The 114,671-nt window shown below is 58.8% G+C and carries 102 protein-coding genes and 1 pseudogene (1 of these 103 running past the window's edge); 48 read left to right on the top strand and 55 right to left on the bottom strand.

The features are described from left to right. Positions 1–194, bottom strand: the beginning of a protein-coding gene (locus tag CBW22_RS01160; RefSeq protein ID WP_021506111.1) for a basic amino acid/polyamine antiporter. Its footprint begins 1,198 nt before the window's first position; only the first 194 of its 1,392 coding nucleotides appear in the window; it begins with the start codon at positions 192–194; its stop codon lies off the left edge, out of view. Between the two features lie 206 nt (positions 195–400). Further along, the gene (ydgH, locus tag CBW22_RS01155; RefSeq protein WP_021506110.1) at positions 401–1,357 is read right to left on the bottom strand and encodes a DUF1471 family protein YdgH; all 957 of its coding nucleotides are present in this window, start codon (positions 1,355–1,357) and stop codon (positions 401–403) included. A 538-nt stretch (positions 1,358–1,895) separates the two neighbouring features. Between ydgH and pntA the strand changes: the two genes are divergently transcribed. Continuing rightward, positions 1,896–3,428: a Re/Si-specific NAD(P)(+) transhydrogenase subunit alpha gene (gene pntA, locus CBW22_RS01150; protein ID WP_088515813.1), complete on the top strand. Its 1,533-nt coding sequence runs from the start codon at positions 1,896–1,898 to the stop codon at positions 3,426–3,428. Between the two features lie 11 nt (positions 3,429–3,439). Next, entirely contained in the window at positions 3,440–4,828 is a 1,389-nt protein-coding gene (pntB, locus tag CBW22_RS01145) for a Re/Si-specific NAD(P)(+) transhydrogenase subunit beta (protein ID WP_088515812.1), read from the top strand. A 76-nt stretch (positions 4,829–4,904) separates the two neighbouring features. Here the strand turns inward: pntB and uspE are convergent, their stop codons facing one another. Both uspE and CBW22_RS01135 read right to left on the bottom strand, forming a co-directional pair. After that, positions 4,905–5,861 carry a universal stress protein UspE gene (gene uspE / locus CBW22_RS01140; protein WP_058769760.1) on the bottom strand — a complete coding sequence of 319 codons (957 nt, stop codon included), beginning with the start codon at positions 5,859–5,861 and terminating at the stop codon, positions 4,905–4,907. Between the two features lie 119 nt (positions 5,862–5,980). Further along, the gene (locus tag CBW22_RS01135; RefSeq protein WP_031279133.1) at positions 5,981–6,733 is read right to left on the bottom strand and encodes an FNR family transcription factor; all 753 of its coding nucleotides are present in this window, start codon (positions 6,731–6,733) and stop codon (positions 5,981–5,983) included. Between the two features lie 297 nt (positions 6,734–7,030). On the opposite strand from CBW22_RS01135, the gene smrA reads away from it, so the two are divergent. Next, the gene (smrA, locus tag CBW22_RS01130) at positions 7,031–7,597 is read left to right on the top strand and encodes a DNA endonuclease SmrA (protein ID WP_021506105.1); all 567 of its coding nucleotides are present in this window, start codon (positions 7,031–7,033) and stop codon (positions 7,595–7,597) included. Here smrA and CBW22_RS01125 read toward each other — a convergent pair. Further along, complete coding sequence (locus CBW22_RS01125; protein WP_021506104.1) at positions 7,594–8,514, bottom strand: LysR substrate-binding domain-containing protein; 921 nt, start codon at positions 8,512–8,514, stop codon at positions 7,594–7,596. The genes smrA and CBW22_RS01125 overlap by 4 nt on opposite strands. A gap of 323 nt (positions 8,515–8,837) precedes the next feature. Between CBW22_RS01125 and CBW22_RS01120 the strand changes: the two genes are divergently transcribed. Both CBW22_RS01120 and hglS read left to right on the top strand, forming a co-directional pair. Continuing rightward, positions 8,838–10,172, top strand: coding sequence for an MFS transporter (locus tag CBW22_RS01120; RefSeq protein ID WP_021506103.1), 1,335 nt, complete (start codon positions 8,838–8,840; stop codon positions 10,170–10,172). Between the two features lie 88 nt (positions 10,173–10,260). Further along, positions 10,261–11,601, top strand: coding sequence for a 2-oxoadipate dioxygenase/decarboxylase HglS (hglS, locus tag CBW22_RS01115; protein WP_021506102.1), 1,341 nt, complete (start codon positions 10,261–10,263; stop codon positions 11,599–11,601). A gap of 68 nt (positions 11,602–11,669) precedes the next feature. Here hglS and CBW22_RS01110 read toward each other — a convergent pair whose 3' ends face one another. Then, the gene (locus CBW22_RS01110; RefSeq protein WP_058769762.1) at positions 11,670–12,104 is read right to left on the bottom strand and encodes a DoxX family protein; all 435 of its coding nucleotides are present in this window, start codon (positions 12,102–12,104) and stop codon (positions 11,670–11,672) included. Positions 12,105–12,295: 191 nt separating this feature from the next. On the opposite strand from CBW22_RS01110, the gene CBW22_RS01105 reads away from it, so the two are divergent. Then, positions 12,296–13,819: a carboxylesterase/lipase family protein gene (locus CBW22_RS01105; protein ID WP_088515811.1), complete on the top strand. Its 1,524-nt coding sequence runs from the start codon at positions 12,296–12,298 to the stop codon at positions 13,817–13,819. A gap of 212 nt (positions 13,820–14,031) precedes the next feature. After that, on the top strand, positions 14,032–15,708 hold the full coding sequence (locus CBW22_RS01100; RefSeq protein WP_088515810.1) for a methyl-accepting chemotaxis protein: 1,677 nt from the start codon (positions 14,032–14,034) through the stop codon (positions 15,706–15,708). On the opposite strand, the gene CBW22_RS01095 is transcribed toward CBW22_RS01100, so the two are convergent. Then, positions 15,666–16,547 carry a LysR substrate-binding domain-containing protein gene (locus tag CBW22_RS01095; protein ID WP_088515809.1) on the bottom strand — a complete coding sequence of 294 codons (882 nt, stop codon included), beginning with the start codon at positions 16,545–16,547 and terminating at the stop codon, positions 15,666–15,668. The genes CBW22_RS01100 and CBW22_RS01095 overlap by 43 nt on opposite strands. A 125-nt stretch (positions 16,548–16,672) precedes the next feature. On the opposite strand from CBW22_RS01095, the gene CBW22_RS01090 reads away from it, so the two are divergent. Together CBW22_RS01090 and CBW22_RS01085 are read left to right on the top strand one after the other, a co-directional pair. Further along, entirely contained in the window at positions 16,673–17,839 is a 1,167-nt protein-coding gene (locus CBW22_RS01090; RefSeq protein ID WP_059008773.1) for a methionine aminotransferase, read from the top strand. A gap of 13 nt (positions 17,840–17,852) precedes the next feature. Further along, positions 17,853–18,632, top strand: a complete 780-nt coding sequence (locus tag CBW22_RS01085) for a transporter substrate-binding domain-containing protein (RefSeq protein WP_021506096.1) — start codon at positions 17,853–17,855, stop codon at positions 18,630–18,632. Between the two features lie 63 nt (positions 18,633–18,695). Here CBW22_RS01085 and pepT read toward each other — a convergent pair whose 3' ends face one another. Further along, positions 18,696–19,922, bottom strand: coding sequence for a peptidase T (gene pepT, locus CBW22_RS01080; RefSeq protein WP_088515808.1), 1,227 nt, complete (start codon positions 19,920–19,922; stop codon positions 18,696–18,698). A gap of 114 nt (positions 19,923–20,036) precedes the next feature. Here pepT and CBW22_RS01075 point away from each other — a divergent pair, with 114 nt between their 5' ends. After that, positions 20,037–21,632 (top strand): ABC transporter substrate-binding protein, encoded by a 1,596-nt coding sequence (locus CBW22_RS01075; RefSeq protein WP_058758514.1) that lies wholly within the window; start codon positions 20,037–20,039, stop codon positions 21,630–21,632. Here CBW22_RS01075 and CBW22_RS01070 read toward each other — a convergent pair. Next, on the bottom strand, positions 21,622–22,536 hold the full coding sequence (locus tag CBW22_RS01070) for a LysR family transcriptional regulator (protein ID WP_021506093.1): 915 nt from the start codon (positions 22,534–22,536) through the stop codon (positions 21,622–21,624). The two genes, CBW22_RS01075 and CBW22_RS01070, sit on opposite strands and share 11 nt — an antisense overlap. A gap of 147 nt (positions 22,537–22,683) precedes the next feature. Here CBW22_RS01070 and CBW22_RS01065 point away from each other — a divergent pair, with 147 nt between their 5' ends. Then, positions 22,684–24,105 (top strand): M20 family metallopeptidase, encoded by a 1,422-nt coding sequence (locus CBW22_RS01065; protein WP_088515807.1) that lies wholly within the window; start codon positions 22,684–22,686, stop codon positions 24,103–24,105. Further along, a complete protein-coding gene (locus CBW22_RS01060) occupies positions 24,102–25,376 on the top strand; it encodes an MFS transporter (RefSeq protein WP_088515806.1) in 1,275 nt (424 codons plus the stop codon). Before CBW22_RS01065 ends, CBW22_RS01060 begins: the two co-directional genes overlap by 4 nt. Before the next feature lie 40 nt (positions 25,377–25,416). Here the strand turns inward: CBW22_RS01060 and aldA are convergent, their stop codons facing one another. The 3 genes from aldA to CBW22_RS01050 form a co-directional block, all read right to left on the bottom strand. Beyond that, complete coding sequence (aldA, locus tag CBW22_RS01055; protein WP_088515805.1) at positions 25,417–26,853, bottom strand: aldehyde dehydrogenase; 1,437 nt, start codon at positions 26,851–26,853, stop codon at positions 25,417–25,419. A gap of 159 nt (positions 26,854–27,012) precedes the next feature. Further along, a complete protein-coding gene (locus CBW22_RS25880) occupies positions 27,013–27,111 on the bottom strand; it encodes a YoaK family small membrane protein (RefSeq protein WP_021313714.1) in 99 nt (32 codons plus the stop codon). A gap of 14 nt (positions 27,112–27,125) precedes the next feature. Continuing rightward, the gene (locus CBW22_RS01050; RefSeq protein ID WP_088515804.1) at positions 27,126–27,449 is read right to left on the bottom strand and encodes a hypothetical protein; all 324 of its coding nucleotides are present in this window, start codon (positions 27,447–27,449) and stop codon (positions 27,126–27,128) included. A 367-nt stretch (positions 27,450–27,816) separates the two neighbouring features. On the opposite strand from CBW22_RS01050, the gene rhaT reads away from it, so the two are divergent. Then, on the top strand, positions 27,817–28,851 hold the full coding sequence (gene rhaT, locus CBW22_RS01045; protein WP_088515803.1) for an L-rhamnose/proton symporter RhaT: 1,035 nt from the start codon (positions 27,817–27,819) through the stop codon (positions 28,849–28,851). Positions 28,852–28,892: 41 nt separating this feature from the next. On the opposite strand, the gene rhaR is transcribed toward rhaT, so the two are convergent. Both rhaR and rhaS read right to left on the bottom strand, forming a co-directional pair. Further along, positions 28,893–29,759 carry an HTH-type transcriptional activator RhaR gene (rhaR, locus tag CBW22_RS01040; RefSeq protein ID WP_088515802.1) on the bottom strand — a complete coding sequence of 289 codons (867 nt, stop codon included), beginning with the start codon at positions 29,757–29,759 and terminating at the stop codon, positions 28,893–28,895. Positions 29,760–29,772: 13 nt separating this feature from the next. Beyond that, complete coding sequence (gene rhaS, locus CBW22_RS01035) at positions 29,773–30,594, bottom strand: HTH-type transcriptional activator RhaS (protein ID WP_058769862.1); 822 nt, start codon at positions 30,592–30,594, stop codon at positions 29,773–29,775. A 289-nt stretch (positions 30,595–30,883) separates the two neighbouring features. On the opposite strand from rhaS, the gene rhaB reads away from it, so the two are divergent. The 4 genes from rhaB to rhaM are packed head-to-tail and all read left to right on the top strand — an operon-like array spanning position 30,884 to position 34,763. Further along, entirely contained in the window at positions 30,884–32,365 is a 1,482-nt protein-coding gene (gene rhaB, locus CBW22_RS01030) for a rhamnulokinase (RefSeq protein WP_088515801.1), read from the top strand. Beyond that, a complete protein-coding gene (locus tag CBW22_RS01025) occupies positions 32,349–33,605 on the top strand; it encodes an L-rhamnose isomerase (protein ID WP_088515800.1) in 1,257 nt (418 codons plus the stop codon). Before rhaB ends, CBW22_RS01025 begins: the two co-directional genes overlap by 17 nt. 11 nt (positions 33,606–33,616) lie before the next feature. Continuing rightward, positions 33,617–34,459, top strand: a complete 843-nt coding sequence (rhaD, locus tag CBW22_RS01020) for a rhamnulose-1-phosphate aldolase (RefSeq protein WP_088515799.1) — start codon at positions 33,617–33,619, stop codon at positions 34,457–34,459. Continuing rightward, positions 34,449–34,763, top strand: a complete 315-nt coding sequence (gene rhaM, locus CBW22_RS01015; RefSeq protein WP_088515798.1) for an L-rhamnose mutarotase — start codon at positions 34,449–34,451, stop codon at positions 34,761–34,763. The genes rhaD and rhaM overlap by 11 nt, the downstream gene beginning before the upstream one ends. Before the next feature lie 52 nt (positions 34,764–34,815). Here the strand turns inward: rhaM and CBW22_RS01010 are convergent, their stop codons facing one another. From CBW22_RS01010 to CBW22_RS01000, 3 genes are all read right to left on the bottom strand, one after another. Further along, on the bottom strand, positions 34,816–36,000 hold the full coding sequence (locus tag CBW22_RS01010) for a sugar transporter (protein ID WP_088515797.1): 1,185 nt from the start codon (positions 35,998–36,000) through the stop codon (positions 34,816–34,818). Positions 36,001–36,325: 325 nt separating this feature from the next. Next, positions 36,326–36,577: a hypothetical protein gene (locus CBW22_RS01005; protein WP_021506080.1), complete on the bottom strand. Its 252-nt coding sequence runs from the start codon at positions 36,575–36,577 to the stop codon at positions 36,326–36,328. Between the two features lie 168 nt (positions 36,578–36,745). Beyond that, positions 36,746–38,002 (bottom strand): MFS transporter, encoded by a 1,257-nt coding sequence (locus CBW22_RS01000; protein WP_088515796.1) that lies wholly within the window; start codon positions 38,000–38,002, stop codon positions 36,746–36,748. Between the two features lie 94 nt (positions 38,003–38,096). On the opposite strand from CBW22_RS01000, the gene CBW22_RS00995 reads away from it, so the two are divergent. The 4 genes from CBW22_RS00995 to CBW22_RS00980 all read left to right on the top strand — a co-directional run bounded on the left by CBW22_RS00995 (position 38,097) and on the right by CBW22_RS00980 (position 42,708). Further along, a complete protein-coding gene (locus tag CBW22_RS00995; protein WP_088515795.1) occupies positions 38,097–38,993 on the top strand; it encodes a LysR family transcriptional regulator in 897 nt (298 codons plus the stop codon). Positions 38,994–39,128: 135 nt separating this feature from the next. Continuing rightward, entirely contained in the window at positions 39,129–40,346 is a 1,218-nt protein-coding gene (gene mlc / locus CBW22_RS00990) for a sugar metabolism global transcriptional regulator Mlc (RefSeq protein ID WP_088515794.1), read from the top strand. Positions 40,347–40,451: 105 nt separating this feature from the next. Beyond that, entirely contained in the window at positions 40,452–41,153 is a 702-nt protein-coding gene (gene bioD, locus CBW22_RS00985; RefSeq protein ID WP_021506076.1) for a dethiobiotin synthase, read from the top strand. A 178-nt stretch (positions 41,154–41,331) separates the two neighbouring features. Beyond that, on the top strand, positions 41,332–42,708 hold the full coding sequence (locus tag CBW22_RS00980; protein WP_088515793.1) for a nucleobase:cation symporter-2 family protein: 1,377 nt from the start codon (positions 41,332–41,334) through the stop codon (positions 42,706–42,708). A gap of 51 nt (positions 42,709–42,759) precedes the next feature. Here the strand turns inward: CBW22_RS00980 and osmV are convergent, their stop codons facing one another. From osmV to CBW22_RS00960, 4 genes are read right to left on the bottom strand one after another with little or no spacing between them, the layout of a single operon-like run. Further along, positions 42,760–43,896 carry an osmoprotectant ABC transporter ATP-binding protein OsmV gene (gene osmV, locus CBW22_RS00975; protein ID WP_021506074.1) on the bottom strand — a complete coding sequence of 379 codons (1,137 nt, stop codon included), beginning with the start codon at positions 43,894–43,896 and terminating at the stop codon, positions 42,760–42,762. Continuing rightward, positions 43,896–44,543 (bottom strand): osmoprotectant ABC transporter permease OsmW, encoded by a 648-nt coding sequence (gene osmW / locus CBW22_RS00970; protein ID WP_021506073.1) that lies wholly within the window; start codon positions 44,541–44,543, stop codon positions 43,896–43,898. The genes osmV and osmW overlap by 1 nt, the downstream gene beginning before the upstream one ends. 9 nt (positions 44,544–44,552) lie before the next feature. Next, positions 44,553–45,479 (bottom strand): glycine betaine ABC transporter substrate-binding protein, encoded by a 927-nt coding sequence (locus CBW22_RS00965; RefSeq protein WP_088515792.1) that lies wholly within the window; start codon positions 45,477–45,479, stop codon positions 44,553–44,555. Positions 45,480–45,495: 16 nt separating this feature from the next. After that, on the bottom strand, positions 45,496–46,212 hold the full coding sequence (locus CBW22_RS00960) for an ABC transporter permease (protein WP_021506071.1): 717 nt from the start codon (positions 46,210–46,212) through the stop codon (positions 45,496–45,498). Between the two features lie 17 nt (positions 46,213–46,229). Here CBW22_RS00960 and CBW22_RS25875 point away from each other — a divergent pair, with 17 nt between their 5' ends. Next, positions 46,230–46,475 carry a hypothetical protein gene (locus CBW22_RS25875; protein ID WP_141097281.1) on the top strand — a complete coding sequence of 82 codons (246 nt, stop codon included), beginning with the start codon at positions 46,230–46,232 and terminating at the stop codon, positions 46,473–46,475. A 119-nt stretch (positions 46,476–46,594) separates the two neighbouring features. Beyond that, positions 46,595–48,055, top strand: a complete 1,461-nt coding sequence (locus CBW22_RS00955; RefSeq protein ID WP_058769781.1) for an MDR family MFS transporter — start codon at positions 46,595–46,597, stop codon at positions 48,053–48,055. A 31-nt stretch (positions 48,056–48,086) separates the two neighbouring features. Here CBW22_RS00955 and CBW22_RS00950 read toward each other — a convergent pair whose 3' ends face one another. Both CBW22_RS00950 and CBW22_RS00945 read right to left on the bottom strand, forming a co-directional pair. Then, positions 48,087–48,383, bottom strand: coding sequence for a DUF1161 domain-containing protein (locus CBW22_RS00950; RefSeq protein WP_058769782.1), 297 nt, complete (start codon positions 48,381–48,383; stop codon positions 48,087–48,089). A 52-nt stretch (positions 48,384–48,435) separates the two neighbouring features. Continuing rightward, complete coding sequence (locus CBW22_RS00945; protein ID WP_058758533.1) at positions 48,436–48,771, bottom strand: DUF1283 family protein; 336 nt, start codon at positions 48,769–48,771, stop codon at positions 48,436–48,438. Between the two features lie 133 nt (positions 48,772–48,904). Here CBW22_RS00945 and CBW22_RS00940 point away from each other — a divergent pair, with 133 nt between their 5' ends. Further along, a complete protein-coding gene (locus CBW22_RS00940; protein ID WP_031279118.1) occupies positions 48,905–49,231 on the top strand; it encodes a YnfA family protein in 327 nt (108 codons plus the stop codon). 45 nt (positions 49,232–49,276) lie between these two features. Here CBW22_RS00940 and ydfG read toward each other — a convergent pair whose 3' ends face one another. Continuing rightward, positions 49,277–50,023: a bifunctional NADP-dependent 3-hydroxy acid dehydrogenase/3-hydroxypropionate dehydrogenase YdfG gene (ydfG, locus tag CBW22_RS00935; RefSeq protein WP_010618462.1), complete on the bottom strand. Its 747-nt coding sequence runs from the start codon at positions 50,021–50,023 to the stop codon at positions 49,277–49,279. 373 nt (positions 50,024–50,396) lie between these two features. Here ydfG and guaD point away from each other — a divergent pair, with 373 nt between their 5' ends. After that, on the top strand, positions 50,397–51,755 hold the full coding sequence (gene guaD, locus CBW22_RS00930) for a guanine deaminase (protein ID WP_088515791.1): 1,359 nt from the start codon (positions 50,397–50,399) through the stop codon (positions 51,753–51,755). 50 nt (positions 51,756–51,805) lie between these two features. Continuing rightward, positions 51,806–53,857, top strand: coding sequence for a peptidyl-dipeptidase Dcp (gene dcp / locus CBW22_RS00925; protein WP_088515790.1), 2,052 nt, complete (start codon positions 51,806–51,808; stop codon positions 53,855–53,857). Between the two features lie 51 nt (positions 53,858–53,908). Here the strand turns inward: dcp and hpxO are convergent, their stop codons facing one another. Further along, entirely contained in the window at positions 53,909–55,066 is a 1,158-nt protein-coding gene (gene hpxO / locus CBW22_RS00920; protein ID WP_088515789.1) for an FAD-dependent urate hydroxylase HpxO, read from the bottom strand. 248 nt (positions 55,067–55,314) lie between these two features. On the opposite strand from hpxO, the gene CBW22_RS00915 reads away from it, so the two are divergent. Together CBW22_RS00915 and CBW22_RS00910 are read left to right on the top strand one after the other, a co-directional pair. Then, positions 55,315–55,557, top strand: coding sequence for a hypothetical protein (locus tag CBW22_RS00915; protein ID WP_369974293.1), 243 nt, complete (start codon positions 55,315–55,317; stop codon positions 55,555–55,557). A 75-nt stretch (positions 55,558–55,632) separates the two neighbouring features. After that, positions 55,633–56,892 (top strand): acid phosphatase, encoded by a 1,260-nt coding sequence (locus CBW22_RS00910; RefSeq protein WP_088515788.1) that lies wholly within the window; start codon positions 55,633–55,635, stop codon positions 56,890–56,892. Between the two features lie 20 nt (positions 56,893–56,912). Here CBW22_RS00910 and CBW22_RS00905 read toward each other — a convergent pair whose 3' ends face one another. The 5 genes from CBW22_RS00905 to CBW22_RS00885 all read right to left on the bottom strand — a co-directional run bounded on the left by CBW22_RS00905 (position 56,913) and on the right by CBW22_RS00885 (position 62,126). Further along, the gene (locus tag CBW22_RS00905; RefSeq protein ID WP_088515787.1) at positions 56,913–57,425 is read right to left on the bottom strand and encodes an RES family NAD+ phosphorylase; all 513 of its coding nucleotides are present in this window, start codon (positions 57,423–57,425) and stop codon (positions 56,913–56,915) included. Then, positions 57,425–57,907, bottom strand: coding sequence for a type II RES/Xre toxin-antitoxin system antitoxin (gene parS / locus CBW22_RS00900; protein WP_021506062.1), 483 nt, complete (start codon positions 57,905–57,907; stop codon positions 57,425–57,427). Before parS ends, CBW22_RS00905 begins: the two co-directional genes overlap by 1 nt. A 95-nt stretch (positions 57,908–58,002) precedes the next feature. Then, entirely contained in the window at positions 58,003–59,490 is a 1,488-nt protein-coding gene (locus CBW22_RS00895; protein WP_088515786.1) for an FGGY-family carbohydrate kinase, read from the bottom strand. Positions 59,491–59,548: 58 nt separating this feature from the next. Continuing rightward, entirely contained in the window at positions 59,549–60,388 is an 840-nt protein-coding gene (locus CBW22_RS00890; RefSeq protein WP_088515785.1) for a class I fructose-bisphosphate aldolase, read from the bottom strand. After that, entirely contained in the window at positions 60,372–62,126 is a 1,755-nt protein-coding gene (locus CBW22_RS00885) for a glycerol-3-phosphate dehydrogenase/oxidase (protein ID WP_088515784.1), read from the bottom strand. Before CBW22_RS00885 ends, CBW22_RS00890 begins: the two co-directional genes overlap by 17 nt. A gap of 184 nt (positions 62,127–62,310) precedes the next feature. Here CBW22_RS00885 and ampC point away from each other — a divergent pair, with 184 nt between their 5' ends. The 5 genes from ampC (at position 62,311) to CBW22_RS00860 (ending at position 66,971) form a co-directional block, all read left to right on the top strand. Then, positions 62,311–63,441, top strand: a complete 1,131-nt coding sequence (gene ampC, locus CBW22_RS00880) for a class C beta-lactamase (RefSeq protein ID WP_088515783.1) — start codon at positions 62,311–62,313, stop codon at positions 63,439–63,441. Continuing rightward, on the top strand, positions 63,438–63,887 hold the full coding sequence (locus tag CBW22_RS00875; RefSeq protein ID WP_021506057.1) for a GNAT family N-acetyltransferase: 450 nt from the start codon (positions 63,438–63,440) through the stop codon (positions 63,885–63,887). Before ampC ends, CBW22_RS00875 begins: the two co-directional genes overlap by 4 nt. 233 nt (positions 63,888–64,120) lie before the next feature. Next, on the top strand, positions 64,121–65,383 hold the full coding sequence (locus CBW22_RS00870; RefSeq protein WP_088515782.1) for a DUF1479 domain-containing protein: 1,263 nt from the start codon (positions 64,121–64,123) through the stop codon (positions 65,381–65,383). Between the two features lie 41 nt (positions 65,384–65,424). After that, positions 65,425–66,165, top strand: coding sequence for a DeoR/GlpR family DNA-binding transcription regulator (locus CBW22_RS00865; protein ID WP_058769793.1), 741 nt, complete (start codon positions 65,425–65,427; stop codon positions 66,163–66,165). Positions 66,166–66,275: 110 nt separating this feature from the next. Continuing rightward, positions 66,276–66,971, top strand: a complete 696-nt coding sequence (locus CBW22_RS00860) for a class I SAM-dependent methyltransferase (RefSeq protein ID WP_254919456.1) — start codon at positions 66,276–66,278, stop codon at positions 66,969–66,971. Positions 66,972–67,002: 31 nt separating this feature from the next. Here CBW22_RS00860 and CBW22_RS00855 read toward each other — a convergent pair whose 3' ends face one another. The 4 genes from CBW22_RS00855 to CBW22_RS00840 form a co-directional block, all read right to left on the bottom strand. Continuing rightward, positions 67,003–67,959: a sugar-binding transcriptional regulator gene (locus tag CBW22_RS00855; protein WP_058758545.1), complete on the bottom strand. Its 957-nt coding sequence runs from the start codon at positions 67,957–67,959 to the stop codon at positions 67,003–67,005. A 62-nt stretch (positions 67,960–68,021) separates the two neighbouring features. Next, positions 68,022–68,957 carry a sugar phosphate isomerase/epimerase family protein gene (locus CBW22_RS00850; protein WP_088515781.1) on the bottom strand — a complete coding sequence of 312 codons (936 nt, stop codon included), beginning with the start codon at positions 68,955–68,957 and terminating at the stop codon, positions 68,022–68,024. A 10-nt stretch (positions 68,958–68,967) separates the two neighbouring features. Continuing rightward, positions 68,968–70,497, bottom strand: a complete 1,530-nt coding sequence (locus CBW22_RS00845) for a glycerol-3-phosphate dehydrogenase (protein ID WP_088515780.1) — start codon at positions 70,495–70,497, stop codon at positions 68,968–68,970. A 3-nt stretch (positions 70,498–70,500) separates the two neighbouring features. Next, on the bottom strand, positions 70,501–72,057 hold the full coding sequence (locus CBW22_RS00840) for an FGGY-family carbohydrate kinase (RefSeq protein ID WP_088515779.1): 1,557 nt from the start codon (positions 72,055–72,057) through the stop codon (positions 70,501–70,503). A 432-nt stretch (positions 72,058–72,489) separates the two neighbouring features. Between CBW22_RS00840 and CBW22_RS00835 the strand changes: the two genes are divergently transcribed. The 5 genes from CBW22_RS00835 (at position 72,490) to CBW22_RS00815 (ending at position 77,770) form a co-directional block, all read left to right on the top strand. After that, complete coding sequence (locus CBW22_RS00835) at positions 72,490–73,143, top strand: DUF2291 domain-containing protein (RefSeq protein WP_021506049.1); 654 nt, start codon at positions 72,490–72,492, stop codon at positions 73,141–73,143. After that, positions 73,140–74,678, top strand: coding sequence for a sugar ABC transporter ATP-binding protein (locus CBW22_RS00830; RefSeq protein ID WP_021506048.1), 1,539 nt, complete (start codon positions 73,140–73,142; stop codon positions 74,676–74,678). The genes CBW22_RS00835 and CBW22_RS00830 overlap by 4 nt, the downstream gene beginning before the upstream one ends. A gap of 22 nt (positions 74,679–74,700) precedes the next feature. Next, a complete protein-coding gene (locus CBW22_RS00825) occupies positions 74,701–75,756 on the top strand; it encodes an ABC transporter permease (RefSeq protein ID WP_058758647.1) in 1,056 nt (351 codons plus the stop codon). A gap of 74 nt (positions 75,757–75,830) precedes the next feature. After that, positions 75,831–76,778 (top strand): D-ribose ABC transporter substrate-binding protein, encoded by a 948-nt coding sequence (locus CBW22_RS00820; RefSeq protein WP_058758551.1) that lies wholly within the window; start codon positions 75,831–75,833, stop codon positions 76,776–76,778. 128 nt (positions 76,779–76,906) lie between these two features. Beyond that, on the top strand, positions 76,907–77,770 hold the full coding sequence (locus tag CBW22_RS00815; protein ID WP_021506045.1) for a DeoR/GlpR family DNA-binding transcription regulator: 864 nt from the start codon (positions 76,907–76,909) through the stop codon (positions 77,768–77,770). A 15-nt stretch (positions 77,771–77,785) separates the two neighbouring features. Here the strand turns inward: CBW22_RS00815 and CBW22_RS00810 are convergent, their stop codons facing one another. Beyond that, the gene (locus CBW22_RS00810) at positions 77,786–79,036 is read right to left on the bottom strand and encodes a NupC/NupG family nucleoside CNT transporter (RefSeq protein WP_088515899.1); all 1,251 of its coding nucleotides are present in this window, start codon (positions 79,034–79,036) and stop codon (positions 77,786–77,788) included. Positions 79,037–79,119: 83 nt separating this feature from the next. After that, on the bottom strand, positions 79,120–80,052 hold the full coding sequence (gene rihB / locus CBW22_RS00805) for a ribosylpyrimidine nucleosidase (protein WP_088515778.1): 933 nt from the start codon (positions 80,050–80,052) through the stop codon (positions 79,120–79,122). A gap of 136 nt (positions 80,053–80,188) precedes the next feature. Between rihB and yeiL the strand changes: the two genes are divergently transcribed. Then, entirely contained in the window at positions 80,189–80,881 is a 693-nt protein-coding gene (yeiL, locus tag CBW22_RS00800) for a transcriptional regulator YeiL (protein WP_088515898.1), read from the top strand. Between the two features lie 3 nt (positions 80,882–80,884). Here the strand turns inward: yeiL and CBW22_RS00795 are convergent, their stop codons facing one another. Then, positions 80,885–81,619, bottom strand: coding sequence for an SDR family oxidoreductase (locus CBW22_RS00795; RefSeq protein WP_088515777.1), 735 nt, complete (start codon positions 81,617–81,619; stop codon positions 80,885–80,887). 109 nt (positions 81,620–81,728) lie between these two features. On the opposite strand from CBW22_RS00795, the gene CBW22_RS00790 reads away from it, so the two are divergent. Continuing rightward, entirely contained in the window at positions 81,729–82,562 is an 834-nt protein-coding gene (locus CBW22_RS00790; RefSeq protein WP_088515776.1) for a LysR family transcriptional regulator, read from the top strand. Between the two features lie 40 nt (positions 82,563–82,602). Here CBW22_RS00790 and CBW22_RS00785 read toward each other — a convergent pair whose 3' ends face one another. Continuing rightward, positions 82,603–83,358 (bottom strand): SDR family oxidoreductase, encoded by a 756-nt coding sequence (locus CBW22_RS00785; protein WP_088515775.1) that lies wholly within the window; start codon positions 83,356–83,358, stop codon positions 82,603–82,605. A gap of 326 nt (positions 83,359–83,684) precedes the next feature. Between CBW22_RS00785 and CBW22_RS00780 the strand changes: the two genes are divergently transcribed. Next, a complete protein-coding gene (locus CBW22_RS00780; protein WP_176428069.1) occupies positions 83,685–84,830 on the top strand; it encodes a fimbrial protein in 1,146 nt (381 codons plus the stop codon). A gap of 389 nt (positions 84,831–85,219) precedes the next feature. Here the strand turns inward: CBW22_RS00780 and CBW22_RS00775 are convergent, their stop codons facing one another. The 3 genes from CBW22_RS00775 to CBW22_RS00765 all read right to left on the bottom strand — a co-directional run bounded on the left by CBW22_RS00775 (position 85,220) and on the right by CBW22_RS00765 (position 87,544). Continuing rightward, positions 85,220–86,137, bottom strand: a complete 918-nt coding sequence (locus CBW22_RS00775) for a nucleotidyl transferase AbiEii/AbiGii toxin family protein (RefSeq protein ID WP_058769802.1) — start codon at positions 86,135–86,137, stop codon at positions 85,220–85,222. Next, positions 86,112–86,666: a type IV toxin-antitoxin system AbiEi family antitoxin gene (gene abiEi / locus CBW22_RS00770; protein WP_021506034.1), complete on the bottom strand. Its 555-nt coding sequence runs from the start codon at positions 86,664–86,666 to the stop codon at positions 86,112–86,114. The genes CBW22_RS00775 and abiEi overlap by 26 nt, the downstream gene beginning before the upstream one ends. Before the next feature lie 146 nt (positions 86,667–86,812). Then, positions 86,813–87,544 carry a YoaK family protein gene (locus tag CBW22_RS00765; protein WP_088515773.1) on the bottom strand — a complete coding sequence of 244 codons (732 nt, stop codon included), beginning with the start codon at positions 87,542–87,544 and terminating at the stop codon, positions 86,813–86,815. A 228-nt stretch (positions 87,545–87,772) separates the two neighbouring features. On the opposite strand from CBW22_RS00765, the gene CBW22_RS00760 reads away from it, so the two are divergent. Continuing rightward, positions 87,773–88,552, top strand: coding sequence for an alpha/beta hydrolase (locus tag CBW22_RS00760; protein ID WP_088515772.1), 780 nt, complete (start codon positions 87,773–87,775; stop codon positions 88,550–88,552). A gap of 85 nt (positions 88,553–88,637) precedes the next feature. On the opposite strand, the gene CBW22_RS00755 is transcribed toward CBW22_RS00760, so the two are convergent. After that, positions 88,638–89,168, bottom strand: a complete 531-nt coding sequence (locus CBW22_RS00755) for a GNAT family N-acetyltransferase (RefSeq protein WP_088515771.1) — start codon at positions 89,166–89,168, stop codon at positions 88,638–88,640. 275 nt (positions 89,169–89,443) lie between these two features. Here CBW22_RS00755 and CBW22_RS00750 point away from each other — a divergent pair, with 275 nt between their 5' ends. After that, positions 89,444–90,871 (top strand): purine-cytosine permease family protein, encoded by a 1,428-nt coding sequence (locus tag CBW22_RS00750; protein ID WP_088515770.1) that lies wholly within the window; start codon positions 89,444–89,446, stop codon positions 90,869–90,871. A 127-nt stretch (positions 90,872–90,998) separates the two neighbouring features. Then, on the top strand, positions 90,999–95,582 hold the full coding sequence (locus CBW22_RS00745) for an ATP-dependent helicase (protein WP_088515769.1): 4,584 nt from the start codon (positions 90,999–91,001) through the stop codon (positions 95,580–95,582). On the opposite strand, the gene CBW22_RS00740 is transcribed toward CBW22_RS00745, so the two are convergent. The 6 genes and pseudogenes from CBW22_RS00740 to CBW22_RS00715 form a co-directional block, all read right to left on the bottom strand. Continuing rightward, on the bottom strand, positions 95,579–97,675 hold the full coding sequence (locus tag CBW22_RS00740; RefSeq protein WP_088515768.1) for an FUSC family protein: 2,097 nt from the start codon (positions 97,673–97,675) through the stop codon (positions 95,579–95,581). The two genes, CBW22_RS00745 and CBW22_RS00740, sit on opposite strands and share 4 nt — an antisense overlap. Positions 97,676–97,997: 322 nt before the next feature. Next, positions 97,998–99,113, bottom strand: coding sequence for a lactonase family protein (locus CBW22_RS00735; protein WP_088515767.1), 1,116 nt, complete (start codon positions 99,111–99,113; stop codon positions 97,998–98,000). 431 nt (positions 99,114–99,544) lie between these two features. Next, positions 99,545–100,204 carry a DUF2931 family protein gene (locus tag CBW22_RS00730; RefSeq protein WP_058769809.1) on the bottom strand — a complete coding sequence of 220 codons (660 nt, stop codon included), beginning with the start codon at positions 100,202–100,204 and terminating at the stop codon, positions 99,545–99,547. Further along, positions 100,195–102,069, bottom strand: coding sequence for a phospholipase effector Tle1 domain-containing protein (locus CBW22_RS00725; RefSeq protein WP_088515766.1), 1,875 nt, complete (start codon positions 102,067–102,069; stop codon positions 100,195–100,197). The genes CBW22_RS00730 and CBW22_RS00725 overlap by 10 nt, the downstream gene beginning before the upstream one ends. Before the next feature lie 240 nt (positions 102,070–102,309). Continuing rightward, positions 102,310–102,873: pseudogene (locus tag CBW22_RS00720) on the bottom strand (MFS transporter); the annotation flags it as partial. 73 nt (positions 102,874–102,946) lie between these two features. Further along, complete coding sequence (locus CBW22_RS00715) at positions 102,947–103,129, bottom strand: DUF1289 domain-containing protein (RefSeq protein WP_021506023.1); 183 nt, start codon at positions 103,127–103,129, stop codon at positions 102,947–102,949. Positions 103,130–103,196: 67 nt separating this feature from the next. On the opposite strand from CBW22_RS00715, the gene CBW22_RS00710 reads away from it, so the two are divergent. The 3 genes from CBW22_RS00710 (at position 103,197) to CBW22_RS00700 (ending at position 106,313) form a co-directional block, all read left to right on the top strand. Further along, positions 103,197–103,547, top strand: a complete 351-nt coding sequence (locus tag CBW22_RS00710) for a DUF3147 family protein (RefSeq protein ID WP_088515765.1) — start codon at positions 103,197–103,199, stop codon at positions 103,545–103,547. Between the two features lie 324 nt (positions 103,548–103,871). Continuing rightward, positions 103,872–104,897, top strand: a complete 1,026-nt coding sequence (locus CBW22_RS00705) for an NADP-dependent oxidoreductase (RefSeq protein WP_058758571.1) — start codon at positions 103,872–103,874, stop codon at positions 104,895–104,897. Between the two features lie 150 nt (positions 104,898–105,047). Next, positions 105,048–106,313 carry an SfnB family sulfur acquisition oxidoreductase gene (locus tag CBW22_RS00700; RefSeq protein WP_088515764.1) on the top strand — a complete coding sequence of 422 codons (1,266 nt, stop codon included), beginning with the start codon at positions 105,048–105,050 and terminating at the stop codon, positions 106,311–106,313. On the opposite strand, the gene CBW22_RS00695 is transcribed toward CBW22_RS00700, so the two are convergent. From CBW22_RS00695 to rluF, 6 genes are all read right to left on the bottom strand, one after another. Continuing rightward, positions 106,310–107,674 carry an LLM class flavin-dependent oxidoreductase gene (locus CBW22_RS00695; protein WP_088515763.1) on the bottom strand — a complete coding sequence of 455 codons (1,365 nt, stop codon included), beginning with the start codon at positions 107,672–107,674 and terminating at the stop codon, positions 106,310–106,312. The two genes, CBW22_RS00700 and CBW22_RS00695, sit on opposite strands and share 4 nt — an antisense overlap. A gap of 12 nt (positions 107,675–107,686) precedes the next feature. Continuing rightward, positions 107,687–108,661 (bottom strand): ABC transporter permease, encoded by a 975-nt coding sequence (locus tag CBW22_RS00690; RefSeq protein ID WP_021506018.1) that lies wholly within the window; start codon positions 108,659–108,661, stop codon positions 107,687–107,689. After that, complete coding sequence (locus CBW22_RS00685) at positions 108,654–109,667, bottom strand: ABC transporter permease (RefSeq protein ID WP_058758574.1); 1,014 nt, start codon at positions 109,665–109,667, stop codon at positions 108,654–108,656. The genes CBW22_RS00690 and CBW22_RS00685 overlap by 8 nt, the downstream gene beginning before the upstream one ends. After that, entirely contained in the window at positions 109,664–111,187 is a 1,524-nt protein-coding gene (locus tag CBW22_RS00680) for a sugar ABC transporter ATP-binding protein (RefSeq protein WP_088515762.1), read from the bottom strand. Before CBW22_RS00680 ends, CBW22_RS00685 begins: the two co-directional genes overlap by 4 nt. After that, the gene (locus tag CBW22_RS00675) at positions 111,177–112,163 is read right to left on the bottom strand and encodes a sugar ABC transporter substrate-binding protein (protein WP_058774665.1); all 987 of its coding nucleotides are present in this window, start codon (positions 112,161–112,163) and stop codon (positions 111,177–111,179) included. Before CBW22_RS00675 ends, CBW22_RS00680 begins: the two co-directional genes overlap by 11 nt. 265 nt (positions 112,164–112,428) lie before the next feature. Next, a complete protein-coding gene (gene rluF, locus CBW22_RS00670; protein WP_021506014.1) occupies positions 112,429–113,310 on the bottom strand; it encodes a 23S rRNA pseudouridine(2604) synthase RluF in 882 nt (293 codons plus the stop codon). Positions 113,311–113,574: 264 nt separating this feature from the next. On the opposite strand from rluF, the gene CBW22_RS00665 reads away from it, so the two are divergent. Beyond that, entirely contained in the window at positions 113,575–114,207 is a 633-nt protein-coding gene (locus CBW22_RS00665; RefSeq protein WP_254919461.1) for an MmcQ/YjbR family DNA-binding protein, read from the top strand. Here the strand turns inward: CBW22_RS00665 and CBW22_RS00660 are convergent. Then, the coding region (locus tag CBW22_RS00660; protein ID WP_176428067.1) for a metallophosphoesterase at positions 114,191–114,671 on the bottom strand (481 nt) is incomplete at its 5' end. The two genes, CBW22_RS00665 and CBW22_RS00660, sit on opposite strands and share 17 nt — an antisense overlap.

Raw genomic sequence — 114,671 nt, 5'->3', positions numbered from 1 at the left:
GGGCGCAGACGCGTCAGCAGCAACATCGCCAGCGACAGAAAGAGGATACCGACACCGGTGATCAGCCAGCCGATCAGCAGCGCCGCCGGACCGGCAACCGCCGCCATATTTTGTGGCAGGCTAAAGACGCCCGCGCCGAGCATCGAGCTGAGCACCAGCGCAGTGAGCGCGCTAAGACCTAATTTTTTATCCAAAACGCCATTCCTGAGCAGCAGAGTGTGCTGGGTAGTAGTTGTTCAGCCAGAGTGTAACGTGGCAATCAGTCCCGTTTAAAACGGAATACCCTGAAAACAGGCGGCAGATTTTACGGAGAGCGAACGGTGAAGGCAATGCAAGACTATGCAGATTTGCACACGGATTATGCAAACGGCAGGGCGACGGGCGCCGCCCTGCGCGGGGATTATTTAAACAGGTCAGCGGTGACGGTCAGGTTGCCGCCGCTCTGGTTCTGCCACTGGCGCGTAATGTGATAATACTTCGCGCCTTTGGCGATGGCGCGTTTGCCCACGGCTTCTGAGATCTCGGTTGGCGTGCCGAAGTGATCGGAGAAGGAGATGGTGTCAAACGGTTGCATCTGTGCGGCCGTGATCGCATTGACTTCCTGCACGCTGCGGCCATCCGGCTGCGTCACAGTATAACGCTGACCGGTAGAGCTTTGGGTTTCAAAGAAACGACCCACGCTGGTGCTTGGCGTATCTGAGGAAGCAACACCAGGGATTGCCACTTTCTTCGCCGCTGCGCCGCCCGCAGCCAGGGCTGCTTTACCGGCTTCTGAATCAGCCGGAATGGAGTCAGACGTATCCTGCACCACGCGCGCTTTGGCATCGGCTTTATACACGTAGGCGGTCACGTACTGGTTGCCACCGTTGTTAGCATCCACCTGACGCACAATAAAGAAGGAGGCCGCGCCTTTGTTTTTCGCCGCTTTGGCGATGGCTTCGTTCACGTCCGGCTGGCTGGAGAAGAAGCCGCTGACGGAGACGGTGTCAAACGGCTCAAGGCGATATGCTTCAGCCTTAGGCAGCTCTTTCACGCCGTTGAACATCCGGTATTGCGTGCTTTGTTCCACTTTCGCTGCATTGGCTTTGTACAGATCGGCGGTAACGCGCCAGTTGCCACCGTTACCGTTGCTGTCGTTGATGCCCTGCACGTAGAAAGAGTCCGCGCCTTTGGCGTCGGCGGCTTTAGACACGGCGTCTGTTGCATCGCCAATTGCATTAAAACGGCCGCTAATATTGATGCGTTCGAATGGTTTTAACGCGGCCGCTTGTTCTGGCGTTAACTCTTTGGCAGCAAACGCATTGGCTGCCAGCAGTGATAACAGGGTCGACGCCAGAATGGTGTTCTTCAGCTTCATAAAAATGATCCTTCGCCTTACGCAAATTGAGTACGAAAACGTGCTGGACTCTTGATGTATAACAGATTAGCCGCTGATTATTGCATGTAATAATCGGCCTGTCTCAGCCAATTTATGCGCATAACATTGACAATCCCAGCATTTTATTCATCGGCCTGTCATCTTTCGCTGTTATGGCTTTTTTTTGGTCAGCTTACCGCTTTAACCGGTATCGCTTAGTACCATAATAGTTAACGCATTGTTAAATATAGGTTTTTAAAAACAGTTAATTCGTCATGACACGATTAGGCACAGCAGATTATTTTCCATAATGCCGCAAACCTGGTCGCATCCCGCGGTATTCATCGCTGGCATCTGAATATCTGTGTGAATGTCATAAGTGTGCGTTATGGCGCTAGATCGTCCTGGGCATTTTCAGTAGGTTATAAAGACTTTGTTACATAGTGCATTTCGCTCATAAAAAGCTGAAACAGCGTTTCGGCTTTTAAGCATGTGCCCCTTACAGAACCTCATCCTTTAATCATGGAAAGGAAACAGTATGTTAATTGGGATACCCAAAGAGCGGTTAGCCAATGAGTCCCGCGTCGCAGCGACGCCAAAGACCGTTGAGCAGCTCATCAAGCTGGGATTCAGCGTCACCGTTGAGCAGGGCGCCGGGTTGCGCGCCAGCTTTGATGATGACAGTTTTATCGCCGCCGGTGCCAGCATCAGTCATCCGCAGGATGTCTGGCAGTCCGACATCGTGCTGAAGGTGAACGCGCCAGACGACAGCGAGATCGCCCTGATGCGCGCGGGCAGCACGCTGGTGAGCTTTATCTGGCCAGCGCAGAACCCGGCGCTGCTGGAGAAATTAGCCGCACGCAACATCACCGTGATGGCGATGGATTCCGTACCGCGTATTTCGCGCGCGCAGTCGCTCGATGCGCTCAGCTCGATGGCGAACATCGCCGGTTATCGGGCCATTGTGGAAGCAGCCCATGAGTTTGGCCGCTTCTTCACCGGGCAAATCACCGCTGCCGGTAAAGTGCCACCGGCCAAAGTGATGGTCATCGGGGCTGGCGTGGCCGGTCTGGCGGCGATTGGCGCGGCGGGCAGCCTCGGCGCTATCGTGCGCGCCTTCGACACCCGTCCGGAAGTGAAGGAGCAGGTGCAGAGTATGGGCGCCGAGTTCCTTGAACTCGATTTTGAAGAGGAAGCGGGCAGCGGTGACGGTTACGCCAAAGTGATGTCCGAGGCCTTTATCAAGGCGGAGATGGCGCTGTTCGCGGCGCAGGCGCAGGAAGTGGACATTATCGTCACCACCGCGCTGATCCCGGGCAAACCGGCACCGAAGCTGATCACCGCAGAGATGGTGGCCAGCATGAAGCCGGGCAGCGTGATTGTTGATCTCGCGGCAGCCACCGGCGGTAACTGCGATCTGACCGTCGCCGACCGCGTCACGCTGAGCGACAACGGCGTCAAAATCATCGGCTACACCGATCTGCCGAGCCGGCTGCCAACGCAGTCCTCGCAGCTGTACGGCACCAACCTGGTGAACCTGCTGAAGCTGCTGTGTAAAGAGAAAAACGGCGAGATCGTGGTTGATTTTGACGATGTCGTGGTGCGCGGCGTCACGGTAATTCGTGACGGAGAAGTGACCTGGCCTGCGCCACCGATTCAGGTCTCTGCTGCGCCACAGGCCGCAAAACCTGCCGCACAGCCGCAGGTGAAAACGGCAGAGAAGCCCGCTGCGCCGTGGCGCAAATATCTGCTGCTGGCGCTGGCGGTAGTGCTGTTCGGCTGCCTGGCCAACGTCGCGCCGGCGGAATTCCTGTCGCACTTTACCGTGTTCGCGCTTGCCTGCGTCGTCGGGTATTACGTGGTGTGGAACGTCAGTCACGCGCTGCATACGCCGTTAATGTCCGTCACCAACGCCATCTCCGGCATTATTGTGGTGGGCGCGGTGCTGCAGATGGGCCATGGCGGCTGGGTCACCTTCCTGGCGTTTATCGCCGTCCTGATTGCCAGCATTAATATCTTCGGTGGTTTCACCGTCACCCAGCGCATGCTGAAAATGTTTCGTAAGAATTAAGGGGTAACAACATGTCTGGCGGATTAGTGACTGCAGCATACATTGTTGCCGCAATTCTGTTTATTTTCAGCCTGGCCGGGCTCTCGAAGCATGAGACCTCAAAGCAGGGCAATATTTTTGGTATCAGCGGCATGGCGCTGGCGCTGCTCGCCACCATTTTTGGTCCGCACAGCGGCCACGTGGCGTGGATTCTGCTGGCGATGGTGATCGGCGGTGCGATTGGCGTGCGTCTGGCGAAGAAAGTCGAAATGACCGAAATGCCGGAGCTGGTGGCGATTTTGCACAGCTTTGTCGGTCTGGCGGCGGTGCTGGTCGGGTTCAACAGCTACCTTGACCACGCGCCAGGACTGTCGGCAGTGATGGAAAATATCCATCTGACCGAAGTGTTCCTCGGCATCTTTATCGGCGCGGTGACCTTCACCGGTTCGGTGGTGGCATTTGGCAAACTGCGCGGCAAGATCTCCTCAAAAGCGCTGATGCTGCCGCATCGCCATAAAATGAACCTGGCGGCGCTGGTGGTCTCATTCCTGCTGATGCTGTGGTTTGTGCGTACCGACAGCACCGCTGCACAGGTCGTTGCGCTGCTCCTTATGACGGTGATTGCGCTGGTGTTCGGCTGGCATCTGGTGGCGTCGATTGGCGGTGCGGATATGCCGGTGGTGGTCTCGATGCTCAACTCCTATTCGGGCTGGGCGGCGGCGGCGGCGGGCTTTATGCTGAGCAACGACCTGCTGATCGTCACCGGTGCGCTGGTGGGCTCTTCCGGTGCCATCCTGTCGTACATTATGTGTAAAGCGATGAACCGTTCCTTTATCAGCGTGATTGCCGGCGGGTTCGGCACTGACGTGAGCGGTGCCGACGCGGGCGAAGAGGCGGGTGAACACCGTGAAATCAGCGCGGAAGAGACGGCAGAACTGCTGAAAAACTCGACCTCGGTGATCATCACGCCGGGCTACGGTATGGCGGTCGCCCAGGCGCAGTATCCGGTGGCAGAGATCACCGAGAAGCTGCGCGCGCGCGGTATTAAGGTGCGTTTCGGTATTCACCCGGTAGCCGGTCGTTTGCCGGGGCACATGAACGTGCTGCTGGCGGAAGCCAAAGTGCCGTACGATGTGGTGCTGGAGATGGATGAGATCAACGATGATTTCAGCGATACCGATACCGTGCTGGTTATCGGTGCCAACGACACCGTCAACCCAGCGGCCCAGGACGATCCGCGCAGCCCGATTGCCGGTATGCCGGTGCTGGAAGTGTGGAAAGCGCAAAACGTCATCGTGTTCAAACGCTCGATGAACACCGGCTATGCCGGGGTGCAGAACCCGCTGTTCTTTAAAGAGAACACCCAGATGCTGTTTGGCGATGCCAAAGCCAGCGTCGAAGGCATTCTGCGCGCGCTGTAGGAAAAGAAAAGGGCGGTGATGTCACCGCCCTGACAAGCTCAAACCGGGGCGGCACAGGATGGCCGCCCTGCGTTATTTAATCCTCTTCATCTTCCTCATCGTCGAGGTCAATCGGCGATTTGAAATCATCCGGCTTAATCGCCAGCAAATCACAGCGCAGGTGATCGATCACCTGTTCAGCGGTATTGCCGAGAAACGCAGCTGACAGACCGGTACGACCGATGGTGCCCAGCACCACAATCCCGGCGTCGAGATGCGACGCTATATCCGGGATGACTTCTTCCGGCAGGCCCTTCGCTACGTGGGTAAACTCCTCGCCGATGGAAAATTTCTGGCGCAGTGCTTTCATCGCCACCAGGTGCTGGCCGCGAATGGCATCGTTATAGACGCTGGGATCAAAATCCGGCAGTTCGATGGCAATGTTGATTGGCGTGACCGGATAAGCGCCCACCAGATGCACCTCGGTGTGGTTCACCATTTCAGCCAGCTGCGTGGTCTCGCGGATCAGTTTTTGATTAAGCTCATCATGATGCGGTTCCTCGCTGGCGAGGTTTACCGCCACCACCGCTTTGCCGCCCTCCGGCCACGGCTGGTCTTTTACCATCCATACCGGGCACGGGCACTTACGCAGCAGGTGCCAGTCGGTGGGGGTAAAAATCACCGCTTCCAGACGATCGTGCTGGTGTGCCATCTTCAGGACCAAATCATGCTGATGCGCCAGCACTTCCTGAATGATGGCTTCGTACGGCCGGTTATGCCACACCACTTTAATCTCGATATCCACGCCGGCTTCCAGATAGGCCTGCGCCTGTTCGCGGATCCATTCGGTACGCTGGCTAATCACCCCTTTGCGCATGTTGACGCGCTCGTCGGGCGACAGCAGGGTGGTCATTTCGTAGGAGAAGTCGTAGATAGGCAGGAAGGCTTTGATTTTTCCGCCGATACGTTGATTGAGATACACCGCACGCCGCAGCGCCGGCTGGTCGTCCTGCTGAGCATCAATCGCCACCAGAATATGCTGATACCGGGACATAAGGCACTCTCCTCAAACCAAAGCGAAGTTGGATTAAAGATAGCCTAAGATGGCGCAGGGCAGAAGCGGAAAAGTTGTTGCCGGATCAATAAAATAACATTTATCGACCCGGCGGGCGGTTATGCTGCCTGATCGGTCTGGCCGGCCAGTTCAGCCAGCAGCGCATGGTTTTCGATGGTGATATATTTGCCTTTCACCGCCAGCATGCCGCTTTTCTGGAAACGTCCCAGCAGACGACTGATGGTTTCGACGGTGAGACCCAGATAGTTACCGATGTCGCCGCGCGTCATGGTCAGGCGGAATTCACGCTGTGAGAAACCGCGCTGGCCGAAGCGACGCGACAGGTTCCAGATAAACGCCGCCAGACGCTCTTCCGCGTTCTTCTTCGATAACAGCAGGATCATATCCTGATCGCCTTTGATCTCGCCGCTCATCAGACGCATCATCTGCTGACGCAGCGCCGGCATTTTACCGGACAGATCGTCGAGGGTTTCAAACGGAATTTCACACACCATGGCCGTTTCCAGCGCCTGAGCGAAGCTTGGATGATGCGCGCTGACGATGGCGTCAAAGCCCACCAGATCGCCCGCCAGATGGAAACCGGTGATCTGTTCATCACCCTGTTCGGTAATGGTGTAACTTTTGATGGTGCCGGAGCGGATAGCATAAAGGGATTTCAGTTCATCACCGGCTTTGAACAGCGTCTGGCCTTTCTGAATCGGCTTTTTGCGTTCAATAATATTGTCCAGCTGATCCAGTTCATGTTCGTTCAGCGTGAAGGGAATACACAACTGGCTGATACTGCAATCCTGACAGTGGATGGCACAACCGCCAGACTGAATACGTCGAATGCTGCGTTTTTCCGGGATCATATAGGTACGCTCGATGATTATTGACTGTCGTCAATTTTAACATTTTTCTTTGTCATGTGAACTCATCCGAGCAGTAATAATGATCAAAACCGCACAAATGCTGGGTATTCGCGGCTTTGATGTCTGCAAATTACCAGCCGGTTTTTGATCTGGAACGTTTTCTTTCCATATTTACATCCGGACACAACCTGATCCTGCGCAGAAAGTGACGGATGTGATAGCCGATAACCTTTGCTACTATTTTGCTTTCGGGTGGCATGTTGCGCCCGATTCACCACCAGGCGTGAGGAAAACACCATGAACCTTGATGATGAAGACCTTTTCCGCGATGCCATGGGTGATGTAACCCCGTTAAAAGATTGCGCCAACACCCAGTGGCTGCGCGCGCCGTCTACCAAAGCGCCGCGCCAGCAGCCGCATGACGACGCACCGGAAAACTTCCTGACGCGCGGCTTCCTTGAGATTATCCCGCGCGACACGCCGCTGGAATATAAAGCCGATGGCATTCAGCAGGGCGTGCTCGATAAGCTGCGGCTGGGCAAATATACGCTGGACGCCAGTCTTAATCTGTTGCGCCAGCCGGTGGAGACCTGCCGGCAATCGCTGTTCAGCTTTATGCTGGAAGCGCGCAAACAGGGCCTGCGCAATCTGCTGATTATTCATGGTAAAGGGCGGGATGATGAAGCGCACGCCAATATTGTCCGCAGCTACGTGGCACGCTGGCTGCGACAATTTGACGACGTTCAGACCTTCTGCAGCGCGCAACCGCAGCACGGTGGCAGCGGTGCAGTTTATGTCGGGCTGCGCAAAACCGATCGCGCGCGCCTCGACAATCGCGAACGCCACGCCAAACGCAGCCGTTAACTGTGAAATTTGCGGATGGTGGCCATCAGCACTTCCGCGCTTAGCGAGAGAGAGTGGCCGCTGCGGGTAATAATGCCCACCGGCTCGCCGGGGCCGGGCGATGCGATGGGCAGTGCGCTGAGCGCATTGTGACTTAAATCTTCCTTCACCGCGCCGGATGGCACAAACCACACATAGTCATAACGCAGCGCCAGCTGGCGGGCCAGCGAGGTGGACGAGGTTTCGACACAGTTGCCCGGCAGCGAGCAGCCTTGTTCATCCAGCATGTGCTGGGCAATGCGGCGCGGCGCGGTGCCTTCAGGCGAAATCACTACCGGCCACTGCATGGCGCGGGAAAGTGTGACGTTGTCACTTAACAGCGGGTGCTCCGGTCGTACCACCAGCTTGAGCGATTCGAGAAACAGCAATTCGTAGGTCAGGCCGGTCATCATTTCGCTGTCCGCCATACGGCCAATGCCAATATCAAACTCCCCGGCGCGCAGGCCAGCCAGCAGCACATTATTGTGCAGCGTGGCCACCTGTACCGTGGTGTTCGGCTGCTGTTCGTGGAAGCGATCCAGGATCTGCGGCAGCATCCCCATGGCGGCGGTGGTGAGGGCGCCAAGGCGGATCACGATCGGGCGTCCGGAAACCGGCGAGTTGAAACTTTGTCCGGCGTGGTTAAGCGCATCCAGTACTTTCACCGCGTGGGTCAGGAACTGTTCTCCCAGTGTCGTCAGCTGAGCACCGAGGCGACCGCGCTCAAACAGACGGGCGCCCGCCAGTTCCTCCAGCTCATTGAGCGTTTTAGACAGCGCCGGCTGACTCAGATTCAGGGTTTCCGCCGCGCGGCCCAGCGTGCCCTGTTGCGCGACTGCCACAAAGGTGTGTAAATGGCGCAGACGAATGCGCTGATTAAAGAGATGATTTTTGTCCATAAACGCCAGCGTAATGAGTCAGAGCGGTCAGCGGCAAGTGGCTGACCGAGATTCTGTTAACTTACCTGCAAAATTATATTAACAAAAACGGTCAGCGTGAGAAGTTTTAGTAAGTGGCTGTATTGGTTAGTTTTATAAATAACCGGGCGTCCGGGCGCGTTTCTGCATTCAGCGTTATCAGTAGCTTAGCGGGAAAAATATTGAATAATTCTCAATTTCACTTAAAAATCCTGCCCGTTATTGTTAACGATGCGCTATCATAAGCGCCGTTTTTTTTACCAAAACTGATGACCTATTCGTGATAATCCTGCAGGAGTGGTACCGTGACCAGCGCTGAAGCCATTGACGTCCGCCAGCTCATCAACCAGAGCGCGTTAAGCAGCTGGCAGAAGCGTTTAATTGCGCTGTGCTTTGTCGTGGTGGCGCTGGATGGCATGGATATCGCGCTAATGGGCTTTATCGCGCCGACGCTGAAAGCCAGCTGGGGCGTGACCAATCATCAGTTGGGGATGGTGATCAGCGCGGCGCTGATTGGCCTGGCGCTGGGTGCCATGGTGGCTGGACCGCTGGCCGATCGCTACGGCCGCCGCGTGATGATTCTGCTCAGCGTGCTGTTTTTTGGCCTCTGGACGCTGGCGACCGCCATGGCGCAAAACATCGAACAGATGATGCTGTTCCGTTTCCTCACCGGTCTGGGGCTGGGAGCGGCGATGCCCAATGTCGGCACGCTGGTGGCTGAATACGCGCCCGAGCGGCGTCGCTCGTTTATTATCACCGTGGTGTTCTGCGGCTTCACCTTTGGCGCGGCCTCCGGCGGTTTTGCCGCCTCGTGGCTGCTGCCGCGCTATGACTGGCATTCGGTGATGCTGATGGGCGGCGTGCTGCCGCTGCTGGTGCTGCCGTTTCTGCTGCGCGGCCTGCCGGAGTCGGTGCGCTTTCTCATCAGCCAGCGCGCGCCCGCTGCGCGCATTCACGCTATTCTGGCGCGCATGCTGCCGGGCAGCGTCCGGCCTGACAGCCATTTTCAAAGCAGTGAACCGCTGGCCGCGCGCCACGGTGCAGTGGCCACCGTCGTCTCACCCCGCTATCTGTTTGGCAGCCTGATGCTGTGGGGCGGCTACTTTATGGGGCTGTTTCTGGTCTACCTGATCGGCAGCTGGCTGCCATCGCTGATTAACACACTGGGCATGTCTGTCACCGAAGCGGCTATCGTCACCGCCATGTATCAGGCGGGCGGCACCGTTGGCTCACTGTTTGCCGGCTGGCTGATGGACCGCATCAACGCCAATCTGGCGCTGGCCATTATTTACTTTTGCGGCGGCATCGCCATCGTGGCGCTCGGGTTTTCCCCGGCGCAGGTCGGGTTGATGAGCGCCATCGCCTTCTGCAGCGGCTTCTGTTTTAACGGTGCCAACACCGGTATGAATGCACTCTCGGCCAGTTACTATCCCACCCATGCCCGCGCGACCGGCTCCAGCTGGATGCATGGCGTCGGCCGCATCGGCGCGATCATCAGCGCCTTCGTCGGCGCTGAGCTGCTGTCTCTCGGCTGGGCGTTTAGCCAGATCTTTCTGCTGCTGGCGTTGCCGGCGGCGCTGACCACGCTGATGCTGGTACTTAAATGCCGCTTTGGTGACCAGCCGCGCGCCACCGAGTGACAGGGCGATCACAGTTCCGCGAAAATGTTACCCGCCGCTAAAGGGTTGATCTACAGTAGCAGCAACCCTTTAGCCCAAGGTGATGACCATGGATAACTTTCTCACCCGCGATGCCATCCGCACGCTGTTCTCTCAGGCCATGTCGGCCATGTACCAGCAGGAGGTGCCGCAGTATGGCACCCTGACGCAGCTGGTTACCGCCGTTAACGAACGCACCTTAGAAGCGCAGCCGGCGCTGAAAAACCGTCTGGCCGCTGCCGATGAGCTGAGCCGCCTCGGCGTGGAGCGTCACGGTGCCATTCGCGTCGGCACTGCCGCAGAGCTCAGCACGCTGCGGCAGATGTTTGCCGTGATGGGGATGGAGCCGGTGGGCTATTACGATCTGTCACAGGCGGGCGTGCCGGTGCACTCTACTGCCTTTCGCCCGGTCAGCGACAGCGCGCTGCGGCGCAATCCATTCCGCGTTTTCACCTCGCTGCTGCGGCTGGAGCTGATCGACGATGCCGCCCTGCGCGACAAAGCCGCGGCTATTCTGGCGGCGCGCGACATCTTCACGCCTGGCTGCCGGGCACTGATCGCGCAGCATCAGCAGCAGGGCGGTCTCAATGCTGCCGATGCCGCCCGCTTTGTTCAGGAGGCGCTGGAAACCTTTCGCTGGCATGCGCACACCACGGTGGACAGCGCCACCTACCGCGCGCTGAGCCAGCAGCATCGCCTGATTGCCGACGTCGTGTGCTTCCGCGGCTGCCACATCAATCACCTGACGCCACGTACGCTGGATATCGATCGCGTGCAGGCGCTGATGCCTTCGCGCGGCATCGAACCGAAAATCCTGATTGAAGGGCCGCCGCCGCGCGCGGTGCCGATTCTGCTGCGCCAGACCAGCTTCAAAGCGCTGGAAGAGGCGGTGCATTTTAATGATGGCACGCCGGGCACCCATACCGCGCGCTTTGGTGAAATTGAGCAGCGCGGCGCGGCACTTACGCCTAAAGGCCGCGCGCTGTACGACCGGCTGCTGGCACAGGCCGGTACCGGCAGCGATAACCAGCAGCATCAGCAGCACCTCAGCGCGGTGTTTCGTGATTTTCCTGATGATGAACAGACGCTGCGCGAGCAGGAGCTGGCGTGGTTCCGCTACCGTCTGACGCCGCAGGGCGAGCATCAGCCGCCGCGCGCCGGGGAAACCGTGGCGCAGCTGCTGGCCGCCGGACGTTTACAGGCGGAACCGATTGTCTACGAAGATTTTCTGCCGGTGAGCGCGGCCGGGATTTTCCAGTCTAATCTGGGCAACCAGACTCAGGCACGCAGCGCCGGCAATGCCAGTCGTGCCGATTTTGAAGCCGCGCTCGGTGCCGCCGTGCAGGATGAGATGGTGCTGTATCAGCAGACGCAACAGCGCAGTCTGGCGCGCTGCGGCGTGCAGGAGTAGGGCGTAAAAAATCGGCCTGAAAAGTGACAGGATCACTTTTACAGGCCGGCTGGTTTTCTTTCTAATGATTATTGCAGGCGTGCGTCGCGCACCAGCGTATATTTTCCGGCACCCAGGAACAGGATGGCCAGCGCGCCCAGCAGGTAAAGCGCTTCCGTTTCCAGCGACCAGGCGCCGACATCGGTGCGATGCCAGAGTGCGCCCATTTTCACCAGCAGCGTTGCGACTACCATGTTAACGGCAATGATAAAGGCCGCCGGGCGCGTCAGCAGGCCAACGATGACCATGATGGGTGCCACAATTTCCCCGATGTAAGCACCGTAAGCGATGAAACCTGGCATGCCTTTGACACTGAGCAGATGGGCGATCCAGCCGACGCCATGAATCGCCTTAAACTCGCCATGAAACAGCAATAGCCCGCCGAAGGTTAAGCGTAACAGCAATTTACCGAAATCCGGGTGATCGCTCATCCGGGTGAACAGCTGATTGATGCCAGCAAACATCGCGTCTCTCCGTCACGCCAGGTTAACTTGCAACCATAAAACAGAATGCGCCGCTGCAGTTAACCAAAAAATTTGATGAAGTTGTTCAATGAATCGGTCGCTTATTCGGCTTAATCTGCAAATGCTTGCAGAACATAGACATTCCACTGAGGCCTGCAAATAATGGAATCAGGCTTTACCAGGAACCCGCAATGAAAAATGAACGACGTCTGAGGATCATGACGGCAGAAGGTGAACTCAGAGGCCTGATGGATGATGAACTGTTTACCTTTAAAGGAATACCTTATGCAGCGCCGCCGGTTGGCGCACTGCGCTGGCGTCCGCCGCAGCCGGTGGTACCGTGGCAAACGCTGCGCGATGCCACCGCGTGGGGCGATGCCAGCTGGCAAAATCGTGACTACTGTGTGGCGGCTGGCGGCGGCGATCCGGGCCGCTTCAGCGAAGATTGCCTCTATCTCAATGTCTGGACGCCGGATGTCGAACCCGCTACGCCGTTACCGGTGATGGTATGGCTGCACGGCGGCGGCTTCAGCATCGGCGCCGGCAGCCTTGATCCCTATCGCGGCAAAGCGCTGGCAGCGCAGGGCGTGGTGGTGGTGACACTCAATTACCGCCTTGGCCATTTCGGCTTTTTTGCGCATCCGGCGCTCGACGCCCAGTATCCGCCGGGCAAGGTGGTCAATAATTTTGCGCTGCTGGATCAGATTGCCGCGCTGCAGTGGATTCAGCGTAACATCCCGGCATTTGGCGGCGATCGCCATAACGTCACGCTGTTTGGCGAATCGTCCGGCGCGCGCAGCGTATTGTCGCTGTGCTGCTCGCCGCTGGCCGAAGGGCTGTTCCATAAGGGCATCGTGCAAAGTGCCTACAGCCTGCCGGACGTGCCGCATAAGCAGGCGCAGCAAACCGGCCTGCAGGTGGCAGCGCATTTCAATCTGGCCGCGGATGCCAGTGCGGAGCAGCTGCGCGCACTGCCGGCCGACAGTTTCTGGCCGCTGGAGCGACCGCTGGCGCTGGGGCCGGTGGCCATCAGCGGCGATGCGGTGCTACCCAGACCGATGCTCGACACCTTTATGGCGGGTAAACAGCATCGCGTGCCATTGATGATTGGCAGCAACAGCGATGAAGCCAGCGTGCTGGACTACTTCGGCGTGGATGCCCGCAGCGTGTTACAACAACTGCGCAGCAAAAGTCGCCTGAGTTATCGCCTGCTGAAGTGGCTGTACGATATCCATGATGACAGCCTGCTGGGGCGCGCGGTGGCGCGCGACATGGCGTTTACCGTCATGCCGCTGCTGGTGGCACAGTCACAGCACAGCATCGGCATGCCTGCGTGGCGTTACTGGTTTGATTATGTGTCAGAAAACGCGCGTCATATTTACCCGCACGGCACCTGGCACGGCAACGAAATTCCTTATGTCTTCAATACGCTCGCGACGCTGCCGCCGCCGGGTGACTGGCATTACAGCGCCAGCGATATCGCCTTTGCCGGCCGCGTCAGCGCCTGGTGGGTGGCCTTTGCACGGGATGCCAGTGAGTTCAGCCATCGGCTGCGGCTCGACGGGGAACCCGACTGGCCGGTATGGCGGCCGGGTGAAGATTTGACTCTCGCCTTTGGCCACGACGGTAAAGCGGAATCGGTGCTGAAGGCGCGATTTATGCGCGGCCGTCTGCGTCTGTTTCGCCTGATGATGCGCAGCCACGTTAAACTTTAATAAGCCTGCTAATCATGTAAAAACATCAATGTTTTTTTAAGGCAAATTGGCCGCTATCTGCCTGATTTTACGACCGCTCAGCCGCTCCGCGCGGCACCTCATCCTGCAATTAATTAGCTTACAAAACATTTATCTTTTCCCGGTTCGCTGCCGATAAATACCCTAAGCCCTGTTTTATCCGGGCTGCCAGCGTTCACACCAGGGGATTATGTATGGGTATGTTAAAAAACTTCACGATTCGCGCCGTTATGCTGACCATTCTCGGGCTTTTCTGCCTGTTATGGTGTGGCGTAGGGCTGTTCAGCGTCCACTCGCTGAATGCGCTCGGCGAGGGTAACGAGATTGATCGTCAGCTGGTAAACCAGATGACGGCGCTCAGCAAAGGCAACGATCAATATTTCCGCGTGGTCACGCGTCTGTCGCGGGTAATGGAAGGCCGCACCGCCGGTAACGCGCCGACCGCAGAAGCGTTCGCGCCGGTGCAGCAGGCACTGGATAACATGAAACAGCAGTTAACCCAGTTCAAAGCCATGGCGCCGGGGCCGATGGACAGCGAGACGGCGAACAATGTGATCAGCAGCTGGCAGAAACTGCTGGATGAGGGTATCGCACCGCAGGTGGCGCTGGCGCAGCAGGCTTCACTGGATGCATGGCGCGCGCAGGCCAACAATGTCACGCCGCCGCTGAGCCGGGCGTTTGGTGCCAGCGCAGAAGCGTTTAATCAGGCCGCCAGCAGCAAGCTGGATGAGACCCGCGTGACCGTGGACACGCTTACCAGCATGACCAAAGTGATTATTGTGTCGGCGGTGGTGTTCGGCTTATTGATTCTGCTGTTCACTGACCGTTACCTGGTGACGATGCTGGTGAAACCGCTGGATCGCATCCGTAACCATTTTACCGTGATTGCGCAGGGCGATCTCAGCCAGCCGGTGGAAGAATTTGGCCGCAACTGCGTCGGCAAACTGGTGCCACTGCTGCGGGCGATGCAGGACAGCCTGCGTGAAGCAGTCAGCGCCATCCGCAGCGGCACGGAGAACATCTACCGCGGCGCGGCAGAAATTTCAGCCGGCAATAACGATCTTTCATCGCGCACCGAAGAGCAGGCGGCCGCGCTGGAACAGACCGCAGCCAGCATGGAGCAACTGACCGCCACGGTGAAATTCAACGCCGACAACGCACGTCAGGCCAGCGCGCTGGCGGAGACCGCCACCGGTACCGCGCAGCAGGGCGGCCGTCTGGTTGGCGAAGTGGTGACCACCATGCAGGGCATTTCCGGTAGTTCGAAAAAGATTGCCGAGATCACCAGCGTGATCAATGGCATCGCTTTCCAGACCAACATCCTGGCGCTCAACGCGGCAGTCGAAGCGGCGCGTGCCGGTGAGCAGGGGCGCGGCTTTGCCGTGGTGGCCAGCGAAGTGCGCAACCTGGCGCAACGCAGCGCCGGCGCCGCAAAAGAGATCGCCACGCTGATTGAAGATTCGGTGTCACGCGTTGAAAAGGGCTCGGAGCTGGTCAGCAGCGCTGGCAGCACCATGCATGACATTCTGAAGTCGGTGCAGGATGTGAATGAGATCATGAAGCACATCGCTGACGCGTCGGAAGAGCAGAGCAAAGGGATTTCGCAGGTCGGTACCGCCGTCACCGAAATGGACAGCGTCACCCAGCAGAACGCGTCGCTGGTGGAGCAGGTGTCGGCGGCGGCCAGCGCGCTGGAGCGTCAGACCGAAGAGCTACAGGCGTCGGTGGCGAAGTTCCGTCTGTCTGACAGCGCGCCGCGCGCGCAGGCCGTAGCATCCGCTGCCGCGCCTGCGCTGCGCCGGCCGGTGTTATCTGCCGCCGCAGGCGCTCAGGGTAAACCCGCCAGCAGTGAAGAGTGGGTTTCATTCTGAGGCTGACACAACCAAGCCACCAGCTGCGGCAAAAACGGTGGCGCATCTTTTTCCGCCCGCTGTAACAGGCTGTAGCTCGCCCCGGTTGCCACACTCGCGGCAAACGGGGCGATTAACCGCCCATTGACCAAATCATTCTCCACCAGCGTAATATCCGCCACCGTCACGCCAAATCCCTGAATCGCCGCGCTGATCGCCAAATCCATGGTGGCGAAGTGCTGATTGCGCGCCATCGGCAGCTGCTCCGCCTGGGCGGACAGCCACAGCTGCCAGTCGCGCGTATCGCCGGTCGGATGCAGGAAGGTGAATCTGGCCAGTTCGCTGACATGGCGCGGCGCCGGCACGCTGCTGGCCAGCACCGGCGTCAGGCGCTCGGCAAACAGCGGAATGGCACCGGCAGGCGGCGTGCCGAATACAATTGCCGCATCAAAGTTTTCCAGCTGCGACGCATGATCGAGCGTGGTGGTCAGCGCCACGTGAATGTCTGGCCGCTGCTGCTCCAGCGCCACCAGACGCGGCACCAGCCAGCGCATGGCGCAGGTCGGGGCTTTCAGCCGAATCGAGGCGTTGCTGCGGCTGGCTTTCTCAGTGGCATTGACCAGCAGATTGAATCCCTGCTGCAGCTCCGGCAGCAGCGCCGCGCCCTGAGCGGTGAGATGCAGACCGCGCGCGTGGCGTTCAAACAGGGCAAATCCCAGCCAGCTCTCCAGCGCCGCAATTTTGCGGCTCACCGCGCCCTGAGTGATGCACAGTTCGCTGGCGGCGCGCGTCAGGTTGAGATGACGGGCGGTGACCAGAAAGGCATGAATGGCGTTGAGCGGCAGAGCAGAGCGGGACATAACGGCCTCAAGCTATGATTTTTTATCATGGCTATTATGACAACAATTCGCTTGTCGACTCAAGCGTCGCGCCGTTGAATAGAAATCTACTTACGATACGTGGTTATGCAACCTGTGGAGCAATGATGACCCTGAACAGCAGCGTGAAGCTCTCCTCCAAACAGCCGGACGTCGGCACCACCATTTTTAGCGTGATCGGCCAGCTGTCCGCACAGCACCAGGCCGTTAATCTCTCTCAGGGCGCACCCAATTTCCCGTGTGACCCGCAGCTGGTTGAGCTGGTCAGCCAGGCGATGCGCGACGGCCATAATCAGTACGCCGCGATGACTGGTTTACCGGCGCTGCGTGAAGCGCTGGCGGAGAAGGTGCACCGCCTGTATGGCCAGCAGTACGATGCCGCCAGCGAAGTCCTGATCACCGGCAGTGCCAGTCAGGGCATCTACATGGCGATTTCGGCGCTGGTGCATCCGGGTGATGAAGTGATCTTCTTTGAGCCAGCCTTTGACAGCTACGCGCCGGTGGTGCGGTTACAGGGCGCGACGCCGATCGGCCTCAAGCTGCAGGTGCCGGATTTTGCGATTGACTGGGACGAATTGCGTGCCGCGATCACGCCGCGTACGCGCATGATTATCATCAATACGCCCCATAACCCGAGCGGACAGGTGCTGAATGCCGCCGATCTCGACCAGCTGGCGGCCCTGACGCGTAATACCGACATCGTGGTGTTGTCTGATGAAGTCTATGAACACATCGTGTTTGACGGCCAGACGCACTGCGGCATGGCCACGCACGCGGAACTGGCACAGCGCAGCGTGGTGGTGTCCTCCTTCGGCAAAACCTTCCACGTCACCGGCTGGCGCGTCGGCTATGCGCTGGCGCCTGCTGCGCTGATGGCGGAGATCGTCAAGGTGCATCAGTTCATGATGTACGCCGCCGATACGCCGATGCAGGTTGGCTTCGCGCAGTATCTGCAGAACCCGCAAAACTATCTGCAGCTGTCGTCGTTTTATCAGGCGAAGCGCGACCGGCTGCAGACGCTGCTGCAGGATTCACCGTTCAGGCTGTTACCGAGCGCCGGTTCGTTCTTTATGTTGGCCAGCTACGGACATTTCAGTGACGAAAGCGACAGTGAAATGGTAAAACGTCTCATCGTCGATCACGGTGTGGCTACCATTCCGCTGTCGGCGTTTTATATGGATGGCACTGACAATAAATTAATCCGCCTTTCTTTTGCTAAAGACGACGCAACGCTCGAAGCCGGCGCGCAGGCGCTGTGCCGGGTTAAAGGGTAATTAGGGGAAAATAATGAAAAAACTAAACGCACTGTTTATCGCACTGGGCATGATCACCTCCGTGCAGGCGCTGGCGCAGGAGAGCCTGCGCTACGGTCTGGAATCACAATATCCGCCGTTTGAAAGCCGCAACGCGCAGGGCGAGCTGGAGGGTTTTGACATCGAACTGGGCAAAGCCATCTGCCAGGTCGGCCATTTTGACTGCAAATGGGTTGAGAGCAGCTTTGATGCGCTGATCCCGGCGCTGCAGGCGAAAAAATTTGATGCGATTAACTCGGCGATGAACATCACCGAGGCGCGGGCGAAAAGTATCGACTTCACCAACCCGATCTACCGCATCCCTACCATGCTGATTGTGAAGCAGGGCGAGAAACTCGAGCCGACGGCGGCGTCGCTGAAAGGAAAAAACATCGGCGTGCTGCAGGGCTCGATCCAGGAAACCTACGCTAAAAAGCACTGGGAATCCCAGGGCGTGACGGTGACGTCGTATCAGGATCAGAACCAGGTGTACAACGACATGGTCGCTGGCCGTCTTGACGGTACGCTGGTGATGTCCGCCGCCGGTCAGTCTGGTTTCCTCGATAAGCCGCAGGGCAAAGGTTTCGCCTTCGCCGGTAAGCCGGTGGAAGACGACACCATTCTCGGTTCCGGCATTGGTTTCGGTCTGCGCAAAGGCGATAGCAAGCTGAAAGGGGAACTGGATGCGGCCATCGCCAAAGTCCAGGCCGACGGCACCGTCACTAAACTGGCGGCGAAATTCTTCCCGGGCATTGACGTCAGCGTCAGCAAATAAGCGGGTGTCAGCCTGACCGGCAGTCGCCGGTCAGGCAGTTTCAACATTTCTCTGCAACCGCGCTTATCGGGCAGCCAGATAACACAGCGCTTCCGCCACCTGATACGACTTCACAAATGACGGGATCGGCAGGAATTCAAAGCGCGAATGGAAATTGTGCGCGCCGGTGAAGAAATTCGGCGTCAGTAACCCTTTGGCCGACAGCGCAGACCCATCTGTGCCGCCGCGCATCGGAATCACTTTAGGTTCCACGCCCACCTGCTGCAGCGCAGCAAAAATCAGATCGATTGCCCGCCGGTCCTCACCTATCGCGTTACTGATGTTGCTATAGATATCATTGATTTTCAGCGCGACGTGACCAGTCGGATAGTGCGCGGCGATCTGATCGGCGACTTCCACCAGCTGCTGCTTCTTCGCATCAAAACCCTTCAAATCGAAATCGCGAATCGACGCTTTCAATACCGCCTGGCTGGCATTGGCCTGCATATCATTGAACCAGATATAACCTTCGCGCCCGGCGGTATGCTCAGGCGTGGCAAGCCGGTCGAAGCGGGCGATGAAGTCGTGCGCCATCAGCAGCGGATTCACCAGCACGCCTTTGCCCGACATGGGATGCGCCGGCACGCCGGTGAAGGTAATTTCAGCGGAGGCGCCGTTGAAGCACTCATACACCACTTCGCCCAGCTCGCAGCAGTCGATGGTCCAGGCGAAATCGACGTTAAAGCGCGTCTCCAGGTCGAGCGCCTTGGCGCCGCGCAGGCCGATCTCTTCATCCGGCACAAACGCCACCACCACATCACCGTGCTCGCCACGCAGGTTCTCCACCAGCGTCATCACCACGCTGACTGCCGCTTTGTTATCGGCCCCCAGCACGCTGGTGCCGTCGCTGAACACAATCTCCTGACCGACATACGGCAGGATTTCCGGATGCTCCGCCACCCGCAGCCAGATGTCCTGCTGCGCATTCAGACACAGATCTGCGCCCTCAAAGCACAGGGTTTGCGGATGGATATCCGGTGATAGCCCGACATCGACGGTATCAATATGGGTGATAAAGCCCACGCGCGGCGCGCCAGGCCGGTTACCTGGTTTCACGGCGGTCACCGTGGCATGCTGATCAATCACCACATCCTGCAGACCGAGATCGCGCAACTCCTGCGCCAGCAGTTCCGCCATGGCATGTTGCGACGGCGTACTGGGCAGCGTGCTGGATTTGGCATCGCTCTGGCTGGAGACCGCCAGATAACGGTAAAAACGCTGGGTCAGCTGACGGGCAAGTTGGTCTGTCATCACAATTCCTTATTAGCTTTGCGCCACTGGAGATACGCCAGACGGCTAAATCATGTTATTTATGAAATAAATACCGATGCTGGCTCATGGAAGTCAATAAAATGCGAGAAGACGATGAAAAAGATGATAGGAAAACTGGCGCTTAGCGCACTGGGGTTAGCGGTTGCAGGCGGCGTCTCGGCGAAGACGCTGGTTTACTGTTCTGAAGGCTCGCCGGAAAACTTCAATCCGCAGCTCTACACCTCCGGTACCAGCGTGGACGCCAGCGCCGTGCCGATTTTTAACCGCCTGGTGGATTTCAAACCGGGCACCACCGAGCTGGTGCCCAGCCTGGCGGAGCGCTGGGAGATCAGCCCGGACGGCAAGGTGTATACCTTCCATCTGCGCAAAGGGGTTAAGTTCCAGAGCAATAAACTGTTTACGCCGTCGCGCGATCTCAACGCCGATGACGTGATCTTCTCGTTTATGCGCCAGCTGGATACGAAAAACCCGTATCACACCGTTTCGGGCGGTAACTATGCCAACTTTGAAAGCCTCGAGCTGGCAAAACTGATCACCCGTATCGATAAGGTGGATGATCTGACAGTGCGGATTACGCTGGCCCATGCCGAAGCGCCGTTTCTCGCCGATCTGGCGTGGTATTTCGCCTCGATTCACTCGGCGGAATATGCCGACCAGATGCTGAAAGCCGGTACGCCAGAGAAAGTGGACATGCAGCCGATTGGCACCGGACCGTTTGAGCTGGTGCAGTATCAAAAAGATTCCCGCATTCTCTACAAAGCCTTCCCGCAGTACTGGCAGGGCAAAGCCAAAATCGATCGGCTGGTGTTTTCCATTACCCCGGACGCCTCGGTGCGCTATGCCAAACTGGAGAAAAACGAGTGCCAGGTAATGCCGTTCCCTAATCCGGCCGATCTCGACAACATGCGCCACAACCCGAACATCACGCTGGAACAGAAATCTGGCCTCAACACCGGTTTCCTGTCGTTCAACACCACCAAAGCCCCGCTGGATAACGTGAAAGTGCGCCAGGCGCTGGCGATGGCCATCAATAAGCAGGCGATCATTGATGCCATCTTCAAAGGTACCGGCACGGTGGCGAAAAATATTCTGCCGCCGGATGTGTGGAGTGCAGATAAAGATCTGCAGGATTACGCCTACGATCCGCAACAGGCCAAAGCGTTGCTGCAGCAGGCCGGCATTCAGCCGGGCACCGAAATTTCGCTGTGGGCGATGCCGGTCCAGCGGCCGTATAACCCCAACGCCCGCCGCATGGCTGAGATGATTCAGGCCGACTGGGCAAAAGTGGGCATCAAAGCCAACATCGTCAGCTATGAGTGGGGCGAATACCTGAAGCGCGTCAAGGGCGGCGAGCATCAGGCGGCGCTGATGGGCTGGACCACCGCCACCGGCGATCCGGATAACTTCTTCGGGCCATTGTACAGCTGCACCTCGGCGAACGGCGGCTCCAACTCGTCCAAATGGTGCTATGCGCCGTTTGAGAAAATCATCACCGAGGCGCGCGCCGAGCAAAATCACGACAAGCGCGTGGCGCTGTACCGCGAGGCGCAGCAGATGATGCATGACCAGATGCCGGCGGTAATGATTGCGCACTCAACGATTTTCGAGCCGGTGCGTAAATCGGTCAGCGGCTACCAGGTGGATCCGTTCGGCAAGCACATCTTCTATCCGGTGGATATCACGCCTTAATCGCAGCGGACAGCGCGCTGAGCTGCTGTTGCAGAAAGGTCAGAAACAGAGTCAGGGCGGCGCTGCGGGGTCGCCCTGACTGCGTCTGCAGCTGCAGCGTACGCTGGCTTAGCTGATCGATATTGACCGCGCGCATCACCAGACCCTGCTGCTGCGCTTCCTCCGCCAGGGTAAAACTGCTGCAAATGGTCACCGCCAGCGGCGTGCGCAGTAAAAAATGGAACAGGGTGGAGAAGTTGTCGCAGGTCAGCACCGGTTCAATCAGGTGACCACTCATGTGGCTGGCCAGCTCAAACAGCTGGCGTACCGTGGTGTTTTGCTGCGGTAGCGCCAGCGGATAGTGGCTGAGATCGGCCAGCGCCACCTGCGGCACGCCCGCCAGCGGATGGCTGTCATGCATCACCAGCAGCACCGGCGCCGGCCATGAGCCCACCACCTCAACCGCACGTTCCGCGTGCAGGCTGAACTGCAATGCCACATCGCACTCGCCGCTGCGCAACAGTTCAGCCACGCCCTGTGCGCTCGCCACCCGGACGTCAAACAGCACGCCGGGATGATCGCGGCGAAAGGCGGCAATCAGCCGGGGCAGCAGGGTAAACGCCAGCCCGTCGGTACAGGCGACACGAATCAGCGTGCGCCGCACCGCCTTCAGGCCTTTGATCTCCGCCAGCGCATACTCCATATCCAGCAGATTTTTGCGCACGTGATGGGCAAAAATCTCGCCGGCCTCGGTCAGCACCATGCCGCGCGCATGACGGGCAAACAGCGTCACGCCCAGCTGCTGCTCCAGCCGCTGAATCTGGCGGCTGATGGCAGAGACCGCCACAAACAGCTGGGCGCTGGCCGCGCTGAGCGAACCGCAATCGGCTACCGCGAGAAAATAACGCATTTCCGTGCTTAACATGCCATGGCCTCCGTCTGTGCCTGCCTCGAAATCGGGCAACGCAGCTTTGCTTTAAAGGCAAATCTTACTCGATAAATTGATAATTGTGGCAAAGCTGCCTTTCCGCAAAGATGAAAAAACAGCAGACCTATAACAGGCAGGGCAAACATGACAGCACAACAGGCGGTTCAGCAAGCCACCGCATATTTCGACAGCGGGGAATTTCAACGTATCCTGGCGCGCCGCGTGGCATGGCGCACCGAGAGCCAGCGCGACGATCGCGATGCGGCGCTGCAGGACTATTTGCAGCAGGAGATTGCGCCGCAACTGCAGGCGCTGGGCTTCACGCTACAGCTTATCGATAACCCGCACGCCGCCGGCCGGCCATTCCTCGTGGCGGTGCGCATGGAAGATCCCGCCTTACCGACCTTGCTGAGCTACGGACACGGTGATGTGGTATTCGGCGATGACGAAAACTGGCGCAGCGGGCTGTCGCCGTGGCAGCTGACCGAAGAGGGCGATCGCTGGTACGGGCGCGGCAGCGCCGACAACAAAGGTCAGCACTGCGTCAATCTTGCGGCGCTGGAGCAGGTGTACCAGGCGCGCGGCGGCCGTCTCGGCTTTAACTGCAAATGGCTGTTTGAGATGGGCGAAGAGATCAGCTCGCCGGGGCTGGCGCAGCTGTGTCAGCAGCAGGCGGAACTGTTGCAGGCTGACCTGTTCATTGCCTCAGACGGTCCGCGGCTCAACGCCGTGCGGCCGACGCTGTTCCTCGGTTCGCGCGGTGCGGTAAATTTCCGCCTGACCATCAACGCGCGTGACAATGCTTATCACTCCGGCAACTGGGGCGGACTGCTGAGCAATCCCGGCACCCGGCTGGCCAGCGCCATCGCCACGCTGGTGGACGCGCAGGGCGTGCTGCAGGTGGAGGCGCTGCAGCCCGATTCGCTGACGCCGCAGGTGCGCGCCATTCTCAGCGATATCGAGGTGGGTGGCATGCCAGGCGATCCCGCGATTGACACCAACTGGGGCGAGCCAGGCCTGACGCCTGCCGAACGCCTCTACGGCTGGAATACGCTGGAAGTGCTGTCGTTTCTCACCGGTAACCCGGCACGCCCGATGAATGCCATTCCCGGCAGCGCGACGGCGGTGTGCCAGCTGCGTTTTGTGGTCGGTACCGACTGGCAGCGGCTGGCGCAGCACGTCAGCGCGCATCTGGCGCAGCACGGCTTCCATGATGTTGAGGTTGAATTTTTGCGTGGTTCACCCGCCACGCGTCTCGATCCTGACGATCCGCTGGTGCACTGGGTGCTGAACAGCATGGCGGCAACCAGCGGCAAAAAACCGGCACTGCTGCCCAACCTTGGGGGATCGCTGCCGAATGAAGTGTTCGCGGAGATTCTGGGCCTGCCAACGCTGTGGGTGCCGCATTCGTATCCCGCCTGCGGTCAGCATGGCGTGAATGAGCACATGCTGAAATCGATTGCCCGCGAAGGGCTGCAGATCATGACGCAGCTGCTGTGGGAGCTGGGCGAGCAGGGCACGGAATGGCTGGCGCAACACCGCGCCTATGCCGGAGGTGGCGCATGAGCAGCCTCAGCCATAGCGCGCCGCTGAGCGGTGTGAAGCCTAACCTGCATAAAACGCTGTTTGCGACCTGCATCGGTAATGCGCTGGAGTGGTTCGACATTGCGGTATATGGCTTCTTCGCCAGCTATATCGCCCACGCCTTCTTTCCCACCAGCGATGCGTCGGTCTCGCTGCTGCTGACCTTTGGCAGTTTCGGCGTCTCCTTTCTGATTCGCCCGCTGGGCGCGGTGGTGCTGGGCAACTATGCCGATCGCCACGGGCGTAAAAAAGCGCTGCTGCTCTCCATCAATCTGATGATGCTTGGCGGAGCCATCATTACTTTTATGCCGGGCTACGACAGCATCGGCCTGCTCGCACCGCTGCTGATCCTGCTGGCGCGCCTGGTGCAGGGCTTCTCTGCCGGTGGCGAATTTGGCAGCTCTACGGCGTTTCTGGTCGAGCATTTTCCCGAGCGCAAAGCCTTTATCGCCAGCTGGCAGTTCGCCACTCAGGGTGCCAGCACGCTGATGGCCTCGGCGTTTGGTCTCGGTCTGACGCAGATCCTGAGCGAAGGCCAAATTCAGGCGTGGGGCTGGCGTATTCCGTTTGCCTTCGGCCTGCTGATTGGCCCGCTCGGGCTGTATATCCGCCGTCACGTGCACGAGCCCGCCAGCTTTGCCGCGCAGACGCCGGAAGCGGCCCCGCTGAAACGGTTGTTTGGCCGGCAAAAAGCGCTGATGCTGCTGGCGATTGGCCTGATGGTGATCTCCACGGCGGTCAACTACATGCTCAACTACGTGCCGACCTACGCAACCAAGAACCTGCATCTGCCGGGCTCGGTGGCCTTTACCGCCACGCTGCTGGCCGGGGTGATTCTGACGGTGGTGACGCCGCTGATGGGATGGTGGGCGGAGCGCATTGGCCGCCTGCCGCTGATGTGGGGATCGCTCATACTGCTGATGATCACTATCTATCCGGCCTTTCGGCTGGTGGTCAATCACACTACGCCGACCACGCTGATTGTGCTGGTGTGCTGGATGGCGCTGCTGAAATCGATCTATTTTTCTACCGTACCCTCGGTGATGGCGGATCTGTTCCCGATTGGTACGCGCGCCAGCGGCATGGCCATCAGCTATAACATTGCGGTTACGGTGTTTGGCGGTTTTGCGCCGCTGATTTGCACGCTGCTGATCAGCGCTACCGGCACCAGTCTGGCGCCGGGCTACTACCTGATGGCGATGTCGCTCTTTAGCGGGATAGCGCTGCTACGCAGTCAGAAACGGATACGCTAAGTGGCAACCGGTGCGCGCGCTGCGCACCGGTGTTTACGCATCAGGCAAACTGCAGATAGGCGACGTGCGTTTGCAGATACTCCTCCAGCCCGTGGCGGCCATCGGCACCGCCGATGCCGGATTTGCGCCAGCCGGCATGGAACCCCTGCATCGCTTCAAAATTTTCACGGTTAATGTAGGTTTCACCGAATTTCAGCCGGCGCAGCGCGATCATCGCGGTGTTCAGATCGCGGGTATACAGCGATGAGGTCAGGCCATAGTCGCAGTCGTTAGCCAGCGCGATGGCGTCATCCAGCGTGTTAAAGCGCATCACCGGCAGCACCGGACCAAATATCTCCTCACGCATGATCGCCATCTCCTGACGTACCCCGGTGATGATGGTTGGTTCAAAATAAAAGCCGCGTTCACCGGCGCGTTTGCCGCCCAGCACCACCTTGCCGCCCTGCGCAACGGCGCTGGCGACCTTTTGCCCGACGCGGTCGCACGCGGCTGCGCTAATCAGCGGCCCCATATCCACATCGGCCTGCTGCGCCGGATCGCCAAATTTCACCTGCTGCATGGCCCCGGTCAGGGCGCTGATAAAGCGATCGTAAATGCCGTCTTGCACATACACGCGCTCGGCGCAGTTACACACCTGGCCGCTGTTAATAATGCGCGAACTGACGATAACCCTGACGGCCAGATCGAGGTCGGCGTCGTCCATGACAATTGCCGGCGCTTTACCGCCCAACTCCAGCGACACTTTTGTCACATTCGGCGCCGCGGCGGCCATGGTGGCGATGCCGGCGTTGACGCTGCCGGTCAGGCTCACTAACCCGACTTTAGGATTGGCGGCCAGTTCCTGTCCCACCTCCGGGCCATAGCCGTAAACGATGTTAATTACCCCGGGCGGTAGGCCGATGTCGTCGATAATGGCGGCGAACAGGGCGGCGTTGTTCGGGGTGATCTCACTCGGCTTCAGCACGATGGTGTTGCCGGTGATCAGCGCCGGTGCTGCTTTGCGCGCAATCAGGAACAAGGGAAAATTCCACGGCAGAATGCCGGTGGTCACGCCAATCGCTTTCTTAAACACAAAGATGTTTTCGTTTGGGCGATCGCTGTTGACGATTTCCCCTTCGTAGCGTCGCGCCCATTCCGCCATGTAGTCGAGGTAGTCAGCGGTAAACAGCACTTCGGTTTGCGCCAGCGCCTGGGTTTTGCCGCCCTCCGCGACGAGGGTGGCGCTCAGCTCAGGCTCGCGCTGGCGAATTGCCGTGGCGATGCGGTGCAGCCAGTCGCCGCGCGCCACCGCCGGTAACGCTTCCCAGCCGGGCTGAGCGGCTTCTGCGGCGGCAATGGCTGCCGCCGCCTGCTGTTTGCTGCCCTGGGGCACGCGTGACAGCAGGGTCTCCGTCGCCGGGTTAATTACTTCAATCCAGCTATCGTTATGCGCCTCGACAAACGCGCCATTAATGTAGTGTTGATGATGAAGGGTCATGTGCAGGGGCTCCACGCTCGGTTTTGTTAAACTGATGTGAAGGAAGAGTGAAGCAGATGAACGCTGGCGACCTTTTTATCACTGCCAGCACCGGCAGGGCGCTGGCAATAGCGGCAAGAATTACGCGACCGACGCAGCATTCTGCGTCAGTGGACCTTTTCAGGAACCGGGCATCATGGCGCCGCTGGCAATAAACCAGACCAGAAAACTGACACCGGCAACGATAATGGCGATGGGGAACAGCAGACCGATTTTCATATGCATCCTGAGCGTTAAGCGAGCTGGATTAGCGCGCGGTGGGTTTTCATCATACTGAATAGCTGAAATTGTGTCGCGTCATCGACCTGACGCAGATGTTCGCCTTTCTGATACTGAATCTGATGCACATGGCCGAGCTGACGCCACACCACAATGGCTGACGCCAGCAGCGCGCAGTTCTCTTCACTCTGTACGCAGTCCAGCGTGGCGTAGTGAGTAGTATCTAAGCCATTAATGAACACATTCAGCGCCTCGGGAGGCACAATGGCGCGGATGTCATCCAGCATCACGTGGCTCACCGCCTGCGACAGCACCAGTGTTAACCGTTTGCTCTTCATCTCAATCCCTGGTTCCGATGATTTTTCCCACGTTATACGGATTTAACCCCGTCGGGGGAAGTGCTTCGCGCAGCTTTGTGTGAGTGCCATGTTAAGCGGCGCGCTGGCAACAGAGGAAAAACTGTGCCGATCAACACAACATAAATCAAAAATATGCCGAATAATAAGCAACTTAAAGAGTTTTCCCGGCATAACAGCGGCAAATGCGAATTTGTGATCCTTATGTTGCATACCCCCCCGATTTTGCCAGTCAGCCTGGCTTTACGGCAACCATCCAAAGGCTGAGTCCACGCAGTGCGCCATAGACTGCCACTAATCGGAAACCGCAGGTGTTTCCGTCTGGCCTCAACCTTACGAAGGAATAATAATGAACAGTGCCATTCTTGCAGGTATCTTCTGGCATCTGGTGGGTGCCGCCAGCGCCGCCTGTTTTTATGCTCCGTTTAAACAGGTTAAAAAGTGGTCATGGGAAACCATGTGGTCGGTCGGCGGCGTGATGTCGTGGCTGATTCTGCCCTGGGCAGTCAGTGCCGCGCTGTTACCGAACTTCTGGGCGTACTACAGCAGTTTCAGTTTATCGCAGCTACTGCCGGTGTTTCTGTTTGGTGCCATGTGGGGCATCGGCAACATCAACTACGGCCTCACCATGCGCTATCTGGGGATGTCGATGGGGATTGGTATCGCTATTGGCATTACGCTGGTGGTGGGGACGCTGATGACGCCGCTGTTACAGGGCCGATTTGTTGAACTGTTCAGCTCCGCTGGCGGCCGGATGACGCTGCTGGGCGTACTGGTTGCGCTGCTGGGTGTGGCGATTGTGTCGCGCGCCGGACTGCTAAAGGAGCGGGCGCTGGGGATCAACGCCGAAGATTTCAACCTGAAGAAAGGCCTGGTGCTGGCGGTGCTGTGCGGTATCTTCTCTGCCGGCATGTCGTTTGCCATGGATGCGGCGAAGCCGATGCATGAAGCTGCTGCCGGTCTTGGCATCAATCCGCTGTATGTGGCATTGCCGAGCTACGTGGTGATCATGGGCGGTGGCGCGCTGATCAACCTCGCGTACTGCTTTATCCGCCTGGCGGTGAAGCCGGAGCTTTCGCTGCGCCGCGATTTTTCCGTGGCAAAACCGCTGCTGATCGCCAACATCGCCTTCGCCGCGCTGGGGGGAACCATGTGGTATCTGCAGTTCTTCTTTTATGCCTGGGGCCACGCAAAAATTCCTCCGCAGTACGACTTCGTAAGCTGGATGCTGCACATGAGCCTGTACGTGCTGTGCGGCGGCCTGGTGGGACTGGTGCTGAAGGAGTGGAAATCGGTGGGGCGTCGACCGGTGAGCGTGTTGTCGATTGGCTGCGTGGTAATCATTATCGCGGCAAACATTGTCGGTCTCGGTATGGCCGCCTGATAACGCTTAACTCCGCACCGCCTGACGCGTCTCTGCGCGCGTCAGGCTTTTTCTTTGTCTGCCATCGGTTCGCGCGGCGACAAAAAACGCTGACGCCACGCGCTGGGTGTTAACCCGGTTTCGCGCGTAAACACCACGGAAAAGTAGTTGCTGTCATCAAACCCGCAGCGTGCCGCCACTTCGCTAATCAGACATGCCTGCGTGCGCAACAGATATTTTGCCTGACACAGCTGCAGCTGACGCAGGTAGTGACCGATGGTCATGCCGGTTTGCTGACGGAACAGCTGTTTCAGCGACCGTTCGCTGAGCTGATTTTGCTGGCAGAAATGGGGCAGATCGAAGGGGCGGCTGATATCGCCCAGCAGCGCCGACATCAGCAGATCGAGCTGTTCGCCCTCGGGCAGCACCCACGGGCGATCGGCGGCGTAGCCGTGACGGCGCAATATCAGTGCCAGCTGCAAAAACAGCGCTTCCGACAGCTGAATCGATAGCGAATCACTTTTGCGACTTTCGCGCTCCAGCTGGCTGATGACGCCGCGTGCCAGCGCCATGCCGCGCGTGGTCAGACGCCAGCTGGCGGGTGTCTCTTCATCCTGTGGCGGCAGCAGCTGCTGCCAGTCGAGCGCCAGGCTGAAGCGATCGCGGCAGTAGAGAATATTGTCGAGCGCCAGATCGTTGACGCTATCAAAACTGTGGCAATCACAGTCGCGGATGTAAAACACATCGCCGCAGGTGATCAGCCACGGCCGATCGTTGAGGATATGCAGGCCATTACCGCGCCAGACAATCACGATCTCGCTGAACTCATGCCGGTGCGGTGGGAAAGAGGGCTGCGGCATGCGTTCTGCCACGGCTATGGGCAAATTGCTGGCCGGGAAGTAATCCTCGCGCGTCAGTAACAGCGGCATGTCAGCCCTCCGGTTACCCCATCTGCTGGCGCGCCATGCGCGGCGCGCAGCCAAATTCCCGCCGGAACAGGGTGGAGAAGTGATTACTGTCACCAAACCCACACTGATAGGCGATGTCCGTGATGCGCATCTCGCTGTGGCGCAACAGGTGCCGCGCCTGCAATAAACGCAGCCGATTAAGATAGCGCTGCGGCGTGCTGCCAGTCTGCTGCTTCATCTGGCGATGCAGGGTACGCAGCGACAAACAGAAGCGATCGGCCAGCGCTTCCCACGCAATCTCCTCACTGTAGTGCGCATTCAGCCAGTCCAGCAAGCGGTGCAGGCGGGCATCCTGGTCCTGCGCCTGATCGTTATGCGCCGCCTCGCGCAGCAGCACCAGCAGCTGCAAAAAGTGCTGTTCCTGCTGCGCCTGACGTTCCAGCGACCAGCTGGCCGGCTGCTTCATCTGCGTCACCAGCTGCAGCGCCTGCGCCATCACTTTATGGTTAATTCGCCAGTGTGAAACATACTGGCCGTCCTGTTCGCGCGGCAGCAGCGCCTGCAGGCCGGACAGAAAGCGGAACGCCGCCGGACTGCGATACAGCACATTCGTCAGGCACAGATTGTCGGTTTGCTCGTACAGATGGCGATCGTGATCGCGTACAAAACAGACGCAGCCGGCGCTGAGCGCCTGCGGCTGACCATTGAATACGTGGATACCCGAGCCCTGTTCCACCAGCACAATTTCATGAAAATCATGGTGATGCTCCGGAAATGCCGACTGCGGCACACGTGGTTCAATGGCTATCGTGTAATCGCCGGCCGGAAAGAAATCAGCACTGTGTAATACCGTCATCATGCGCCCTCAGTTAACAAAACCGTAACCGAGTCTACGCAGCCGCCTGCCACCTTACCTTGAATTTTGCACCGGGCAGCGCAGGAAAATCGCCAATTATTCAAGATCGTCTAAGTGATTGATGGAATTGCGGCAAGGCTCACAACTCTGCCGTTATGCGGTTCTGTGAGCTCTCTCACGAACACCTTTGCAAACCTGCCAGCGGTGATGACCCGCTGGCACTCGCGGGAAGGTGTCAGCGGCGCAGGATTTCTACTCTGTCGCCATGTCTTCACAGGGAGTACTCGCCATGAGTCTGCGTAATATTGTTGCCATCGATTTAGGCGCATCCAGTGGCCGCGTCATGCTGGCCAGCTGGCAGGCTGACCGTCAGCAGCTCAGCCTGCGCGAAGTGCGGCGTTTTGCTAACCCGCGCGTGCAGCGCGGCGATTATGACTGCTGGGACCTGGACCGCTTAGAGCAGGAGATCCGCGCCGGGTTGCAGCAGCTGGATGAGGAGGGCATTGTGCCGGACAGCCTCGGCATTGATACCTGGGGCGTGGATCTGGTGCTGCTGGACGCGCACGGCGAGCGGGTGGGCGAAGCGGTCAGCTACCGTGATAAACGCACCGACGGCCTGATGGCCCAGGCGATGCGTGAACTCGGGAAACCGGCGCTATATCAGCGCACCGGCATTCAGTTTCTGCCGTTCAACACGCTGTATCAGCTGCGCGCGCTGCATCTGCAGCAACCGGACTGGCAGGCGCAGGTGAAGCACGCGCTGATGATTCCGGATTATCTGCACTATCGCCTGACCGGTGAACTCAACTGGGAATACACTAACGCCACCACCACCCAGCTGCTCAACATCCACAGCGGCGAATGGGATCGCGAGCTGCTGGCCTGGGCGGGCGCAGACGCCAGCTGGTTCGGCACGCCGCGTGCACCGGGCAATACCGTCGGTTACTGGCGCAACGCAAACGACCAGCGCATTCCGGTGATCGCCGTCGCCACCCATGATACCGCCAGCGCGGTGCTGGCCACGCCGCTGGAGCAGGACGATGCTGCCTATCTCAGCTCCGGCACCTGGTCGCTGATTGGCATCGAAAGCCTGCAGCCCTGTGTCAGCGAGGCGGCGCTGCAGGCTAATCTGACCAATGAAGGCGGTGCGGAAGGCTATCGGGTGCTGAAAAACATCATGGGCCTGTGGCTGTTGCAGCGGGTGTGCAGCGAACTGCACATCAGCGATCTCACTGCGCTGATTGCCGACGCCGCGCGGGAACCGGCCTGCCGCGCCCTGATTCACCCTAATCATCACCGCTTCATCAATCCGGCCAGTATGGTGCAGGAGATCCAGAATGCCTGCGCCGAACAGGCGATGCCCGTGCCGCACAGCCCGGCGGCGCTGGCGCGCACCATCTTTGACAGCCTGGCGCTGCTCTATTCGCAGACGCTGCAGGAGCTTAGCGAGCTGCGCGGCACTGCGCTGCGTCAGTTACATATCGTCGGTGGCGGCTGCCAGAATCCGCTGCTTAACCAGCTGTGCGCCGATGCCTGCCAGCTGCCGGTGTTTGCCGGCCCGGTGGAAGCCTCGACGCTGGGCAACATCGGCTGCCAGCTGATCGCGCTGGGTGAGTTGCGCGACGTGGCCGATTTACGCCGCTGCATTCGCCACAATTTCCCGTTAGAAAAATTTATCCCGCTGAATCACAGCGTCTTTGCGGCCCATCAGGCTCGCTTTGCGGCGCTGAGCCTACCTGCTAAGGAACTTGCATATGACAAAGCTGATTGAACAGGCCTTTGAACTGGCCAGACAACGCTACGCCGCCATTGGGGTGGATGTGGAACAGGTGATGGCACAACTGGATACCATTCCGGTGTCGATGCACTGCTGGCAGGGCGACGATGTACGTGGGTTTGAGAATCCGCAGGGGGCGCTCACCGGCGGCATTCAGGCGACCGGCAACTATCCGGGGCGGGCGCGCAACGCGGTTGAACTGCGTGCCGATCTCGACAAAGCGATGTCGCTGATTCCCGGTGCCAAACGCCTCAACCTGCATGCCATCTACCTTGAGAGCGACCGCCCGGTAGAACGTGATGCGATTGAGCCGCAGCACTTCAGCAACTGGCTGGAGTGGGCGACAAGCAGGCAACTGGGGCTGGATTTTAACCCAACCTGTTTTTCTCATGCGCTCAGCGCAGACGGGTTTACGCTGTCGCATGCCGATCCGGGCATTCGCCAGTTCTGGATCGACCACTGCACCGCCAGCCGCCGTATTTCCGCCTGGTTTGGCGAGCAGCTGGGCACGCCGTCAGTCATGAATATCTGGGTGCCGGACGGCATGAAAGATCTCACCGTCGATCGCCTCGCGCCGCGCCAGCGTCTCGCCAGCGCGCTGGATGAGATCATCCGCGAACCGCTGAATCCGCAGCACCACATTGATGCAGTGGAAAGCAAACTGTTTGGCATTGGCGCGGAGAGTTACACCGTGGGTTCCAGTGAGTTCTGCCTCGGTTACGCCACCAGCCGCCAGACCGCGCTGACGCTGGATGCCGGCCACTTCCATCCTACCGAAGTGATCTCCGACAAAATCTCCAGCGCCATGCTGTTTGTGCCGCGCCTGCTGTTGCACGTCAGCCGTCCGGTCCGCTGGGACAGCGATCACGTGGTGCTGCTGGATGATGAAACCCAGGCGATTGCCAGTGAGATCGCCCGTCAAAAGTTGTTCGACAGGGTGCACATCGGTCTCGACTTCTTCGATGCCTCGATCAACCGCATTGCCGCCTGGGTGATCGGCACGCGCAATACCCAAAAAGCCCTGTTGCGGGCGCTGCTGGAGCCGGGCGAACAGCTGCGTCAGCTGGAGCGTGATGGGGATTTCACCGCCCGGCTGGCGCTGCTTGAAGAGCAGAAATCGCTGCCGTGGCAGGCGGTATGGGAAGCGTGGTGCCTGCGCCACGATGTGCCAGCCGATGCCAGCTGGCTAAGCGAAGTCCGTCACTACGAACAACACGTGCTGCGTCAACGTTAAGGAATCGATTCATGCAAACAATTCTCTCCGCGTGGTTTGTGCGCGACATGGTTAAAGCCACCAGTGACATGTGGCTGAAAGGCTGGGATGAACGTAACGGCGGCAACGTCAGTCTGCGTCTGTTGCCGGAAGAGGTCAGCGCGTATGCCAGCGATTTTTATCCGGCACCGCGCTGTATTGAACTGAGCAAGCCGGCGCCCGCGCTGGCCAACGACTGGTTTCTGGTGACCGGCTCCGGGAAGTTCTTTCGCAACGTGCAGCTCGATCCGGCAGACAGTCTGGTGCTGCTGCAGGTGGATGACAAAGGGCTGTCGTACAAAATTCACTGGGGGCTTAGCAACGGAGGGCTGCCAACGTCCGAGCTGGCGGCGCACTTTCAGTCACACAGCGTACGCAAGGCACTGAGCCACGGCGCGGACCGGGTGATTATGCACTGTCACGCCACCCACTTTATGGCGCTCAGCTATGTGGTGGATCTGGATGCGGCGCGCTTTACCCGCCTGCTGTGGGAGGGCAGCACCGAGTGCCTGGTGGTGTTCCCCGATGGCGTCGGCATTTTGCCCTGGATGGTACCGGGTACCGATGGCATTGGTCAGGCGACGGCAGAAGCGATGGCCAGTCATAGCCTGGTGATGTGGCCTTTCCACGGAATCTTTGGCGCCGGACCGACGCTCGACGAAACCTTTGGTCTGATTGATACCGCTGAGAAGTCATCGCAGGTGGTGGTCATGGCGCTGTCGATGGGCGGCATTCGTCAGAGCATCACCACCGAACAGCTGATTGCGCTGGGCGAGCGCTTTAACGTGAAGCCGTGGCCGGCGGCGCTGCAGGCGGAGCGCAGTGATGTTGCGTAAAGCGTTCGTCATGCAAATCTATGCGCACTGCCATGCGGAGTATCAGCGCCGTCACACGCCGATCTGGCCGGAGCTGGAACGGACGCTGAAAGCGCATGGCGCGCACAACTACGCGATCTGGCTGGATGCTGAACGCAACCTGCTGTTTGCCAGCGTCGAGATTGAATCCGAAGCGCGCTGGCAGGCTGTAGCGCAAACCGAGGTGTGTCAGCGCTGGTGGGCATCAATGCGTGACCTGATGCCATCAAATCCCGACAACAGCCCGGTGAGCAAAGCACTACAGCCGATGTTTTTCCTGCCTTAGCCGGCCATGTCAGCAGCGGTGCCGCCAGGGGCGCCGCTGCCTGTGAAACGCACTAGCCGTTGGAGCGCAGTTGCGGATAACGGCGGAAAATGGCGATGCACCAGAACAGTCCTGCCAGACCAATAATTGCGCCCACGTTGCCCACGTCTGCCATCTGCAGATGCAGACTGACCTGGTTACCGAGTAGCGCGCCTGCGCCAATACCGATGTTATAAATACCGGAAAACAGCGACATGGCGACGTCGGTGGCGTCCGGTGCCAGCGATAGCACGCGCACCTGCATCGCCAGGCCGATCATCATCATTGCCATTCCCCAGATAATACTCAGCACGGTAATTGCTGCCGGGCGTACCGCAGCAAACACCAGCAGACCCATACACAGGGTAATCAGCGCAATGGCGGCGATCAGCAGCGCGGACGGGAATTTATTGCCCAGCGTACTGAACAGAATGCTGCCCAGAATGCCGGCTGAGCCGAACAGCAGCAGTAACAGGGTGGTGAAGTTCTCATCAGCGCTGGCTACCACCTGCATAAACGGCTCGATATAGCTGTAAGCGGTGTAGTGCGCGGTCACCACGACGGTGACCAGAATGTACATCGCCACCAGCGCCGGGCGGCGAAACAGCATCGGCACGCTGCTGAGTGAACCGGTGTGCTCACTCGGCAGGCGCGGCAGTATCCGCACCAGCATAATCAGCAGTACCAGCGCTGACAGGCCGATCATACCAAAGGTGGTACGCCAGCCCAGATACTGACCCACAATACGACCAATCGGTACGCCCAGCACCATCGCCAGCGCCGTGCCCGTTGCCAGCATACTCAACGCCTGGGTTTTCTTGCCGGCCGGCGCAACGCGAATCGCCAGCGAGGCGGTGATCGACCAGAACACCGCGTGCGCCAGTGCAATGCCAATGCGCGACAGCACCAGCGACGTGAAATCCCACGCCACGGCCGATAACAGGTGGCTGGCAACAAACAGAATAAACAGGATGGCCAGCAGCAGGCGGCGCTCAACGTTGCGCGTCAGCAGCATTAACGGCAGCGATAACAGCGCCACGACCCAGGCATAGATGGTCAGCATGATACCGACATCAGCGGTTTTCATTGCAAAGCTGCTGGCGATGTCCGACAGCAGGCCAACCGGCACAAATTCGGTGGTATTGAAGACAAAAGCAGCGATAGCCAGCAGCACCACGCGCAGCCAGGCTGTTTTACGGGAAACGGTTGTTGATTGCATTGAATTCAAATCGGCTAAACGACGAGTGAGGGGGCAGGAACGTGCCCGGTAAAGTGACCTCGATCACAAATTTCCGCTATTGTGGAGCATTAGTCAGCCGATGAAAACCGTTAACCCGGGTTTTATCACTGAATATTTCTTATCGCGCTGAGCGTGGTAAATAGCCTGCGGTTATGGAGAGCTGTTGCGCCAGCGTGCTGTCGGCCCGCGAGTCTGCCGTACCAGCACAGGCTAAGTCAGGTGTTTCTGTAATAGAAAAATCGCTTAGCCGTGCTGAGGGCGAGTACCGTGCGGGCGGGTGCGGTTCAGACCAGGATTATCAGAGTCACGCCATATGCTTTAGTGCCACGCTAAAGTTGTGAGTCGGATTTTTTTTTACACCCACCGGGCAGCAGTGTTCGCAGCCCAGCGCAGTGGCGTAAAATTTACGCGCCTGCTGGATTGCGGCACCGGGCGTGTAAAAAGTCCCCAGAAAACGTCGACCGCCGTCGGAAGGCAGGAACGGACAGCCCTTCGCATGCACCACATGATTGTCGTTATAACCGGCATGCTTATCGACATAATAGTAAAGCTCCATCTGACTACCTCATTGCTGTGTAAAAAATAAGTCTATGTATTATTGGAATAGAACGAATTATAGCGATGAATTGCTATTTTGTTTTAAGTGGTACGGCGCGAATGCCCGATTATTCGAATCCTGCGGAGCAGGCGGGACGCTGAGGTCCCGCGCTAACGATGAAGGGTATTACAGTTTGCGGCCCTGTAAACGCAGGCCAACCAGCAGTGCCAGCACCAGCAGGGCGCTGATAAACAGGGTTACGCCCGGCCAGCCGTAGCGGTGCCAGAACACGCCGCCGAGGGTGCCGGCCACGCTGGAGCCCACGTAGTAGCTGAACAGGTAAAGTGATGATGCCTGGCCTTTCGCCCGGCGCGCGCGCGGTCCAATCCAGCCGCTGGCCACCGAATGGGCGGCAAAGAAGCCGGCAGTGAACAACATCATGCCCGGCAGAATCAACCACAGCGAATTAAAGGCGGTCAGCAGCAGACCGGCCAGCATGATCGCCGTGGCGCCCGTCATCACCGGACCTCGACCAAAGCGGCTGGTCATCGCGCCGGCTTTCGGCGAGCTCCACGAACCGGTGAGATACACCACGGACAGCAGCCCGACCACCGCCTGGCTCAGTGACCACGGCGCGCTCAGTAAACGGTAGCCGATGTAGTTAAACAGCGTGACAAACGCGCCCATCAGCAGAAAGCCTTCGGCAAACAGCAGCGGCAACCCTTTGTCGCGCCAGTGCAGGCGGAAGTTGATCAGCAGACTGCGTGGCCGCAGCGAGGCAGGGCGAAAATGGCGCGACGCGGGCAGAATTTTCCAGAACATCAGCGCGCCAGCCAGCGCGCAGCAGCCAATGACGCCAATGGCAATACGCCACGAGAAAAAGTCGGTCAGCACACCGGAGAGTAAACGACCGCTCATGCCGCCAATCGAGTTACCGCTGATGTACAGCCCCATGGAGAAGGCGATGACCCGCGGATGCATCTCTTCGCTCAGGTAAGTCATGCCCACCGCCGCGACGCCACTGAGCGACAGACCGGTCAGCGCGCGCATCAGCAGAATCCCCTGCCAGCTGCTCATGGTGGCGGAGATCAGCGTACAAATCGCCGCCAGCATCAGCGCGGTCACCATTACCGATTTACGCCCAATCGCATCTGACAGCGGGCCGGTGAACAGCAGGCCCAGCGCCATCAGCCCGGTGGAGAGCGACAGCGAAATACTGCTTTCGGCAGGCGTCACGCCAAACTGCTGTGACAGCACCGGCAGAATCGGTTGTACACAATAGAGCAGGGCGAAAGTGGCAAGACCGGCAGAGAACAGCGCCAGCGTCACGCGCATAAACTGCGGCGATCCACGTTCAATCCATTCAGTAGCGGTATCGGCGGTAACAGGCTTCGTGGACAACCTGTCCTCATCAAGCGTTACAGCCTGGGAAGAGCGACTCACAGTACATCCTCAATTTAGCAAATGTCTGAATACTGTAGGAAAGGCTAAATAGGTTGTACAATATATTAATAATCTCAAATGAGACGTTTAAGATATGATGATTGAGCTGCGCCATCTGCGTTACTTTATTGCCGTTGCGGAAGAGCTGCACTTTGGCCGCGCCGCGCAGCGGCTGCACATTTCTCAGCCGCCGCTCAGTCAGCAGATTCTGCAACTGGAACAGGCGCTGAACGCGCAGCTGTTCACCCGCACTAATCGCAGCGTACAGCTCACGCCGGCCGGCCAGTCGTTTTTACAGGATGCGCGCGCGGTTTTATTGCAGGTAGAACAGGCGGCCGGGCGCGCGGCGCGCATTCATCACGGTCAGCAGGGAGAGCTGCGCATCGGCTTTACCTCCTCGGCGCCGTTTACCGGACTGGTGTCGGATGCGCTGTATCACTATCGGCAGCGCTGGCCGGACGTGCATATTCAGATGCAGGAGTACAACACGCGCCAGCAGCTGGCGCCGCTGCACGAAGGGCGACTCGACCTGGGCGTCATGCGCAATACACCGTTGCCGGAGGATCTTCAGCACCGCCTGTTGCTGCGTGAACCACTGTGCGCAGTGGTGCACCACGCGCATCCGCTGGCACAGACGACGTCGATTAGCATCCGGGCGTTAGCCAGCGAACCTTTTGTTTTCTTTGATGCGCAGGGCGGCACGGCCCTGTACGGTGAAATTCTGGCGCTGCTGCATCGCTACCAAATCAAACCTTACATTACCCAGGAAGTAGGTGAAGCCATGACGATTCTCGGCCTGGTGGCAACCGGGCTGGGCGTGTCGATTTTACCCGCCTCGTTTGCCCGCGCGCGACTGGCGGAAGTTGCCTGGATTCCGCTACAGGAAAGTGATGCCATTTCTGAGGTGTGGCTGGTGTGGTCAGCATTGCGCCAGCCGAGTGCGCAGATGAGCAATATGATGACGCTGCTGCTGCACAATGCCGAGGAATGAACCCGCGGGTACAGAAAACCGCGTCCTTTGTGTGCGATAAATCACATTTCTAATCAAATATTTGACGCTGCGCGCCAATCTGCATCACCATAGCTGCTGTTTATTTAGAAGCGCGAAAATATCCGGGAGCAGGGCGTGAATCTGGACAGTCAGCCTGGCCATATTGACCAAATTAAACAGACCAATGCCGGTGCAGTGTATCGTCTGATTGACCATTACGGTCCGATTTCGCGGATTGAGCTGTCGAAACGTGCCCAGCTGGCCCCGGCCAGCATCACCAAAATTGTGCGCGAAATGCTGGATGCGCATCTGGTGCAGGAGACCGAGTTTCATGAGCCGGGTAGTCGCGGACGGCCGGCGATAGGGCTGATCCTCGATACCCTGGCCTGGCACTATCTGGCTGTTCGCCTCCAGCCGGGGTTCATCACCCTGACGCTGCGCGATCTCAGCAGCCGCGCGCTACAGGAAGATCGCCTGCCGCTGCCCGCCAGCGCCGACACGCCGCTGCTGCAGACGCTGCAGGAGCTGGTCAACGCCTTTTTCATTCGCCATCAGCAAAAACTTGAGCGTCTGACCGCTATCGCCATTACCCTGCCGGGACTGATCAACGCCGCCTCCGGCGTGGTGCACCGTATGCCGGGCTATGACGTACAGGATATGCCGCTGGGCGAAACCCTGGCGCAGCGCACCGGGCTGCCGGTATTCGTCCAGCACGATATCTCCGCATGGACGCTGGCAGAGGCGCTGTTTGGTGCCTCACGGGGGGCGCAGGACGTGATTCAGATTGTCATTGATGAAACGGTGGGCGCCGGGGTGATTAGCGGTGGCCAGCTGTTGCACAAAAGCGGACGCGCGCTGGTGGAGATTGGTCATACGCAGATCGATCCTTACGGCCAGCAGTGTTACTGCGGTAACCATGGCTGTCTGGAAACGGTGGCCAGCACCGGCAGCCTGCTGCAGCTGGCGGCACAGCGTTTATCATCGCAGCCGGACAGCCAGCTGCACCAGCAGCCGCTGACGCTGGCCTCGCTGTGTGCCGCTGCGCAGCAGGGCGACCGGCTGGCGCGGGACGTCATTGCCGGCGTCGGTCATCATATCGGGCGCATGCTGGCGATGATGGTCAACATCTTTAATCCTCAACAAATTCTTATCGGTTCACCGCTTAACCAGGCGGCGGACGTGCTGTTCCCGGCAGTCAGCAGCACCATTCGCCAGCAGGCCCTGCCGGCGTACAGTCACGCTATCCAGCTGACGCCCGCGGCCTTTAACGATCCCGGCACGCTGGGCGGCGCGGCGCTGATTAAAGACGCGCTCTATAGCGGCCATTTACTGATAAAACTGTTGCAGGGCTAACGCCAGCCCGCCTTAAGTTTGCGCTAACGCAAGCTCTCGCCTGGGACAAATCCTTAAACTGCCTCCTTTGCAGGTTACACATCGCTTTAATGAAGGAGGAGAAAGGTGAAAACGATTTTTGTCACCGGTACCGACACCGCGGTGGGTAAGACCGTGGTTTCCCGCGCACTATTACAGTGCTTTGCCAAAGCGAATCTGTGTGCCGCTGGCTACAAGCCGGTTGCCAAAAGCGCGCAGCACACGCCGGAAGGGCTCCGTAATAAAGATGCCGTACTGCTGCAGCAGGCATCCGGCCTCACGCTGAACTACAGCGACGTCAATCCCGTGACGCTGGAAGAGGATGAAATCAGCACCAGCCCGGCGCAACGCATCGATTATCCGTTACTCAATCGCGGGCTGGCTGGCTTACAGGATCGCGCCGCACGCGTGGTGGTGGAAGGCACGGGCGGCTGGCGCAGCCTGATGAACGACTTACGGCCGCTGTCGCAGTGGGTGCAGCAGGCGCAACTGCCGGTGGTGCTGGTGGTGGGCATTAAAGAGGGTTGCATTAGCCATGCTTTACTGACCGCCGAAGCGATTGCCGCCGATGGCCTGACGCTGGCGGGCTGGGTCGCCAATCGTATTAATCCAGGTCTGGCGCACTATGCTGAAATCATTGATGTTCTGCGCGATAAGCTGAACGCGCCGCTGTTGGGCGAATTGCCTTATCTGCCGCGCGCCGAACAGCGTGATTTGAGTGGTTATCTGGATATTACGTTACTCGGAGGTGATGCGCTGCACAGCGAGAGTGCAAAGCCCGCCGCGTGATGAAACAAAATGCGGCATATCGCACGCAGCTGAATCCGGAGTTTCAGGAGCGGCTGCTTTTTTTATGCCGTAAACCTCTTTATATTCAACCATCTGTCCTGAATTTTTCCTGTCCTTTGTCGCCCTGGCGCGTTTCATGCATCAGGCAAACTGATAAATCGTTTGCCGGAGCCCTGCTATGTCGCACCCAGAAGAAGAGAAAGGTTTGTTGTACGGGCTGGATGCCCGCATCGGTCCTGCACCGGCGTTCTTTGCCGCCCTGCAGCACGTGCTGGCCAGCGTGGTCGGTATCATCACGCCGCCGCTGATTATCGGTTCTGTGCTGGGGTTACAGGCCTGGATTCCGTATCTCATTAGCATGTCGCTGCTGGTTTCCGGACTCGGCACCTTTCTGCAGGCGCGTCGTTTCTGCGGCATTGGCGCAGGCATGATCTGTCTGCAGGGCACCAGCTTCGCCTTTCTCGGCGTCATTCTCTCGGCGGGGATGACGGTGAAAGCGCAGGGCGGTTCACCGCAGGCGATCCTCGCTATGATTTTTGGCTGCAACCTGGTGGCGGCGCTGATCCCGATGCTGATTAGCCGCTGCATCACACCGCTGCGAAAAGTGCTGACCCCGGTGGTGACCGGTACGGTGATCACCCTGATTGGTATCAGCCTGATAAAAGTCAGTATTACCGACTGGGCGGGCGGGCATAACGCCCGCGATTTTGGTGCGCCGGGTAATCTGGCGCTGGGGGCGCTGACCCTGCTGGTGATTATCGTGCTCAACCGCTCCCACTCGCGCTGGGCGCGGCTGGTGGCGGTGGTCGCCGGCATTGGTGCGGGCTGCATCGCGGCGGCGCTGAGCGGTCATCTGCCGCTGAAACCGATGGCGGATACGCACTGGCTGGTGCTGCCTTCGCTACTGCATTTTGGCTTTGATTTTAGCTGGACGCTGTTTGTGCCGATTGCGCTGGTCTCGGTGATCTGTGTGATTGAGGCGGTGGGCGATCTGACCGCCAACTGTCTGATTTCACGCCAGCCGCTGGAAGGCGACGGGTTTCAGCGCCGGCTGCAGGGCGGGATTCTGGCCGATGGCCTCAGCTGCCTGCTGGCGGCATTGTTCTCAGCGTTTCCCAATACCACCTTTGCGCAGAACAACGGGGTGATTCAGATGACCGGTGTCGCCAGTCGCTACGTGGGGATGGTGATTGGCCTGATGCTGGTGCTGCTGGGCATCTTCCCGCTGGTCGGCAACCTGCTACAGCAGATTCCGCCGCCGGTGCTGGGCGGGGCAACGCTGGTGATGTTTGGCAGCGTGGTCGCCGCCGGTATTCGCGTGATGACGCAGGCACCACTGGGGCGGCGTGAGATGCTGATTGTGGCGGTGTCGTTTGGCATTGGCCTCGGGGTGGAAGCGGTTCCGGACGTGCTGAAACAGTTCCCGCCGCTGGTTAGCAATCTGTTTGGTCATGCAGTCACCACCGGCGGGATTCTCGCCATGCTGCTGAACGTGGTGCTGCCGAATGAAGCTAAAACGGTTGCGGCGGTCGGCGCGGTTGAAGAGAGCCACTGACGCACAATTTACCTGGAGAATCGCGCCCTCCGTGGCGCGGTTCGGTCGGGGTTACGGGTTGAGACGACGGCGTGTACGGCCGGAGCTGAGGTAATCCGCGATGTAATCCTGCGAAATTTCGCCGCTGTAGCGACCTTCCTCATCGACAATCGGCATCCATACCGTGTTGTGTTCATACAGCTTCGACAGCACCACGCGCAGGTTCTCCTCCGCTTTGCCGGTGACCTTAAAGGTGTGCAGCATCTCCTCGCAGCGGCCGGTGGCGCCGCGCGCTTCACGACGTTTGACAAAGCCCAGCGGTTTGCCATCTTCGTCGACCACCGTGACCGAACGCATGTCGTTGTCGTCCATGGTCGCGAACGCCTCCTGCAACGGGGTACTGCGCTGCACGGTGATGGTTGGCTGTTGATCGGTGACGTCGCCCGCCTGCACCAGCAGCAGACGTTTCAGCGTACGGTCCTGACCGACGAACGAGCCGACAAATTCGTTGGCCGGCTGCGCCAGCAGTTCGTCCGGGCTGGCACACTGCACGATTTTGCCCTGGCCAAACACCGCGATGCGGTCACCGAGTTTCAGCGCCTCATCAATATCATGGCTCACCAGCATCACGGTTTTCTTCAGCTGGCGCTGCATATCGAGGAACTCGTTCTGAATCACCTCGCGGTTGATCGGGTCGACGGCACCGAACGGTTCATCCATCAGCAGTACCGGTGGATCCGCCGCCAGCGCGCGGATCACGCCGATGCGCTGCTGCTGGCCGCCCGACATCTCACGCGGGTAGCGATGCAGAAACTTCGTCGGGTCAAGCGCCACCATGCTCATCAGCTCCGTCGCCCGTTCCCGACAGCGTTTTTTGTCCCAGCCCAGCATGCGCGGCACCACGGTAATGTTCTCTTCAATGGTCATGTTCGGGAACAGACCAATCTGCTGAATCACATAGCCGATATTGCGGCGCAGCGTGACGGTATCCTGCCCGCTGGTGTCTTCGCCATTAATTAAAATCCGCCCGCTGCTGGCGGGGATCAGACGGTTAATCATCTTCAGCGTGGTGGTTTTGCCGCAGCCGGACGGGCCCAGCAGCACACACATCTCCCCGGCAGGCACTTCCAGGCTGACGTTATCGACGGCATTGAACGTGGTGCCGTTTTTTTGCGTAAAGGTTTTCGTCAGGTTTTCCAGTTTTATCATTATCGAATCCCCTTAGGAGTCAGCGCCGACTGCAGACGGTGCAGCAGCCAGTCAAGAATAATCGCCAGTAAACAGATCATCAGTGCGCCGGCTATCAGCATACGCACATCGCTGCCGCTGATGCCGTCCAGCAGTTGCAGGCCCAGGCCGCCGGCACCGATCACCGCCGCAATGGCCATCACGCCGACGTTCATCACCACGGCGGTACGGATACCGCCAAAAATCACCGGCAGCGCCATTGGAATTTCCACCCAGCGCAGGCGTTGCCAGAAGGTCATGCCGATACCGCGACCGGCTTCGCGCAGCCCGGGCGGTAGATTTTCCAGCGCGGTATGGGTATTACGCACAATTGGCAGCAGTGAATAGAGAAACACCGCGGTAATCGCCGGCAGGGCGCCAATCCCCTGACCGATCAGTGAAAACAGCGGAATCATCAGGCCAAACAGCGCAATGGTCGGGATGGTCAGCACGATGGTAGCGATGCCCAGCACCGGTGTTGCCAGCCATTTGAAGCGGACAATCAGAATGCCCAGCGGCACGCCGACGAGGATGGCAAAACCTACCGCCACCAGCACCAGCCAGGTGTGCTGCCAGGTCAGCGCCAGCAGCGTGTTCCAGTTATCCATGATGTAATGCAGGGTATCCATTGCGCCTCCTTACAGCATGTTTTTGGATTTGAGGAAATCACGCGCCACCTGCTGCGGCGACTGGTGATCGATATCGACGCGCTTGTTCATCTCGGTGATGGCTTCATCGGTGATCAGCGGCGACAGCGCATTCAGCGCGGCCTCAAGGCCGGGATGGCTTTCCAGCACATCCTGACGCACTACCGGCGTGACGTTGTAACTTGGGAAGAAGTGCTTATCATCCTCCAGTACTTTCAAATCAAAGCCTTTTACCCGGCCATCGGTGGTGTAGATCAGTCCGGCATCGACAAAGCCGTCGCGCACCGCGTTATACACCAGGCCGGGGTCCATCTGACGAATCTGCGGGCGATCCAGCGGCATGTTGTAGGCTTTCTGCAGCGGTTTCAGACCATCCGAGCGGCCGGCAAATTCCAGATCGAGACCGAGTTTCCAGTTGTGATCCGGATCGGTGTTGCGCACCTGTTCCAGCTTCGCCACCAGCTGCGACATGGTGCTGATGCCTTCCGCCTCAGCGCGCTGGCGCTGCATGGCAAACGCGTAGGTGTTATTCATCGGGGCAGGATTGAGCCACACCAGTCCCAGCTTCGCGTCCAGCTGTTTAACGGTTTTGTACGCCTCTTCAGACGACATCGGCTTGTTGATATGGTTAAAAATAATCAGCGAGGTGCCGGTATATTCCCACGTCATATCAATCTGCTTGTTGATCATCGCGTTGCGCCCGATGGTGGTGGCGATGTTGGTTTTCGGGATGACCTGAAAACCTTTCTTTTGCAGCCACATCACCGTCATGGCAGACAGGATATGCTGCTCGGTAAAGCTTTTGGTCGCCATTACGATGGGCGTGGCGGCGAGCGCGCCGTGACTGAGGGTTAAGGTGGCGGTCAGGGCCAGCGCGGTGCGTTTGACCCAGCGCGCCAGCAGATTAGCAGTGGCCATGATTACATGCTCCGGGTTAAGCCGCAGAGTGCGGGCTGAGGACGCGTCCCAATGCTGCCAGCAGCATGTCGAGGATCAGGGCAAACAGGGCGGTGGCCACTGCGCCGAGGATCAGCGTCGGGAAGTCGTTGAGATAAATACCAGGGAAGATCAGCTCGCCGTAGCTGCTGGCACCAATTAAAAAGGCCAGCGGCGCGGTGCCGACGTTAATCGCGGTCGCGATGCGCACCCCGGCGAGGATCACCGGCAGCGCATTCGGCAGTTCAACCCGGCGCAGCCGCTGCAGTTTGGTCATGCCAATACCGTTGGCGGCTTCAATCAGCGACGGCGGCACCGCGCTCAGACCGGCATAGGTGTTGCGCACAATCGGCAGCAGCGAGGCGAGGAACAAGGCGATCAGCGCCGGGCGATCGCCAATGCCGACAATCACCATCGCCAGCGCCAGCACAGCCAGCGGTGGCAGCGTGTTACCGACGTTGAAGATTTGCATCACATATTCAGCCCAGCGACGTGCGAAGGGACGGCTGAGCAAAATCCCGCTCGGGATGCCAACCAGTAAAGCGCATAACATCGACCAGAACACTAAGTACAGGTGCTGCTGCCCAAGGTAAAGTAAATCCACCTTGCGGTCGCGCAGCGTATCCAGCCCTAATCCCCACACCAGCAGGGCTATCACCACCACGATGGCGAGCAGTGCCAGCCCGGCACGTCGGGCGAGCGATGCATTGTGCATAGCGTGCGTCTCCCTGATTGAAAAAATCGATTGATTTTATGACGTTATTTTCAGCGTACCGGCGTTATGCGGTGCAATACACAGACGAAAATCCAGCACGCTGTCAAATTGCAGTTAAAATGACTGTTTCCCGGCTTTTTCACAGTGAAAAACCAGAAACTGCCTTTAGAGCTATAGCAACGCTTGATGATCATTGCCAGTTTTCACGGCAAAATCAGGTAGATACAAAAGTGGTAAAACTAAGCGAAACCCGCATGAAATAAGGTGTCGCTCGACAATAAAAAATTTTCATCAAGATAGGTGACATTGTCACAAACAGGCGCACGCAGAGGAAACTGAGTCGGCGAAATTTCGACTAGCCTTGTAAGAAAAAGGGAGACGTATGACTGAAAGCGCACAATTACAAACGGAACATCGCCACTGGATTCTGATTGCCTGCATGCTGGCGATGTTTATGGCTGCCATTGAGGTCACGATTGTGGCCACGGCCATGCCAACCATCATTGCCGATCTTGGCGGTTTCGCGCAGTTTGGCTGGGTGTTTTCTATTTATCTGCTGACGCAGGCGGTAAGCGTCCCGTTGTACGGCAGACTGGCGGATATCTGGGGCCGCAAACGATTATTTTTCATCGGCGTAACGCTGTTTTTGCTGGGCTCGGTGCTGTGCGGTTTTGCCCATAGTATGACGTGGCTGATTGTGTTTCGTGCCTTTCAGGGCCTGGGTGCCGGGGCGATCATGCCGCTGACTACCACCATCGTGGCGGACATTTACTCACCGCGCGAGCGCGCCAGCGTGCAGGGCTGGCTCTCCAGCGTCTGGGGCGTCGCGGCCGTCATCGGTCCGCTGAGCGGTGCCTGGCTGGTTCAGCACTTTAACTGGTCGGTGATTTTCTGGGTAAACGTGCCGATTGGTCTGCTCTCCATGCTGCTGCTGGCGCGTTTTCTGCCGGCGCGCGAACAGCATCAGGGCGCAACGCTAAATCTGACCGGCAGCTGCTGGTTGATGATCAGCGTCACCGCACTGCTGGTGGCGCTGTTACAGGCGGAAGCGCTGGGTTTCTGGCTGGTGCCGTTCCTGGCGCTGGCGCTGCTGGCCGGCTGGCGGCTGAAACATCACGAGCAGCGCGCCGATGCGCCGCTGTTTCCGCTGGCGCTGTGGCGCAGCCGCCTGATTGTGGCCGGTAATGCCGGGAACCTGATTATCGGGGCCACCATGATGGGCATTAGCGCGTTTCTGCCGACGTGGATTCAGGGCATTACTGGCGGCACGCCGCTGCAGGCGGGCAGCGCGCTGGCGATGATGTCGATTGGCTGGCCGCTGGCCAGTACGCTCAGCGGGCGCCTGATGCTGATCACCTCGTATCGCTTTACCGCGCAGCTCGGCGCGTTTTTACTGATCGCCGGCAGCGCGCTGTTACTGCTGCTGCGCGCCGACAGCAGCATCATGCAGGCCGGGCTGACGGCGTTTGTTATTGGCACCGGGATGGGCATGACCAGCACCACCTTTCTGGTGTCGGTACAAAATCATGCGCACTATGAAATTCGCGGCATCTGCACCGCCTCGATCATGTTCAGCCGCATGCTGGGTTCAGCCATCGGCACCGCGATAATGGGCGCGGTGCTCAACCTTAACCTGTCGCTGCGGCTGCCGCAGGCCAGCGATCCGATGCAGAAAATTATGGCCCCGGAGAGCCGTCAGGCGCTGCCGCAGGAGCAGTTACACTTCTGGACCGGACAGATTGCCAGTTCGCTGCACTGGGTATTTGTGGTGGCATTGCTGATTGCGCTGCTGACGTTGTGGATTGCGTGGCTGATGCCGCGTCAGCGGCCGGAAGCGGAATAAAGCAGGGCGGCCGACCAGCCGCCCGAAGGGATTACTGTGCGGGAGCATCCTGCGAGCTGCCCGCGCTGTCCGGCACGCTGCTATCCGCATCGCGACCGTTTTTCTTGTAAACGATTTTCTGCGTGTCGTTTTCACAGTGGCCAACGACCTGACCGCCTGCCTGATCAACCTGATCGTTCGGCACGATATCCAGCGTAAAATCCGATTCCGCCACGCCATTGTTGATGATCTTTTTGCTGATGTCGGCGCGCACGCTTTCGCAGGACGCCTGTACCGCCAGCGGTAACGCCAGCGCCATTAGCAACACAACTGCATTACGTTTTTTCATCACTCACTCCTTGTTGCGTCATTCCCGTGAAAACTATAGCAGCTGGCGCGCATTACGGCGCCAGCGGACGGCCGGTGCGGCGATCGAGGCAGCGCAGGGTGTTCGGTTCCCAGTACGCATTAACGTTGTAGCTTTTTTCGCAGGCGTCGCGGGTATCAAAGGCCCGGTCTGCCTTGTCGAACTCTTTCTCCACGCGGGTATTCACCTTGTTACGCAGGTTGCGCGTATCGTTCCACTGCTCTTTGCTCTGACGCGCCGCCTCGTTGCTGGCCGCGTTGTTGCCATCTTCAATAATCAGGCGATCCGTCTTAGCGACAGCCAGCGGTGCAGTCAGCATTACGCTGGCGGTCAGCGTGGTAGCCAGCAGGGCGGAAAACAGTTTTTTCATCGTCATTTCCTTTCGTTAACTCCAGCACAGCGCGCAGGGCGGCTGTCACAACACTGTCTGCCAGTATATCATCGCTGCTTCTTTGCTCACCAGCGGTGAGCGGTTTGTTTAACTATCAGAGAGACTTTGTATGCTGGTGAAAACCGCGCTGCTGTTTTTTATCACTGCGATTGCCGAGATCACCGGCTGTTTTCTGCCGTGGCTGTGGCTGAAGCGCGGCATGAGCGCCTGGCTATTATTACCGGCCGCAGCCAGCCTGGCGCTGTTTGTCTGGCTGCTGACCCTGCATCCGGCAGCCAGCGGCCGGGTATATGCGGCTTATGGCGGCGTGTATGTGTTAACGGCGCTGATCTGGCTGCGGCTGGTCGATGGCGTCAAACTGAGTGCGTGGGATTGGGTCGGTGCGCTGGTGGCGTTCAGCGGCATGCTGATTATCGTTATCGGCTGGGGCAAGGCCTGAACCGGGCGCGCAGGGCGACCCGACGGGCCGCCACGCTAAGCTTGCTTATCCTTTAAACACTTTCAGTCCGGCGGTGGTTTGCGTCACCGGCATGATTTCCAGCGTGTTGATGTTGACGTGCTTCGGCAGCGTGGTCACCCAATAGACCGCTTCCGTCACGTCTTCCGCCGTCAGCGCGGTGGTGCCTTCATACACTGCATCTGCGCGGCCATCGTCACCTTTGAAGCGCACGTTCGAGAACTCGGTGCCGCCCACCAGGCCAGGCTCGATATCGGTGACGCGCAGCGCGGTGCCGTGCAGGTCGGTGCGCAGATTGAGGCTGAACTGGCGCACAAACGCCTTGGTTGCCCCGTACACGTTGCCGCCGGCGTACGGCCAGCTGCCGGCTATCGAGCCAATATTGACGATGTGACCGACGTTGCGCTCTACCATGGCAGGCAGCACGGCGCGCGTCATATACACCAGCCCTTTGTTGTTGGTGTCGATCATATTTTCCCAGTCTTCAACGCTGGCTTTATGCGCCGGTTCGACGCCCAGCGCCAGCCCGGCATTGTTCACCAGCACATCGATATCACGCCATTCGGCGGGCAGGGCGGCGATGGCTTCTTCGATAGCCGCGCGGTTACGCACATCCAGCTGCACGGTATACAGGTTGTCGCCCAGTTCCTGTTTTAATTCCTGCAAACGCTCAGCACGGCGTCCGCTGGCGATCACTTTGTGACCTGTAGCAATGAAGCGGCGGGTGATACTTTGACCAAAACCGGCAGTAGCACCGGTAACAAAAATAATCATCTCACTGTTCCTTATACGATTTCAGGTTCTCTGCCACACCTTAGCATTAACCCCGCAGCGGCGCTCATGAAAAGCGTGAGCGGCGTGTTGCAGAATCTTTCCTGCACGTTTGCGGTGCAACCCTGCACCATGAGCGTGCCCGATCAGGCACCTTTTCCCGGCGTAAAACGCCAGCACAATGCGCAAAGGCAATACCACGAACAGGCAATCGGTTACGCATACGATTGCCTGTAATTTTTGCGACGATAATCGCGCTGAAATTGTGTATTTATCTGAATTTAAAGTGATTATCGGGTTCGCTTGCCTGGCATGCTGTTTGCAATGTCTTTGCTATATCTATCTGAAACCTGCATTACACCCTGAAGGAAGCGCCATGTCTGACTCTGTTGTAACCCGTCTGCGCGCCAGTTTTTTTGATTTTCCCGCGCTGGCCGACCAGCCCGATGGCCTCGCCGACCAGGCACGCTATATTGAAGATGGTCTGCTGACGCTGCGCGACGGCAAAGTGGTGAGTCTGGAGCGCTGGCAGCCGGCACATCATCACCTTGAATCAATGCAGGTGATCGATCTGCGCGGCAAGCTGATCCTGCCGGGGTTTGTGGATACCCATATTCATTATCCGCAGACCGAAATGATCGGCGCATTCGGTGAACAGCTGCTGGAGTGGCTCAATCAGTACACTTTTCCGGTCGAGAGCCAGTACCACTGTGCGGCGCACGCGACGCGCATGTCAGCGTTTTTCCTGCAACAGCTGCTGGCCAATGGCACCACGACTGCGCTGGTGTTTGGTACGGTGCATCCGCAATCGGTAGACGCGCTGTTTAGCGCCGCCGAACAGCTGGAGATGCGGCTGATTGCCGGCAAGGTAATGATGGATCGCCACGCACCGCCGGAACTGACCGAAACGCCGGCGCAAAGTTATCAGCAGACGCGTGAGCTGATTCAGCGCTGGCACCAGCGCGGGCGTCTCGGTTATGCGCTGACGCCGCGCTTTGCGCCGACCTCATCGCCGCAGTTGCTGGAGAAAGTGCAGCAGCTGAAAAACGAGTTTCCCGACACCTGGCTGCATACCCATCTCAGCGAAAATCAGCAGGAGATCGCCTGGGTAAAAACGCTGTTTCCCGCCCATGATGGCTATCTTGATGTGTATCACCAGCATCAGCTCACCGGCAAACGCAGCGTATTTGCTCACTGCCTGCATCTTGAGGATCGCGAATGGCAGTGCCTGCACGACACCGACTCGGCGATGGCCTTCTGTCCGACCTCCAACCTGTTCCTTGGCAGCGGACTGTTCAATCTTAAACGCCGCTGGCAGCAGCGCGTGCGCATGGGCATGGGCACCGATGTCGGCGCCGGCACCACCTTCAATATGCTGCAGACGCTGGGTGAAGCCTATAAAGTGGGGCAGTTGCAGCAGTACAAACTCAGCGCCGCAGAAGCGATTTACCACGCCACGCTGGGCGGCGCTCATGCGCTGGATCTTGATGACAAAATCGGCAACTTCAACCCCGGTAAAGAGGCGGATTTTGTGGTGATCGATCCTGCCGTATCACCGCTGCAGCAGCTGCGCATGGCCAACAGCGACGATATCCATCAGCGTTTGTTTGTCCTGATGACGCTGGGTGATGACCGTAACATCGCGCAAACCTGGGTCAACGGTAAGTGCGTATGGCAGCGGGAAAGCCATACGCACGCGCAAGGTTGTTGCCAGGCGACGAAACTGCCAGGATAAAAGCATCCCGCCGCAGGTGGCTGCGGCGTTGCTGATTATCAGGAGCGATAATGACTTCACGTGCCAATCCGTTTTTTAACGTCAGTCCGTTGCCGTACCATGCACCGCCGTTTGATCTGATCGACGAAGCGCATTTCCTGCCGGCGCTGGAAGCCGGAATCGCCGAAAAGCGCCAGGAAGTGGCGGCCATTGCCAGCAACCCCGAGCCGGCAACCTTTGCCAATACCTATGAAGCGCTGGAGCGCAGCGGTAGTCTGCTAAACCGGGTGTATCCCGTTTTTGCCGCGATGACCTCAGCCAATACCAGCGAGCGGCTCCAGCAGGTTGACGAGCTGAGCACCCCGCAGCTGACGGCGCTCAATGACGAAATCTACCTTAACCCGGCGCTGTTTGCGCGGCTCGACAGCGTGTATCAGCAGCGCGGTTCGCAGTGCCCGGATGCCGAAGCGATGCGTCTGGTGGAAGTCACCTGGCAACGCTTTCAGCTGGCCGGCGCCAGCCTGAGTGAGCGCGATAAAGCGCAACTGCGCGCCTGTAATCAGGAGCTGGCCAGTCTGGGCACGCGTTTCGGTAACCGGCTGCTGGCGGCAACTAACGCCGCGGCTTATACCGTCAGCAGCGCGGCGGCGCTGGACGGCCTGTCGCCGGCGGCGCTGGCACAGGCGAAAGATGCCGCCGGGGCGCGCGGGCTGCACGACGCATGGCTAATCCCTCTGCAAAATACCACCCAACAGCCGGTACTGCAGTCGCTGACGGTGCGCGCCACGCGCGAAGCGCTGTTTCAGCAGGCGCTGACGCGCAGCGAGCAGGGTGACGACAACGACACGCGCGCCATCGTATCGCGCATGGCGCAACTGCGTGCGCAGCAGGCCAGTCTGCTGGGCTTCGACAGCTTCGCAGCATGGAGCCTGCAGGATCAGATGGCGAAAACGCCGGAAGCCGCCCAGTCCTTTATGCGCAACATCGTGCCCGCCGCGACGGCGCGCGCCGGGCGTGAAGCGGCGGATATTCAGCAGCTGATCGCCGAACAAAACCACAGCTTCCCGCTGCGCGCCTGGGACTGGAATTACTACGCGGAGCAGGTACGCACCGCGCAATACGCGCTGGACGAAGGGCAAATCCGTCCCTATTTTGAGCTCAACACTGTGCTGGAAAAGGGCGTGTTCTGGTGTGCCAGCCAGCTGTATGGCATTCGCTTTGAACAGCGCCACGATCTGCCGGTCTACCATCCGGACGTCAACGTTTATGAGATTTTCGATGCCGACGATGCACCGTTAGCGCTGTTCTACACCGACCTCTTCACACGGGATAACAAGAGCGGTGGCGCATGGATGGGCAATTTCGTCGACCAGTCGACGCTGCTGGAAAGCCGGCCGGTGATTTACAACGTCTGCAATTACAGCAAGCCGCAGCCCGGTCAGCCGGCACTGCTCAGCTGGGATGAGGTGATCACGCTGTTCCATGAGTTTGGCCACACGCTGCACGGCCTGTTCGCCACCCAGCGCTATGCCAGCCTGTCCGGCACCGCCACACCGCGTGATTTTGTCGAGTTTCCGTCGCAAATCAACGAACACTGGGCCAGTCAGGATCAGGTGTTTGCCCACTATGCACGTCATTATCAGACCGGTGAAGCGATGCCCGCTGCGCTGCGCGACAAAATGGTGCGCGCCGCGAAATTCAACAAAGGCTATGACATGACCGAACTGCTGGCGGCGGCACTGCTTGATTTGCAGTGGCACTCGCTGTCACCGCACGATAATCCGCAGGATGTCAGCCATTTTGAGCAGCAGGCGCTGGCGGCGGAGAATATTGCCCTGAGTGCCGTGCCGCCGCGCTATCGCTCCAGCTACTTCCGTCATATCTGGGGTGGCGGCTATGCGGCCGGGTATTACGCCTATATCTGGACGCAGATGCTGGCCGACGATGGTTATCAGGCGTTTGTCGAGCGGGGCGGTCTGACGCGCGAAAATGGTCAGCGCTTCCGTGAGCAGATTCTGTCGCGCGGTAACAGCAGCGATCTGCAGCATCTGTGGCTGGCCTGGCGCGGTAAAGCGCCGGACATCGGGCCGATGCTGAAACACCGCGGCCTCGACGAGGCGTAACGCGCCGTAACCGAAGGGCCAGCCAGCGCTGCAGCTGGCTGGCCTGCACGCTTATCCCAGCGGACCGCCTTCAATGGTGTCACACATGCCGGCCAGCACGCGCTCGCCGGTTTCCTCTTTCAGTCCGGCATACCATTCCGCGGTGACCGCCGCATCTTTGGCGTGGGTGACATCACAACGCTTGCGCGCTTTCAGCACCAAATCACGGGTGCGCGCCACGCGCCGCGCTTCATAGCGCAGCAGCCCGTCCTCAATGCCCAGGGAGTGGGCGGTCAGGGTTTGCGCCAGTACCACCGCATCTTCCATTGCCGCACAGCCGCCCTGACCGATATCCGGCGTAGTGCTGTGTGCCGCATCCCCCAGCAGCGCCACACGTCCTCTGACAAAGCGGCTGAAGGGTTCGATATCATGAATCTCCACGCGATTGGTGGTTTGTGCGTCAATGCTGGCGATCAGCCGCTGGACCTGTTCGGCCCAGCCGGCAAAATAGCCGCGCAGATCGTCTTTCACCGTTGCGCGATCCTGCGCCAGCCCTTTCGGCAGCGGGACATCAAAGAAAAAGTAGAAGCGGTTACCGCTCACCGGCATCAGCGAGACGCGCTTGCCCTCCCCGACAAACGTGGTCCACTGATCGGCGGGCGCGATGCTTTCATCGATAGTGACCAGGCCATTCCAGTTGACGTAGCCTGCGTAGCGGCGCTCGACGTGTTCGCCCAGCACGTGATGACGAATCACCGAGTGGGTGCCGTCGGCGGCCACCATAAAATCCCCTTCAGCCTGGCTGCCGTCATCAAACCAGGCGGTCACGCCGCTGGCATGCTGCTCCACCCGCACAACGCGTTTGCCAAAGCGGATGCGTTCGCGGCCGTAGCTGTCGATCAGCAGCGCCTGTAACTCTGCGCGTGCAACCGGATAAGGGTATTCGCCAACCTGCTGCACCAGCGGTGACAAACTGAAGCGGGTCAGGGTGCTGCCGCTGTGGCCATCGTTGTAAGCCATAAACGCCATATTGCCGCCGAGCGCGCGCAGCTGTGCCTTGAGACCCAGCGCATTGAGGCACTTCACGCCGTTAGGCCAGATAGAGATAGCCGCGCCGACCGGTTTCATCTCTTTCACCGCTTCATACACTGCGGTGCTGAAACCCGCTTTTTCCAGCGCCAGCGCCGCGCTCATGCCGCCGATACCCGCTCCAATCACAATCGCTTTCATTACCGTCTCCTTTACTGTGCACCCTAAGCCCTGCAACTTTTGTACCATCTTGCGGGGCCAGAGTGATGGCGACTTAAAGTATTGAAAATAATGACTTATGTTTTGGTTGGGTCAGACGCTGCTTCAGCAATGGGCGCAGATGCTGCACCTTAACAGGGCATCATCAGGCGGAAGGTGAACCAAAGGTTTCACGCTGGCAATCATCCGGCCAGCGTTCATACTCTCTACATCCATCCTGCGAGGACTGAATGATGAAGTGGATAATGATGTTATGGCTGCTGGGCAGCCTGAGCGCAGCGGCGCAAACACCGTGGCAGCCAGAGAGAAAAGGGGATTTGCCGCAGCTCACGCCGGTAGCAGCGAAGTGTGATGTCTCTTCCTGTCAGCAGAATTGTTACGTGCAGCAATCGCAGTGCAAGAATGACAACGGCGGTGGCTGTGGCTCGCTGGCGCAGATTTGCGTACAAAACTGTGCCAGCCAGTGCCGCTGAATGAAATAAAACTGTCATAACAGGGTGCTAGCGTATTTCCCCGGCAAGGTAATGTTCTGATAACAGGGGAAAATAATGAAAACCCGCTTCACACTGCTGGCAATGGTACTCCTGCTGGCACAGCCGGCACATGCTGTTTCTCTCTCTCAGGCGGCGACGCTGGCCGCAGCGACCGCCCCCGGTGCTTCTCCTGCCTATAGCGCGCTGGCCCGGCAGGCGCTGGAGGCTGAGCGGCGCTATCTGCAGGGTGATAACCCCAAACTGACGCGTGCGCAGCTGGAACAGGCGAAGCAAAACGCCAGCCGCGCGGATGTTGCCTGGTTGAAGGCCAGCGGCTATGACTTCAGGATTAAAGAAAACCAGCAGGCCGGCATCGCACTGCTGGCAAGTTTCAGCGCGCTGCCGCCGGCGGTGCTGGATGCCAGCCGCGCCACTGTTACCGCCATCAATCTGAACGCCACCGCGCCAGTGCGGCGGCAGGCGCTGGCGGATGCGGAAGCCATCAGCTCGCTTTACTTCCTCGCCGATGCGCTGGGACCGCGCCTTGGTAAGGCGTTTCTTGCCGCTTACGACAAGGGGGAAATTGCGCAAGCTGCGGCGTTGATCAAAGCCAGTGAAGTCAGTACCAGTGCGGCAAAAAAACATTTCAACTATCCGCGACCGTTCCTGCAGCCGGGAAACACTATTCACCTGGTGCCAGATGACGTGGTCATCAACGATAATCAGCGCTATACCGCCGACGGCGGCTCATTCCCCAGCGGTCATACCAATACCGGCTACACCGATGCGCTGTTGCTGGCGGAAATGGTGCCCGAGCGCTTCAACGCCCTGCTGACGCGTGGCGCGCGCTACGGCTATTCGCGGCTGGTGCTGGGCGTGCACTATCCGCTGGATGTGATCGGTTCACGCATGGTGGCTGAGCGTAACGTCGCGCACTATCTCAATGATGGGCAATATCAGATGCTGTTCCGGCAGGCGCGCGCGCAGTTGCGCAGTGCACTGGAGAAGGAGTGCGGCACCACGCTGGCGCAGTGTGCACGCAGCACTGGACGGGACGATCCCTACGCTGCGCCGGCGATGCAGGCGTTTTACCGCTTCACCATGAGTTATAACCTGCCAAAAGACAGCACGAAATCTGTCCCGCTGCAGGTGCCACAGGGCGCAGAAGTGCTACTGAAAACAGCGTTGCCGCAGTTGAGCAACGCACAGATTCGCCGGCTGATGAGCGAAACGGCGCTGCCCGATGGCTATCCGCTTTCAGGCAATGCGCAGCAGTCGTTCTGGCAGCGGGTGGACTTGAACGCCGCTTACGCCCGGGCAACCGCTGGGCGCTGAGGCGGTGGCGGGGCGAGGGTTCAGCCCGCCGGATCGTCTTTGATGCGGCGATCGATGGCGAAGGGAGCGGAGGTCGCTGTGGCAATCAGCGCGGCCGCGCCCGGATGATCGGGGTTAAACAGCGCATTATCTTCTCCGGTGAGGATGCTGGGTACCGTCATCAGCAGGGGAAAGCCGTTGTGCGGATCGAGAAACGCCGCGCCGATGGCCTGCGTCTCCTCCTGCTGCTGATATTTTTCCCAGCCGGCCGGCAGTTTACTGCTGTCGAGGGCGATGATGTCGGATTCCGGTACCGCCACGGTAAACACCACAAAGCGGCTTTGCTCCAGCAGCGTTTTTCCGGCGTGCACCACCAGTTCCAGCGTCGCCAGCGCTTTAGAGCTGCTGAGGTAAACCGCTTTCATCCCGGGCGGATTCCAGCGGCCACCCCATTTTTCTGCGCCAGCACCGTTAAACGCCTGGCTGGCGTACTCCGCTTTGACAATTCGATAGAACACCCTGACGGGTGTGGCCGGATCCTTCCGTCGTGTCATCAGACAATCACTCCGTGCTCCAGGCGGCCAATCAGCGTCAGCACCGCATCGCAGCCGGCGGGCGTACTGAGCATGTTAATCGGCTGCGCGTTGTCGAGCGCCAGCGCGGGCTGATACATCCAGTGCATCGCCACTTCCGGATCGCCAGCGAACAGCTGGATCACCGCATCCAGCACTTCAAACACCTGATAGATGCGTGCGCCCTGTTCGACCGAGAGCTGCGATCCGGACTTCTCGCGGCGCCGGTAGGTATTGCGGTCAATCGAGACCATTTGTGCGATGTCGATCGGCGTCGCTTTCAGAATTGTGGCGGCGCGTTCGACAATGCCGACATCCATGCCGTCGGTGATCAACTTATGCGCCTTAAGCCGGTTACGCGGCAGCCCCATCTGATCCATAAAAGAGGGGCGGGCGTGCTGAATCAGCGACGGATCAAAGATGCGCGATCCGCTGGTGGGATTAAAAGCCGATGCGGTGGACATCACAACCTCCTGATAATGTTCATGTGAACATTTTTATGCATCAAGTGTACAGCATTTGCCCGCCGGTGTCATGGTTTGTTCACGCCGCACCGCCATTAACTGGCGGTGCGCCAGATGTCGCTCATCGCCAGCTCAAGTTTTTTAAACAGCCGGTAGCGGGTGTCATGGAACGCGAAGCGCGCCGCGCGGGGCTGCAGCGCCTCCGGCACAAGGGTAACCGCCTGTTGCACAGCGGCAGCCAGATTCGGCCACTGACCCACGCCCACGCCCGCACACAGGGCCGCACCCAGCGCCCCGGTTTCGTGGCAGGTTGCGACGCGAATCGGCATCCCCAGCACATCCGCAAACATTTGCGGCCAGACACTGCTGCGCGTCGCGCCGCCGGAGAGCGTGGCCTGGTTGACCGTAATGCCGGCCGCGCGCAGCCGGTCAATGTGCGCCCGGTGGGCAAAGGTCACGCCTTCAAACAGGGCAAACAGCATGTCAGCGCGCGTATGCCAGCCGCCGAGGCCGTAAAAGCCAGCTTTGGCGGGTTCGGCTTTCCGCCCTGAATAGAGGTAAGGGTGATACAGCGGCAGCTGCGCGTCAGGCCTGACCTGTGCCACGCTGTCGCTGCTGCGCGCCGCGCCCTGGCCAGCGCGGCCATCATCAAATTCACGCAGGAACCAGTCAAGATTGGCGGCAGAAGTGGCGCTGGCCTCGATCGCCATGTAGCGATCGCGTTCGATGATCGAATTCATAAACACCGGGCGCAAATAATCAGGTTTGTCGACCACCACCTGATTGATGCTCCAGGTACCGGCGACAATGGAGGCCTCACCGCAGTTCACTACGCCCGAGCCGACCGCGCTGGCAACCACGTCAAACATGCCGGCCACCACCGGGATGCCGGCCGGTAAACCGGTGAGCTGTGCCGCGCGGGCCGAGACCACGCCGGTGACCTCGCAGGATTCACGCAGCGGTGGCAGCAGGGTGAGCGCCTCTTCGATGCCATATAACGCCAGCAATTCACGACTGTAGCCGCGCTGGCGATAATCAATCAGCCCGGCACCGGCGGCATCCGAATAGTCCGCGCTGACGTTGCCGCACAGAAAATGGGCGATGACATCTTTGGCACACAGCAGATGGCCGATCTGCGCCCAGCGTTCCGGCTGATGCTGACGTATCCAGCTGATCAGCACCGGTGTTGCGGCGGGCCACGGTTTTTGCAACGACAGCGCGTAAATCTGCTGCGCCGCACCGCTGGATTCCAGCGCCTGTACCGTGGCGCTGGCGCGATGATCAATCGACTGGATGCCAAACAGAGGACGCTGCTGACGATCCAGCGCATACAACCCGTTGCCGTGTCCGGCGGCCCCGACGGCAATCACTTCGCTGCCGCGCGTGCCGGCTTGCTGCAGGCAGCGACTTACCGCGCTGCTGACGCCGCGCCAGATATCTTCAACTGGCCGTTCAGCATAGCCTTCCTGCGGCTGATGCGTTTCGCCGGCGCACTCCGCTACCGACAGTACGCGGCCGCTCAGGTCAAACAGTACCGCTTTGATCATGGTGTTTCCGGCATCGATGCCGAGAATCTGGCTCATATCCGACTCCGTTTCAGGCGAAGACGGCGCACCGCTTAAGCGCCGGTGCAGGTCACGCTTAACCCTGCTGGTAGATGTCCAGCGCATCCGAGCCGCTGACACCCTGATGAATAATCGCCATCAGCGCGCTGACCACGCGTGACGGATTATCATGTTGATAAACGTTGCGGCCATACACCATGCCGCTGGCACCCTGCGCCATCAGCGCGGCGCTTTTCGCCAGCACCGCGCCCAGTTCCCCTTTGCCGCCGCCGCGCACCAGCGTCGGACAGCGCGCCGCCTCCACCACACGATGGAAATCCTCTACGTTATCCGTGGGGTCGGCTTTAATGATGTCGGCGCCCAGCTCCCGCGCCAGCCGCACCAGCGGCACGATTTGTCTGACGTCACCGAGCGAGCCGTACGCCGCGCCCTGGCCGGCGGGGGCCATCACCAGCGGCTCCACCATCAGCGGCATGGCATAGCGATCGCAGGCCTGGCGCAGGCGGCCAATGTTCTCCACGCACATGCGAAAAATGCCCGGTTCATCCGGGATCTGATAGAGATTGACCACCACCGCGGCGGCATCCATCTGCAGCGCGGCAAGAATCGGTGCCTCCGGATTGTGCAGCACCGCCCACATCTCGCGGTGGCGCGCCGCGTTATAGGCATTGCCGACGTCGGTGCGCATCACCAGCGCCGGTTTGCGCCCGGCAACGCACTGCAGCAGATCGGCCTGACCATAATTGACCTGGATCGCATCCGGCTGTGCGGCAATCAGGTTGCGCATCACGCTTTCAATATCTTCCAGCCCCAGCAGAAAATCGGGCTCGTTGGCGATGCCGTGATCGATCGCCACATCCAGGCACTTGCCGTGGTGAAATAACCGGTTGAGGCGAACTTTAGGGGTGAGTGACATCCTGAATTTCCTCCTGTGAAAACGCGGATGCGAGCGCGTGCAGCCCATGGCGCTGCGCCAGGCTGATTGCGGTGCGCTGCAGATGTTCAGCGCGCTGGCTGTCCTGCCAGCCGAGCGAGTCGGCCAGCAGCTGCGAAATTTCCTGCATGAGCGGCGGCGTTAATTCACCGCAGATAGCCAGTGACGTGCGGCGCACCAGCACATCTTCCAGCTGGCACACCTGTTCATGCTCAATCAGATAGCGCAGTTCGGTGGCGCTGTAACCGGCATGATGCTGCAGCGGCTGTTCGCCGTGCTGCTGAATCTGCTGCAGCAGCGGCAGGGCCCGGCTACCGTAGCGTTTCGCCAGTTGCGTCACGCGTGCCAGCGGAATGTCATAGTGCTGCGCCAGCGCACTGAGCCAGGCGGGCTGGGCGGACGGCGCCGGAAAATCCCGGCCGCCGCCAATCGGCAGGTCGCTGCTGGAGACGCGACGCTTTTCTCCCAGCAGGCGCAACACGCGGTCGGCGGCCTCTTCCCCGAAGCGGCGGAAGGTGGTCCATTTACCGCCGACCAGACACAGCGTGCTCCAGGCACGCGCGTGGTCAGGCGGCAGCAGCACCAGCGAATGGTTACGTGAAATCTGGCCATTCACTTTGGCCTCGCTGGCCGGCAGCGGGCGCACGCCGCAGAAGGTGTAAACCACTGCGGAAGCTGGCACCACAATGTCAGGAAATACAAAGCGCAGCGACTCAAGAATGTAAGCCTGCTCTTCGGCTTCGCACACCACGCCCTCAGGGTCATCAACGCGGATATCGGTGGAGCCCACCAGCACTTTGCCGAACCAGGGAAACATGATGCACACCCGGCCTTCCTGATTTTCGAAATAGACCATTTCACCGTCCAGCATCTGTAACAGCTGGGGATGATCGAGGATCAGATGCGACCCTTTGGTGCCGCCTATCAGTCTGGTCGGCTGCGAATGCACGGCCAGCTGCTGATTCAGCTGGTCGATCCACGCGCCGCCGGCATTCACCAGCACGTGCGGCTGCAGGCTAAAGCGCTCACCGCTCAGCGTATCTTCCAGCAGCACCGTCTCGTCGCTGGCGCTGACCACCCGCAGATAATTGAGCGCCAGCGCCTCCGGGCAGGCGCGTTCCGCATCTTCAATCAGCTCAAACCCGAGTCGCTCCGGCGCGCTGATCCACGCATCGTAGTAGCTGGCGCTGTATTTCACCCAGGGCGCGAAGCCAGGCCAGCGATCGCGCGTGGCGGCTTCGTTACGCAGCTGGTGGCGCGGCATAGCGCCATACTGTCGTGTGTAGAGGTCGTACAGGCTCAGGCCGGTTTTGATCAGCAGCGCGCCGCGCCGGGTGGGCTTATCGCTCAGGCGCAGGAAACGTCGCGTGGCGTTAACCAGTCCACCGCCGAGATTATCGATCGGTACGGTGGTGCGCAGCGGAAACACATAGTGCGCGGCGTTTTTCAGCAGGCGATCGCGCTCCATCACCGACTCCTTCACCAGGCCAAACTCGCCGGTTTCCAGATAGCGCAGGCCGCCGTGGATCATGCGCGACAGCGCGCCGCTGGCCGCCTGGCACCAGTCACCTTTCTCCACCAGCACCGCAGGAATGCCCTGTAATGCCAGCTCACGAAAAGTACTGATGCCGTTGATGCCGCCGCCGACGATCAGCACCGGCAGCGAACTGCGCGCGCGCAGGCGGCTAAGCCGTTGTTCGCGGGTCAAAACCTGTTCCATTGTCAGCTCCTTGCGATGAACGCTTACTTGTCAAAGGTATAGGAGCGGGCGCAGCAAACGGCAAATCAGGTCATAAAGGATGTGATTTTGTTCACTACCAATGAGAATTGTCGGGAAGCCTGGCAGGGGTAACGATATACTGCCGGTCAGACATCATGGTTAACCTGCAGGAAAAGGAATTTTCATGTTTTCATGGGCCCGATTAAGCGCACTCGCGCTGCTAGTCAGCGGCAGTGCGCTGGCAACGACATCGCCAGACAGCATCATCAAACCGCTGATGCAGCAGTATCAGATCCCCGGTATGGCGGTGGCGATTCTGCACGACGGCAAAACCGAATTTTATAACTACGGCGTGGCATCGAAAGAGAGCGGACAGCCGATCAACGAGCAGACGCTGTTTGAAATCGGTTCGCTGAGTAAAACGTTTACCGCCACCTTAGCCAGCTATGCGGCGCAGCAGAACAAACTGAATTTCAGCGACGCGGCCAGCCAGTGGCTGCCGGAACTGAAAGGCAGCGCTTTTGATCGCGTCTCGCTGCTGAATCTGGCGACGCACACCAGCGGCACGCCGCTGTTCGTACCGGATGACGTGACCAATACCCGCGAGCTGATGCGCTGGTACAAACAGTGGCAGCCAGAGGCCCAGCCGGGCACGGTGCGCGTTTATTCCAACCTCGGTATCGGTATGCTCGGCATGATTGCGGCTAAAAGTCTGCATCAGCCGTTCATCAGCGCGATGGAAAAGCAGCTGCTGCCGGCGATGGGCATGACGCACAGCTATGTGCAGGTGCCTGCATCACAGATGGGGCGCTACGCCCAGGGTTATAACAAGCAGGATCGCCCGGTGCGGGTCACGCCAGGCCCGCTGGATGCGGAATCCTATGGCCTGAAATCCACCTCTGCCGATCTGATTCGCTGGCTGGCCATTCAGCTGCAGCAACAGCCGGTCGCGCCCGCATGGCAACAGGCGGTGGCCGCGACGCATCAGGGCTATTACCACACCGAGACCGCTTTTACTCAGGCGATGATGTGGGAATATTACCCGCTGCCGGTGACCACGCAGCAGCTGGTGGACGGCAACAGCGGCGCGCGCATCATGAAGGGCATGAAAGCCACGCGGATTACGCCGCCGCAGGCTGCGCCGCAGCAGGCGTGGTACAACAAAACCGGCTCCACCAACGGATTCGCCACCTATGCGGTCTTTATTCCGTCGCAGCGGGTTGCGCTGATTATGCTGGCAAATAAGTGGTTCCCGAATGACGATCGGGTGGTGGCTGCGGAAAAAATCATCAGCAACATCGGGACGGGCGAATGATCACCATCAGAGCGCTGCGCGCAGAAGATTTCATGCCGTGGCTGGCGCTGTGGCAGGGCTATCAGCGCTTTTATCAGACCACCATTGACGATAACACTACCGGCGAGAGCTTCCGCCGCTTGCTGTCCCGCGCGGAACCCATGCACTGTCTGGTGGCCGAGCAGGACGGCGCGATGGTCGGGCTGGTGCATTTTCTTACCCATCGCTCAACCTGGACTCAGGGCGACTACTGCTATTTGCAGGACCTCTACGTCAGCGAAGCCGCGCGCGGTCTGGGTGCTGGCAAGGCGCTGATTCTGGCGGTCTATGAACAGGCAGAGAAGCTCGGCTGTTCGCGCGTTTACTGGCTGACGCAGGCGTCTAATAGCCACGCGCGGGCGCTGTACGATCGCCTGGCGCAACAAACCGACTTTGTGCAGTACCGTCATTTATTCGATCAGCCTTAATTTTCCTGGGCTACCATGGAGGGCAGCCCAGCGTGCCTGATCCAGGCGCGCTTGCGTTATTCATCTCACCGTTTCGCTCCCTGATCCCTTTCAAACGAAATTCCCTCAGTTAAATAACTGTGACCATGCTCGCTATTTTTTGCCTGAGTGCTGTCTTTTTGTTCGCCTGGTGTTATGAATGAATATGTAATGTCTTTCGAATGAAGCTTAAGCGTAAACAGACGGAGTGCGAGATGAACACCACTTTTACCTCAGAACAACAACCCGACGATTTTAAACAGCATGTGCGCCTGATGAAGCAGGCGCTCAGAGCACAGATTGGCGATGTCGAAGGCCTGTTTGAGCAGGTCAGAAGTAAGATTGTCAGTGAAATCGCGGCCGCGCGCGCCGAAGAGAAGCAGCACGGAACGGCGTGGCCGCAGGTCAGCTTCGCGGATCTGGCCGCTGGCCGCATCAGCGAACAGACCAAAAATCACATCCGCCGCCGCGGCTGCGTAGTGGTGAAGCAAACCTTCAGCCGCGAGCAGGCGCTGGCGTGGGATGCTGACATGCTCAACTACCTCGACGACAATGATTTTGACCGCGTCTATCAGGGGCCGGGTGACAACTTCTTTGGCAATCTCGATGCCTCGCGGCCTGAGATCTATCCCATCTACTGGAGCGATGCGCAGATGTCGGCCCGCCAGAGCGAGGCCATGGCGCAAACCCAGGCGTTCCTCAATCGCCTGTGGAAATTCGAATCCGCCGGTACGCGCTGGTTTGATCCGGACGTGAGCATCATCTATCCGGATCGCATCCGGCGCCGGCTGCCGGGTACCACCTCCAAAGGGCTGGGCGCGCACACCGATTCCGGCGCGCTGGAGCGCTGGCTGTTGCCGGCCTATCAGCAGGTGTTTAGCAAGATCTTTTCTAACCAGTTCGATCAGTACGATCCGTGGGATGCGGCGCACCGCACGGCCGTGCAGGAGTATCAGTCTGGCACCACCACCAAATGTTCGGTGTTCCGCACTTTCCAGGGCTGGACCGCACTCTCTGATATGCAGCCCGGTCAGGGACTGCTGCACGTGGTGCCGGTGCCGGAAGCCATGGCTTATCTGCTGCTGCGTCCGTTACTGAAAGATGTGCCGGAAGAGGAGCTGTGCGGCGTGGCGCCGGGCAAAGTGCTGCCGGTATCAGAGCGCTGGCATCCGGAATTAATCGCCGGCCTGTGTTCGATCCCGGCGCTGCAGGCGGGCGATTCGGTGTGGTGGCACTGCGACGTGATTCATGCGGTGGCGCCGGTAGAAAATCAGCAGGGCTGGGGCAACGTGATGTACATTCCCGCCGCGCCGATGTGCGATAAAAACGCCGACTATGCGCAGCAGGTGGCGCAGGCGCTGGCGACCGGTGTCTCACCGGGCGATTTCCCCAAAGAGGATTACGAAGCCAGCTGGCGCGGCCGTTTTACGCCGCAGGATCTGAATGAAAACGGCCGGCGCAGTCTGGGATTAGCGTGATTTCTGCTAAGCTGGGCAAAAACTTTTTTACAGCAGGCTCTATGAACGCACGTCATCAGCACATTATTCAACTGGTCAGCGAGCGCGGCAGCGTCAGCGTCAATGAACTGGCGCAAACCACCGGCGTTTCGGAGGTGACGGTGCGCCAGGATTTGAACCTGCTGGAGAAGGGCGGCTTTCTGCGCCGCGTGCACGGTTCCGCCGTGGCGCCGGAAAGTGATGACGTAGGCGCGCGCATGCAAACCCGCTTTGCGGTGAAAAAACGCCTGGCGGAGTACGCCGCCGGGCTGGTTAATCCCGGCGAAACGGTGTTTATTGAAGGCGGCAGCACCAATGCGCTGCTGGCGCGAGAGCTCAGCCATCGGCAGGACATCACCATCATCACCGTCAGCCATTACATCGCCGGACTGCTGCGTGAGCAGGGCGGCGATGTGATTATCCTCGGCGGGCTGTTTCAGAAAAGCAGTGAGTCAGTGGTCGGGCCGTTAACGCGGCTGTGCATTCAGCATCTCAACTTCCATAAAGCGTTTATTGGCATTGACGGCTGGGATGAGGCGACCGGTTTCACCAGCCGCGACATGCTGCGCTGCGATGTGGTAAACGCCATCATGGAAAAGCCTACCCACACCGTCGCGCTCACCGACTCCTCCAAATTTGGTCAGATTCATCCCTATGCGCTGGCGCCGCTTCAGCCGTTTAAGCAGGTGATTACCGACGCGGAACTCGCCGCAGGCTGGCAGCAGCAGCTGCGCGCGCAGTCGCTGCAGCTCAGTCTGGTTTAACCTTTATTGCGTTCAATCTCTCCCTCAGGCTTAGCGTTATCAGCCATTGATTGCATCGACGCACTATTCATGTAATAAATAAAGTTACATGATGACAACCGATCGGGACAATGATGACGCAAAATACCAACGATATCTTCAACGAAGAGTTTGCGCGGCAGTACGACGCGTATAACGGCAAACATCAGCCAATCGCCGATAATCTGCATCTGCTGATTTCACTGGTGCTGGACAACGCGCCGCCGCAGGCGCGGGTGCTGTGTGTGGGCGTCGGGACCGGCAGCGAAATTATCCGGCTGGCGCAGCAGCACCCGGAATGGCAGTTTACCGGTGTCGATCCTTCACCGGACATGCTGGCGGTCTGCACAGAAAAACTCACCGCCGCCGGGATACGGGCGCGCTGCCAGCTGCATCAGGGCTACCTTAACGACGTGCCGGTTACCGCCAATTACGATGTGGTGCTTTGCCTGCTGGTGACGCATTTTATCCAGCATCCGCAGCGGGCGGGTATTTATCAGCAGATGCAGCAGCAGCTGAAACCGGGCGGACACTTAGTGACGGCAGAAATTGCCGGCGATGTGCAGGATACCGGCTTTGATGAACAACTGCTGTTCTGGAAAACCATGCATGAGAGCGCCAGCGGCAGGGCGCAAAATCTGGATGAGATGAAGCAGATGCTGACGCAGCGGCTGCTGTTGCTGCCTGCAGCCCAGACCGAAGCGCTGATGGCGCAGGCCGGGTTCACGCCGCCGCAGCGCTTCTTTCAGTCGCTGCTGATACATGGCTGGACGGCGCGCAAGCGCTAAACCGCTTAATAAGGTTGAGTGAGCTGACGATTCATGAAGTTAGCAGCGCCTGCGCCGTCAGCTCGTCGGTGATCAAACCGGTGACGAGTCCGCTGGCCAGCACCGCGCGGATCGCCGCCACTTTGCTCGGTCCGCCGGTCAGCGCCACGATCTCTGCGCGCTGCGCCAGATCCAGCGGTACCGACAGCGTGCGTGCCGTCAGCGAGTTGTGAATCATCTGCCCGTCGGCGGCAAAAAAGTGCCCCAGCAGTTCGCCCACCGCGCCGGCTTCCGACAGGGCGCGGATCTCGGCTGCATCGATCATCCCGGCTTCCACCAGCTGGGCGGCCGGTTCCACGGTGCCAATGCCCACCAGCTTCACTTCACTGTGCGCGGCCATGCTGAACACTTCGCTGACACCACGCTGCGCCAGCAGCACATCGCGATCCTCTTCGGTGTTGGCAAAAAACGGTACCGGCATCATGTAGGCCTGCGCACCGGTTTTTTCGGCGATGCGATGCATCACGTCATGCGGATTGAGCGCGTAGTTGCGCGTCAGGCAGCCGAGCAGGGAGACAAAGCGCAGGTGCGGCGCGTCGATACGTGCCAGCTGGTGAATCGCTGCCGACAGCGTCCGGCCGTGGCCGAGACCCAGCGTGATCGCCGGCGTGGAGGCCAGCAGATTACGCAAATAGTCGGCGCCGGCCATGCCCAGCGCGCGCACTGGCAGGCCTTCTTCACCGAGATCGGGTGCTACCTGACAAAAGTTCAGGCCGTAGCGGCTGCGCAACTGCTCTTCCAGCGTCACGCAGGCGACAATCGCACCGTCGATGGTGACTTTCACCGCGCCTTCGGCCACCATGCGCGCAATCAGCCGATGGGTTTTCACCGACGGCAGGCCGAGCCGTTTGGCCACTTCAGCCTGCGTCAGGCCGCCGACATAATGCAGCCAGGCCGCCCGCAGGGCCAGAGAGTCATCGCGTTCAGCGGAAGTCGGTGCGGATTTCATCGGGTTGTCCCTGTCTGGTTGAGGGGTGCTGCGGGCTGGCGAAAGCCCTCAGCACGGCATGCTCACGCGAGATGCAAATCCTGCACCCCGGTATCAATATGGTCGGCCCAGAACGCCACGCTTTCGGCAATCTCCGCCACCACATTGCTGTCGGTGGGTTCGCGCTCTTTAAAGCTTAGTTCGAGGCAAATCTCGTTATCCTGCGCGCCGCCGCGCGCCAGCGCCTCAAGCAACGGCTGCGGCTGAATGCGACCGCCGGCATTGTACTGCAATGTAAAGGGCCTGTGCCCGCCTTTATCCATCATGCTCTGCTTTATATGGATGATGGGCGAAAAGCGCGGCACCGCTTCAGCCCACGCGTAAGGATCGTAGTCACGCGGATCGTCAGAGGTGACATCGCCATGATCGATATCCGCCATCATCCACATCGGCAGGGCAAGCTGTGCCGCGCTCAGCCGCTGCTGCAGCGCCATACAGGCGGGAATGGTTTCGCCAAATTCACGCCCGACGCTCATCGGTTCCCAGAACAGGTAACGCAGACCGGCCGCTTTGGCGTGTTCCGCCACTTCCGCCCAGCAGTCAATGGCGATGGCAATCAGCGCTTCACGCCGCGCCACATCGTTAAAATCCCGCTGGGTGAAGATGGCAAACTGCGAGCCCACCGCGACGCCGCCCAGTTCCGCGGTGATGTCGGCAAAGGTTTTAAACCAGTTAATGTAGTAGCGACGTACCGCCGCATCCGGATGACCAAAATGGTTGAGGCGGCCATACGGGCCGGTCATGCCGGAGGTGACGCGCACGCCGGTGTCACGCAGCGCCTGCTGCATGCGGCGCGTCATGTGGCTGAGCGTGGCAGCAGGCCAGCCGGGATTGATAAACTCATGCGTCAGCTGCAGATCGCGGATGCGGATCTGCTGAGCCACGGTGTGAATTAAATCGCCGGGATCGGCGAAGCGGTTCACCAGCGGATTGGTATTCAGCGAAAGCGTTAGTGGCATGCGGCACCTCTCAGCCAGCGTGGGCGCGCAGCGGCGCGGCAGGGTGGAAAGTCTGTTCGAACCACTGGCTGAACGCGGTGCGCTGTGCAGTGCTCAGGTGCAGCTGATGTTTGGTGCGACGCCAGAGAATGTCTTCCGGCTGCTGCGCCCATTCGTACTGCACCAGGTAGCGCACCTCGGCCTCGTACAGCTGGCCGCCAAAATGCTCACCGAGATCGCTCAGCGAACCGGCGGTGCCCAGCAGCGTGCTCATACGCGCACCGTACAGTCGCGCATAGTGCTTGCGCAGCGGCTGCGGCAGCCACGGCCAGCGCGTTTTGATCTCCTCCAGGAAGCTGTCAAAATCGGCATGGGCGATCTCGCCGCCCGGCAGCGTGGCGCTGCGCGTCCAGTCCGCGCCCATGTTGGGGAAAAACGGCGCCAGCTGTTGCAGCGCATGCTCGGCCAGCTTGCGGAACGTGGTAATTTTGCCGCCGAACACGTGCAGTAACGGGGCATCCTGTTGATTATCCAGGTCGAACACATAATCCCGCGTCACCGCCGAGGGGTTGCCTTTGCCGTCGTCAAACAGCGGCCGTACGCCGGAGAAGCGGGTAATTACATCGCTGGCGCGTAGCTTAACCTTGAAGTAGCGATTCACCACGTCAATCAGATACTGCTGCTCGCTATCATCCGCACTGACATCTTCCGCTTTGCCCTGCCAGGGAATGTCGGTGGTGCCGATTAACGCTTTATCACCCTCATAGGGATTGATAAAAATCACCCGCTTGTCGGTGTTTTGCACCAGATAGGCCTGCTGGCCCTCCCAGAATTTCGGCACGATGAGGTGCGAGCCTTTCACCAGCCGCACGCTGCGCTGGCTTTGCGTGTGGCTAACCTGATTGACGATATCCAGCACCCACGGTCCGGCGGCATTTACCAGCGCGCGGGCGAACACCGTGCGCTGCGCGCCGCTGGCCTGATCCTGCAGGGTAATCTGCCATTTGCCCGGCAGACGCTGCGCTGCCACGCAGCGGGTGCGCGGCAGAATGGTGGCGCCGCGCTCGGCGGCATCCAGCGCATTGAGCGTCACCAGCCGGGCATCGTCCACCCAGCAATCGGAGTACTCAAAGCCTTTCTGGTAGCTGTCCAGCAGCGGCGCGCCTTCAGGATCGCGCGTCAGATCGAGCACGCGCGTGCCCGGCAGTTTTTTGCGTCCGCCAAGATGGTCATACAGAAACAGGCCCAGCCGCACCAGCCACGCCGGGCGATCGGACGGGCTGTGCGGCAGCACAAAGCGCATCGGCCAGATAATGTGCGGCGCCGCGTTCAGCAGCACCTCGCGTTCAATCAGCGCCTCGCGCACCAGACGGAATTCGTAGTACTCCAGATAGCGCAGGCCGCCGTGCACCAGTTTACCGGAGCGCGAGGAGGTGCCTGCGGCAAGATCGTCCTTTTCACACATCATCACCGACAGCCCGCGCCCGGCGGCATCGCGCGCGATACCGGCACCGTTAATGCCACCGCCGATCACAAACAGATCCAACGTGTTGTCACTCATGCGTTACTCCTTAAAGCTGTTTAATGCCTGCCAGGCGGCAGGAAGATCGCGGCGGATCTGCTGATATTGAGGGAACAGCTGCTGGTAGCGCTGCATCAGCGCAGGCGATGGCGCTTCGGCGTCGTCCAGCAGCGGGCGCACCCAGCGTTCAACGCACTGCGCCATGTCCGGATACGCGCCAATCGCCACCGCTGCCATCATGGCCGCACCCGCTGCGCCGGCTTCCTCGCGCTGGCTGATGCGCACCGGCGCGCCGATGCAGGCGGCAAGGATTTGCCTGAGCGGCTGCGATCGTACCGCACCGCCGGTAAGGCGAATTTCTCCCGGCAGCGTGGCGCCCATCGCCTGATAACAGTCGCGTGCCGCCATGCCGATGCCTTCAATCACGCCGCGCACCAGGTCGCCAAAATTGTGCTGGTAGTTAAGGCCGGTGAAACTGGCACGCGCGTCGGCGTTGACGAACGGTCCGCGTTCACCGGCCAGCGAAATGTAAGGATGGAACAGCAGGGTGCCCGGCTGTGCGTCGTTGAGCCAGCGATCGATCTGCTGCACCAGCCGCGCATGATCGGTTTCACAGCCAAAGCTGCTCAGCAGATCGCTGGCCACGTTCAGCAGCCAGTCGAGATTGAGCGTGGAGGCCATGTTGGTTTGCACCTGAGTGACATAACCCGGCCACGGCAGCGGGATCACGTAGCCGGTTTGCGCCGGGTTGAGCCATACCTCGTCAATGGTGACGCTGCGCAGATGCACGCCGGTTGAGCCGACAATCGAACAGGCGGTATTGGCTTCACCGGTGTGCACCCCGGCACCGAGCGCGGTCATCGCCATATCGACATAGCCGAGACACACCGGCGTGCCAGCCAGCAGGCCGGTTTGCCGGGCGGCGTCAGCGGTGAGACCATGGGTGATTTGCGTGCCGTCGATAATCTCCGGCAGCAGGTGGCGCCGGTGGTTAAGCCCCAGCGCGTCGATTACCGTGTCGTCGTAGCGCTGGTGGCGATAGTTGCCAAAGGTAAAGCTGGCTTCAGACGGGTCGGTGGCGCGCACGCCGGTCAGATTGAGATAGAGCCAGTCCTTGCAGTGCAGTGCCACTTCGGCGCGCGCCAGCAGTTCGGGATAGTGCTGGTCCATGTGCGCCAGTTGCGCACCCTGCTGGCAGGTGTTAAGACCGGTACCGGTGGCCTGAAAGCGTGCGGCGGCCAGCGGCTGCTGATTAAGTTTTTCCACCGTGGCGGCGGCGCGGGCATCCAGCCAGATCCACGCATCGTCCACCGGCTGATTATCAGCACCGACCAGCCAGCTGCCATCGCCCTGGGCGGTCGCCGCCACGGCCACCACGCGCGCCGCCAGATTCTCCACCCGATCGCCGAGCTTGTGAATCGCACTGACCGCATCCTGCCAGGTTTGCGTCATTGACTGCTGGGCGGCACCGCCTGCGCTGCGGTAATAGCGATTGCGCGCCGACGCGCACGCCAGCTGGTTACCTTCCAGATCAAACGCCACCGCTTTAACCACCGAGGTGCCGGAATCCAGACCCAGAATGATATCGCCACTCTCCACATACACCTCCGTTCGCTGCTCCCGGTGCGGAAACCCCTGTTTGGTTTATCCGCAGCCTTGTTAATTAGCTGTGATGATTTTGCTAAATACTGTCTTACACCACTTCTCATGGAGATAACATATCTGGTGTATTATTTTTCCAAAAAAAGAATAAATTTCACTCCGGATGGCGAGCCCGATCACAAAATCAGTGGGGGTTGCGGATGCGCCTGGACACTGTGAAAGGTTTTTAATGATTGTATTAAAGGGGTTTTTAAACGGATTTGGGGTGATTGCAGGCAAATAAGCGATCCAGATCGCGCTGTGCGAAAAATTGCGCGCCACCTGTTGACAATTTAGTCACAACAGCACAATTCTCATCACACAATTTATCACATTTATAACATTGTACGACGATGAATATCGTCGCTGTTCACCCTGAGAGGTCACGTTATGTCCGAGGTCTCAATCTTAACGCAGCAGCTGGCACGCAAACGTCGGCGGCGCTACACGCTCAGCGGCGTGGTGATCGTGGCGCTGGTGGCTGCCATGGCGCTGGATACCAAAGTAGTGCGCATCGGTTCGGCGGACGACGCGCGTCAGCAGGGCTTCTCCGCAGACAGCTACGGGCAGAAAACCTTTCCCGGCATCCAGCAGGATGTCGAAGCGCGCGCGGTGGATGCCGCCACGCTGGCGGCCGCACTGAACAGCGATCGGCAGCAGGCGGTGGCCAGATACGGTGTCGGCTCGCCGCTGCCGGTGCTGCCGGTCAAACTGCAGGGCGTGGTGCAGCCGGGGCAGATGGGTGTTTTCCCGTTACAGGTCGCCGGTCTGCCGGCGGGCACGCAGCTGCGGTTGCAAACCGGTCCGGCAATCACCGGCACCGATCTGCGTGATGCCAGCGGCAAAATTCAGTTTGGTGATTTTACTAATCAGATCGAATACCAGAACGCTGGTGCGGCGATTAACCGCGCCATGAAAGCGGCGGTACTGGAGAAACTGGACCGCGACGCGCTGCCGGGCAAAACCGTGCAGGTGGTTGGCGTGTTCCGTCTGCTCAGTCCGACCAACTGGCTGATTACGCCGGTGCGCGTGGAGGTGCAATGAAACCGTTCAACGTCAACCCGGCGCTGCTGAAAGGAGAAGTGATTCTGCAGGCGCGCAACGTCAGCAAAGTTTATGGCTCCACCCATGCACTGAAAGGCGTCAATTTTGAAATCCGCCGCGGCGAAGTCACCACGCTGTTCGGTGAAAACGGCGCCGGTAAATCGACGCTGATGAAAATTCTTTCTGGCGTGATTACGCCAACATCCGGGGAAATTCTGTTAAACGGCGAAGCAAAGGTGTTCCGTTCGGCCACCGAGGCGCGCGACTGTGGTATCTCGATTATTCATCAGGAGCTGAATCTCGCGCCCAACATGAACGTGCGTGACAACATTTTTATGGGGCGCGAAATCATGCGGCCCGGCGGGGTGGATTATGCCGAAGAGGCGCGGCTGACCCGCCATCTGATGGCGGCGCTGGAGGAGGAGATAGATCCGCTGACGCCGGTGGAGAACCTGCGTCTCGGGCAGCAGCAGATTGTGGAAATCGCCCGCGCGCTGTCGGTGAATTCACAAATCCTGATCATGGATGAACCGACCTCGGCGCTTAGCGCAGCGGAAGTGGCGGTGCTGTTTCAGGTCATTCGCGATCTGACCAGTCAGGGCGTGGCGATTGTGTATATCTCACACCATCTGGAGGAAGCACTGGAGATCACCGATCGCGCAGTGGTGCTGCGCGACGGCGTGATGACCGCCTACGCCCGGCGCGACGAGATCGACCTCGAATGGATCGTGCGTAACATGGTGGGAGAGCACTTCGACCTCGGTTCACCGCCCGGCGGCTATGCCTTCGGCGGCGACGCGCTGACGGTGCAGGCGTTAACCGTGAAAAGCAAAACCGGTATCCGGCTGGTGGATCAGCTGTCGCTGACGGTGCAGGCCGGCGAGATTGTCTGCATTTATGGCCTGATGGGCGCGGGGCGCACCGAGCTGCTGGAGTGTCTCGCCGGACGGCTGAAGCAGAGCAGCGGGCACATCCTGCTGCAGGATACCGAGATCTCCGCGCTGTCGCTGTCGCAGCGCATCAAAATGGGGCTGGCGCTGGTCCCGGAGGATCGCCAGCGCGACGGGCTGGTGCAGACCATGACGGTGGGCGAAAACCTGTCGCTGGCCAGCATCAGCGAGTTTGTGCGCGGGCTGGTGCTGTCAACGCGACGGGAGAAACAGCTGATCAGTGACAGCATCCGTAACGTGACGGTCAAGACTGCCGGCGGTGAGGCGGCTATCGGTTCCCTGTCCGGCGGCAATCAGCAAAAGGTGGTGATCGGCAAAATGCTCGCCACCCGACCCAAAGTGATTCTGCTGGATGAACCGAGCCGCGGCATCGATATCGGTGCCAAAGCCGAAGTGTTTCGTCTGCTGGCGGAGAACGCCAGCAAAGGGCTGGCGGTGGTTTATACCACCTCAGAAGTGGGCGAGTGCCTGAGTATCGCGCACCGCATCGTGGTGATGAGCAAAGGGCGCATCTCGGCCATCTTCGACGCCAGCGTGAGCAAAGAACGCATTATGGCCGCTTCGGGCGAGTCTCTGGTGGCATGACATGAAAAACGGAGCAAACGGTATGACTGACAGAACCCAAACGCTGGATAGCGCACCGCGGGTGGCGAAACCGGCCAGCGGCAAGCGCCTCAATCTGGCGCGGCTGCTGCTGGAAGGGCGTGCCTTTATCGCGCTGCTGGTGATTATCGCCACTTTCTCCCTGCTATCGCCCAATTACTTTACCGGCGCGAACTTCCTCACCATGGCGTCGCATGTGGCCATCTTCGGTTTGCCGGCGATCGGCATGCTGCTGGTGATCCTCAACGGCGGGATTGATTTGTCAGTCGGCTCGACGCTGGGACTGGCCGGCGTGATGGCCGGCTTTATGATGCAGGGCATCAACCTTGAAGCGCTGGGCGTGGTGCTCTATCTGCCGGTGTGGGCGGTGGCAATTCTGACGCTGGTGCTGGGCGCGCTGGTAGGGCTGGTCAACGGCGTGCTGATTGCGATTTTTCGCGTCCCGGCGTTTGTCGCCACGCTCGGCACCATGTATGTGGCGCGCGGTATCGCGCTGCTGATCACCAACGGTCTGACCTACAACAAACTCTCCGGCAGCGAAGCGCTGGGCAATACCGGTTTTGACTGGCTCGGTTTTAACCGCCTGTTCAACATCCCGGTCGGCGTGCTGGTGCTCGGCGCAGTGGCGCTGGCCTGCGGCTTCCTGCTGAGTCGCTCGGCGTTTGGCCGCTGGCTGTATGCTTCAGGCGGTAACGAGCGCGCCGCCGATCTCTCCGGCGTGCCGGTGAAACGCATCAAGATCAGCGTCTACGTGCTGTCGGGTATCTGTGCGGCGATGGCCGGGCTGGTGCTCTCTTCGCAGCTGACCTCCGCCGGTCCGACCGCGGGCACCACCTACGAGCTGACCGCCATTGCTGCGGTGGTGATTGGCGGTGCGGCGCTGACCGGAGGACGCGGTAACGTGCGCGGCACGCTGCTGGGCGCATTCGTGATTGGCTTTCTCTCTGATGGCTTAGTGATTATCGGCGTTTCTGCCTACTGGCAGACGGTGTTCACTGGCGCCGTGATTGTGCTGGCGGTATTGCTCAACACCCTGCAATACGGCCGGCGCGGTCGCTAACCCTGTGCGCGCTGGCAGGCTGGCGCGCGAGTAACCGTAAAACAAACCTGTACCCTAATAATAACGGAGCACCTATGTTCACTAAACGTCTGTTTATCGCCGCCGCCGCGATGGCCATCTCCACCTTTGCCTTACCCAGCTGGGCCAACAACGGCCTGATGACCATCATCGTCAACGATCCCTCGAACCCATACTGGCTGACTGAGGGCCAGGTCGCGCAGAAGGCGGCGGAGAAGCTGGGCTACAGTGCCAAAGTTAGCGCGCACAAAGGGGATACCAACACCGAAAGCCAGCTGATTGATACGGCGATCACCAATAAATCCAAGGCGATTATTCTCGATCCGGCGAATGCCGACGGCTCGATTGGATCGGTGAAGAAAGCGATTGCCGCCAATATTCCGGTGTTCGTGATCAATGCCGAACTGAACCAGAGCGGGCTGGCTAAAGCGCAGCTGGTGTCGAATAACGCCCAGGGCGCGGCAGTAGGCGCGATGGAGTGGGTGAAGCAGGTGGGTGACAGCGCCAGTTATGTCGAGCTGGTGGGACCGCCGTCGGATAACAACGCCGCCACGCGCGCCAACGGTTTCGATACCGTGCTGTCTCAGTACCCGACGCTGAAGAAAGTCGGCCAGGAAGTGGCGAACTGGGATCGCACCCAGGGCTTTAATAAAATGCAGTCGCTGCTGCAGGCTAATCCGAACATCAAAGGGGTGATCAGCGGTAACGATGAGATGGCGCTGGGTGCTATCGCCGCCCTGAAGGAGGCCGGCAAACTCAGCCAGGTCAAAGTGGGTGGGTTTGACGGTTCACCGGATGCGGTCGACGCGGTTAAAGCCGGTACGCTGGCCTATACCGTGATGCAGCCGGTAGCGCAGTTCGCACAGAAGGCGGTAGAGCAGGCGGACACTTTCCTCAAAACCGGCAAAACCGGTGTTGCACAGGAGAAGCAGCTGTTTGACTGTATCCTGATCACCAAAGACAACGCCGGTGATTTCGTTTCGCCGTTTGTCCTGAAGCAGTAAGTCAGATTACCGATGGCGGCATTTTAGCCGTCATCGGTTGCCTGCTGCGCGCCTGATTTGCAAAAGAAACGTTTACGCGCTGTAATCAAAGCCGAAACTGCATTTCCGCTTCACTTTCCGGACGAAACATGGCGCATAACCCGCAAGAGACCTCCGCTGGTCACTTCCTGAATGAAACCTTACCGGGCGACAGCCGTCAGGCGCGTCAGCTGGCACGACGCCAGCTCATAGCCGAAGCCGTGATGGCCGAAGGCGCGGTGCGTATCGAAGATATTACTGAGCGCTTCGGGATCAGCCTGATGACCGCCCATCGCGATATTGATGAGATGGTCGAGCGCGGGCTGCTGCATAAATCACGCGGCGTGGTCTCCGCCACACCAACCAGCCTGGTGGAATCCAGCGATCTCTACCGTGCCACGCGCCAGCTGGAAGAGAAGCAGGCAATTGCCGAAGTGGCCGCTGGCTACCTTGAACCCGGCCAGGCGCTGTTTCTGGATGATTCCACCACCGTGCTGCAGATGGCGCGGCTGCTGCCAGCCAAAGCGCCGCTCACGGTGATCACCAACTCGCTGACGTTAATGAATGAATTACGCAACGGTCGCGATATCACCCTGATGGGGCTCGGCGGCCAGTTTCATCACTGGTGTAACGCCTTTATGGGGCGCATGACGCGAGACGAAATCGCCAGCCTGCGCGCCGATGTGTTTTTTGTCAGCATGTCGGCGATTATTGATGATGCGGTGTTTCACCAGTCGGCCGAGACGGTGGAGACCAAGCGCGCGATGTTCGAGGCAGCGCAGAAGCGCATCCTGATGATGGATAACACCAAGTTTGAGCGGCGCGCGCTGCATCGCTTTGCTCACCTGAGCGAGTTTGATGTGGTGATCGTTAATCAGGGCACGCCGGTGCCGGTGCTGCGTCGCCTGCAGGAGCTGGGGGTGAATGTGGTGGTGGCACCGATGAAAACCGGGCAGGGACGCACAGAGGCGTAATGCCCGGTTCGCGCGTTAGCCAAGGCCGATGAAGAAGCCGGCAATGGTGGCGCTCATCAGATTAGAGAGCGTTGCGGCGATCAGCGCGCGCAGGCCCAGCCGCGCGATTTCCGGGGTGCGCTCCGGTGCGACGGCAGAAAAGGCGCCGACCACCACGCCAATCGAACCAAAGTTAGCAAAGCCGCACAGGGCGAACGAGACGATGGCGATGGTTTTGCCGTCGAGCGCGCCCGCCTGATGCAGATAAGGTGAAAAGCTGATGTAGGCGACAAACTCGTTCACCACCAGTTTCTGACCTATCAGACTGCCCGCCAGCGCCGCATCGTGCCACGCCACGCCCATCAGCCACGCCAGCGGGGCCAGCGCGAAGCCGAGTATTCCCTGCAGGCTGATGTCGCCGTGACCAAACCAGCCGCCGATGCCGCCAAGTATGCCGTTGAGCATCGCGATGATACCGACAAACGCCATCACCACCGTCGCCAGACCGGCGGCTATTTTCATCCCGGTAATCGCTCCGCTGGCGGCGGCTTCAATCAGGCTGCGTGCCGGCGTGTCGCTAAACGACAGGTGGGTAAAAGTCACCTGCGACGCTTCCGTTGCCGGACTGAGCAGCCGGGCGAACAGAATGCCGCCAGGAATGGCCATCAGCGAGGCGGCCAGCAGATATTCAATCGGTACCCCTAGCCCGGCATAGCCGAGCATAGTGGAACCGGCTATTGAAGCCATGCCGCTGCAGATGGCGGTGAACAGTTCGTTGCGATTGAGACGGTTGACGAAGGGTTTGACGATGGCCGGAATCTCGTTCTGGCCGAGGAAAATGGTGGTGACCGCCACGAAGGATTCGATCTTACTGATATTGAGCGCGCGCTGAAAGATGCCGCCGAGCAGGCGAATGATGGCGCCCATCACGCCAATATAGTAGAGCACGCTAACCAGCGCGGTGATAAAGATGATGGCCGGCAGAACGTGAAAAGCAAACACAAAGCCGGCGCCGTTAAACACCTTGTCCATTTGCGGTCCGGCCAGCGCGCCAAATAGAAACGCGCTGCCCGCATCACTGTAAGCCAGCGCCTGATGCACGCCGCTGGCGACTTTTTCCGCCAGCCATTTGCCCGGCGGCAAATAGAGGATCGCGCCGCCGAGGGCAATCTGAATCAGTAACGCGGCACCCGTGGTGCGCAGACTGATGTGTTTTTTATTTACTGACAGCAAAAACGCGATCGCCAGTAATACCACCATACCCAGAACACTTCTCATTATATCCATCATGATATTTCCTGATGTCAGCCTGGTGAGGTTGCATAGCGGTATGGGCGACCACTTTCTGCCCATATTGTGGGGTTAAAGGATTAGCGGTACCTGCGCACGCAGTCTTCGACTAAATCCCAGAACCAGGCGGTATCCAGCGTGATGCCCACTTTGGTGTTTGCCGGTTTCCCCAGCACACCCAGCGCATCACACACCGTGCGGCCATAGCAGGGACCGCTGTTGACATCGATTTCGACAAACATCGGCTGAACGTTGAAGGCATCCGGATTGATCAGATAGGCGACACAGGTGGCGTCATGCACCGGGCCGCCTGCCAGACCGTAATTGTCGTGCTGGGTTTTCAGCGTAAAATTCATCATATCGCTGAACAGCTTTCCGGCCGGGCCGCCGGCCTTTTCCATGCGGCTAATGATGTCCGGCGTGCACACCGTCTGGTGCGTTAAGTCGAGACCCATCATCACCAGCGGGGCGCCGGCGGTAAATACCACGCGCGCGGCTTCCGGGTCGGCAAAAATATTGAACTCCGCCGACGGGGTAAAATTACCGGTGCCGTAAGCGCCGCCCATCAGCACGATTTCACGGATTTTAGGAATGATTTTCGGCTGCATGCGCATCGCTACCGCAATATTAGTGAGCGGGCCGACCGGCACCAGCGTGATATCCCCATCGCTGTTCATCAGCGTATCAATAATAAAGTTCACCGCGTGCTTTGTTTCCGCTTTACGCGTCAGCGGGCCGAACACCGGGCCGTCAAGACCGGTTTCGCCGTGAATATTATCGGCGACGATCTGCTGGCGCATAATCGGCTGCGGCATACCGGCATAAACTGGCGTGTCAATATTCAGCGTCTGGCAAACGTTCAGGCCATTAACCAGCGTTTTGTCCAGAATTTGATTGCCCGCCACGATACTGATACCGAGCAGTTCTATCGAAGGATGTTTCGCGGCCAGCATGATGGCGATGGCATCATCATGACCGGGATCACAGTCCAGAATAATTTTACGTGCTGTCATGGTTTACTCCTCAGCTTATTTAGTTATCACCTTAATTTCATTGCATAAATTTTCCGGTGCGGTAGGGTAGAGGCCTTCACCTTAGCAGCGGCGTGACACGCCAGAGTATGAGAAATCTCATAGTGGACATCGAATGATGAAAGAAATAAATAATGACGCGCTGAAGCAGCAGTTAATAATGGCGTCCGGCTATTGCGATAAATTTTCAGCCGATGTGATCCCGCACACACATTTATTTCATATTCTTGCCGGGGACTATATTGTGCGCGAGGGGGCTCTGCCGGCGTATATGTTTTATCTGGCGCGTGGTCGCACCAAACTGTATGTCACGCTGGCAAACGGCCGTATTTCGCTGGTGGATTTCTTTAATGCGCCCTGTTTTATTGGCGAGATTGAAGTGCTGGATGAAACGCATACTTCACGCGCGGTGCAGGCGATTGAAGCCTGCTGGTGCCTGGCGCTGCCGGTGAAAACCTGCCGCACGCTATTGTTAAATGATGCACAGTTCCTGCGCCACGCCTGTCTCGGTTTAGTGAAAAAGAATTTCCGCAATATTGTTACCTCAACGCGCAATCAGGCGTTTCCGCTGGTTAACCGGCTGGCGGCCTTTATCCTGCTGACCCAGCATGATGGTGTGTATAAAGAGAAGCATACGCAGGTGGCGGAGTACCTTGGCGTGACCTATCGCCACCTGCTGTATGTGTTTGCGCAGTTCAGCGCAGAAGGGGTGCTGCGTAAGCAGCAAGGAGGTTATGCGATCGCTAACCGCGCGGCGCTGACGGCCTTAGCCGAAGAGATGGAGCCCGGCGCAGCGCTGCCGGGTCACTGAGGTTTATGCGCCCTGGCGGGTGGCCGCCAGCACGATTTCCCGCACGCAGACCGACTGCGGCTGTGAATAGGCGTAATCGATGGCGCTGGCCACGTCGTCTGCGCTGAGCACCTTGCCGCCCATTTCGGCTTTCCACGCGTGATAACCTTCCTTAATTGCTTCGCTGGTGGTGTGACTCAACAGCTCGGTTTCAACTGCGCCCGGCGCGATAACGATCACGCGTACATTGTGCGGCGACAGCTCTTCGCGCAGGTTCTCTGACATGCCATGCACAGCGAATTTAGTGCCAACATACACTGCGTGATTAGGAAACGTCTTCCGTCCGGCCACTGAGCTGATATTAATGATCGTGCCGCTTTTACGGTCAATCATGCCTGCGGTGACCGCCTGCACGCCATTGAGCAGGCCTTTCACGTTGACGTCGAACATCTTATCCCATTCGCCGGCATCCTGTTGTTCAATCGCGCCGAGCAGCATCACGCCCGCATTGTTAATCAGCGCATCAACCGGGCCAAACTGCTGCTCAGCATCATGCACTGCGGCGGAAAATGCGTGGCGATCGGTCACATCAACTGCGCGGCACAGGGCGTTGGGCAGGTTCAGTGCCGTCATACGATCGATACGGCGAGCCAGCAGCAGCAGGGCATGTCCACGCGCCGAAAGCAGTTTCGCCGTGGCAAGACCGATACCGGAGCTGGCGCCGGTGATGACGATTAAGGGTTTAACATTCTGCGTCATAATGACTTCCTCATAGATAAAATTAATGGCGAAGCTGAGGCGTGCACTTTAAATCGCGCGGCAATTGGTGAAAAATGGTTTATTTCTTTCGCCGATATAATGATTTTCTATGGATAAGCGACAGCTAAAAGCTTTTATTTGCGTGTTTGAAGAGCGCAACATCACGCGCGCCGCACACTTGCTCAACCTGACGCAGCCCGCGCTCTCGGCCACGATCAAACTGCTGGAAGAGGAGCTGGCCACCACGCTGTTTATCCGCAGGCCGCGCGGCGTGGAGGTCACGGAGGACGCTCGCGTCCTTTATCCGCAGGCGCGCAAGATGCTCAGCGATATGCAGGCGCTGGTCACACGCTTTCGGCAGCCGTCGGATTGCCTGCCGCTGAAGATTGGCGTCGAAGGGGATGTCGCGCCCGCCCAGCTGGCGCAACTGCTGACGGCCATCCGGCAACATTTTCCCACGGTGCTGCTTAACGTCGAGCCCGGCTGCGTGGGCGATATCCGGCTGGCGTGTGAAAGCCTGCGCTGCGAAGACGAGCTGTTTATGCCGCTGTTTGAAGAGCACTACGTGCTGGCGTATCCCGCCAGTCATGCGCTCAATCAGCTGGAAACGCTGACCCATGATCAGTTGCATCCGCTGCCGTGGGTGATGGTGCCGACTGATGAGTCACATCAGCGGCTGCTGCCGTTTTACGGTGCGGGTGCGGCCGCGGCCAACGCCGGCAGCTACGCGCTGGCGCTGGATCTGGCGGAAGCCGGCTTTGGCGTCACCATTGCGCCGGCGCCGCTGGTTGCCGCGCGGCATCGCCTGGCCTGGCGCGCTTTACCCGGTCAGCCGCTGATGCGGCGTGTCGGCATTTGCTACGCGGTTCAGGCGCAGGCCAATCCGGCGGTAGAACGGGTGCTGGCGCACTTCAGCCACGGCGTGTCTTTGCGTACTTCGTGATAGATCCGGTGCGCTGCCGGACGCACCGGATCAAAGCGGATCAGCCCGGGTTCATCATGTCAAAAATGGCGTCAAAATTGCCGTCGCGTTCGGCCCAGCGCCGCGCATGGTCGCGCTCCAGCAGCAGTTCGCCGCGCGCGACCGGGCCATTTTCCAGCATCTGCAAAATCTGCGCGATATAGTCGTCCAGCGGCATGGCGCGGGGATCGCTGAGCTGGTGATCACCGGTCAGCGCCGTCTGTAAATACGGCGGCAGCATTTCCAGCACCTCGACCGGGGTATTACGCAGCTGATGACGCAGCGAAACCAGCCAGGAATGCAGAAAGGCTTTGCTGGCGCAGTAGGTGGGAAAACTGGCCAGCGGCATGAAGGCCAGCGCGGAACTGGTTGCCATCAGCGTGGCCTGCGGCTGACGGCGCAGCAGCGGCAAAAACGCGGCGGTGACGCGAATCACACCGAGGATGTTGGTCATCACGATTTGCTCAGCAATATCACTGGTCCATTCGTCCGCCGTCACCGTTTCCGGCTGCGAGATACCGGCGTTGGCGATCAGCACGTTGATATGCGGAAACTGCGCGTGGATCGCCGCGGAACAGCGGGCGAGGGCGGTGGCGTCATTAACGTCCAGAGCAAAGCCAGTAATGGCCGGGCGCTGGGCGGTGATCTCATCGAGCAGCGCCTGACGTCTGCCGGTGATAATGACGCGGTTTCCGCGATCGTGAAAAACCTCGGCCAGGCGGCGGCCAATACCGCTGGTTGCGCCGGTGATGAGCAGGGTGTTGTTGGTCAGTTTCATAGTGTGCCTTGTCAGTCAGAGAATGAAAGGCCACGTGCGGTGATGCACTGCTAGCGATCCCGATAAACAGGATGCGTAGAAAGCGTGAACGATGCCGTGGCGCTGTTCCGGTTTTCCTCTGCGCAGAGGCCCATTCCGGTTCAGGGCGCGTTGGATGACGGTAACGCCTACGGCAAGTCAGAAGTGAGATGCGCGCTTAATATATAGCGAGCCGGGGAGGGATGTCTATCCTGTCGTCCTGTTCCTACAGCCTGTGGCGGTGTGTCTGATTCATGCGGAGGTGCAGGTGTGACATTTTCACTGCAAACCTTTCCAGACGACCGACAATGAAAAAGATCTTATTAACCCTGAGCCTCAGCCTGGCGAGTGGATTATTGAGTGGGATGGCGCAAGGCGCTGAGAATACCTGTGAATACAACCCCGGAAGGGGGCCTAAAAACATGACTATCCCACTTATAACTACGAATATAACCGTAGGTGCAGATGTTGCAGTGGGCGATGTAATCCATCGGCAGCAAGTCGCTATTTCAGCTTCTTCCCGCTCATGGCTTAAATGCGTGCCGGGCAATTCTGCCGTTCCCTTTTACGTAGATCAATATCTAAATCTAACCAATACCCCAGCGCTTATCCCAGGGTGGGCTGGAAGATATGCTGGCTCAGTCTATCAGACTTCAGTGCCAGGTATAGGTGTAGCCCTGGTCAATGATGATGGAGAGATGTTGGGTAGCGCAATTAACAGTTCACCATTGAAAAAATGGTCATATATAATTGACGAAATAATTTGGGCTAACGTAGGTAATAGGGTTTCACTAATATTTATCAAAACAGGTGTGATAAGTGGCGGTGCTATTGATGGCGCACTCCTGCCCACACTGATTTTAACTGCAAAAAGTTCAGCCCCAGTAGTTGGATTGCCCACTGAGGTCTATAAAGAAAATTTCAGTGGCCGTATCAATGTAACATCAGGCACTTGTAAGACCCCTGATGTGATAGTGCCAATGGGTAGTTATGATACCAGTAAGTATTTTAATGGACAGGTGACAGCAGCTCCCTGGCATCCCTTTAATATTTTACTGACTAACTGCCCATCTTTTTATGGCACTTATACCAGCGAAGCTGATCCACCGCTTTTCAACGTGGGAGGGGATAATAATACAGGTGCGCTATCACAAAACAGTTTCAATCTACAAGTTTCGCCTACGTTTGGTGCTAATAATGCTCAACTGGGCATAATCAATCTAAGTAATGAAGAGAATACAGCGAGTGGTATCGGTATCCAATTGGCCACCGGCGAGACTACAAATCCGTCACCAGCGCCTTTCAATTTGAATTCCAGCTACGTGATGAACGTGAAGAGCTCGAGTCCCGGTACACAGCTCATTCCTTTACAGGCACGCTATATCCAGACCGGCACAACTGTCACGCCGGGTAAAGCAAATAGCAAGGCGATGTTCACGATCAGCTATCACTGAGGGGTGATGAATTTGTCGCGACAGCGCGCTTACTCTAATCATCACAACCGGATGCTTTTGCAGATAAGCGCAGGCCCGTTAAGTGATGTGGTTGTCAGGTAACGGTATGAGGACCTGGGGATTGTTACGAGTCAAAACACCGGCGGACATCTCGATTTAGCCGGCATCATTAAATGGCGCATAATGTATATTATGTTAAATAAGATATCTGATCACGTATATCAATCCTTCAGTTTCGCCCTTCACGCCTCTTACCTATCCCACCGGTCTGTTTAATTGACACCACGACGTTATCCTGGTGCGCATCAATGCGCACCCTACAGCTGACTGCCCGGTCAGCTTCGCGCTTCGTCGCTTATCTCCTCTGCACGCCGGGCCAGCTGTGGTTGTTACATTCTGAAGGCGTCATCGGGCCGTTTTCCTGCTAAATCTCGTTGCAATCTTTGCAACAGCGAGGTCAAACGTTCGGCGATGTAATCGGTAAATTCTGCACGTCCCAGCGTTCTGGCAAATACCTGCTGGGGTATGAAACGGCGCATCTCGTTGTAAAAACGTCCGTCTTTGACGATATTTTCGATACCAGCCAGCCGCTGTTTTAATAACTTTTCATAGTCAGGAATCCGGTAATCCTCGATTTTTTGCCGAATCCACCCCACATCATACGCAGCGCCTTGCTGCATCAGCCACGGTAAATCCCAGACATCGCGGTAACGAAGATATTTGGTGGTCGCAACCAGGGAAATAAGCTTATCACTCATGATTTCGTCGAGACTTTCACACATCACCAGCGTATCGCTGTAGCCATCCGGCAACACCGGATAATTGCGGCTCAGCGGCAACGGTTTGCGACTGTAAGCGGGAATATTAGCAACTTCGACTTTGATGGGTTGCTTAGGCATATCGCGTTTTTCGGGTGCTGTCGTCACGGAGACCTGCCATTTATCGACCCTAATCTCTTCATAGCCGGGCTGGCGGCGAAGTTCTGCCGGCTCTTTGACCGTAACTTCTAAACCGTAACGCGTGCCGAGATAGTCTTCGATACAGACCTTCATGTTTTTTAAATCTGCACCGGAAAAGTTGATGCCGCCGGCGAAATCCAGATCCTCGCTAAACCGATTGCCGTCATAACATAGCCGCAAAGAGGTACCGCCCTGGAACGTCAGATTTTGCAGCAGACCCGCTTTATCCAGACAGTAAAGGATGTCGTAGTGTAAAAGCTCTTTTTCCACTACGTTACGCATACCCTCGAGTTGCGCTGAAGCCATGGCCTTAGCGACCAGTTCAGTGAAACTGACTTTCTGATTCATCGTTCGTTTCCGCCTCATCAATCAGATGCGTATTACGCCCCACCCGACGTAAATCGCGCAGTGCGGCTTTTTTGGTTGCCAGGCGCAAAGGTGACTCGCCCAAAATGGTGTCCTGCAAAATTTGTTCAGGCGATCGTTTGGTATGCGTGAATTCGATCACGCCATAAGGCGTAATGTGTTCTTCAGAACGGCCCGTGGTCATAACGGTAAGACGCCCCATCGGGATTTGTGAAATTACACCGTAAGCCGATAACGCCGATTCCAGGCTCAGGTAGCTGTATTCTCCTCTGCGCAACGTCTGGACGATTCTTTCCAGCGTGTAAGCGTCTTTACTTCTCGCATAGGCGTAAACATAGACGCCACGGCTGGCGCGCTGCAGGATGCCGTCCTTCACCAGACGGTTCAAGCCAGCATTGAAAGCCTTGTCACTGTCGTCATAAAAGACTTTGGCTAAATCACGAACAGCAAAGACATAGCGCCCCTGCCTGTCAAACGCGTTAAGCCGCTCGATTGCCGTCATTTTGTTCATATAAGTCTACGGGAAAACCACATTTATAGAGTATTCATGTTTACATGATTTGCCCTGCACCGTCAAGTTCACATGAATACCAGCAAAAAGTAGTATTCATGTGCACTTAATCCGCCTGTTTAAAATCGGACAACTCTCCGTGCGTGTTACCAAAATCGCATGCCGGTTAAATGCAGGGTTCTGGCGATGCCACCGACAGCGATCAGCGCCAGCACAATGCCCAACCCCGCCATCGCTTCAAATCCAAGGTGTCTGAACAGCAGATAACCGACAACGCAGCCGGAAAGAAATGAGAAAATCGTGACCAGATGAGTAAAAAGCACAGTTCGGTGGCCATCGCGATCGGCGGCCTCGCTTTGACTGAACGATGCGCGCAGCCAGGAGCCTAACGCGATGCCGGCGTCGGTCAGTGTGCCGGTCACGTGCGTGGAGCGAACGCGACCGGAGGAAAGCTGGGTCGAGGTTGAATTATGGATGCCCATCAGCAAACTCAGCGTAACCAGAATTTCGCCGTTGTTTCGTTCGGAATACCACAGAATTTCTATCAGGGAGGTCAGCAGCAGGAAAATACCCTCGGCCAGCAGCACCAGACAGTAAATGGTGCGCAGATTCCGCTTCAGGCCGTAAGCTACCGTCAAACGCGCCAGCATGGCACCGCAGACAAAAGCAAAAATCAGCACGGCCAGAAACAGCAGATCGTGCAGGTCAGAACCATTCACCTCTGCCGAAATTTGCGAGGTATTGCCGGTCATATGGGAAGGGAAAAAACCAAATGCGCCAAACGCCATGGCGTTGAGGATACCGGCCGTGGTGGCCAGCGTTAACGCCAGCAGGCGGTCTTCGCTGTGAGAGCGGATTTTCTTCTTGCGCAACAGCATAATCTATTCAGCACTCCTTTGAGAGATTCTCGGGTTGGTCGGGTCTCATCCTTATCAAGCATAGCGGCTATGCTCCGACTCACGTCTAATCCTCTGCTTTTATTACTTTTAAATCCTCCGCTGCTACATCGTGTCGCTGTCATTTTCTTGTCATTTCCACGTCAGCGGAATGTTGGTCCCCGGCGCTTACAGTGGTGCATGAACCCCGATTAATTATGAGGACCGATCATGACATTACGCAAAATCACGGCGCTGACGGCGCTGGTAATCTCAGCCCTGAGTGCCGGACTGGCGCACGCCGACAGCGCTACAGCGCCGCAGGAAGTAAAAAATATTGTGCTGGTCCATGGCCTGTACGCTGATGGCTCCAGCTGGGGCAAAGTCATCCCACTATTGCAGGCGAAAGGTCTGCACGTCACTGCATTACAAAACCCAACGACGTCGCTGAATGATGACGTGGCGGCGGTGAAACGCGCGCTGGCACAGCAGAACGGACCGGTGATTCTGGTTGCGCACTCTTATGGCGGCATGGTTATCAGCCAGGCGGGCGATGAACCTGAAGTGAAGGGGCTGGTGTACATCGCAGCGCGCGCGCCGGAGGCCGGTGAAGATTATCCGGCGCTCACCAAAAAGTTCCCTGCTGCACCGGTTGCCGCTGGCCTGAAGTGGCGTGACGACGGTTTTGGCGCGCTCAGTGAACAGGCGTTTATCCACGACTTTGCCGGCGATCTGCCGGAAAGCGAAGCGCGGGCTTATTACGCCGTTCAGCAACCGATGGGTAAAGCCATTACCCAGGCGAAAACCAGCGTGGCGGCCTGGCATAGCAAACCGAGCTGGTATGCGGTGTCGACGGAGGATCACACTATCAATCCGGATCTGCAGCGCTTTATGGCGAAACGCATGCATGCGCAGACCATCGAACTCAAGGCCAGCCATGTGTCGCTGATTTCCCAGCCGCAGGCGGTGGCAAATCTGATCATGAAAGCCGCCCACGTACCAGGGTATTGAGCGCACCCTTACCGGGTGCATGTTTGATAGCGGCGCAATTTATTGCGTGATAAATCGCGCCGCTACCAGAGGTGCGCGCCCTGCCTCACGAATGCGCTGGGGCACTCTTCATATCCAGTTCATAAACCACACAGGGCTGGTCGTAATGCTGCTCGATACCGCGATAGCGCATACCCAGCCGCTGCATCACCCGATGGGATGCAAGGTTTTCCGGATGTGCCACCGCCACCAGATAATCCACTTCAATCTGCCCGGTAGCAAACTGCACAATCGCCGTAGCGGCTTCGGTGGCATACCCTTTCCCCTGACTGCTGCGCAACAGTCGCCAGCCAATTTCCAGCGGCGCCTGTTCCTGATGGGCCAGATGCTGCAGACAAGCTGCTCCGACGATGTCATCGCTGCTCTTCTCGCGCAGTGCCCACCAGGAAAAACCATAGCGCTGCCAGCGTTGCTGCACGCGCTCAATGGTCGCCAGCGTCTCGTCCTCGCTCTTCACCTGTCCCTCATTGATATAACGCATGATTTCCGGGTCATCATCCATCGCGCGCAAGCCGGCGAGGTGGCTTAGCGCAAAAGGTTCCAGTCGTAAGCGTTCTGTTTCAATCACTGCCTGCATAACTCTCTCCCCGGGTTGTCCTGTTCGCCACCGGTAGTGGCTATGTAGTTAGCGCATCATCGCCTTTGTGCGCGTCCGTTACCGGCCAGGCTCCTGACATTAACGGACAACATTGCCAGCGTCATCACAATTTCCAATGACCGGTCAGCTTGTAACCTCATCAACCTCATGACAATATCGCTACATGTATATACATGTATGTTTCGTGACATTTACCACTGACTAACAAGAAAAATCAATGACTAACCACCTTTAGCCGTTCCAGCGAGGAAACTATGTCCGCTCAGATACCTGCCGCAGATTATTCAGGTGCAGAGAAACAGCGCCTGTCAGAAACACGTTCCATTGATTACATCCCGCTCAGCGAGCGTCACGGGCATCCGTTTAGCCAGTTCACGTTGTGGTTTGGCGGCAATTTGCAGATCACCGCCATTGTTACCGGTGCGCTGGCGGTGGTACTGGGCGGCGATGTGGTGTGGTCGATTGTCGGTTTACTGGTGGGACAGATCGTCGGCGCGGCCATCATGTCGCTGCACGCGATTCAGGGCCCGCGTCTTGGCCTGCCGCAGATGATCACCAGCCGTATGCAGTTTGGCGTGTTTGGCGCGGTGATCCCGCTGGTGCTGGTGTGCATTATGTATGTTGGCTTCTCGGCCAGCGGCACGGTACTGGCCGGCCAGGCGCTGGCGAAGCTGGTCAACGTCAGCAATGCAGCCGGCATGATCATCTTCAGCGCCATCATCATTGTGATTGCGGTGCTTGGCTATCGGGTGATTCATAAACTCGGCAAAGTGGCTAGCGTCATCGGCGTGCTGGCCTTTGTTTACCTGTTCATCACCCTGCTCTCCAGCCACGATTTAGCGGCCGTCTGGCAAAATCAGCACTTCAGCGTTGCCAGTTTTCTGCTGGCGGTATCGCTCTCCTCGTCATGGCAGATTGCGTTTTGCCCGTATGTGTCGGACTACTCGCGCTATCTGCCGGTGGATGTCTCCGCGAAAAAGCTGTTCAGTTCGGTGTTTTTTGGCACCGTGCTGGGCACGCAGGCATCCATGACGCTGGGCGTCATTGTAGCTGCAATTGCGGGTAAAGCGTTCTCCGGTAATGAAGTGGGCTACATCGTCGGGCTGGGCAGCAGCGCTACCATGGCGATGGTTATCTACTTCGCCATCTGTTTTGGCAAAATCACCTTCACCACGCTCAATGCCTACGGCAGCTTTATGTCGCTGACCACCATTGTGTCCGGTTTTCGCCAGCAAACCGCGATCAGCCGTGGCGGACGTATCCTGTTTGTGGTGCTGATGGTCACGATCTCCTGCATCATTGCGCTGCTCAGCGAACCGGCGTTTCTCAAATCATTTACCCACTTCCTGCTGTTCCTGCTGGCCTTTTTTGTGCCGTGGAGCGCCATCAGCCTGACGGATTTTTATCTGATTACCAAAGGGAAAGTCGATGTGCCCGCGCTGTCGCAACCGGATGGCCGCTACGGTCGCTGGAACTGGGCCGGCATTATCATTTACTTCCTTGGGGTGCTGGTACAGCTGCCGTTCATTGATAACCCGCTGCATCATGGTTCCCTGACGTGGATTTTTGCCGGCAACGATGTGTCATGGATCATCGGCTGGTTTGTTACCGCGCTGCTGTGGCTGGCCGCACGTCGCTTTGATCGCCGCGGGAAACTGGCCGACTCTGTTTATCCTCAGTGACGTTGTCACATATTGGTGCTGCGGCGCGTGTTTTCGCGCCGCCCGCATCGGCAATATCCTGATAATGCCGTAAACGCTGCGGCACGCTACACTGCTGATCGCCCTTTCGAGAATGCAGGAGTCATGGATGCCAGCCTCAGCGCTTTCACTGTTCACCCCGGCCACGCAACAGTGGTTTCGCCGCACTTTCCCGGCGGCGACCCCCGTACAACAGGAAGCCTGGCGCGCCATCGCCAGCGGACAACACTGCCTGGTGATTGCTCCAACCGGCTCCGGCAAAACGCTGGCGGCATTTCTGCATGCGATCGACGCGCTGTTTCGCGAGCGCAGCCGTGACGAACCCGTAGCGCGCAGTCACAAGACGCGCATTCTGTATATTTCACCGGTTAAAGCGCTTGCGGCTGACGTGCAGCGTAACCTGGCGCTACCGCTGGCGGGCGTTGCCGCTGAGCGCGCGGAATTGGGTGAGGCGGAAATCACGCTGGAGGTCGGCATGCGCTCCGGCGACACGCTCAGTGCCGAACGGGCAAAGCTGCAGCGCCGGCCGCCGGACATCCTGATTACAACCCCGGAATCGCTTTTCCTGCTGCTGACGTCAAAAGCCCGCGAAACGCTGCGTGGCATCTCGACCGTGATTATTGACGAAGTTCATGCGGTGGCGGGAAGTAAACGCGGCGCCCATCTGGCGCTCAGCCTGGGACGGCTCGATGTATTGCTGGCGCAGCCTGCTCAGCGCATTGGCCTGTCGGCCACCGTGCGACCGCCAGAAGCGGTGGCAGCTTTCCTCGGTGGCGCGGGTATTGCGCGCATCGTCAACCCGCCGGCGCAGCGGCCGCTGCAGCTGACAATTACCGTGCCGGTAGAGGACATGACGGACATCCAGCAGCGTCCCGATGCGCGCGCCGCGCAGGAGAGCAGCCTCGCCGCCGGTTCCATCTGGCCGCATATTGAAGCCGGCATTCTGGATGAGGTATTGCGCCATCGCGCGACTCTGGTGTTTACCAATTCGCGTGGGCTGGCGGAGAAACTCACCGCACGGCTCAACGAACTGTATGCGCGACGCTCCGCGCCAGAGCATGGCGTTACGGAGCCCGCCCTCGCCTATGGCTCTTTTAGTGGTGGAACCGAAAAACGCGCCACGCCTGCTGAAGCGTATATTGCCCGTTCGCATCATGGCTCGGTGTCGAAAGAGCAGCGGCTGGAGATTGAGAACGCCCTGAAAGCCGGCGAACTGCGCTGCGTGGTGGCGACATCCAGTCTTGAACTGGGAATTGACATGGGTGATATCGATCTGGTGATTCAGGTCGGGGCACCGCCTTCGGTGGCCAGCGCGCTGCAGCGTATTGGCCGGGCCGGTCACCAGGTCGGCGGTACGCCGAAAGGCATTATCTGGCCGCGCACGCGCCGCGATCTGGTTGATGCGGCCGTGACGGTGGACGCAATGCTGGCAGGTGAACTGGATGCTATCGCTTTGCCACACAATCCGCTCGATATTCTCGCCCAGCATACGGTGGCGGCGGCGGTCATGGACACCCTGTCCGTCGAGGCGTGGTATCAACAGGTACGTCGTGCCGATCCGTTCAAAACGTTACCGCGTAACGCCTTTGATGCAGTGCTGGATATGCTGTCTGGCCGCTACCCTTCGGACGAGTTTGCTAACCTGCGCCCGCGCATCATCTGGGATCGACAACAGCAAACCTTAAGCGGCCGCCCGGGCGCGCAGCATCTGGCCGTCACCAGCGGTGGCACCATTCCGGATCGTGGCATGTTCAGCGTGATGCTGCCGGAGGGCGAAGAACAGTCTGGTGCGCGCCGGGTCGGCGAACTGGATGAGGAGATGGTGTATGAGTCGCGGATTAACGACATCATCACGCTTGGCGCCACCTCGTGGCGCATCCAGCAAATTACGCACGATCAGGTGGTAGTGGTGCCGGCACCCGGTCGCTCGGCGCGCCTGCCCTTCTGGCACGGCGACAGTCTCGGGCGTTCGGCGACACTCGGCGAAGCCATTGGCCGCTATTTGCGACATGCCGCCAGCGGGGTGTTGCCCGGCAGCGACAACCTTGACGCCAATGCCCGACACAACATTCGTGCGCTCATCGACGAACAGATTGCCGCCACAGGCCTGGTGCCTGACGATCGCAATTTGCTGATTGAGCGCTGTCGCGATGAAACCGGCGACTGGCGCGTGATTTTGCATTCCCCTTATGGTCAGCGCGTGCATGCGCCATGGGCGCTGGCCATCGCTGAGCGGATTGGCCGCCAGATGGGGCTCGATCCGGCCGTGGTCGCCAGCGATGATGGGATTGTCGCGCGCTTCCCTGACAGCGAAGGCCGGGTGCCAGGCGCTGAACTGTTTTTGTTTGTGCCGGACGAACTCCAGCGACAGGTGACGGCTGCGGTGGGACAGTCTGCGCTGTTTGCCGCCCGCTTCCGCGAATGCGCCGCGCGCGCCTTGCTGCTGCCGCGCCGCAATCCCGGTAAACGTTCTCCGCTGTGGCAGCAGCGGCTGCGTGCCGGGCAGCTGCTGGAAGTGGCGCGGCAGTTCGACGATTTCCCAATTTTGATCGAAACCGCGCGTGAATGTCTGCAAGACGTGTATGACCTGCCGGCACTGCATCAGCTGATGGCACGGATACAACAGGGCGAGGTTAAGCTGACTGAAGTTACCACCGATACGCCCTCGCCGTTTGCTGCGCCGCTGCTGTTTGGCTATGTCGCCGAATTCATGTATGCCAGCGATGCGCCGCAGGCGGAACGGCGCGCCTCAATGCTGGCGCTCGACAGCACGCTGCTGAGCGATCTGTTGGGCCAGGTTGAGATGCACGAGCTGCTGGCACCCGAGGTGGTGGCACGCGTTGAGCAGGAACTTCAGCGCACCGTTTCCGATTATCAGGCCAGCACTCAGGAAGCCGTGGTTGATCTGCTGCGCGAGCTGGGGCCGCTCACTGTGCCGGAAATCACGGCGCGCTACAACGGCGAGGCGGCGCTGATGCCGCTGCTAACCACGCTGCAACAGGCGCAACGCATCATTCAGGTTACGATTGCGGCAGAGACGCGCTGGGCTGTCGCCGAAGATGGCGTGCGGCTGCGCGACGCACTGGGCGCGGCGCTGCCAGCTGATCTGCCCGCCGGGCTGCTCGCGCCGGTGGCCCGTCCGCTGCATGACTTACTTAATCGCTATCTGCGCACCCACGCTGTCGCCACCAGTCTGCAAATCGCTGCCCGCTTTGGTCTGGGCCGCGCCGTGGTCGACCACACGCTGGAAGAGCTGCGTCAGCAGCAACGCGTACTGAAAGGCGATTTCCTCTCGCCTGCGGTCGATGCGTCAACGCAGTGGGTAGCGGAAAGCGTATTTCGTCGTTTGCGCGTGCGATCGCTACAGGCGGCGCGTGAGGCCACTCGACCGGTCGAAGCGCCGGCGTACGTGGCTTTTCTGCTTGAGCGCCAAGGATTGCTGAGCGACGTCGCGGCAGCTGCGGCACAGGGCGCCTTTGCCGGTATCAACGGCGTGGTGCGGGTGATTGAACAGCTGGCTGGCGTGGCGCTGCCGGTTTCGCTGTGGGAAAGCCAGATTTTGCCGGCGCGGGTGCGTGATTATCAGCCAGCGATGCTGGATGAGCTGCTCTCTTCCGGTGAAGTCATCTGGAGTGGCCAGCGGGCCCCTGGCGCGCAGGACGGACTGGTTTCACTGCACCTGAGTGAGTTTGCCAGCGAAACGTTACCGGTGCCAGATGAGGGCAATAATGTGACATTGTCACCTTTGCAGCAGGCGATTGTGGCGCAGTTACAGGACGGCGGCGGCTGGTTCGCCCGCGAGCTGCTGCCGCGCGTGATGGCGCAGCCTGAACATGCTGTCGATCCCAGCGAAGTCTTTGCCGCGATGTGGGAGCTGGTATGGCGCGGCTATCTGACCATGGATACCTGGGCCGCGCTGCGCCAGCTCAGCACCACCAGCCACACGCCGCGTCCACGCCCGGCCCGTCCTGCGCGCAGCCGCCACAGTCGGGCCAGTTTCGCGGCCAGCCGCAGTGCTGCTGCGCAGCCCTCGCTCAACAGCATGGCCGGACGCTGGTCGCTGATTGTGCGGCAGCCGCTGACCGACACCGAACGCGCCCTGGCGCTGACTGAAAATATGCTCGACCGCTTTGGCGTGATCACGCGCGGTGCCGCCGTGGCAGAGCAGATTCCCGGCGGGTTTCCGGCGTTGCAGCCGCTATTGCGCGGTATGGAGGATGCCGGACGGCTGCTGCGCGGGCGCTTTGTTGCCGGTATGGGCGGCGCGCAGTTTGCTGAAAATCCGGCCATCGATCGGCTGCGCCAGCTCGGCAGTGCGCAGGCCACGCACCCGCCAGTGGCGCTGGCGGTGCTGGATCCCGCCAATCCCTTTGGCGTGCAACTGGCGTGGCCGCTCAGCGTCGGTGGCGTGCGGCCTACCCGCCGCAGCGGCGCACTGGTGGTGATTGGCGATGGGCGCGTTATGTTGTGGCTGCCGCCGGGTGGTAAAGAGCTGTTAACTTTTGGCGACATGAGTGAGGAGCAACGCCAGGCCGCGATCGTGGCGCTGGGCCAGGCCTTACGCCGGGAGAAGACCCACAGCTTCATTCTCGAACGGGTGGACGATCAGCCGGCCAGCCAGTCATCGCTGCTACCGGCCCTGAAAGCCATCGGCTTTTCCCGCGTGCCGAAAGGTTACAGCTGGTATGGCTAAACCTGCAGGCGGTAACGATGCTGCTGCAGGCGTTCGGCCTGACGCGGCGTGGCCACCGGCCAGCTAAGTTGCGGAAACAGGTATAACCGGATGCTGAACAGATGAAACAGCGGCAGCAGCAGCGCCTCGTCACGCTGCGCCAGCTGTTCCAGCTGCATCAGCAGCACATCGAGCTCCTCCTGCAAATCCTCATGCGGCGGCGTCTGCAGTGACTTCAGCCTGCGCTTAAGAAACAGTCCCAGCTCGTGAAACATCTGCCCGCTGTCCAGCTGATAACGGCTCAGCAGCGCCTGATGGCGCGCATAGTAGTCAAAGCTATTGACCCCCAGCCACACCTCGGTCAGCAGCATTCCCGCCGGCGCCATATCGGACTGCGGATCAAGGTGCAGGCGTGGCAGCACCACGTTGACCTTATCCAGCATCAGGCCAATAAAACGCTGGCGTCCCAGCAGCGATGAGCCGTTGCGCTCAATCTCCTTGATAAAGCGCAGCAGTTCACGCAGGCCGTGACGCACGGCACGGCGCGCGGTCCACGATGGCCGCTTATTGCGCATCAGCGCGGTCAGGATCACCGCAAACAGCACGCCGGCCATTGAAGCAATCGCGTTATTCACCAGCAGCACCAGATCGGGTTTCAGATGATGTCCGAGCCCGATAAAGCCGGGGATCTGAATCGCCACGCTCAGACCGATCATGTTGCTGGCCGGTCGCGCAATCATCAGTCCGAGCAGCAGCAGACCCGGGGCCAGGCAGAGGATCAGCGCCTCGAACGAGGTTGCCTGCGGCAGCAGCAGCGCGACATAAATCACGCTGATAAAGATCGCCACGATCACCCCACGGATAAACAGCTTCATTGAGGTCAGCGGCGTATCGAGGCTGGCGAAGAAGGAGCTGAGAATCGCGGCCATCACTGGCGCTGATGCCCCGTCGCGCCAGCCGGTCGCCATCCACAACAGACAGGAGCCAAAGGTGGCGCAAAATGCCGTCAGCGCCGAGAGCCGAATCAGCCCTTTGTCGAAAAAGCGATGCGTGCGTTTACCGCGCGCCAGCGTGGTGTCGCCTGACAGATCGCTTACCAGCCCGCCCACGCTCTGGTAAGCCCCGGCGATACGCACAAAATCCACCAGCCGTTCCAGCAAGCCGGTAAACAGCAGGCAGTGTTCGGTAGACAGCTCGCCGTTGCGCCACGCTGCATTCAGCCGATCCTGACAAAGGCTCAGCTCCAGCTGAATGCCAATGACATCGCCCACCGCTTCGCCGTCATTCAGCCACAGCAGGAACTGTTGCAGGGTCTGCTCAACCCAGGCAGGAAAGGCAATCTGGCGCGCCGCCAGCCGCTGCAGCCGCATCTCAATCGCCGTCAGCGTGGGGATTAAGTATGAAAGATGCTGATACTGCGTGCTGACCAGGCGAATCAGCCGCCGGGCCGCGTCGCCCTCGTACACGCAATGGGTAATCAGGATCTCAACTTGCTGCGGATTAGTGGCCATGCGGGTGAGGATTTCGTCGCGTTCTGGCGATCGGTCAGCGGAAATGCCAGAGAGTAAATCGCGGCACAGCTTGCGCCCGTTGAGATACCACTGGCTGACGCTCTGCTCCAGCAGACTGCGCATCGAGACCGGAAACAACAGCGCGTGCACCAGGCTGCTACACACAATGCCTAAAGTAATTTCCTCAATGCGCGACAGCACGGTACTGGTGATACCGAGCGGCGTCGTCACCTCCGGGAAACCCATAATCGCGGCGCTGTAGCCCGCCAGCATAAAAACATAGCTTTTCGGCGTGCGGTCGTGCAGCGACAGATAGAGACACAGGCTCACCCACAGTGAGATACACAGGCTGAACAGCAGCGGATGCGCCACGGTGAGCGGAAAGATAAAAAAGATGAAGACGCCACCGAGCAGCGTGCCGAGCAGGCGGAACAGCGATTTGGAGATGGTGGAGGCCGAATAAAGCTGCGATGCCACAAACACCGTGGTCAGCGCCCAGGCAGGACGATCAACATTCAGTTCAAGAGCCAGATACAATGCCAGAAAGGCGGCCAGACAGGTTTTTACGGCAAAAAAAACGGCGTTTTTCGAAAACCACTGCATGTCACGGAGACCAGAAGGCGCTAAGTGCGGCGTATCCTGCCAGAATCTGGCGGGCACTCATCCCGATAACTACGACAAATTGTTTCGTAATCGAAAACGGTGTTCATACACGCCTGACAGCAGGCACAGAATGCTTTAAGGAAACTAATCGAACGCAGCGATCGGCGGGTCGCCGGCGGGATATCTGCGCTGTCACTGCCGCAGAAAGCAGCAATCTGCCTTCAGCGGCAGAAATGTGTCGCAGATCACATTTTACTGCCAGACGATGCTATCCATAAAATAATTTCGCGCAATAAGGCGCAGTTTCCTGCGCCCGATCATTTTAATAGCTGACGATGGTCACCCAGTTCGCGTCCCGGCCGGCTGGCGCCTCGCCGACCCGCTGCAACGCTCCGCTGCGCGCCTCAATCGCGTAGCTGCCAATAACCGCACTCTTCTCACCGCTCACCACCAGCCAGCGACCATCGGGGCTGATCGCCATGCCGCGCGGCTGTTTCTCCACCGGCCAGCTGCCGATCAGCGTCAGTTTGCCATCCTGCTGGTTAACACGATAACCGCTCACGGTACTGCTGGTGCGCTCGCTGACATACAGAAAACGCCCGTCCGGCGTCAGCTGGATATCCGCTGACCAGATGCGCGGCGTGCTGTCGCTGTAACCCGGCGGCCGTTCACGCCCATGTTGCAGATGATACTGCGCCGCCACCGCGTTGGGCGTTTCCGCCACTTTCACCAGCTCGCCGCTGGTTTCGCGTCGGAACTGGGTAATGATGCCGCCCATTTCACCAATGTTGTACAGATAGCGATTATCCGGCGACAACACCGAGTGGCGCGGACCGTTATCGGCGGCGGTTGCTACCTCCCCCTTGCCGAGGGCGCTCAACGTGCCGTCTGCGCCCAGCCTGAGCTGCAGCACGCGATCGGTGCCAAGATTACCCACATAAGCGTGACGACCGCTGGCATCGACAATCACCGAATGCGCCGCATGACCGGTTTTATAGCTGCCGACCGGCGGCGTAGCGATGGTGCCGCTGGCCGTCAGACGATAAACCTGCACCACGTCGTCGTCATAAGAGGCCCCCAGCAGAAAGCGTCCCTGACGGTCAGTGCTGATGTAGGGGTAACTGGCCGCAGCCGGCACGGTGCGCCGGTTGTTCAGCTCGCCGCTCTGCGAGTCAATCTGCCAGCTCGCCAGCTGCAGCGGTTTACTGCGAATCGCCGCGTACAGCGTTTTGTGATCCGCACTCAGCGCCATCGGCATCACTTTGCCCCCGGCCTCAGTGTGGCCAAGCAGCTGCAAAGCGCCGGTGCGCGCGTCCAGCGTATAGCGCACGATGGTGCCGTCGTCGGCGGCGGATACGTACACAAAGGTCTGCGCCAGCAGTGGCGCGCTCACCGTCATTGCCGCCAGCAGCGTAACGGTGCGCAGGCTGTTTATCATGGTGTTCTCCTTGATGAGGGTAATCAGACCCGGTTATACGCAGTAAAGCACGCGCCTGTTATGTGAGATTGCCCGACGTCACCTGGGCACTTCTCCAGCAAGCCAGGCTAATCAGGCAATTAGCGCGCCGGCGAACCTGATGTTTTGTCCGGGTTTGTGCGCGCGCTCACCTGGCGTGGCCGCGATGTGGTGCAGGATTTTGCGGTGATGCCGCTGATGGCTGCACTATTTCTCCGGGCTAAGATGCATCTTTTCCTGCAGCAGTAAGGTCAGCCAGTCTGCAAACCCCCGGACAGGACGGGAAAGGTGCAGCCGGTGCGGATATGAAAAGAGTCAGTTTGGTAAACGGAAAATATTGTACGTTAAGACTAAAAATTGACCACTAAACCCCAAAGGATCCTGGGAAGATCCTTCAGGGGTAAATAGGTTTCTTACCAACTACCATAGGGATATTTTTTCCCTTTGATAAAATCCTCGGTATCTTTTCCGTACTCATAGCCGTTAGAAAACCGCGTTATTCCTTTGCAAATATCTAATTTATCCCCTGATACGGTTTTCAGGACTGACGGGGTGACGCGATAATTAGGCTCAGAACCACTTCCCTGTAACCAGACTGCCACTTTCCCCTCCGGAGCCAGACCAATTTGTACTCTGTCGTAATACGCAGTTCTTCCCCGATAATCCCTGTACTCACTCGGCCTGAGCATTTTCTCCAGTACAGGTTTAGGGATCGTCAGGTGAGTTTCATACACTTTTTTATCGATAATCGAGTCCCAGCAAAAAATAATATGTCTGGGAGGTCGTTTAACGTGATTCCAGTAGCCACCAGGCGCACGGTCTTTGTCGTTCCACTCGCCGATAACTTCGGGCAGGTCGGGCGTACTGTTCAGCGTGTTAAAGCGATAGTCCTTTCCATCAGAGTCAAGAATAGCGGCAAACGTCACCACTGCTGGCAACGCTTTAGGTGTGAAAAAGTTAAAAGTCCACTCTGCCGGTACATTGCTTTGCGCGGCGGTGTCGGATAAAGATTTCCCCTGACAGGCCGTCAGAATCAGCAACGGAAAAAACCAGGCTGCACGGATTATTTCCATATTTTATTCCCGTCCATATCATAAACTGTACGTTGCCAGCGCTCGTCTGGCCGGTTGGTGAACGTTACCAGCTTCGCTGGTTTGACTGCACCGCTGATACTCCCCTGGCCGTCTCTCACCACGCTATTCCAGTTGGCTGAGCAGTGAATATATTTTTCGGCCAGCATCAGAATTTCTGGCGTGGTAAAGCCGGGGGCAGATTGCCCTCTCCTTATGGCACGGCCCATTACAATCGCTTTTTCACACAGGCTGTTCAGTTCTGGCTTGAGTGACAGGTTGTCGTCTTTAGGTAAAATAAGGGAAAATTCCACCCCGGCATCCTGCGCCGCATCGAGCATCACCCGCAATACCACCTTCGACCAGTCATTATGCGTCGGACGGTCAATAACCAGTGCGGCACCGCTACGTTTCTGTAGCGTTCCGTAACGGTCGGCGGGCATTCTGTCGTCATACCAGGTAGCAACATTCACCTCTACCGCATTCAACAAGGGCGCTATCGCCGGATAGCCGTCGAGTGCTGTAAGCTGCGCGCAGGCCTGCCGATAAATCCGGGTTTCCGTATCAGGGGTGGAGTGAGGGACGGTTTCAAACTCTGGTCGGGTAAGAAAGTATGCTTCTTGTTCGTCGGGGTTGTAGCCACCACCAATGTCGGAGTGTGCACCGGGCAGCGCCAGCTCCGGCCACGCCGGTTTTACGCTATTCAGCGCGAAGTTAAAGCGGCATTCGTGCTGGGCGGTGATATGGAACACTTTGTCTGCCACGCCCGGACGCAGCACCAGATTGACATCCCCGGTGTCGGCGCTGTGCGGGTTGAGGCCGTTAACGGGTGTCCCGATGGCGGCTACGGTATCGAATATACCCACAAAGCGGGTTTTTCCTCCGGGCGTCCCGGAAAACTCAATACCATTCAGACCTGCTTTAATCGCCGTGATAATGGCGTGATCCTGGCTGAACACCCGATTGGCAAAGTGGCGCGCCGCCGCTGCTCCCCGGCTGAAGCCAAAAATATCAAACTGCAGCTCTTTAATGGTGCAGGAACTGCTGTTGGCATGCTGGAGTAAATAACCCTGAATACCGGAAGCCAGTGCTGCAACTGCTTTATCGGTTTTTCTCACTACGCCAGTATCGCCCCGGCCTGTTCCCATTCCGTAAGTGCTGTCGCCAGCCCCGTCTTCCGTACCGATACCCTCGATATAAATAGCGTACTGACCGGCTCCTGTATCGGGCCTGATATCCTGTCTATACAATGTATTCAACCAGTGTACGTTGCTGTAGTAACCGATATAGCTCCCTGCAGCAGTGCCGCTGTAGCCACGTTTTAGTCTCACGCACTGGGAATACGCAGATCCAGCATCAGCATCATTCATCCCGTAATGTTCACCGGAACAGGCGGCCTGACGATCACCGCTGTTATTCGCATTGTTGCCTGTGCCATCAAAGAACACACCGATGGTCAGCGTAATTTCCCGTTTCTTCTTCGCGGCCTGCGCTCGCTGTTCAGGCTCTGACTCCTGCGCTTTTTTCCTCGCGGTCTCGGCCCGTTCGGCTACCCGTCCGGCATTGCTGTCGCGCTCGTAGGTGTGCGTCTGGACTGATGGAATAAAACGGGCGCGGCACGGGCAGGAGCTGTAGCTGTCCAGCGAACCCGCCCACTCTTTCAGCTCTCCGCCCACCTCATAGGTGTCCCCAGTGCCGCCGCACACGCGGAAGCGCCCCTCATGCTTCCCGCACGTCACCGGGTCGCCCTCCCTGACCTGCTGTCGCAGAATGCCACCGATTTCGTAGGTGTCGTCAGACGCACCGGAAAGGATCCGTCCTCCGCAGGTAGTTTTATCCAGGTGATACAGAAAAAAACCCGTCGCCATAATCCCTCATGAATGAAGTGGTTATTAAGTCAGCGCATCATACCTCAATCATGACTTAACCAAAATCTTCGGCTTCAGGTTGCCGGTAGTACGCCTGAATAGAAAAAATCACCCAACGTAAAATACTTTCCGTATCTCAATCGTAACCCTAAGATGAAACCGGCTGAACACCTGACAGCGCGTCAGGTATTCAGCCGTGTTACAGGTTTTAGCGTACCGATTTCACGACAGGCGCAAAGCTTACTGCAACTTCACGCCTTTGGTTTCTGGCGCTAACCAGACCACCACCATCGCGGCAAGAAAGGCGATCACCGTGGTGGCCAGCCCGGCGGTGAATCCACCAACGCTGGCCACAAAGCCAATCAGTAGCGGCGCGATAAAGCCGCCCAGGCGCCCGCCGTTATACGCCAGCCCCATTAAAAAGCCGCGTGACTGCGTGTCGCCAATGATCTCGGCGAGAAAAGGACCGGAGCCGGCAAAAATACCGTTTACGCCAAACCCTGCCATAAAGATGGCGACCATCAGAATCAGCGGCTGAGTGGTCGCCAGATACATGCCGACCGCCACCGCACCGATAAACAGGTAGAGCAGAAACATCGGCCTGCGCCCCCACTTATCGGCCAGCAGTGAGAACACCAGGAAGCCAGCAATGGCACCGGTTTGCAGGGCCAGCACAAATTTCAGGCTGTGAAGAAAATCAAGATGCTTAACTTCACGAAGATAGGTTGGCGTCTAGGTAAATACGCCCCAGAACAGGTACTGAATGAAAAAGATAAAGGTAAATGCCAGCAGCAATCCTTTGAGCTACACCGTCAGGTTTCAATCTTCGGTAGCAGCGTCACCCTCAATGTGTGTCGCCTCGACCTGACGAACAAGACTACGCCTCTCGGGTTTTAAGCGCTTTCAGGCGCGCCGGAAGCGCCCGCTCTGTTGCTTTGCGATGATAAGGCGAAAGCTTACGCCAGCTTTGGGTTTCCCCACGGGTGCGTCCGCATCCTTCGCACCAGCCGGTTTTCGTATCAAACACGCAGAGATCGATGCACGGCGATTTTGCGGCCATATCCAGCCTCCTCTAAAATAGAGCCTCAGGCACGCAGCCGGCTTAATGATAATTATCGGGAACAACGATGCTCTGGCTAATCTCAAAATACGCGTTAACCGCCTTTATGGTGGTACTGATCTCAGAAGCCGCGAAACGCAGCGATCGTCTGGGCGGCCTGCTCGCCGCTTTACCGCTGGTCACCCTGTTGGTGCTTATCTGGATGAAAATAGAAGGACAAACGCAGGAAAAGATTGCCGCTCACGCCTGGTATACGTTCTGGTATGTGGTGCCGACACTGCCGATGTTTATCCTGTTTCCGTTTTTTTACCAGCGCGTCGGTTTCTGGCTCACGCTACTGCTCTCCTGCGTGATTACCGTGGTGCTGTTCGCCCTCTGGGCGGTAATGCTGAAGCGGTTTGGTATCATTCTTATGTAAACGCAAGCCGCATTAATTCCTGCGGGTTTAGGCTGGCTCATTTGCTCTGTTCATCTTGACCTTTCATTTCGATTAACCTCGCCCTGTCCTGCGTCCCGGGACACAGGACAGGGCGGTTTCCTTTCAGGAAGGAAAGCAAGAAAAACTTTGCACTGCTTGACCCACGGCTACCAGCAAAAGAGCGGGCATGTTGACCCGCAGACACCGTTCAGGAGAAAGCCTCTTAAGGCGCGATAGTAAATCCAGCCCCGCATCAATCATCCATTTCCTGCCCAATCATTGGCTACACTTGCTGTTTTACCCGCGCAGAAACAAGGAAATGCTATGACTCAACACGCTTCACTCAATCACGCCTGGCTGCTGGCGTCACGCCCGGACGGCGAGCCGGTGAAAGAGAACTTCCGCTTTGTCGAACAACCGCTGCCGCAGGTGCAGGCGGGACAGATGCTGCTGCGCACCCACTATCTGTCGCTCGACCCGTATATGCGTGGCCGCATGGATGACAGCAAATCCTACGCACCGCCGGCGCAACTCGACCAGCCGATGGTCGGCGGCACCGTATGCCAGGTGGCGGAATCGCAGCATCCGGATTTCAGCGCCGGCGACTGGGTACTGGCGGCCAGCGGCTGGCAGAGCTATGCCCTGTCCGATGGCACTGGCGTGACTAAAATTGGTCATCTGCCCCATCCATCCTGGGCGCTGGGCATTCTGGGTATGCCGGGCTTTACCGCCTACATGGGCTTGATGGATATCGGTCAGCCCAAAGCCGGTGAAACGCTGGTTGTCGCCGCCGCCACCGGACCGGTGGGTGCCACGGTCGGTCAGCTCGGTAAGCTGAATGGCTGCCGCGTCGTCGGCGTGGCCGGCGGCGAGGAGAAGTGCCGCTACGCGATTGACACCCTCGGTTTTTCCGCCTGTATCGATCATCATCGTGACGATTTCGCAGAACAGCTGGCGGCCGCCTGCCCGGACGGTATCGACATCTATTTTGAAAACGTCGGCGGCAAAGTATTCGATGCCGTCTTCCCGCTGCTCAATACCGCCGCGCGCGTGCCGGTGTGTGGCCTGGTGTCGGGCTACAGCAGTCGCGAACTGCCACCCGGCCCCGATCGCACGCCGCTGATCATGGGCGGGATTCTGAAACGCCGCATCCGTATGCAGGGCTTCATCATCTTCCAGGATTATGGCGATCGCTATCCGGAATTCCTGCAGGCGATGACGCCGCTGGTCGAGCAACAAAAAGTGTTGTACCGCGAACACATGGTAGAAGGGCTGGAGCATGCGCCGCAGGCGTTTATTGACATGCTGAAAGGCAAAAACTTCGGCAAAACCGTGGTGAAAGTGGCGTAGCCAGCGGTTCTCTCCCCGACTGTAAATCCGGCCTTAGTGTGCGAGCACTAAGGCTTTTTTGCGCTTTGCTTAACCGCTATTGAGATATAAGCCCTCCGCGTGCGCATGCGATGATGCCCTCCTCTATCCTCTTCTACCGGAGAAGTCATTATGTCGCTGACCTTAGCCGACTCCGCGGCGCAGCCGCGTAAAGTCAATACGCAACAGGCGGAAGCACCGGTGCCATTACCGGCTGGCGCCGCGCATATCATTCGCGACGATGCGGAAGCTATCGCCGTAGCCCATCAGCTGGCGGCCAGCTTCGCGCGCGAGGCGGCACTGCGCGATCGTGAGGGCATTCTGCCCCTCAAAGAGCTGGATGCGTTCTCGCAAAGCGGCCTGTGGGCAATGGCCATCCCCAAAGCCTGGGGCGGAGCGGGCGTGTCGTGGACCACCGTGGCCAGGGTGATCGCCATCATTTCAGCTGCCGATCCGGCGCTCGGTCAGCTGCCGCAAAACCATCTGGCCGGTGTGGCCCATCTGCTGGAAGACGGTAGCGAAGCACAAAAACAGGTACTGCTGAGCGAGGTACTGGCCGGGCTGCGCTGGGGTAACGCCTTTTCGGAGAAGCATGGCCGCACGGTCGCCGATTTTCAGACGCGCTTTCGGCGTGACGGTGATGAGGTGGTGATTAACGGGGAAAAATTTTATGCCACTGGCGCGCTGCTGGCGCATCGAATCCATGCCGTGGCGCTGGACGAGCAGGACCGGGCGCATCTGATTGTGCTCGATCGCGACACGCCGGGCATCAGCGTCATTAATAACTGGTCGGCCTTTGGTCAGCGCACGACGGCTTCCGGTACCGTACTGCTGGAGAATGTCCGCGCCCCGCTGTCGCGCGTTATTCCAACCTGGCAGGCGTTTGAGCGGCCAACCGCTGCCGGGCCGATTTCACAGATCATTCAGGCGGCGGTGGATGTCGGTATTGCGCGCGGCACCATTGAAGACACCCTGCAATTTGTTCGCGAACGCTCGCGGCCGTGGATTGACAGTGGCCAGGCGCGCGCTGCCGATGACCACTTCACGCTGGCGGCAGTCGGTGATTTGAAAATCCGCCTGCACGCTGCCGAAGCGCTGCTGTGGCAGGCCGGAGCAGCGATTGACGCCGCGCTGGCGCAGCCCGATGAAACCAGCGTGGCACGCGCGACCGTGGCCACCGCCGAGGCCAAAGTGCTGACGACGGAGATCGCTCTGCTTGCCGGTAACAAACTATTTGAGCTGGCTGGCACCCGCGCCACGCTGCAGGAGTTTAATCTGGACCGCCACTGGCGCAACGCGCGCACCCATACGCTGCACGATCCGGTGCGCTGGAAGTATTACCACGTGGGTAATTATTATCTCAACGGCACGCCGCCGCCGCGCCATGCGTGGAGCTAAGGGCGGCGGAAGCGCGTTGCCGGATGGTCAGCTGCCAGGCGCGGCTGACCCGTGAGACGTTCACGCAAGGTTAACGGCTGTGCTGGCTGAGGACGCACCCGCCCGCGCTGGCGCAGCACCGGCATGACCCAGGCAATGAAATCGTTGAAGCTGCCCGGGCTAATAGCCCAGCCCAGATTAAAGCCGTCCACGCCCGATTCTGCCGCAAACTGATCCAGCCGATCGGCAATGGTTTCGCCGCCGCCCACCAGCAACGGATGCAGACCACCGATACCGATGTAGCGGGCTGCCTCACGCAGCGTCCAGCGTTTTTGATCGTCAATTCGCGTCAGGCTGGCCAGCGCCGAACGGCAGGCGTCGGTTTCGCGAAAGGCCAGCGGCATGTCCGGATCCTCCTGCGACCAGTCGATACCGGTCCACGCCGAGAAAAGCGCCAGCGCAGCCTCTTCACTGATGTATTGCTGATAATCCTCAAGTTTGGCCCGGGCGGCATCATCATCCTCGGCCGTGATCACCGTGATGGCTGTGACAAAACGCAGCGACGCCGGATCGCGCCCTTCTGCCACGGCCAGCTGACGAATGCGCTGAATATCGCTGGCAATCGCCTGCGCGGTGACGCCACCGAGGAAAATGACTTCTGCGTTGCGGGCAGCAAACTGCGCACCGCGTGCCGAAGCGCCAGCCTGAAACAGCACCGGGGTGCGCTGTGGGCTGGGCTCACTGAGATGTGCATCCGGCACCTGATACCAGCGACCATAATGCTGAATAGCGTGCACTTTTTGCGGATCGCTATACAGGCTGTTGGCTTTATCGCGGCTAACCGCATCTTCCTCCCATGAGCCTTCCCACAGCTTCGCGGTCACATCCAGAAACTCCTGTGCGCGATCGTAACGCTCATCATGCGGCAGCTGCCGGGTCAAACCCAGATTGCGCGCCGCGGAATCAAGCATGGAAGTCACCACGTTCCAGGCGATACGCCCGCGGGTGAGATGATCAAGCGTCGTGAACTTGCGCGCCAGCAAATAAGGATGTTCGTAGGTGGCAGAGACCGTAATACCGAAACCGAGGTGCTGCGTGACGGCCGCCATGGCGGAGACCAGCAGCAGCGGATCGTTCACCGGCATCTGAGCGGCCAGGCGCAACGCCGCGTCCGGCTTGCCCTGCCACACATCCAGTTGTCCCAGCGCATCAGCAATAAACAGCGCATCAAAACCTGCGGTATCAAGCTGCCGCGCGAGGGTCGTCCAGTAATCCAGCTCGGTATAGCGGTGCGCCTGATCCTGGGGATGTCGCCACAATCCGGCAGAGAGATGACCAGGGACATTCATCATGAACGCAAACAGCAAAAACGGTGAAGGCATCCGTTACCCTCCTCAGACAGGGCGACGCGCACGCAGCGCACCCACGGCCAGTACCACAAAGATCAGTGCGCCGGTTGCCACCTGCTGCCAGTAAAAGTTCCAGCCGACCAGCAACAGTCCGTTGGCGATGAAACTCAGCAGCACGACACCCAGCAGCGTACCCGGCACATTCGGGCGGCGCGAAGGCGCGAAGGTCGCGCCAATAAAGCTGGCACCGATGGCATTCAGCAGATAGGCATTGCCCGATAACGGTACCCAGGCTTTGACATTGGCGGCGAGAATTAACCCGACGATGCCGGCGACCAGTGCACTGAATATGAATGCCAGCGCGGTGAGACGTTTGACCGCCACGCCAGAATGATGCGCTACGCTGAGCTGTTCACCCATCATGCGCAGTGCGCGACCGCTGGCGCTGCGGTGCAACAGTTGATACAGCACCAGCACCACGCCCAGCAACAGCCAGAGCGGCAGTGGAACGCCAAGTAGCGTGCCGTGACCAATAGCGGTAAAACCCGCCGGCAGCGTCTGGCTTAGCAGATAGACCGGCTGCCCACCGTTGGACGACAGTTGCTGTACGCTCTGACCAATAAACAGCGTGCCAAGCGTGGCGAGAAACGGCTCAACGCCGAGTTGTGTCACCAGAAAAGCGTTGAACACGCCTACCAGCAGTGCCGCCGTCAGCGCACCCAACAGCGCCAGCGGCAGCGCGACCTGATGCAGTACCAGCGTCACCAGCACCAGGCAGGCGACATCAATCGCCGTACCGACGGACAGATCGATCGCGCCGATACGCGTGACCAGCGTCATGGCCAGCGCCACAATCGCCAGCGGTGCGACATTATTCAGCAGCACGCTACGAATGTTGGCGACAGTGGCAAACGCGGGCGCGGCGATGATGAAAAACAGCAGCAGCGCAACAAAGGTCAGCACCATCAGGCTGCGCAACAGCCCCGGCACTTTTTTACCGCTCAGGCTCAGTTCAGACATGAGATGCCCTCCCCGCCTGACGGCGCCGCAGTAGCGCGGTCAGCGCCACAACCAGCAGGATGAGCACACCCTCGACGCCGTTAATCCAGTAACTTGAGACGTTAACCAACTGAAAGCCGTTGGCTATCAGACTCAGAAACAGCGCGCTGATCAGTGCACCGCCCAGGGTCGGCACCAGGCGACGCGAAAACACCACGCCGAGCAGCGCGGCGGCAATCACCATCAGCAGATTGTCGTTAGCGCCCGGCGAACTGCCGCTGAGCAGCGCCACCGAGGCAATGGCTGCCAGTGCAGCGCTGAAGCCGCACAGCACATAACTCAGACTTTGATAGCGCGCCACGCTAATGCCCGCCGCGTTGGCGGCCTGCGGATGGCTACCCACCGCCTGCAGGCGCAGGCCAAACGCGGTGAAACGACTGAGCCCGAGTGCACTCAACGCCAGCAGCAGAAATCCCCAGCCGAGCCAGGAAACGCCCAGCGGTCCGCTGGCTATCAGCAGGTTTTGCAGCGCGCTGCTGGCGGAAATCGACGCGTTTCCGCTCAGCACCATCTCCAGTCCCATGGCGATGTTCATGCTGGTCAGCGTCGCCAGCAGGGGCAAAATACCAAGCCAGACAATCGCCAGGGCATTGAATATCCCCACGGCGATGCCGGTGAGCAGCGTGAGCAGCAGCGCATAAGTGACAGAGTGTTGCTCAGCGATCTGCGCCGCGAATACCGCGGCACACAACCCCATATTAGCGGCAATGGATAAATCAATGCCGCCGCTAATCCCCTGAACACCGCCACCGCTTAGCACCAGCGTCAGACCCAGCGCCAGCGTTCCCACCACCGCCGTTTGCTGCAATACGTTACCGAGGTTGATCACGCTGAGGAAAATAGGCGACAGCCAGGCAAATACCGCCAGCACCAGTACAATAATCAGCAGCGCGACGTGCTGCAGCCACGGCTGCCCCTGCGGTTTGCCTGCCGCCGTCACCACCGCCGGTTGGCTCAGTTCACTCATAGGATTTGCTCCGTCAATGCGCCCGTGCCGGAAGCCAGGGACAGAATCTCCTGGTGACTGGTGTGCCGGGCGGACAGCGTGGCGACCTGCTCGCCGCGCGCCAGCACAATAATGCGGTCGGCGAGCGTTTGCAGTTCCAGCAGATCGGTGGAAAACAGGATAATCACCGCACCGGCGGCCGCCAGCTGCTGCAGGGTTTGATAAATGGCGGCCTTGGCGGCAATGTCGACGCCAACCGTGGGCTCATCCAGCAGATAGAGCGTGGCGTGGGTGTTGAGCCATTTCGCCAGCACCGCTTTTTGCTGATTTCCGCCGGACAGCTGACGCAGCGGTGCCAACTGGCCCGGTGTGCGGATCGCCAGCTGGCGGATGTTGTCCGCCACCAGCGCGGTCTCGGCGGTTGCGGAGACGCCGCCCCAGCGCAGCAGGCGCTGCACGGTCGTCAGGGTGATGTTGTCGCGCAGGCTCACATCGAGCGCGATGCCGTTGGCGCGGCGATCTTCCGGCACCAGCGCGATGCCACGTTTCACCGCGGCATGTGGCGAAGCCGGTACTCCGTGCGTCTCACCTACGCGCAGCGTCCCGCTCACGCCACGTTCCAGACCAAACAGTGCGCTGATTAACGCCTTCCCTCCGGAGCCCAGCAGGCCGGTAATGCCAACGATCTCGCCACGTCGTGCGCTGAAACAAACATTGTGAAAGCGACCCGGCGCGCTCAGGGCGTCTACGGTCAGCACCGGCTCGCCGTCAGGTGGCAGACCGCGCGGTGCAATCGCCTGCTGCGTCTCACCGATCATGGCATTAATCAGCGCCTGCGGAGAAAGGGCGTCGCCGGTAAAATGCGCGACGTCTTTACCATCGCGCAGCACCGTAACCCGCTGGCACAGCGCCTGTATTTCATCGAGATAGTGAGAAACGTAGATCAGTGCGATCCCCTGCTGACGCATACGTTCGATAACGCGAAACAGCGCCTGCACCTCGTGTCGCGCCAGCGCGGCGGTCGGTTCATCCAGTACCACCACGCGCGGCGCGCGCTGTAATACGCGACAGATCTGCACCAGTTGCTGTTCCGCCACGCTTAACCCGGCGATCAGCGCATCGGGATCGATCTGCAGATCGAAGTGCTGTTGCAGTAGCTGCCGCGCCTGCTGACGCATACGCCGGCGATCGATAAACGGTGTGCTGCCAATCCGTGGCTCATTACCGAGCAGCAGCGCTTCCGCCACCGTCAGCGTGCCTGGCAATAGCCGCTCCTGATGAACAATGGCGATGCCCTGCTGTTGTGCCTGAGCCGGACTGGTCAACACCAGTGGCCGGCCTTCCAGCGTCACGCTGCCCTCATCGGCAGCGTGGATGCCGCCCAGCACTTTGATCAGCGTCGATTTTCCGGCTCCGTTATGCCCAATCAGCCCATGCACTTCGCCGGCGTGGACATCAAGCGATACCGCTTGCAGCGCGGGAATGCCGTCAAAGGCTTTACTGATCTGGCGCAGCTGCAGTCGCACTGTCTTATTTATCATCGCTCTGGCCCAGCGTTTGCTGCGCCTGCGCCGCATTCTCTTTGGTGACCAGAATGGCCGGAACATAGGTGGCAGGCGGAAGTGAACGATCGCCGGCAAGGTATTTCGCCACATTTTGTACCGCAGTCTGTCCGATCAGATAGGGTTGCTGCGCCACCACCGCCGCCGCGCTGGATTTCGGATCTTTCACCAGCGAGACCACGTCCGGGCTGCCGTCCACGGCGTAAGTTTTGATTTCACTGCGACCGGCAGCATCAACCGCCTGAGTGGCACCAATCTGCGGTACGTCCCATGCCGCCCAGATAGCCTGTACTGACCCTTGCGGATACTTGTTAAGCAGCTGACTAATCTGCGCATAGGCATCCTGCACGGTATTGGGAATGACGTCGCGCAGTTCGGGCTGAATGATTTTAATTTTCGGATACCATTTCAGCACGGCTTTTAACTGGTCATAGCGCATCGCCACCACCGGCACGCCATAAAAACCATTAAACACCAGAATATTGCCTTCGCCGCGCAGATCATTGACCAGTTTTAATGCCAGCTGCTCGCCAATATAAAAGTTATCGGAGGTCGTGACGTTAATACTGGATGGGCTGGCGGTATCCACGGTAAATAAGGGAATGCCGGCGTCGCGAATTTTTTTCAGCCAGGGTTCCAGCACTGAGGCGGTGCCCAGCGTTTCAATAATGGCATCCGGTTTTTGTGCAATCAGCGTTTGAATTTGCGCGATCTGCTGTGACTCTTTGCGTCCGCCATCCAGGGCGATAGGCGTGCCACCCAGCCGCTTTACTTCATCAATTTGTCCCTGATAGGCTTTCAGATCCCAGTAGTGATCGGTACCGGCCACGGTAATACCGATACGTTTACCGGCCAGTGAGGGAATAGATGCGTCAGCGGCGCGAGCGTGCAGCGACAAGCCGGCGAGCAGCGATGCAGAGGCCAGTAATAGTCCGGCCAGGCGGTGTTTATGCATTGTTTATATCCCTGGAAAAGGTTCAGCTAAATAAGGTGAGTGACGCCTGCTATCCGGCGTATAGCTGAAAATTATCACAGTCACTATTTATCCCTAATGCCATTTTCTCCTTTGGATATGCAGCGGATTTGCATATTGATTGCGTGAAAAAGCATGACCGGGCGCAGATATTCTGACGCCCGGTTATAAATAATAAAAACGTGGCTGGAATGAAGACGTGCGGCGCTAAAGATACGTGATGGTCGCGGGCGCCGCGGGTGTGATTTTAACGCCCTTTTTTCTTGCGTCCCGGCTGAGTAAAGCGCTTGCGGTTAGCGCCCTGACCCGCTTTGTCACTCTGTTTCGGTGCGCTGACGGCCGGTTTTTTCGCGGCGGGCGTCGCCGCTTTTTTCTTCGCCTGTGCCTGCTGCGTTTTTTGATCCTCTGACGACGAATCCTCAATTAGCTTAAACAGGTCGATCAGTTCATCGTCCGTCAGATCGCGCCACTCACCGAGCGGGATACCTTTCAGGCTCACGTTCATGATGCGCGTGCGCTCCAGTTTCGTCACTTCATAGCCAAAGTGTTTGGCCATGCGGCGAATCTGCCGGTTCAGTCCCTGCACCAGGATAATACGAAATACAAAGGTCGACTCCCGCTTCACTTTGCATTTTTTCGTCACTGTGCCGAGCATCGGTACGCCCGCCGCCATACCGGCAATAAACTCGTCGGTGATCGGCTTATCCACCGTGACCACGTACTCTTTTTCGTGATTATTACCGGCGCGCAGGATTTTATTCACCAGATCGCCGTGATTGGTGAGAAAAATCAGCCCCTGCGAGTCTTTATCCAGCCGGCCAATCGGGAACACGCGCTTGCTGTGGTTGACGAAGTCACCAATGTTGTCACGCTCGCCCTCTTCCATGGTGGTGACAATGCCCACCGGCTTGTTGAGGGCGATTAATACCAGATCGTCTTCGTTGCGCGGTTCAATCAGCCGTCCGTTGACTTTGACCTCATCCCCGGCGAACACCTGCGCACCGACGCTGGCGCGTTTGCCGTTAATGAAAACGTTGCCTTGTTCGATGTAACGATCGGCGTCACGGCGCGAGCAGATTCCGCTCTCGCTGATGTATTTATTCAGGCGCGTGGATGAGTTGGGCAGCATGGTTCCTCCGAAAAAAAACGGACTATACAGCATGTGCGCGCGTTGCGTAAGACTGGGTTAAGCGTCCGGTGGCGGTTGTTCTTTGCGGTGTGATATGGCGAAAAAGCGGTGCCGGGTGCCATAGCGATTTATGGCACATAAAAATCCCTCCTGTCGGTTAAAATAGCCCGCACGCCCCTGAGCAAACTCCGGGTATTGTGAACATCTCACCGTTAACCAGGCATGAAAATGTACAACGTAAATCATCTTTTCGTCAGCCGGGAAATGAATGTGAAAAAGCTGCTGGCTTACGGTTTCCGCAAGGACGGGCAGGATTACGGCTACCGCTGTGATGTGATGAATAAGCAGTTCACCCTGCAGGTAAACATCACCACCCAGGGTGGCATTGCCGCCACCATTATCGATAAAGTCACAGGAGAAGATTACATTCTTCACCGTATTACTTCTGCCACCGGTGCCTTTGTGGGGCAGGTCCGTGAAGAACATGATGCTATCTTGCTGGATATCGCAGAAAAATGTTTCCCGCAAAAGCATTTCAAAACAGCGCAGGCCGATGCGATTGTTCAGCACCTGAAACAGCAGTATCAGACTGAGCTGGAATTCTTATGGCCGCGCTTTCCTGAAAACGCCATCTTTCGCCGCAAAGATAATCAAAAGTGGTTCGGCGCGTTGTTAACGATTCACAGCAGCAAGCTGGGCCGACCGGATGATAGCCTGATTGAAATCGTCAATATTAAAGTCTCGCCGCAGGCCATCGCTTCGCTGGTCGATGGCGAGGTTTATTTCCCGGGCTACCATATGAACAAAAAGCATTGGGTCACCCTGTGTCTGGATGGATCAGTCCCGACGGCCGAGGTTTTGTTGCGCATTGACAACAGTTTTAACCTGGCCGGCTAGCCATCGGCGTGGCACCGTATACCTCTTCGCGGCTGATTTCACCGCCCCATCCGCGCAGCCGCAACGTCTCGCCCGTCAGTTCCACCACCGCAAAGGGCACGCGCGACGGACCATCCAGCATCCCCTGCAGGGTTATAAACACGGTATCCGCGCGGCGATGATAGCCGCCACGGTGATCGTGGCCGGCAAAACAGGCGCGCACGCCATAGCGGCAGAACAGCTCTGCCAGCTGCGCACCGTTGAGCAGACTGTGGCTGTAGCCCGGTGCCAGCGGATAATGGCCAAACACCAATACCTGCTGGCCGCAGGCGCGGGCCTCGATAAGCTGCGTTTCCAGCCATGCCAGCTGCGTCGCACCGACCGCGCCATTCCACGGCTGCGCCTGCGGTTGCTGGCGCGCCTGTAAATCAGCCAGCAGTGCGGCCGCGCGCTGGCGATCGTCGCCGTTGTGTTGATTGCAGTAC

The organism is Pantoea sp. VS1, from assembly GCF_002207995.1.
In the GTDB taxonomy this organism is placed as follows: Bacteria; Pseudomonadota; Gammaproteobacteria; order Enterobacterales; family Enterobacteriaceae; genus Pantoea; species Pantoea dispersa.
Note: the sequence above shows the minus strand (reverse complement) of the source record. Positions and strands in the feature narration are given on the sequence as shown.

Excerpts from the sequence above, each read along its gene's own strand:
- CBW22_RS00680 (WP_088515762.1), bottom strand. The coding sequence starts at position 111,187 with ATGATAAATAAGACAGTGCGACTGCAGCTGCGCCAGATCAGTAAAGCC.
- ydfG (WP_010618462.1), bottom strand. The coding sequence starts at position 50,023 with ATGATTATTTTTGTTACCGGTGCTACTGCCGGTTTTGGTCAAAGTATC.
- ampC (WP_088515783.1), top strand. The coding sequence starts at position 62,311 with ATGTTTTCATGGGCCCGATTAAGCGCACTCGCGCTGCTAGTCAGCGGC.
- CBW22_RS00860 (WP_254919456.1), top strand. The coding sequence starts at position 66,276 with ATGATGACGCAAAATACCAACGATATCTTCAACGAAGAGTTTGCGCGG.
- CBW22_RS00740 (WP_088515768.1), bottom strand. The coding sequence starts at position 97,675 with ATGCAGTGGTTTTCGAAAAACGCCGTTTTTTTTGCCGTAAAAACCTGT.
- CBW22_RS01060 (WP_088515806.1), top strand. The coding sequence starts at position 24,102 with ATGAGCAGCCTCAGCCATAGCGCGCCGCTGAGCGGTGTGAAGCCTAAC.
- CBW22_RS01125 (WP_021506104.1), bottom strand. The coding sequence starts at position 8,514 with ATGGACAAAAATCATCTCTTTAATCAGCGCATTCGTCTGCGCCATTTA.
- CBW22_RS00810 (WP_088515899.1), bottom strand. The coding sequence starts at position 79,036 with ATGGATATAATGAGAAGTGTTCTGGGTATGGTGGTATTACTGGCGATC.
- rhaS (WP_058769862.1), bottom strand. The coding sequence starts at position 30,594 with ATGACGGTATTACACAGTGCTGATTTCTTTCCGGCCGGCGATTACACG.
- CBW22_RS00715 (WP_021506023.1), bottom strand. The coding sequence starts at position 103,129 with ATGGCCGCAAAATCGCCGTGCATCGATCTCTGCGTGTTTGATACGAAA.
- CBW22_RS00725 (WP_088515766.1), bottom strand. The coding sequence starts at position 102,069 with ATGGCGACGGGTTTTTTTCTGTATCACCTGGATAAAACTACCTGCGGA.
- CBW22_RS01105 (WP_088515811.1), top strand. The coding sequence starts at position 12,296 with ATGAAAAATGAACGACGTCTGAGGATCATGACGGCAGAAGGTGAACTC.
- abiEi (WP_021506034.1), bottom strand. The coding sequence starts at position 86,666 with ATGAACAAAATGACGGCAATCGAGCGGCTTAACGCGTTTGACAGGCAG.
- rhaT (WP_088515803.1), top strand. The coding sequence starts at position 27,817 with ATGAACAGTGCCATTCTTGCAGGTATCTTCTGGCATCTGGTGGGTGCC.
- CBW22_RS00675 (WP_058774665.1), bottom strand. The coding sequence starts at position 112,163 with ATGCATAAACACCGCCTGGCCGGACTATTACTGGCCTCTGCATCGCTG.
- CBW22_RS00765 (WP_088515773.1), bottom strand. The coding sequence starts at position 87,544 with ATGCTGTTGCGCAAGAAGAAAATCCGCTCTCACAGCGAAGACCGCCTG.
- CBW22_RS00955 (WP_058769781.1), top strand. The coding sequence starts at position 46,595 with ATGACTGAAAGCGCACAATTACAAACGGAACATCGCCACTGGATTCTG.
- CBW22_RS01065 (WP_088515807.1), top strand. The coding sequence starts at position 22,684 with ATGACAGCACAACAGGCGGTTCAGCAAGCCACCGCATATTTCGACAGC.
- pepT (WP_088515808.1), bottom strand. The coding sequence starts at position 19,922 with ATGACAGACCAACTTGCCCGTCAGCTGACCCAGCGTTTTTACCGTTAT.
- CBW22_RS00815 (WP_021506045.1), top strand. The coding sequence starts at position 76,907 with ATGGCGCATAACCCGCAAGAGACCTCCGCTGGTCACTTCCTGAATGAA.
- CBW22_RS00915 (WP_369974293.1), top strand. The coding sequence starts at position 55,315 with ATGATGAAGTGGATAATGATGTTATGGCTGCTGGGCAGCCTGAGCGCA.
- CBW22_RS00665 (WP_254919461.1), top strand. The coding sequence starts at position 113,575 with ATGAATGTGAAAAAGCTGCTGGCTTACGGTTTCCGCAAGGACGGGCAG.
- hpxO (WP_088515789.1), bottom strand. The coding sequence starts at position 55,066 with ATGAAAGCGATTGTGATTGGAGCGGGTATCGGCGGCATGAGCGCGGCG.
- CBW22_RS00745 (WP_088515769.1), top strand. The coding sequence starts at position 90,999 with ATGCCAGCCTCAGCGCTTTCACTGTTCACCCCGGCCACGCAACAGTGG.
- yeiL (WP_088515898.1), top strand. The coding sequence starts at position 80,189 with ATGAAAGAAATAAATAATGACGCGCTGAAGCAGCAGTTAATAATGGCG.
- CBW22_RS00790 (WP_088515776.1), top strand. The coding sequence starts at position 81,729 with ATGGATAAGCGACAGCTAAAAGCTTTTATTTGCGTGTTTGAAGAGCGC.
- CBW22_RS00875 (WP_021506057.1), top strand. The coding sequence starts at position 63,438 with ATGATCACCATCAGAGCGCTGCGCGCAGAAGATTTCATGCCGTGGCTG.
- pntB (WP_088515812.1), top strand. The coding sequence starts at position 3,440 with ATGTCTGGCGGATTAGTGACTGCAGCATACATTGTTGCCGCAATTCTG.
- CBW22_RS00950 (WP_058769782.1), bottom strand. The coding sequence starts at position 48,383 with ATGAAAAAACGTAATGCAGTTGTGTTGCTAATGGCGCTGGCGTTACCG.
- CBW22_RS00865 (WP_058769793.1), top strand. The coding sequence starts at position 65,425 with ATGAACGCACGTCATCAGCACATTATTCAACTGGTCAGCGAGCGCGGC.
- smrA (WP_021506105.1), top strand. The coding sequence starts at position 7,031 with ATGAACCTTGATGATGAAGACCTTTTCCGCGATGCCATGGGTGATGTA.
- CBW22_RS00855 (WP_058758545.1), bottom strand. The coding sequence starts at position 67,959 with ATGAAATCCGCACCGACTTCCGCTGAACGCGATGACTCTCTGGCCCTG.
- CBW22_RS01135 (WP_031279133.1), bottom strand. The coding sequence starts at position 6,733 with ATGATCCCGGAAAAACGCAGCATTCGACGTATTCAGTCTGGCGGTTGT.
- CBW22_RS00820 (WP_058758551.1), top strand. The coding sequence starts at position 75,831 with ATGTTCACTAAACGTCTGTTTATCGCCGCCGCCGCGATGGCCATCTCC.
- rhaR (WP_088515802.1), bottom strand. The coding sequence starts at position 29,759 with ATGCCGCTGTTACTGACGCGCGAGGATTACTTCCCGGCCAGCAATTTG.
- rhaD (WP_088515799.1), top strand. The coding sequence starts at position 33,617 with ATGCAAACAATTCTCTCCGCGTGGTTTGTGCGCGACATGGTTAAAGCC.
- rhaB (WP_088515801.1), top strand. The coding sequence starts at position 30,884 with ATGAGTCTGCGTAATATTGTTGCCATCGATTTAGGCGCATCCAGTGGC.
- CBW22_RS00695 (WP_088515763.1), bottom strand. The coding sequence starts at position 107,674 with ATGCCTTCACCGTTTTTGCTGTTTGCGTTCATGATGAATGTCCCTGGT.
- guaD (WP_088515791.1), top strand. The coding sequence starts at position 50,397 with ATGTCTGACTCTGTTGTAACCCGTCTGCGCGCCAGTTTTTTTGATTTT.
- CBW22_RS00755 (WP_088515771.1), bottom strand. The coding sequence starts at position 89,168 with ATGCAGGCAGTGATTGAAACAGAACGCTTACGACTGGAACCTTTTGCG.
- CBW22_RS00710 (WP_088515765.1), top strand. The coding sequence starts at position 103,197 with ATGCTCTGGCTAATCTCAAAATACGCGTTAACCGCCTTTATGGTGGTA.
- parS (WP_021506062.1), bottom strand. The coding sequence starts at position 57,907 with ATGTCCACCGCATCGGCTTTTAATCCCACCAGCGGATCGCGCATCTTT.
- ydgH (WP_021506110.1), bottom strand. The coding sequence starts at position 1,357 with ATGAAGCTGAAGAACACCATTCTGGCGTCGACCCTGTTATCACTGCTG.
- pntA (WP_088515813.1), top strand. The coding sequence starts at position 1,896 with ATGTTAATTGGGATACCCAAAGAGCGGTTAGCCAATGAGTCCCGCGTC.
- CBW22_RS00825 (WP_058758647.1), top strand. The coding sequence starts at position 74,701 with ATGACTGACAGAACCCAAACGCTGGATAGCGCACCGCGGGTGGCGAAA.
- CBW22_RS00845 (WP_088515780.1), bottom strand. The coding sequence starts at position 70,497 with ATGAGTGACAACACGTTGGATCTGTTTGTGATCGGCGGTGGCATTAAC.
- CBW22_RS00730 (WP_058769809.1), bottom strand. The coding sequence starts at position 100,204 with ATGGAAATAATCCGTGCAGCCTGGTTTTTTCCGTTGCTGATTCTGACG.
- aldA (WP_088515805.1), bottom strand. The coding sequence starts at position 26,853 with ATGACCCTTCATCATCAACACTACATTAATGGCGCGTTTGTCGAGGCG.
- CBW22_RS01100 (WP_088515810.1), top strand. The coding sequence starts at position 14,032 with ATGGGTATGTTAAAAAACTTCACGATTCGCGCCGTTATGCTGACCATT.
- CBW22_RS00835 (WP_021506049.1), top strand. The coding sequence starts at position 72,490 with ATGTCCGAGGTCTCAATCTTAACGCAGCAGCTGGCACGCAAACGTCGG.
- osmW (WP_021506073.1), bottom strand. The coding sequence starts at position 44,543 with ATGGATACCCTGCATTACATCATGGATAACTGGAACACGCTGCTGGCG.
- CBW22_RS00850 (WP_088515781.1), bottom strand. The coding sequence starts at position 68,957 with ATGCCACTAACGCTTTCGCTGAATACCAATCCGCTGGTGAACCGCTTC.
- CBW22_RS00965 (WP_088515792.1), bottom strand. The coding sequence starts at position 45,479 with ATGGCCACTGCTAATCTGCTGGCGCGCTGGGTCAAACGCACCGCGCTG.
- CBW22_RS01085 (WP_021506096.1), top strand. The coding sequence starts at position 17,853 with ATGAAAAAACTAAACGCACTGTTTATCGCACTGGGCATGATCACCTCC.
- CBW22_RS00795 (WP_088515777.1), bottom strand. The coding sequence starts at position 81,619 with ATGACGCAGAATGTTAAACCCTTAATCGTCATCACCGGCGCCAGCTCC.
- CBW22_RS00685 (WP_058758574.1), bottom strand. The coding sequence starts at position 109,667 with ATGAGTGAACTGAGCCAACCGGCGGTGGTGACGGCGGCAGGCAAACCG.
- CBW22_RS01110 (WP_058769762.1), bottom strand. The coding sequence starts at position 12,104 with ATGTTTGCTGGCATCAATCAGCTGTTCACCCGGATGAGCGATCACCCG.
- osmV (WP_021506074.1), bottom strand. The coding sequence starts at position 43,896 with ATGATAAAACTGGAAAACCTGACGAAAACCTTTACGCAAAAAAACGGC.
- CBW22_RS01095 (WP_088515809.1), bottom strand. The coding sequence starts at position 16,547 with ATGTCCCGCTCTGCTCTGCCGCTCAACGCCATTCATGCCTTTCTGGTC.
- CBW22_RS00700 (WP_088515764.1), top strand. The coding sequence starts at position 105,048 with ATGTCGCTGACCTTAGCCGACTCCGCGGCGCAGCCGCGTAAAGTCAAT.
- CBW22_RS00895 (WP_088515786.1), bottom strand. The coding sequence starts at position 59,490 with ATGAGCCAGATTCTCGGCATCGATGCCGGAAACACCATGATCAAAGCG.
- CBW22_RS01025 (WP_088515800.1), top strand. The coding sequence starts at position 32,349 with ATGACAAAGCTGATTGAACAGGCCTTTGAACTGGCCAGACAACGCTAC.
- CBW22_RS00995 (WP_088515795.1), top strand. The coding sequence starts at position 38,097 with ATGATGATTGAGCTGCGCCATCTGCGTTACTTTATTGCCGTTGCGGAA.
- CBW22_RS00890 (WP_088515785.1), bottom strand. The coding sequence starts at position 60,388 with ATGTCACTCACCCCTAAAGTTCGCCTCAACCGGTTATTTCACCACGGC.
- CBW22_RS00785 (WP_088515775.1), bottom strand. The coding sequence starts at position 83,358 with ATGAAACTGACCAACAACACCCTGCTCATCACCGGCGCAACCAGCGGT.
- hglS (WP_021506102.1), top strand. The coding sequence starts at position 10,261 with ATGGATAACTTTCTCACCCGCGATGCCATCCGCACGCTGTTCTCTCAG.
- CBW22_RS01070 (WP_021506093.1), bottom strand. The coding sequence starts at position 22,536 with ATGTTAAGCACGGAAATGCGTTATTTTCTCGCGGTAGCCGATTGCGGT.
- CBW22_RS01050 (WP_088515804.1), bottom strand. The coding sequence starts at position 27,449 with ATGAAGAGCAAACGGTTAACACTGGTGCTGTCGCAGGCGGTGAGCCAC.
- CBW22_RS01075 (WP_058758514.1), top strand. The coding sequence starts at position 20,037 with ATGAAAAAGATGATAGGAAAACTGGCGCTTAGCGCACTGGGGTTAGCG.
- CBW22_RS00980 (WP_088515793.1), top strand. The coding sequence starts at position 41,332 with ATGTCGCACCCAGAAGAAGAGAAAGGTTTGTTGTACGGGCTGGATGCC.
- CBW22_RS00750 (WP_088515770.1), top strand. The coding sequence starts at position 89,444 with ATGTCCGCTCAGATACCTGCCGCAGATTATTCAGGTGCAGAGAAACAG.
- CBW22_RS00760 (WP_088515772.1), top strand. The coding sequence starts at position 87,773 with ATGACATTACGCAAAATCACGGCGCTGACGGCGCTGGTAATCTCAGCC.
- CBW22_RS00885 (WP_088515784.1), bottom strand. The coding sequence starts at position 62,126 with ATGGAACAGGTTTTGACCCGCGAACAACGGCTTAGCCGCCTGCGCGCG.
- rluF (WP_021506014.1), bottom strand. The coding sequence starts at position 113,310 with ATGCTGCCCAACTCATCCACGCGCCTGAATAAATACATCAGCGAGAGC.
- CBW22_RS00830 (WP_021506048.1), top strand. The coding sequence starts at position 73,140 with ATGAAACCGTTCAACGTCAACCCGGCGCTGCTGAAAGGAGAAGTGATT.
- CBW22_RS00735 (WP_088515767.1), bottom strand. The coding sequence starts at position 99,113 with ATGATAAACAGCCTGCGCACCGTTACGCTGCTGGCGGCAATGACGGTG.
- CBW22_RS00690 (WP_021506018.1), bottom strand. The coding sequence starts at position 108,661 with ATGTCTGAACTGAGCCTGAGCGGTAAAAAAGTGCCGGGGCTGTTGCGC.
- rhaM (WP_088515798.1), top strand. The coding sequence starts at position 34,449 with ATGTTGCGTAAAGCGTTCGTCATGCAAATCTATGCGCACTGCCATGCG.
- CBW22_RS00705 (WP_058758571.1), top strand. The coding sequence starts at position 103,872 with ATGACTCAACACGCTTCACTCAATCACGCCTGGCTGCTGGCGTCACGC.
- CBW22_RS01010 (WP_088515797.1), bottom strand. The coding sequence starts at position 36,000 with ATGCAATCAACAACCGTTTCCCGTAAAACAGCCTGGCTGCGCGTGGTG.
- dcp (WP_088515790.1), top strand. The coding sequence starts at position 51,806 with ATGACTTCACGTGCCAATCCGTTTTTTAACGTCAGTCCGTTGCCGTAC.
- CBW22_RS00905 (WP_088515787.1), bottom strand. The coding sequence starts at position 57,425 with ATGACACGACGGAAGGATCCGGCCACACCCGTCAGGGTGTTCTATCGA.
- rihB (WP_088515778.1), bottom strand. The coding sequence starts at position 80,052 with ATGACAGCACGTAAAATTATTCTGGACTGTGATCCCGGTCATGATGAT.
- CBW22_RS00960 (WP_021506071.1), bottom strand. The coding sequence starts at position 46,212 with ATGCACAATGCATCGCTCGCCCGACGTGCCGGGCTGGCACTGCTCGCC.
- CBW22_RS25880 (WP_021313714.1), bottom strand. The coding sequence starts at position 27,111 with ATGAAAATCGGTCTGCTGTTCCCCATCGCCATTATCGTTGCCGGTGTC.
- CBW22_RS00910 (WP_088515788.1), top strand. The coding sequence starts at position 55,633 with ATGAAAACCCGCTTCACACTGCTGGCAATGGTACTCCTGCTGGCACAG.
- CBW22_RS01090 (WP_059008773.1), top strand. The coding sequence starts at position 16,673 with ATGACCCTGAACAGCAGCGTGAAGCTCTCCTCCAAACAGCCGGACGTC.
- CBW22_RS00945 (WP_058758533.1), bottom strand. The coding sequence starts at position 48,771 with ATGAAAAAACTGTTTTCCGCCCTGCTGGCTACCACGCTGACCGCCAGC.
- CBW22_RS00870 (WP_088515782.1), top strand. The coding sequence starts at position 64,121 with ATGAACACCACTTTTACCTCAGAACAACAACCCGACGATTTTAAACAG.
- CBW22_RS00780 (WP_176428069.1), top strand. The coding sequence starts at position 83,685 with ATGAAAAAGATCTTATTAACCCTGAGCCTCAGCCTGGCGAGTGGATTA.
- uspE (WP_058769760.1), bottom strand. The coding sequence starts at position 5,861 with ATGTCCCGGTATCAGCATATTCTGGTGGCGATTGATGCTCAGCAGGAC.
- CBW22_RS01005 (WP_021506080.1), bottom strand. The coding sequence starts at position 36,577 with ATGGAGCTTTACTATTATGTCGATAAGCATGCCGGTTATAACGACAAT.
- CBW22_RS00775 (WP_058769802.1), bottom strand. The coding sequence starts at position 86,137 with ATGAATCAGAAAGTCAGTTTCACTGAACTGGTCGCTAAGGCCATGGCT.